At 39.9% G+C, this 115,343-nt stretch carries 105 protein-coding genes, 3 tRNA genes, 4 pseudogenes and 1 riboswitch (1 of these 113 running past the window's edge); of the genes and pseudogenes, 50 read left to right on the top strand and 62 right to left on the bottom strand.

Features of this window, described 5'->3' with window-relative positions:
* Positions 1-864 carry the 5' portion of a LysR family transcriptional regulator gene (locus WA249_RS00560; protein WP_336165911.1) on the bottom strand. Its footprint begins 33 nt before the window's first position, so only the first 864 of its 897 coding nucleotides appear in the window; its start codon is at positions 862-864; the stop codon falls past the left edge of the window.
* 112 nt (positions 865-976) lie between these two features.
* Between WA249_RS00560 and WA249_RS00555 the strand changes: the two genes are divergently transcribed.
* Positions 977-1,732, top strand: coding sequence for an SDR family oxidoreductase (locus WA249_RS00555; RefSeq protein ID WP_336165910.1), 756 nt, complete (start codon positions 977-979; stop codon positions 1,730-1,732).
* Positions 1,733-1,781: 49 nt separating this feature from the next.
* Here the strand turns inward: WA249_RS00555 and hemW are convergent, their stop codons facing one another.
* Positions 1,782-2,936: a radical SAM family heme chaperone HemW gene (gene hemW, locus WA249_RS00550; RefSeq protein WP_336165909.1), complete on the bottom strand. Its 1,155-nt coding sequence runs from the start codon at positions 2,934-2,936 to the stop codon at positions 1,782-1,784.
* 116 nt (positions 2,937-3,052) lie between these two features.
* Here hemW and WA249_RS00545 point away from each other — a divergent pair, with 116 nt between their 5' ends.
* A complete protein-coding gene (locus WA249_RS00545) occupies positions 3,053-3,514 on the top strand; it encodes a DMT family transporter (RefSeq protein WP_016139387.1) in 462 nt (153 codons plus the stop codon).
* A gap of 33 nt (positions 3,515-3,547) precedes the next feature.
* Positions 3,548-4,894 carry a multidrug efflux MATE transporter AbeM gene (abeM, locus tag WA249_RS00540; RefSeq protein WP_336165908.1) on the top strand — a complete coding sequence of 449 codons (1,347 nt, stop codon included), beginning with the start codon at positions 3,548-3,550 and terminating at the stop codon, positions 4,892-4,894.
* Between the two features lie 34 nt (positions 4,895-4,928).
* On the opposite strand, the gene WA249_RS00535 is transcribed toward abeM, so the two are convergent.
* Entirely contained in the window at positions 4,929-6,179 is a 1,251-nt protein-coding gene (locus WA249_RS00535) for an acyl-CoA dehydrogenase family protein (RefSeq protein WP_336165907.1), read from the bottom strand.
* A gap of 32 nt (positions 6,180-6,211) precedes the next feature.
* Positions 6,212-7,459, bottom strand: a complete 1,248-nt coding sequence (locus WA249_RS00530; protein WP_336165906.1) for an SfnB family sulfur acquisition oxidoreductase — start codon at positions 7,457-7,459, stop codon at positions 6,212-6,214.
* Between the two features lie 256 nt (positions 7,460-7,715).
* Here WA249_RS00530 and WA249_RS00525 point away from each other — a divergent pair, with 256 nt between their 5' ends.
* From WA249_RS00525 to WA249_RS00515, 3 genes are all read left to right on the top strand, one after another.
* Entirely contained in the window at positions 7,716-9,014 is a 1,299-nt protein-coding gene (locus WA249_RS00525) for an ABC1 kinase family protein (RefSeq protein WP_336165905.1), read from the top strand.
* 101 nt (positions 9,015-9,115) lie between these two features.
* Positions 9,116-9,370: a type B 50S ribosomal protein L31 gene (locus WA249_RS00520; RefSeq protein ID WP_002114896.1), complete on the top strand. Its 255-nt coding sequence runs from the start codon at positions 9,116-9,118 to the stop codon at positions 9,368-9,370.
* 251 nt (positions 9,371-9,621) lie between these two features.
* The gene (locus tag WA249_RS00515; RefSeq protein ID WP_004794912.1) at positions 9,622-9,957 is read left to right on the top strand and encodes a HopJ type III effector protein; all 336 of its coding nucleotides are present in this window, start codon (positions 9,622-9,624) and stop codon (positions 9,955-9,957) included.
* 418 nt (positions 9,958-10,375) lie between these two features.
* Here WA249_RS00515 and crcB read toward each other — a convergent pair whose 3' ends face one another.
* The 4 genes from crcB to WA249_RS00495 form a co-directional block, all read right to left on the bottom strand.
* A complete protein-coding gene (crcB, locus tag WA249_RS00510) occupies positions 10,376-10,756 on the bottom strand; it encodes a fluoride efflux transporter CrcB (protein WP_336165904.1) in 381 nt (126 codons plus the stop codon).
* A 126-nt stretch (positions 10,757-10,882) separates the two neighbouring features.
* A riboswitch (Fluoride riboswitch) is annotated at positions 10,883-10,949 on the bottom strand.
* 45 nt (positions 10,950-10,994) lie between these two features.
* Complete coding sequence (locus tag WA249_RS00505; RefSeq protein ID WP_336165902.1) at positions 10,995-11,405, bottom strand: GFA family protein; 411 nt, start codon at positions 11,403-11,405, stop codon at positions 10,995-10,997.
* A gap of 77 nt (positions 11,406-11,482) precedes the next feature.
* The gene (locus WA249_RS00500) at positions 11,483-12,688 is read right to left on the bottom strand and encodes a TIGR03862 family flavoprotein (protein ID WP_336165900.1); all 1,206 of its coding nucleotides are present in this window, start codon (positions 12,686-12,688) and stop codon (positions 11,483-11,485) included.
* Positions 12,678-13,316, bottom strand: a complete 639-nt coding sequence (locus WA249_RS00495; RefSeq protein WP_336165898.1) for an SAM-dependent methyltransferase — start codon at positions 13,314-13,316, stop codon at positions 12,678-12,680. The genes WA249_RS00500 and WA249_RS00495 overlap by 11 nt, the downstream gene beginning before the upstream one ends.
* An 87-nt stretch (positions 13,317-13,403) precedes the next feature.
* Here WA249_RS00495 and WA249_RS00490 point away from each other — a divergent pair, with 87 nt between their 5' ends.
* Positions 13,404-13,598 (top strand): DNA gyrase inhibitor YacG, encoded by a 195-nt coding sequence (locus WA249_RS00490; RefSeq protein ID WP_016139395.1) that lies wholly within the window; start codon positions 13,404-13,406, stop codon positions 13,596-13,598.
* On the opposite strand, the gene WA249_RS00485 is transcribed toward WA249_RS00490, so the two are convergent.
* The 5 genes from WA249_RS00485 to WA249_RS00465 form a co-directional block, all read right to left on the bottom strand.
* Entirely contained in the window at positions 13,595-14,239 is a 645-nt protein-coding gene (locus WA249_RS00485; RefSeq protein ID WP_004794923.1) for an MBL fold metallo-hydrolase, read from the bottom strand. The genes WA249_RS00490 and WA249_RS00485 overlap by 4 nt on opposite strands.
* A 23-nt stretch (positions 14,240-14,262) precedes the next feature.
* Positions 14,263-15,279, bottom strand: coding sequence for a ferrochelatase (gene hemH, locus WA249_RS00480; protein ID WP_336165896.1), 1,017 nt, complete (start codon positions 15,277-15,279; stop codon positions 14,263-14,265).
* Between the two features lie 73 nt (positions 15,280-15,352).
* Entirely contained in the window at positions 15,353-16,357 is a 1,005-nt protein-coding gene (locus WA249_RS00475; protein ID WP_336165895.1) for a DUF4062 domain-containing protein, read from the bottom strand.
* Positions 16,358-16,476: 119 nt separating this feature from the next.
* On the bottom strand, positions 16,477-17,343 hold the full coding sequence (gene murI / locus WA249_RS00470) for a glutamate racemase (protein ID WP_336165893.1): 867 nt from the start codon (positions 17,341-17,343) through the stop codon (positions 16,477-16,479).
* Positions 17,344-17,389: 46 nt separating this feature from the next.
* Complete coding sequence (locus WA249_RS00465; protein WP_004794931.1) at positions 17,390-18,001, bottom strand: DUF1285 domain-containing protein; 612 nt, start codon at positions 17,999-18,001, stop codon at positions 17,390-17,392.
* A gap of 186 nt (positions 18,002-18,187) precedes the next feature.
* Here WA249_RS00465 and WA249_RS00460 point away from each other — a divergent pair, with 186 nt between their 5' ends.
* On the top strand, positions 18,188-19,900 hold the full coding sequence (locus WA249_RS00460) for an electron transfer flavoprotein-ubiquinone oxidoreductase (RefSeq protein WP_336165891.1): 1,713 nt from the start codon (positions 18,188-18,190) through the stop codon (positions 19,898-19,900).
* 44 nt (positions 19,901-19,944) lie between these two features.
* Here WA249_RS00460 and WA249_RS00455 read toward each other — a convergent pair whose 3' ends face one another.
* Entirely contained in the window at positions 19,945-20,325 is a 381-nt protein-coding gene (locus WA249_RS00455) for a hypothetical protein (RefSeq protein ID WP_336165889.1), read from the bottom strand.
* A gap of 122 nt (positions 20,326-20,447) precedes the next feature.
* Positions 20,448-20,705, bottom strand: coding sequence for a sulfurtransferase TusA (tusA, locus tag WA249_RS00450; RefSeq protein ID WP_252610566.1), 258 nt, complete (start codon positions 20,703-20,705; stop codon positions 20,448-20,450).
* A 185-nt stretch (positions 20,706-20,890) separates the two neighbouring features.
* On the opposite strand from tusA, the gene WA249_RS00445 reads away from it, so the two are divergent.
* Positions 20,891-21,730 (top strand): HlyC/CorC family transporter, encoded by an 840-nt coding sequence (locus WA249_RS00445; RefSeq protein ID WP_336165887.1) that lies wholly within the window; start codon positions 20,891-20,893, stop codon positions 21,728-21,730.
* Positions 21,727-23,286, top strand: coding sequence for an apolipoprotein N-acyltransferase (lnt, locus tag WA249_RS00440; RefSeq protein ID WP_336165886.1), 1,560 nt, complete (start codon positions 21,727-21,729; stop codon positions 23,284-23,286). Before WA249_RS00445 ends, lnt begins: the two co-directional genes overlap by 4 nt.
* A gap of 1 nt (position 23,287) precedes the next feature.
* On the opposite strand, the gene WA249_RS00435 is transcribed toward lnt, so the two are convergent.
* The gene (locus WA249_RS00435) at positions 23,288-23,626 is read right to left on the bottom strand and encodes a tRNA-binding protein (protein ID WP_336165884.1); all 339 of its coding nucleotides are present in this window, start codon (positions 23,624-23,626) and stop codon (positions 23,288-23,290) included.
* A 235-nt stretch (positions 23,627-23,861) separates the two neighbouring features.
* Here WA249_RS00435 and WA249_RS00430 point away from each other — a divergent pair, with 235 nt between their 5' ends.
* Entirely contained in the window at positions 23,862-24,122 is a 261-nt protein-coding gene (locus WA249_RS00430) for a DUF2798 domain-containing protein (RefSeq protein ID WP_336165882.1), read from the top strand.
* Positions 24,123-24,181: 59 nt separating this feature from the next.
* Here the strand turns inward: WA249_RS00430 and WA249_RS00425 are convergent, their stop codons facing one another.
* The 3 genes from WA249_RS00425 to gspF form a co-directional block, all read right to left on the bottom strand.
* Positions 24,182-24,526 (bottom strand): hypothetical protein, encoded by a 345-nt coding sequence (locus WA249_RS00425; RefSeq protein WP_336165881.1) that lies wholly within the window; start codon positions 24,524-24,526, stop codon positions 24,182-24,184.
* Between the two features lie 269 nt (positions 24,527-24,795).
* Positions 24,796-25,380: a type II secretion system major pseudopilin GspG gene (gene gspG / locus WA249_RS00420; RefSeq protein WP_336165879.1), complete on the bottom strand. Its 585-nt coding sequence runs from the start codon at positions 25,378-25,380 to the stop codon at positions 24,796-24,798.
* A gap of 23 nt (positions 25,381-25,403) precedes the next feature.
* The gene (gene gspF, locus WA249_RS00415) at positions 25,404-26,609 is read right to left on the bottom strand and encodes a type II secretion system inner membrane protein GspF (protein WP_016139406.1); all 1,206 of its coding nucleotides are present in this window, start codon (positions 26,607-26,609) and stop codon (positions 25,404-25,406) included.
* A 148-nt stretch (positions 26,610-26,757) separates the two neighbouring features.
* Here gspF and WA249_RS00410 point away from each other — a divergent pair, with 148 nt between their 5' ends.
* The 6 genes from WA249_RS00410 (at position 26,758) to WA249_RS00385 (ending at position 34,139) form a co-directional block, all read left to right on the top strand.
* Positions 26,758-28,986, top strand: coding sequence for a primosomal protein N' (locus WA249_RS00410; protein ID WP_336165878.1), 2,229 nt, complete (start codon positions 26,758-26,760; stop codon positions 28,984-28,986).
* Positions 28,987-29,062: 76 nt separating this feature from the next.
* The gene (locus WA249_RS00405; RefSeq protein ID WP_336165877.1) at positions 29,063-30,907 is read left to right on the top strand and encodes a monovalent cation:proton antiporter-2 (CPA2) family protein; all 1,845 of its coding nucleotides are present in this window, start codon (positions 29,063-29,065) and stop codon (positions 30,905-30,907) included.
* Between the two features lie 163 nt (positions 30,908-31,070).
* Positions 31,071-31,946 carry an Hsp33 family molecular chaperone HslO gene (gene hslO / locus WA249_RS00400; protein WP_016139409.1) on the top strand — a complete coding sequence of 292 codons (876 nt, stop codon included), beginning with the start codon at positions 31,071-31,073 and terminating at the stop codon, positions 31,944-31,946.
* A 137-nt stretch (positions 31,947-32,083) separates the two neighbouring features.
* Positions 32,084-32,695 (top strand): LysE family translocator, encoded by a 612-nt coding sequence (locus WA249_RS00395; RefSeq protein ID WP_004794957.1) that lies wholly within the window; start codon positions 32,084-32,086, stop codon positions 32,693-32,695.
* 146 nt (positions 32,696-32,841) lie between these two features.
* Positions 32,842-33,798, top strand: coding sequence for a DnaJ C-terminal domain-containing protein (locus WA249_RS00390; RefSeq protein WP_336165875.1), 957 nt, complete (start codon positions 32,842-32,844; stop codon positions 33,796-33,798).
* A gap of 11 nt (positions 33,799-33,809) precedes the next feature.
* Positions 33,810-34,139, top strand: coding sequence for a chaperone modulator CbpM (locus WA249_RS00385; RefSeq protein WP_336165874.1), 330 nt, complete (start codon positions 33,810-33,812; stop codon positions 34,137-34,139).
* Positions 34,140-34,366: 227 nt separating this feature from the next.
* Here WA249_RS00385 and WA249_RS00380 read toward each other — a convergent pair whose 3' ends face one another.
* From WA249_RS00380 to rpsO, 3 genes are all read right to left on the bottom strand, one after another.
* On the bottom strand, positions 34,367-35,578 hold the full coding sequence (locus tag WA249_RS00380) for a magnesium transporter CorA family protein (protein ID WP_336165872.1): 1,212 nt from the start codon (positions 35,576-35,578) through the stop codon (positions 34,367-34,369).
* Positions 35,579-35,662: 84 nt separating this feature from the next.
* Positions 35,663-37,750: a polyribonucleotide nucleotidyltransferase gene (gene pnp / locus WA249_RS00375; protein WP_336166121.1), complete on the bottom strand. Its 2,088-nt coding sequence runs from the start codon at positions 37,748-37,750 to the stop codon at positions 35,663-35,665.
* Positions 37,751-38,008: 258 nt separating this feature from the next.
* Complete coding sequence (gene rpsO / locus WA249_RS00370; RefSeq protein WP_002114951.1) at positions 38,009-38,278, bottom strand: 30S ribosomal protein S15; 270 nt, start codon at positions 38,276-38,278, stop codon at positions 38,009-38,011.
* A gap of 210 nt (positions 38,279-38,488) precedes the next feature.
* Here rpsO and WA249_RS00365 point away from each other — a divergent pair, with 210 nt between their 5' ends.
* Positions 38,489-39,787, top strand: a complete 1,299-nt coding sequence (locus tag WA249_RS00365; protein ID WP_336165871.1) for a serine hydrolase domain-containing protein — start codon at positions 38,489-38,491, stop codon at positions 39,785-39,787.
* Between the two features lie 702 nt (positions 39,788-40,489).
* On the opposite strand, the gene recD is transcribed toward WA249_RS00365, so the two are convergent.
* From recD to WA249_RS00350, 3 genes are all read right to left on the bottom strand, one after another.
* The gene (gene recD, locus WA249_RS00360; RefSeq protein ID WP_336165870.1) at positions 40,490-42,241 is read right to left on the bottom strand and encodes an exodeoxyribonuclease V subunit alpha; all 1,752 of its coding nucleotides are present in this window, start codon (positions 42,239-42,241) and stop codon (positions 40,490-40,492) included.
* Positions 42,242-42,349: 108 nt separating this feature from the next.
* A complete protein-coding gene (locus WA249_RS00355) occupies positions 42,350-46,048 on the bottom strand; it encodes a UvrD-helicase domain-containing protein (RefSeq protein WP_336165869.1) in 3,699 nt (1,232 codons plus the stop codon).
* 3 nt (positions 46,049-46,051) lie between these two features.
* The gene (locus tag WA249_RS00350; RefSeq protein WP_336165868.1) at positions 46,052-49,687 is read right to left on the bottom strand and encodes an exodeoxyribonuclease V subunit gamma; all 3,636 of its coding nucleotides are present in this window, start codon (positions 49,685-49,687) and stop codon (positions 46,052-46,054) included.
* Between the two features lie 169 nt (positions 49,688-49,856).
* Here WA249_RS00350 and WA249_RS00345 point away from each other — a divergent pair, with 169 nt between their 5' ends.
* The gene (locus WA249_RS00345) at positions 49,857-50,363 is read left to right on the top strand and encodes a hypothetical protein (protein ID WP_336165867.1); all 507 of its coding nucleotides are present in this window, start codon (positions 49,857-49,859) and stop codon (positions 50,361-50,363) included.
* Positions 50,364-50,385: 22 nt separating this feature from the next.
* Here WA249_RS00345 and pap read toward each other — a convergent pair whose 3' ends face one another.
* Entirely contained in the window at positions 50,386-51,804 is a 1,419-nt protein-coding gene (gene pap / locus WA249_RS00340) for a polyphosphate:AMP phosphotransferase (protein ID WP_336165866.1), read from the bottom strand.
* 208 nt (positions 51,805-52,012) lie between these two features.
* On the opposite strand from pap, the gene WA249_RS00335 reads away from it, so the two are divergent.
* The 15 genes from WA249_RS00335 (at position 52,013) to WA249_RS00265 (ending at position 68,415) form a co-directional block, all read left to right on the top strand.
* Positions 52,013-52,720 carry an FFLEELY motif protein gene (locus WA249_RS00335; protein ID WP_336165865.1) on the top strand — a complete coding sequence of 236 codons (708 nt, stop codon included), beginning with the start codon at positions 52,013-52,015 and terminating at the stop codon, positions 52,718-52,720.
* 147 nt (positions 52,721-52,867) lie between these two features.
* Positions 52,868-53,815, top strand: coding sequence for a bifunctional demethylmenaquinone methyltransferase/2-methoxy-6-polyprenyl-1,4-benzoquinol methylase UbiE (gene ubiE, locus WA249_RS00330; protein ID WP_016139421.1), 948 nt, complete (start codon positions 52,868-52,870; stop codon positions 53,813-53,815).
* An 11-nt stretch (positions 53,816-53,826) separates the two neighbouring features.
* Positions 53,827-54,495 (top strand): ubiquinone biosynthesis accessory factor UbiJ, encoded by a 669-nt coding sequence (locus tag WA249_RS00325; protein WP_336165864.1) that lies wholly within the window; start codon positions 53,827-53,829, stop codon positions 54,493-54,495.
* A 12-nt stretch (positions 54,496-54,507) separates the two neighbouring features.
* Positions 54,508-56,127, top strand: a complete 1,620-nt coding sequence (locus WA249_RS00320) for an ABC1 kinase family protein (protein ID WP_336165862.1) — start codon at positions 54,508-54,510, stop codon at positions 56,125-56,127.
* Between the two features lie 122 nt (positions 56,128-56,249).
* Positions 56,250-57,563, top strand: a complete 1,314-nt coding sequence (locus WA249_RS00315; RefSeq protein ID WP_336165860.1) for an FAD-dependent oxidoreductase — start codon at positions 56,250-56,252, stop codon at positions 57,561-57,563.
* A 26-nt stretch (positions 57,564-57,589) separates the two neighbouring features.
* Positions 57,590-57,976 carry a VOC family protein gene (locus WA249_RS00310; RefSeq protein ID WP_336165859.1) on the top strand — a complete coding sequence of 129 codons (387 nt, stop codon included), beginning with the start codon at positions 57,590-57,592 and terminating at the stop codon, positions 57,974-57,976.
* 174 nt (positions 57,977-58,150) lie between these two features.
* On the top strand, positions 58,151-58,924 hold the full coding sequence (hisIE, locus tag WA249_RS00305; protein WP_336165858.1) for a bifunctional phosphoribosyl-AMP cyclohydrolase/phosphoribosyl-ATP diphosphatase HisIE: 774 nt from the start codon (positions 58,151-58,153) through the stop codon (positions 58,922-58,924).
* Positions 58,925-58,933: 9 nt separating this feature from the next.
* Entirely contained in the window at positions 58,934-60,436 is a 1,503-nt protein-coding gene (locus WA249_RS00300) for a UvrD-helicase domain-containing protein (RefSeq protein WP_005301860.1), read from the top strand.
* A 23-nt stretch (positions 60,437-60,459) separates the two neighbouring features.
* Complete coding sequence (locus tag WA249_RS00295; RefSeq protein ID WP_336165857.1) at positions 60,460-61,851, top strand: AAA family ATPase; 1,392 nt, start codon at positions 60,460-60,462, stop codon at positions 61,849-61,851.
* Positions 61,852-62,167: 316 nt separating this feature from the next.
* The gene (locus WA249_RS00290; RefSeq protein ID WP_336165856.1) at positions 62,168-65,020 is read left to right on the top strand and encodes a monovalent cation/H+ antiporter subunit A; all 2,853 of its coding nucleotides are present in this window, start codon (positions 62,168-62,170) and stop codon (positions 65,018-65,020) included.
* Positions 65,017-65,385, top strand: a complete 369-nt coding sequence (locus WA249_RS00285; RefSeq protein WP_336165855.1) for a Na+/H+ antiporter subunit C — start codon at positions 65,017-65,019, stop codon at positions 65,383-65,385. Before WA249_RS00290 ends, WA249_RS00285 begins: the two co-directional genes overlap by 4 nt.
* Positions 65,385-67,196, top strand: a complete 1,812-nt coding sequence (locus WA249_RS00280) for a monovalent cation/H+ antiporter subunit D (RefSeq protein ID WP_336165854.1) — start codon at positions 65,385-65,387, stop codon at positions 67,194-67,196. The genes WA249_RS00285 and WA249_RS00280 overlap by 1 nt, the downstream gene beginning before the upstream one ends.
* A gap of 2 nt (positions 67,197-67,198) precedes the next feature.
* Complete coding sequence (locus tag WA249_RS00275) at positions 67,199-67,726, top strand: Na+/H+ antiporter subunit E (RefSeq protein WP_336165853.1); 528 nt, start codon at positions 67,199-67,201, stop codon at positions 67,724-67,726.
* Positions 67,723-67,998: a monovalent cation/H+ antiporter subunit F gene (locus tag WA249_RS00270; RefSeq protein ID WP_004795001.1), complete on the top strand. Its 276-nt coding sequence runs from the start codon at positions 67,723-67,725 to the stop codon at positions 67,996-67,998. Before WA249_RS00275 ends, WA249_RS00270 begins: the two co-directional genes overlap by 4 nt.
* A 12-nt stretch (positions 67,999-68,010) precedes the next feature.
* Positions 68,011-68,415: a Na+/H+ antiporter subunit G gene (locus WA249_RS00265; protein WP_336165852.1), complete on the top strand. Its 405-nt coding sequence runs from the start codon at positions 68,011-68,013 to the stop codon at positions 68,413-68,415.
* 51 nt (positions 68,416-68,466) lie between these two features.
* Here WA249_RS00265 and WA249_RS00260 read toward each other — a convergent pair whose 3' ends face one another.
* From WA249_RS00260 to tpiA, 9 genes are all read right to left on the bottom strand, one after another.
* A complete protein-coding gene (locus WA249_RS00260; RefSeq protein WP_336165850.1) occupies positions 68,467-68,868 on the bottom strand; it encodes a ribosome-binding factor A in 402 nt (133 codons plus the stop codon).
* A complete protein-coding gene (gene infB, locus WA249_RS00255) occupies positions 68,868-71,567 on the bottom strand; it encodes a translation initiation factor IF-2 (protein WP_336165849.1) in 2,700 nt (899 codons plus the stop codon). Before infB ends, WA249_RS00260 begins: the two co-directional genes overlap by 1 nt.
* A gap of 10 nt (positions 71,568-71,577) precedes the next feature.
* A complete protein-coding gene (gene nusA / locus WA249_RS00250; protein ID WP_016139435.1) occupies positions 71,578-73,062 on the bottom strand; it encodes a transcription termination factor NusA in 1,485 nt (494 codons plus the stop codon).
* A gap of 36 nt (positions 73,063-73,098) precedes the next feature.
* Entirely contained in the window at positions 73,099-73,623 is a 525-nt protein-coding gene (gene rimP / locus WA249_RS00245) for a ribosome maturation factor RimP (protein WP_336165848.1), read from the bottom strand.
* Positions 73,624-73,838: 215 nt separating this feature from the next.
* Positions 73,839-73,915: transfer RNA gene (locus WA249_RS00240), tRNA-Met, on the bottom strand.
* 89 nt (positions 73,916-74,004) lie between these two features.
* Positions 74,005-74,081 (bottom strand) — tRNA-Met (locus WA249_RS00235).
* Between the two features lie 40 nt (positions 74,082-74,121).
* Positions 74,122-74,206 (bottom strand) — tRNA-Leu (locus WA249_RS00230).
* Between the two features lie 56 nt (positions 74,207-74,262).
* Positions 74,263-74,592, bottom strand: a complete 330-nt coding sequence (secG, locus tag WA249_RS00225; RefSeq protein WP_336165847.1) for a preprotein translocase subunit SecG — start codon at positions 74,590-74,592, stop codon at positions 74,263-74,265.
* Between the two features lie 12 nt (positions 74,593-74,604).
* Positions 74,605-75,399 (bottom strand): triose-phosphate isomerase, encoded by a 795-nt coding sequence (tpiA, locus tag WA249_RS00220; RefSeq protein WP_252610624.1) that lies wholly within the window; start codon positions 75,397-75,399, stop codon positions 74,605-74,607.
* Between the two features lie 291 nt (positions 75,400-75,690).
* Between tpiA and pilB the strand changes: the two genes are divergently transcribed.
* From pilB to coaE, 4 genes are read left to right on the top strand one after another with little or no spacing between them, the layout of a single operon-like run.
* Positions 75,691-77,403, top strand: a complete 1,713-nt coding sequence (gene pilB, locus WA249_RS00215) for a type IV-A pilus assembly ATPase PilB (RefSeq protein WP_336165845.1) — start codon at positions 75,691-75,693, stop codon at positions 77,401-77,403.
* Between the two features lie 27 nt (positions 77,404-77,430).
* A complete protein-coding gene (locus WA249_RS00210; protein WP_336165844.1) occupies positions 77,431-78,657 on the top strand; it encodes a type II secretion system F family protein in 1,227 nt (408 codons plus the stop codon).
* A complete protein-coding gene (locus WA249_RS00205; RefSeq protein WP_336165843.1) occupies positions 78,657-79,517 on the top strand; it encodes a prepilin peptidase in 861 nt (286 codons plus the stop codon). Before WA249_RS00210 ends, WA249_RS00205 begins: the two co-directional genes overlap by 1 nt.
* A gap of 1 nt (position 79,518) precedes the next feature.
* The gene (coaE, locus tag WA249_RS00200) at positions 79,519-80,115 is read left to right on the top strand and encodes a dephospho-CoA kinase (protein ID WP_336165842.1); all 597 of its coding nucleotides are present in this window, start codon (positions 79,519-79,521) and stop codon (positions 80,113-80,115) included.
* On the opposite strand, the gene WA249_RS00195 is transcribed toward coaE, so the two are convergent.
* The 4 genes and pseudogenes from WA249_RS00195 to WA249_RS00180 all read right to left on the bottom strand — a co-directional run.
* Positions 80,112-81,026 (bottom strand): DMT family transporter, encoded by a 915-nt coding sequence (locus WA249_RS00195; RefSeq protein ID WP_336165840.1) that lies wholly within the window; start codon positions 81,024-81,026, stop codon positions 80,112-80,114. The genes coaE and WA249_RS00195 overlap by 4 nt on opposite strands.
* Before the next feature lie 35 nt (positions 81,027-81,061).
* On the bottom strand, positions 81,062-81,811 hold the full coding sequence (gene rlmB / locus WA249_RS00190; RefSeq protein WP_005037200.1) for a 23S rRNA (guanosine(2251)-2'-O)-methyltransferase RlmB: 750 nt from the start codon (positions 81,809-81,811) through the stop codon (positions 81,062-81,064).
* A gap of 102 nt (positions 81,812-81,913) precedes the next feature.
* A complete protein-coding gene (gene ppnP / locus WA249_RS00185) occupies positions 81,914-82,240 on the bottom strand; it encodes a pyrimidine/purine nucleoside phosphorylase (protein ID WP_336165838.1) in 327 nt (108 codons plus the stop codon).
* A gap of 76 nt (positions 82,241-82,316) precedes the next feature.
* Positions 82,317-82,913: pseudogene (locus tag WA249_RS00180) on the bottom strand (tetratricopeptide repeat protein); the annotation flags it as partial.
* 152 nt (positions 82,914-83,065) lie between these two features.
* Here WA249_RS00180 and recN point away from each other — a divergent pair.
* From recN to ruvX, 3 genes are all read left to right on the top strand, one after another.
* Complete coding sequence (gene recN / locus WA249_RS00175) at positions 83,066-84,733, top strand: DNA repair protein RecN (protein ID WP_336165836.1); 1,668 nt, start codon at positions 83,066-83,068, stop codon at positions 84,731-84,733.
* Between the two features lie 125 nt (positions 84,734-84,858).
* Entirely contained in the window at positions 84,859-85,413 is a 555-nt protein-coding gene (locus WA249_RS00170; RefSeq protein WP_016139447.1) for a YqgE/AlgH family protein, read from the top strand.
* On the top strand, positions 85,413-85,853 hold the full coding sequence (gene ruvX, locus WA249_RS00165; RefSeq protein ID WP_336165833.1) for a Holliday junction resolvase RuvX: 441 nt from the start codon (positions 85,413-85,415) through the stop codon (positions 85,851-85,853). Before WA249_RS00170 ends, ruvX begins: the two co-directional genes overlap by 1 nt.
* A 55-nt stretch (positions 85,854-85,908) precedes the next feature.
* On the opposite strand, the gene WA249_RS00160 is transcribed toward ruvX, so the two are convergent.
* From WA249_RS00160 to WA249_RS00145, 4 genes and pseudogenes are all read right to left on the bottom strand, one after another.
* On the bottom strand, positions 85,909-86,910 hold the full coding sequence (locus WA249_RS00160; RefSeq protein WP_016139448.1) for an HlyD family secretion protein: 1,002 nt from the start codon (positions 86,908-86,910) through the stop codon (positions 85,909-85,911).
* A 39-nt stretch (positions 86,911-86,949) separates the two neighbouring features.
* Complete coding sequence (locus WA249_RS00155; RefSeq protein WP_004795042.1) at positions 86,950-87,156, bottom strand: DUF1656 domain-containing protein; 207 nt, start codon at positions 87,154-87,156, stop codon at positions 86,950-86,952.
* On the bottom strand, positions 87,149-89,248 hold the full coding sequence (locus WA249_RS00150) for an FUSC family protein (protein WP_336165831.1): 2,100 nt from the start codon (positions 89,246-89,248) through the stop codon (positions 87,149-87,151). Before WA249_RS00150 ends, WA249_RS00155 begins: the two co-directional genes overlap by 8 nt.
* A pseudogene (locus WA249_RS00145) lies at positions 89,239-89,371 on the bottom strand (hypothetical protein). The gene WA249_RS00150 and the pseudogene WA249_RS00145 overlap by 10 nt, the downstream one beginning before the upstream one ends.
* Before the next feature lie 367 nt (positions 89,372-89,738).
* On the opposite strand from WA249_RS00145, the gene WA249_RS00140 reads away from it, so the two are divergent.
* The gene (locus WA249_RS00140) at positions 89,739-90,512 is read left to right on the top strand and encodes an IclR family transcriptional regulator (RefSeq protein WP_016139450.1); all 774 of its coding nucleotides are present in this window, start codon (positions 89,739-89,741) and stop codon (positions 90,510-90,512) included.
* 184 nt (positions 90,513-90,696) lie between these two features.
* Here the strand turns inward: WA249_RS00140 and WA249_RS00135 are convergent, their stop codons facing one another.
* The 13 genes from WA249_RS00135 to WA249_RS00075 all read right to left on the bottom strand — a co-directional run bounded on the left by WA249_RS00135 (position 90,697) and on the right by WA249_RS00075 (position 100,763).
* The gene (locus WA249_RS00135; RefSeq protein WP_336165829.1) at positions 90,697-91,308 is read right to left on the bottom strand and encodes an alpha-ketoglutarate-dependent dioxygenase AlkB family protein; all 612 of its coding nucleotides are present in this window, start codon (positions 91,306-91,308) and stop codon (positions 90,697-90,699) included.
* Positions 91,305-92,159, bottom strand: coding sequence for a methylated-DNA--[protein]-cysteine S-methyltransferase (locus WA249_RS00130; protein WP_336165827.1), 855 nt, complete (start codon positions 92,157-92,159; stop codon positions 91,305-91,307). Before WA249_RS00130 ends, WA249_RS00135 begins: the two co-directional genes overlap by 4 nt.
* Before the next feature lie 125 nt (positions 92,160-92,284).
* On the bottom strand, positions 92,285-92,872 hold the full coding sequence (pgsA, locus tag WA249_RS00125) for a CDP-diacylglycerol--glycerol-3-phosphate 3-phosphatidyltransferase (RefSeq protein WP_336165825.1): 588 nt from the start codon (positions 92,870-92,872) through the stop codon (positions 92,285-92,287).
* A 118-nt stretch (positions 92,873-92,990) separates the two neighbouring features.
* On the bottom strand, positions 92,991-93,785 hold the full coding sequence (locus WA249_RS00120; protein WP_336166120.1) for a thioesterase family protein: 795 nt from the start codon (positions 93,783-93,785) through the stop codon (positions 92,991-92,993).
* A 120-nt stretch (positions 93,786-93,905) separates the two neighbouring features.
* A complete protein-coding gene (uvrC, locus tag WA249_RS00115) occupies positions 93,906-95,705 on the bottom strand; it encodes an excinuclease ABC subunit UvrC (RefSeq protein WP_336165824.1) in 1,800 nt (599 codons plus the stop codon).
* 133 nt (positions 95,706-95,838) lie between these two features.
* The gene (locus WA249_RS00110; RefSeq protein ID WP_336165823.1) at positions 95,839-96,369 is read right to left on the bottom strand and encodes a CHAP domain-containing protein; all 531 of its coding nucleotides are present in this window, start codon (positions 96,367-96,369) and stop codon (positions 95,839-95,841) included.
* 285 nt (positions 96,370-96,654) lie between these two features.
* Complete coding sequence (locus tag WA249_RS00105; protein ID WP_336165822.1) at positions 96,655-97,698, bottom strand: lysozyme inhibitor LprI family protein; 1,044 nt, start codon at positions 97,696-97,698, stop codon at positions 96,655-96,657.
* The gene (locus tag WA249_RS00100) at positions 97,695-97,799 is read right to left on the bottom strand and encodes a hypothetical protein (protein WP_336166119.1); all 105 of its coding nucleotides are present in this window, start codon (positions 97,797-97,799) and stop codon (positions 97,695-97,697) included. Before WA249_RS00100 ends, WA249_RS00105 begins: the two co-directional genes overlap by 4 nt.
* A gap of 265 nt (positions 97,800-98,064) precedes the next feature.
* On the bottom strand, positions 98,065-98,598 hold the full coding sequence (locus WA249_RS00095; RefSeq protein WP_336165821.1) for an NF045616 family extracytoplasmic (lipo)protein: 534 nt from the start codon (positions 98,596-98,598) through the stop codon (positions 98,065-98,067).
* Positions 98,586-99,068 (bottom strand): hypothetical protein, encoded by a 483-nt coding sequence (locus tag WA249_RS00090; RefSeq protein WP_336165820.1) that lies wholly within the window; start codon positions 99,066-99,068, stop codon positions 98,586-98,588. The genes WA249_RS00095 and WA249_RS00090 overlap by 13 nt, the downstream gene beginning before the upstream one ends.
* Positions 99,069-99,145: 77 nt before the next feature.
* Positions 99,146-99,559 carry an NF045616 family extracytoplasmic (lipo)protein gene (locus WA249_RS00085; protein ID WP_336165818.1) on the bottom strand — a complete coding sequence of 138 codons (414 nt, stop codon included), beginning with the start codon at positions 99,557-99,559 and terminating at the stop codon, positions 99,146-99,148.
* 3 nt (positions 99,560-99,562) lie between these two features.
* Complete coding sequence (locus WA249_RS00080; RefSeq protein WP_336165816.1) at positions 99,563-100,255, bottom strand: zinc protease; 693 nt, start codon at positions 100,253-100,255, stop codon at positions 99,563-99,565.
* Positions 100,248-100,763 (bottom strand): PAAR domain-containing protein, encoded by a 516-nt coding sequence (locus WA249_RS00075; RefSeq protein WP_336165814.1) that lies wholly within the window; start codon positions 100,761-100,763, stop codon positions 100,248-100,250. The genes WA249_RS00080 and WA249_RS00075 overlap by 8 nt, the downstream gene beginning before the upstream one ends.
* A gap of 685 nt (positions 100,764-101,448) precedes the next feature.
* Between WA249_RS00075 and WA249_RS00070 the strand changes: the two genes are divergently transcribed.
* Positions 101,449-101,733: a hypothetical protein gene (locus WA249_RS00070; protein WP_336165813.1), complete on the top strand. Its 285-nt coding sequence runs from the start codon at positions 101,449-101,451 to the stop codon at positions 101,731-101,733.
* Between the two features lie 174 nt (positions 101,734-101,907).
* On the opposite strand, the gene lpxO is transcribed toward WA249_RS00070, so the two are convergent.
* Positions 101,908-102,822, bottom strand: a complete 915-nt coding sequence (gene lpxO / locus WA249_RS00065) for a lipid A hydroxylase LpxO (RefSeq protein WP_336165811.1) — start codon at positions 102,820-102,822, stop codon at positions 101,908-101,910.
* Positions 102,823-103,395: 573 nt separating this feature from the next.
* Here lpxO and fadB point away from each other — a divergent pair.
* The gene (fadB, locus tag WA249_RS00060) at positions 103,396-105,549 is read left to right on the top strand and encodes a fatty acid oxidation complex subunit alpha FadB (protein ID WP_336165809.1); all 2,154 of its coding nucleotides are present in this window, start codon (positions 103,396-103,398) and stop codon (positions 105,547-105,549) included.
* 12 nt (positions 105,550-105,561) lie between these two features.
* A complete protein-coding gene (fadA, locus tag WA249_RS00055) occupies positions 105,562-106,734 on the top strand; it encodes an acetyl-CoA C-acyltransferase FadA (RefSeq protein ID WP_004640802.1) in 1,173 nt (390 codons plus the stop codon).
* Between the two features lie 43 nt (positions 106,735-106,777).
* Here the strand turns inward: fadA and WA249_RS00050 are convergent, their stop codons facing one another.
* On the bottom strand, positions 106,778-107,269 hold the full coding sequence (locus WA249_RS00050) for a hypothetical protein (protein ID WP_336165807.1): 492 nt from the start codon (positions 107,267-107,269) through the stop codon (positions 106,778-106,780).
* 179 nt (positions 107,270-107,448) lie between these two features.
* On the opposite strand from WA249_RS00050, the pseudogene WA249_RS00045 reads away from it, so the two are divergent.
* Both WA249_RS00045 and WA249_RS00040 read left to right on the top strand, forming a co-directional pair.
* Positions 107,449-107,676: pseudogene (locus tag WA249_RS00045) on the top strand (MerR family transcriptional regulator); the annotation flags it as partial.
* 10 nt (positions 107,677-107,686) lie between these two features.
* Positions 107,687-108,382, top strand: coding sequence for a hypothetical protein (locus WA249_RS00040; RefSeq protein ID WP_336165805.1), 696 nt, complete (start codon positions 107,687-107,689; stop codon positions 108,380-108,382).
* A 57-nt stretch (positions 108,383-108,439) separates the two neighbouring features.
* Here the strand turns inward: WA249_RS00040 and WA249_RS00035 are convergent, their stop codons facing one another.
* Positions 108,440-109,192, bottom strand: coding sequence for a hypothetical protein (locus WA249_RS00035; RefSeq protein WP_336165803.1), 753 nt, complete (start codon positions 109,190-109,192; stop codon positions 108,440-108,442).
* 179 nt (positions 109,193-109,371) lie between these two features.
* On the opposite strand from WA249_RS00035, the gene WA249_RS00030 reads away from it, so the two are divergent.
* The 3 genes from WA249_RS00030 to WA249_RS00020 all read left to right on the top strand — a co-directional run bounded on the left by WA249_RS00030 (position 109,372) and on the right by WA249_RS00020 (position 112,597).
* Positions 109,372-110,073, top strand: coding sequence for a DsbA family oxidoreductase (locus tag WA249_RS00030; protein ID WP_336165802.1), 702 nt, complete (start codon positions 109,372-109,374; stop codon positions 110,071-110,073).
* A gap of 359 nt (positions 110,074-110,432) precedes the next feature.
* The gene (locus WA249_RS00025; protein WP_336165801.1) at positions 110,433-111,575 is read left to right on the top strand and encodes a hypothetical protein; all 1,143 of its coding nucleotides are present in this window, start codon (positions 110,433-110,435) and stop codon (positions 111,573-111,575) included.
* Between the two features lie 122 nt (positions 111,576-111,697).
* On the top strand, positions 111,698-112,597 hold the full coding sequence (locus WA249_RS00020; protein WP_336165800.1) for a selenocysteine synthase: 900 nt from the start codon (positions 111,698-111,700) through the stop codon (positions 112,595-112,597).
* 84 nt (positions 112,598-112,681) lie between these two features.
* Here WA249_RS00020 and htpG read toward each other — a convergent pair whose 3' ends face one another.
* The 3 genes and pseudogenes from htpG to WA249_RS00005 all read right to left on the bottom strand — a co-directional run.
* Positions 112,682-114,601, bottom strand: a complete 1,920-nt coding sequence (htpG, locus tag WA249_RS00015) for a molecular chaperone HtpG (protein ID WP_336165799.1) — start codon at positions 114,599-114,601, stop codon at positions 112,682-112,684.
* A gap of 102 nt (positions 114,602-114,703) precedes the next feature.
* A complete protein-coding gene (locus tag WA249_RS00010; RefSeq protein WP_336165797.1) occupies positions 114,704-115,057 on the bottom strand; it encodes a lysozyme inhibitor LprI family protein in 354 nt (117 codons plus the stop codon).
* 188 nt (positions 115,058-115,245) lie between these two features.
* Positions 115,246-115,343: pseudogene (locus WA249_RS00005) on the bottom strand (OmpW family protein); the annotation flags it as partial.

Genomic DNA, 115,343 nt, shown 5'->3' with positions numbered 1-115,343 from the left:
GTCTTTAACCCAGTTCATAAAGATTTCTAAACGTTTAGGAATATAACTTCGGTTCGGATACAAAATATTGAGTGGCAAGGATTGAGGCGTATGTGCACTTAACACTTCAACCAAGGTTCCTTGCTCTATTTTATCCTGAACATCATAGTATGGAAGTTGAATAATCCCTAAGCCAGCACAAGCCGCTGCAACATAGGCTTCTGTATTATTTACACTTAAAGCACTATCGATCATCACTGTTCCATCTTGATATAAAAATACGCCCTGCTTTTCCCCTACGGCTCCTGCGTAGTTAATGAGTTTGTGCTGTGATAAATCTTCCAATTGTTCAGGAACACCGTACTGTTCCAAATAATGAGGACTTGCACAGTTCACCATAATCAAATTACCAACAAACTTCGCGATCAAACTACTATTATCTAGCTGCCCCACCCGAACAACACAATCGATTCCCTTCTCGATCAAGTCAGTGATGTCATCTGAGCTATTCAGCTGTAAATGGATATCTGGATAGCGACTATAAAAATCGGGAAGTTCAGGAATAATCACTTGATGCACAATTCGGCTGGGCATTGAAATTTTTAGCGTACCACGATAATGCTGCTTTTGCGTTTGTATGAGTTGTTCAAGCTGTTCATAGTCAAATAATAGGTTTTGACATTCGGGCAATATTCTTTGTCCATCTTGAGTGAGGCTTACCTTGCGCGTGGTGCGGTGAAATAGCCGAACACCATAGTGAGTTTCAAGTTGCTGAATTGCACTCGTCACTGTCGAGCGAGGTAAATCAAGCTGATTTGCTACCTCACTAAAGCTTTGCCGTTTAGCGACTTCTGAAAAAATAAAAAATTGCTGCAACCGATCCATTTAATTGTTCGTATTTTCTGAATAGTTAAACCAAACTAGCATAATTGATCAAAAATTACCGCTAATCTAGACTAAAAACACATTAGAACAAGTCATCATAGGAACAATCATCATGACAACTCATACGCTTAAAGATAAAGTTGTACTGATTACAGGCGGTGCAAAAAACTTAGGTGGTCTCATTAGCCGTAAATTTGCAGAACAAGGCGCAAAAATCGCAATTCACTACAATAGCGCTGAAACTCAAGCAGATGCAGAACAGACTCTCGCCGATGTAACAGCTTTGGGTGTAGATGCTGTTTTAATTCAGGCAGACTTAACGGATATTAATAATATAGAAAGACTCTTTATCGACACTAAACAGCATTTTGGTGGAATTGATATTGCCATTAACACAGTTGGAAAGGTTTTGAAAAAATCCTTCTTGGAAACCACAGAACAAGAGTTTGATAGCATGAGCGATATCAACTCAAAAATTGCCTATTTCTTTATTCAGTCGGCTGGTCGGCATTTAAATGACGGCGGAAAAATCTGCTCAATCGTGACTTCGCTTCTTGCAGCTTACACTGGGCTGTACTCAACCTATGAAGGCTTAAAAGCGCCTGTTGAGCATTACACCCGCGCTGCATCAAAAGAATTTGGTAATCGCCAGATTTCCGTAACTGCGGTTGCACCAGGCCCAATGGATACACCATTCTTTTATGGACAGGAATCTGCCGAAGCAGTGGCTTACCATAAATCAGCTTCAGCTTTAGGTGGGCTCACCAAAATTGAAGATATCGAGCCTCTAGTTCGTTTTTTGGTAACCGATGGTTGGTGGATTACCGGTCAAACAATTTTTGCAAATGGTGGCTACACCACTCGCTAAAATCAAAAAAGCCGCATCTCATAGTGCGGCTTTTTAGTTTGCTTCTTTACTACAAGAACTCTTCTAGTACCGAATTTAAGAAAATATGTCCTTGCTCTGTACAAGCCAAACGAGAACTATCCTCTACCAGTAGCTTTCTAGCTCGCAGTGAAGTGAGTACCTCATTTAAATGATCTAAGCTTAAGCCGGTACGCTGTTCATATAACTCAGCTTTTACACCGTCATTTAAACGTAAAGCATTCATCATAAATTCAAAAGGTAGCTCTTCTGCCTCAATCTTTTTCATTTGCAGATGTTCGGCTGGAACCTTAGCTAAATAGTCTTTTGGCAAACGAGTTTTTTGGAACCGATACACACCATCTGGTCGTGTCACTTTGCCATGTGCACCTGCCCCAATCGCAAGATAATCACCAAATTCCCAATAATTCAAATTATGTGCTGAAGGCAGCTCTTTACGCCATGCCGAAACTTCATAATTTATAAAACCATTTGCCTTAAGATATGCCTCACCCTGCTCTTGAATATCTTCAAGCATTTCATCTTGCGGTAGAACGGGTTGGGTACGAAAGAAAACGGTATTTGGTTCAATGGTGAGTTGATACCAACTAATATGTGTTGCGCCACTTTCTACAGCAAGCTTGAGATCATAGAGCGCCTGCTCTAGCGTTTGCTCAGGCAAACCATGCATTAAGTCTACATTCACTCGCTTAAAGCCAGCCTGCTTTGCTTGTTGAATCGCTTCAATTGCATTGTTTGCAGAATGAATACGTCCAAGCTTTTGCAAATGATCAGTATTAAAGCTCTGAACACCTATCGATAAGCGGTTAATGCCTGCTTCTAAATATCCTGCAAACGGGTCATGCTCTACTGTTCCCGGATTTGCCTCTAAGGTAATTTCGCAGCCATCTTCAAACTTAAGCAATGACTTAAGTTCTGCAAATAACCAAACATAACCCTGTGCCGAAATCAGTGAAGGGGTTCCACCACCAATAAACACACTATGAATTGAACGCCCCTGTGCCATCTCTAGTTGAGTTTCAAAGTCAGCGACCAACGCTTTTAAATAGGTTTGCTCAAGTTCTGACGAAAGTGCTCCGTCTGGTATGGCATGCGAGTTAAAGTCACAATATGGACATTTACGCACGCACCAAGGCATATGGATATATAAAGATAACGGAACAGAAGCAGGGTTTAATACGGCCAAGGAGCAGGTCCAATTTACACAATATTTCTATTTTAACATGACTGCATCAATGGGCTTATGAAAACATACCTTAATTGCTTTAGACTAAATTTAAACATTCTTAAATACTGATAAAAATGATGAAATTCTCTAGCCAACTTTTCCTGTTTTTGCCCTTAGCTATGGGAATTGGTGTTGCCATGGCTTTTCAGACTGCAATCAATGCTCAACTACGTGAACAACTACACTCACCCTTACAAGCAGCTTTATTATCATTTTTCATAGGTACAATTGTTTTAGCAGTTATGGTTTTCTTTCAAAGTGCTGAGAAACCCACTTTAAGTGAAATATCAAATATTCCATGGCTTCTTTGGACTGGAGGATTTCTTGGGGTTTATGCAATCAGCATGAGCATTTATACTGCACCTAAGCTTGGTTTTTTAACCTTTACAGGATTAGTCGTTTTTGGGCAAATCGTTATTTCTATGTTACTTGATCATTTTGGTTGGTTGGGCACAGAAAAGACACCTGTTACATGGCAACGGTTTCTTGGTGGAGTCATCATCTTTGTTGGTGTGGTACTCACTTTGCAGCGTTAGCTTCATTTTTTATATTTAAAAAGAGTACCTTTTGTGTCGAATGTCACATCTTTTCGGTCTGAATTAAAACAACTCTTCCACTTAATGCTACCGATTTTAATTACCCAGTTTGCTCAAGCAGGATTCGGGTTAATTGACACTATTATGGCTGGGCATTTATCTGCAACTGACTTAGCAGCAATTGCTGTAGGGGTCGGTTTATGGGTTCCAATCATGCTCCTGTTCAGCGGCATTATGATTGCAACTACACCCTTGGTAGCCGAAGCAAAAGGCGCAAGAAATACAGAGCAGATCCCTGTCGTTGTTCGTCAGTCATTGTGGGTTGCCGTCATTTTAGGTGTCCTGGCAATGCTCATTTTGCAGCTTATGCCGTTTTTCTTGCATGTGTTCGGTGTACCAGAGAGCTTACGACCTAAAGCAAGTCTATTCTTGCATGCAATTGGTTTGGGTATGCCAGCTGTGACCATGTACGCAGCGCTACGTGGCTATTCAGAAGCATTAGGCCATCCACGCCCTGTCACAGCTATTAGCATGTTAGCTTTAGTTGTATTGATCCCTCTTAACATGATTTTTATGCATGGATTAGGGCCAATACCTGCTTTGGGTAGCGCGGGCTGTGGTTTTGCAACATCCATTTTACAGTGGCTCATGCTGATTACTTTAGCTGGCTATATTTATAAAGCTTCGGCTTATCAAAACACGTCTATTTTTGGCCGATTTGATAAAATTAATATGGCTTTAGTTAAAAGAATTTTACAGCTTGGCTTGCCAATCGGTTTAGCTGTGTTCTTTGAGATTAGCATTTTTAGCACAGGTGCATTGGTCCTTAGTCCACTTGGTGAAGTGTTTATTGCTGCACACCAAGTCGCAATTTCCGTTACCTCTGTGCTGTTTATGATTCCACTTTCACTAGCCATTGCCTTAACCATCCGTGTCGGTACTTATTATGGTGAAAAGAACTGGGCTTCGATGTATCAGGTACAAAAGATTGGTCTCAGCACAGCAATATTTTTTGCCATATTAACCATGACTTTTATTGCTCTAGGCCGTGAACAAATTATCTCGATTTATACTCAAGACTTAACCGTAGCTCCTGTTGCGATGTATTTACTCTGGTTTGCAATGGCATATCAGTTGATGGATGCATTGCAAGTGAGTGCCGCTGGCTGTTTAAGAGGTATGCAAGATACTCAAGCACCGATGTGGATTACGCTTATGGCGTATTGGGTGATTGCTTTTCCAATTGGTCTTTATTTAGCACGTTATACCCATTGGGGCGTAGCTGGTGTGTGGCTAGGCTTAATTATTGGTTTAAGCATTGCCTGTGTCTTATTACTTTCGCGGTTATACATCAATACCAAACGCTTAAGCCAAACCTAATAAAAAGAGCCGATAAAATATCGGCTCTTTTTCACTATGCAGACTTTGCCCGTGGGCTTGCTCCAATTTGCCAGACAAAGGGTAAATCGGTACGGTTCACTTCCCAATCGCCAATCACCTTTTCTTTATAGATGAGTGGATTATGAGAAGAGACTGTTCGTGCATTACGCCAGAAACGGTCGAGTTGTTTAACCTGACTACTTGCCGATGCACCTAAAGCATTAAATAACTGGCTAGTTAAATCTAGTACCAAATTAGAAATCACTACCTGCCCTTGCGCCGACTCAAGTTCTGCATCTACATTAAACTGATGTTCTTTCACCTCTAACTCACTAAAGTGACTTTCATAAGCCTTCTGTAATGCTTCTGCTGTTTTAACCGTAATTGCTAGACTTCCATAGGCTTGAGCAGAGGCTTTACCCACCACCTGTAAAACTTGTGGGTCGTGACGAACAAGGTCACCATTACCATGACTAAAAATACGCTTTCGCTCACGTATTTCTTGGCTAAAAGTTTCGACCGCGGCATGTGCAATCCCTGCTAGGGTTGCAAGGTGGACAACCTGATAAAAAGCGGTCTGATATTTAAAACGCTGGTCAAATGGAATAAGGTGCGAGGCAGGCAAATGAACCTGATGTACTTTTAAAGTACCACTACCCGTTGTCTTTTGACCAAAGCCATCCCAGTCATCAATCACACTAACCCCTGTTTCATGACGGTAAATAGCAGCAATCACATGACGATTATTCACTTCATCGTAAGCAAATAAGTCGATCCAGTCTGCAAAAATACTTCCTGTTGAATAGTACTTTTCACCATTCACCACCAAGTTGCCCGAAGCATCTTTGGTTACTCGGGTAACGACATCACCAATCTGTACATTTCCAACTTCGGTCCATGCGTTTCCAACTAAATCACCTTGTACAAAACGCTGAAACCAGACTTCTTGCGAATGCTCTTTATGGGCAACTAAACGGTCTTCGACAAAAGCAAAGTGTCCACGCAAAGCTTGCACAATATTCGAGTCTGCTTGTGCTAACTCAGCTAGAAGCTGGAAAAGTTGTGGCAATGACACCCCATCTCCACCATATTTAACGGGTACCCGTGCCGCACCTAATTTAAGTTCTTTTAACCACTGAATCGGTTCAAAAGGTAGGATTCGTTCTTTTTCCCGTTGAATTGCACCTTGAGCAATTTTTTCAAAAACTGGACGAAATCTACTTGCTACCTTTTCATAATCGGCACCGACAGACAGTTCTTCTAATTCAATTTGAGTAATTGTCATCTTTATTCTCCTAATCTTATTTTTTCTTCACTTTAGCTCCATGCATGACGCGGTGGATGGATGCCATTCAGGTAATAATTACCAACAATGTGATATTTCCAACGCACTGGATCATGCAAGGTGTGAGTACGAGCGTTACGCCAATGGCGGTCCAGATTAAGCTCTGACAAAGTAGAACGTGTTCCAGACAACTCAAAAAGCTTATTCGCTGCTAAAATCGCAACTTCTGTAGTGAGTACTTTTGCTTCAGCAACCAGTAATGTCGCTTGATTTACATGTTCTTCTGTCGTGTCGGCAATCGCTTGATCAATCGCATCTCCTGCTAAATCTAATACTGCTTCTGCTGCACGAAGTTTTATTTTTAAATCACCAATGTTTGCAATCGTATATGGGTCATCGCTCGCTTTTTCCAAACCTGAATCGACCCATGCACGGCTATGATTTTTGACATAGTGAATTGTTTCTTCAATGGCGCCACGTGCAATACCAGCGTCGACAGCAGCTTGAATAAATTGTGAAATTGCACCTGCTGGTGTAGGACGTTCGAAAGCCTGATAAATCGGAATGAGATATTCTTCACGTACTGGAACTTGATTAAGTTCAACGGTTCCACTGGCCGTGGTTCGTTGCCCAAAACCAGACCAGTCATTAATAATATTAACCCCTGAAGTTTCCCGAGGAACGAGTGCAGCATAAGGCTGCCCCTGTTCATTTACAGCAACAATTGGAACCCAATGTGCAAGCAATGCACCTGTTGCAAAAAACTTCTTCCCATTAATTTCATAACCGTGCTCGGTCTTTTTTAATGTGGTAGTGAGGTCAGCCACCGTTTTGCTATGTTTTTCCGAAAATGCATTGCCAAAACGAATCCCTCTCAACACTAAGTTAAAGAAGAACTGTTGTTGTTCTGGGCCTGCATCAAGACGTAAATGTTCAATAAAAGCCAAGTGATTTTGGGGAAGCTGTGCAAGAGATGGATCAACACTCGCAATTGTTTTGATGACCTCAGCCAAAGTTCGATATTTGACTTGTGCACCACCAAATTGCTTAGGAACCGTAATGGCCCATAGGCCGCTTTGTGAGAACTGTTGAATTTCATTTAGGGGTAAACGGCGCTCCTTGTCTCGATCGGATGCCTCTTGTGCAAACTCTTGAGCAAGATGTTTCGCAACCTCAATTGCTTCTTCATCAGAACGAATAATATGCGCATCTTTTGACTGCTCAAACACAGATAAAGGAACCGCCTGAGACCGCCCATGGGCTGAACTTAAACTTGTCATAACTTTTGTTGTCTCTATTTTTATTTAACTTGCCATTCACATTAGCATCAAAAAAACAGACACTTTATATATATTAAAGCTTTGTTTATGAAATGGATTTTCACAAGCTTTTCATATTTTTTACTATAAAAATAACATTTTGTTTTTCGAAAATTTTCTTACATGAGATAAACAATTTCATATAGGCTTTTTAAGCTTTGTCACCTATGATCAAAACTAGGCAATATTATGTTGTAGTCAATGAGGTATCGAAGACATGGCAAAGAATGCAAGTTCACCAGGCAAACGATTTATGAAACTTGCAGGAATGACCGCGAGCATTGCAACGAAAACCGTTTCTAACTCGATTCGAAACTTGACCGCAGATGAAGAGCAAAAGCTGGCTTCAAAAACCAAGTTATTTCAGGATATTGGTTTGCAAATTGCCGACACCTTAGGCGAAATGAAAGGTGCGGTCATGAAAGTCGGCCAAATTGCATCTCAATATAAAGATATATTCCCACCCGAAGTTGCTAAAGCAATTTCAAAGTTACAACGCCAAGCCCCAGCCATACCTTTTGCTGCTATTCAGCAACAAGTTGAACGTGAGCTTGGAAAACCGCTTAATGTTGCCTTTAAATCTTTTGATCAAGAACCCTTTGCAGCTGCTTCAATTGGTCAAGTTCACAAAGCTACACTACCTAGTGGCGAACAAGTCGTAGTGAAAGTGCAATATCCAGGTGTTGATGAAGCCTGTGAAAGTGACTTAAAACAAGTGCGTTTAGCCCTTCGTTTAATGGGCGTACTTAAAATTGATAAAAAGCTACAAGATCAGCTTTTTACAGAAATTCAGGATAGTCTTTCAGCAGAACTTAACTATGAAATCGAGGCTCAAAACCTTGAAGTTTTTAAAACCTTTCATAGCCAGTTAGATGACAAAATTATCATCCCTACTGTTTATAAAGATTACTCTTCAAGACGTATTTTAACCTTGAGCCTCGAACAAGGTGACAGCATTGAAACTGCCAGCGCTTGGCCTATTGAAATTCGAAATACGATTGGACGTCGTTTGATTCGTGCTTTAGGTCAGGAAATGTTCTTTTTAAAACGTTTTCACTGTGACCCTCACCCGGGTAACTTTGCCTTCCGCCAAGACGGCAGTGTCATTATTTATGACTATGGCAGTGTTAAAACACTTTCAAATGAAATTGTGTATAGCTTTAAGCGTTTAGTAAATGCAGCTCGTCATGAAGATATTGATCTTATTGAAACAGAGTTACTTAAGCTACATTCACTAGCCGAAAAAGGTAAGTTCCCGAGTGATCTATATAAACTCTGGATTGAAGTGTTATTACGTCCGCTTAATACCACCTATGATTTTGCCGAGAACTCATCACATCATGATGGCATGTTGCTTGTGAAAAAATCTTTGAAGTACTGGGATGTCTTTAAGCCTTCACCAGATACGCTTATGGTCAATAGAACCATTTCAGGACACTACTGGAACCTAATTCACTTAAAGGTACATGACAATCTGAACGGTCTATTTGAAGAGCTTGTCCCGCCGTCTAACTAACTTAATTTACTGATCAATGTAGCCTTCTAAGGGTTACATTGACTTTTTAATTGTTATGTTATAACATTTCTTTAATCAAAAATAATTTAGGACAATCTCTCATGCGTAAAGATATTCATCCTGCTTATCAACAAGTGTTATTTCATGACACCAATGCAGACGTGTACTTCTTAATTGGTAGTACTCTTCAGTCTAAACAAACCAAAGAATATCAAGGAAAAGTCTATCCTTATGTAACCCTTGATATTTCAAGTGCATCACATCCTTTCTACACAGGTGAAGTACGTCAAGCAAGTAACGAAGGACGTGTGGCTAGCTTTAATAAACGCTTCGCTCGCTTTAATCGTAAGAGTTAATCTTACGTTAAGATTTGATCAATAGACTTAAATCATTGGAAGCCTAAGACGATCTCCTCCACTTAGGCTTCTTTTTTTATGTGTATTTTTTCGATCTTTTTACGTTGTGTATAAAAGAGAACTTATCCACAACTTGTATAAAAACTCTTCTTATTTTTCCCACAACTTATCATTTTTTTGTATTCACCAAGCTTTCAAAGTTGCTATTCGATGCTATGCTTAAACCCTCATTTAATAGGAAGTTTAAGATAATGGCACAAGAGTTACTTGCACAATTACAAGCAGGCACAGCAAAATTTTCAGACGTTTTAGCTCATATTGAAGCACGTTACCAACATACTCCAACAGCTTTTCAAAATGGCGCACAGCATAACGCTGCGACTGAAAACCAAGGCAGTGCAAAAGTTTTCTCTTTTGCCAAGTTACAAGGTTTAGACCAAGCTCAAACTTTAAGTTTATTTGCAGAGCACTATGCATCTGTATTGGCTACCCCGGAGGGCACTGACCATCAAAATATTCGTCAGTTTATGCAAAATGGTTGGGATGGTGTGAAGTTTGAAGGTCAGGCTTTGGCTGAAAAAGCTTAATCATTTTTTAGCACAGCCTCAAATTATGAGATTTTCTAATGCCTATTAATAGGCAATACCTCACTTTTGAGGGCAAAAGTGACAAAACCCTTTGTTACGCTGATGCTACATCCATATAGCACAACGAAACGACGGCATCCATGCCGCCTGTCACGATAGTAAATGTTTAATTATTAATTAAATTATTTGATTAATCTCTTATATTCGATACTCGGGAAGTCATCAACAGCCTGACTCAAATCAGCCATATAATGTTTTTGCGACATATTTGATAAGTGTAAACAGATAACAGGTTCTGTTGATGAAAATGGTTTTGCCTACTTTTGCCAAAACAAAAGTAGGTCGAGCCGACGGCTAATCCAGACATAAAACTTTATTGAAAAGACTCAGCGGTAAACATTTCAACCAAAACAAACACTCAATGTCCTGCTACCCAATAATAAGTCGCCAACCCCAAACACGTAAAAATTAATGATCCAATTAAATGAATGGAAATTCCCAACATTGCCATTCCCAACTTACCACTTTGCAATAAAGTCACAATCTCAATAGAGAATGTTGAAAACGTCGTTAAAGCACCACAAAAACCAGTAATCACAAAAAGCTTATAGTTCGGACTTAAATCACTTTGAGAAAAGTAGGCAATCGCAAAACCAATAATAAAACCACCGACTAAATTAACAGTGACAGTACCAAGTGGAATTTGCGGGTAAATCGGGTTAAGTTTTAAACCTAACAACCAACGTAACCACGCCCCTAGAACTGAGCCTAAAGCAATTGAAAGTAGAGAATAATACATAAGACCACCCCTTTAGATAGACGCTAAAAGAGCAAAAAATAATGAAGGAAAATATGACATGGCGTACTCCAAAAATAAGCAGAGTACGCAATAACCTACGTACCCAGCGATATATAAATACATGAGGGTAACGTAGGCATCATTAGCCAATACGGCGGTTTTTCAGGGGAGGAATGCCATCTCCCCGTTTTTAGTATATTAAATCATCTTGAATTTGATTTAAACATACTTTGTAAAATCATGGACGTTCATCGTATTGCGGTAAATCGTCACGAATACATTCCCACTCTGCCTTAGAGGCAGCAAAAATATGCATTGTCGGTTTTTGGTCTAATGGCGTATCTAGTGACCCAATTCTTACACGATACAGTTCAGGCTGAGCATCACGTGAACTAATCAAAGGTGAACCACATTCGCTACAGAACCAGCGGTATACACCTTCCACAGCGAATTTTTTGACTAAGTCTTCACCTTGGGTAATTTTAAAATCTGTACTTTTAACAGGGGCATTGGTGGCAAATGCTGTTCCATTGGATTTCCGGCATCGTTGGCAGTGACACTGAATAATATCTCCGATATCGCCTTTAATTTCATAGCGAATACCCTGACATAAACAACTTCCTTGATAAACTGGTGATGCTTGAGACATGTTCTCGTAAATCCTATTATTATTGATCGCTCAAAAATAACACTTTTCACATATCAAACATAGCGCCAAATTAGTTCTTATTTTTCTAAGAATGAATGTACACCTTCACCAGCCGCTCGCCCTGTAGCAAAGCATGCAGTAAGTAAATATCCACCTGTAGGAGCATCCCAATCCAGCATTTCACCACAACAAAACACACCTGAGATTTGTTTAAGGCTCAAGTTCTCAGTTAATGCTTTTTGCTTAATACCACCAGCACAACTAATCGCCTCTTCAATAGGCCTAAAGCCATCTAACTTAATTTGAAGTGCTTTAATTTGCTGAGCCATAGTCTCTGGTTGGCTCCATAACGCTTTATCAACGACTTCTCTAATTAAGTTAATTTTGGCCGTGTCTAAGCCTGCTTTACGCCAGATATTAGTGAGCGATTGTTTTTTACCAGCCTGCAATTTTTTAATTAACTGGAACAACTCTACATCGGGCAATAAATCTAAAAATAGATTTAAGCTTTTTCCTTGTTTTTGCTGTTCTCGTAAAGCACGTCCAAGTTTATAAATAACACCACTTTCTAAACCATAGTGAGTAATCACAATATCGCCATGGGTAATCTGGCTAGGTTCAACCCACGCATTGATACGCTTTAAAGGTTCACCAAAACAGCTTTCCATAAAAGTAGACCAAGCGTGCAATACCCCGGCATTACTTGGCTGGAAAGGTTCAATATCAGATTGATTAACCCATTGCTGCCATGCACCATCACTACCTAATTGTGACCACGACACCGCACCACAAGCCAATACAACCGCATCGTATTGCTGGGTAAAAGTTTCAGTGCTTTGATTATTTTGGTTTTCCAAAGTCACCGAAGTACCTTGCAAATCAATACAACGATGACGATAAAAGAATTTAACTTGTTGTTCTGCCAAGCGCTTGAGCCAAGCACGCAGTAAAGGAGCAGCTTTCATTTCGATAGGGAAAATGCGACCTGAGGAGCCTACATAAGATTCAATTCCCAGACTTTTCATCCAGCTTTGAATCCAGACTGCATCCCATTTTTCAACCCACGGTTTGAGCCATTCTACATGGTCATAACGTTCAATGAACTGTGCTAAAGGTTCAGCATGCGAGATGTTTAACCCAGTTTTACCTGCCATCAAAAACTTACGTGCCGCTGAAGGTTTTTGTTCATAGACATCAATATTATAAGCGTATTGGCTCAGCACCTCAGCAGCCATAAGACCTGCTGGGCCTGCTCCAATAATGGCAACCCGCTTATTCGCCATGTGTTTGCCCTTGCAATGGCGCGAACTCATCAAATCGAGTTTGATAACCTTCAGGCTTGGTCATAATGAGTTGCTGACAAAGCTCACCACGCTCTAAATACTTAATCTCAAAATGAGTACGTGCAGAGGTTTGAGCAATTTTTTCTTTTTGGTAAGGCAGCTTCCATACATTTAATAACTGCTGCTCTGCCTCTTCAATATATTCAGGAATATTACTTGCCAAAGTAATGGTTCCACCTGTTTGCAGACGCGAGATTAAGAACTCAAAAAATGGCATGTTCAACCAGCGCTGTGCTGGATTATGGGGTTCTGGATTTGGGTAGAGAATAAAGAAATGTTCAACTTGAGCCGGGTGCAAAGCATGTACTACCCAAGGTAAAGCATCTGCATGTACAGGCACCAAGTTATCTCTTGGCTCTAAACCATGCTGTTTTTGCATTGCCAAGAATTTTTCTCGGGTTCGTTCAATTGCATACAACGTGTGCTGTGGCTGTTGCCCACTAAAAAGCAAAGCATGTTTGCCCTTGCCCGCTCCAATTTCTACACAAATTGGGCTATTTTCAATTGGAGTAAAATCGCGAGGCGCTTGCATACGTTGTGCTTGAAATTGACGAATCGGCATAATCACATCAAACTAAATAAAAATCGGCATAAGTCTAACAAGTCACCTGACTTTTGCCTAATCTATTTCTCTTCACTTTGAGGATATCGCTTTATGCCACGTACATTTCCCTGCCCACGTTGTGGTGAACCAAGTGTTTGGGAAGGCAATGAGTTTCGTCCGTTTTGCTCAGAACGCTGTAAATTAATTGATTTAGGCGCTTGGGCAAACGATGAATATAAATTGCCTACCCAAGATGCTCCTCAGCAAAACAAGGGTAGTCAAAATGAAGATGATTATGAAGATTAACCTGCTTTACCCGCGACAAACGGGTTAAATTGCTTTTCATAGCCAATGGTACTCATTGGACCATGTCCAGAAATAAACTGAGTATCATCTGGCAAACTAAAACACTCACGTTTAATCGATTCAATCAACTGCTCATGGTTACCACGTGGGAAGTCTGTTCGTCCAATCGAACCTTTAAACAGCACATCGCCCGTCCAAAGTAAGCCATGGTTTTTATTATAGAAAACTACATGTCCTGGCGTATGCCCCGGTGCAAAGCGTACTTCAAACTCATCTTCGCCCAGTTTTAATACTTCACCACCTTCAAGCCATTGATCGACTTTGACAGGTTGTGGAATTGGAAAGCCATAACGTGCTGATACTTCCTGAATCATGTCTAGCCAGAACTGATCTTCTTTGTGTGGACCAATAACCGGAACGCTCCATTCTTTAGCAAGCTCACCTACCGCTCCAGCATGATCTAAATGCCCATGAGTTAGCCACAGAGCCTTTACTTTTAAACCTAAGGCTTCAACTTCTTTTTTCAAAACAGCAGCATCACCACCTGCATCAATCAAAACTGCTTCTTTCGTTTCACTGTCCCAAACAAGGGAACAATTTTGAGCAAATGCAGTAACGGGAACAATTTTGACTTGCAGCATAAAAACCTCTGGCTAAAACGCAATTAACGGTGGGCTAAGGTATGGGTAAGGGCATCAAGATTAGCCTGAACTAAACCTGCAAGCAAATCAATATGAGCCTGATCGCTATTTAAAGCTGGAATATAAGCATAGCTACCACCACCTGCTTCTTGAAACAACTCTGCGTTTTGAATGGCTAACTCTTCAAGTGTTTCTAAACAATCAGCAGAAAAAGCAGGACTTAAAACCTGAACAGACTTAACGCCTTGCTTCGCCCAATCTTGTAAAAGCTGGTCGGTATAAGGCTTAACCCATTCTTGTTTTCCAAAACGTGATTGGAAGCTAATTGCCCATTCATCCTCTTTTAAATGTAAGGCTTCAGCGACTAACTTTGCTGTAATACGACAACGATCTGCATAAGGGTCGCCTTTATCTGCATACGGCTGTGGAATCCCGTGAAATGACATCAACAGTTTTTCAGGTTTACCATGCTGCTCTTGGTAGGCTAAAACGCTTTCTGCCAATGCTTGAATAAACATAGGATGCTGATAATAGTCTTTAATGATGGTTAGACCCGGCAAGTTCCGCTGAGCTGGAATCCACTTGGCAAATGCGTCGTATAACGGCGCTGTAGACGTTGCAGAATATTGAGGAAACAAAGGCAATAAAATGACATGCTCTTGCGGGTTAGCCGCCAATTTTTCTAAAACTGCATCAATACCCGGATTACCGTAAGTCATTGCGGGTAAAACCGTTAAATCAAACTGTTTATTTTCTTGTTCTAAATAAGCCTGCACACGTTTGGTTTGTTCAAAAACAATTTCGCGCATTGGCGAATCTGCGGACCATACCGAAGCATACGCATGCGCCACTCTTTTCGGGCGAAAAGGCAAAACGAACAGATTTAAAATAATCCACCAGATGAATTTTGGTATTTCAATCACGCGTGAATCAGATAAAAACTGTTTTAAAAAACGGCGCACCGCAGGCACAGTCGCCTCATCTGGTGTGCCTAAATTCGCTAAAATGACAGTAACTTTCGGTTTTTGTTCAAACGACATGTGTAAATGCCTTTCAGTTCATCTTATGACACTAATGTAACAGTTTTCAGTGTCATATATAAATTGAATCGCCCTAAGCTTTTAATCGTACGCCTCGATGATTCCATTTATAACTCAGCAATATCTTTTGAGCTTTGGTGGTTAGTTTCCACAGCCCATATGATTGCTCAGTTTGCGTTGGAACAATCCAACCTTGTGATTGCATTTGATTTTTAATTCGAAAGAGTGCCTTATGATTAATCTGCGCACAAGCCACTGCATGTGCACGAGGTAATTCCTGACGGGCATCTTCTAAGCCTGCCTGATTTAAATATTCATTCAGACAAATTCCAAAATTTTCTTCTGGCACAGCTGTTTCAAAGCGCTTTGCCAGCACGCTCAACAACTGAGACCACGTCATTTGTCGTTGTCGTTTAAGCTCTTTAAAGTTGCCATCCTGAAATGCTTGAATCTGATATTCAAATGCAAAAATATCTTGTGGTTCAACTTCCTTTAACTGAGTTGATGGCTCGGTTACTCGCTGTTCTAACTGCAAAATTTTACTTCTTAATAGTCTAATTTCATCTTCCAACTGCTGAGCTTGATGAGCAGGCACCCAACCTTGTCCCATATGTTGCTCAACCATTAAAGGAATATTTAAACGGACAGCTAACTCCAATTCACGTGGAGTTTTAAAGTAAAAAATATGCTTTGCTTCGTTTAATAACTTTTTTCTAAAAGCGAGAAATTTATCTTTAAGTTGTGGATGTGTTTCTTGTAAATCTATTTCACGACTTTCAGGCTGTTCATGCATGAACACAATAATAGGTTTAGCCTGACTTAACGCGTATTCATATTCTAAAGACAGATAACTCACACCAGAAATCGATTGTTCTCCATACTGACTTCCCAGAAGTAAGATTACATAATCACATTCATCAATTTGTCGACGTGCAAGTGTGGTTGTTAAAGGTGTTCGATGTTCTAGTCCCCAAGCAAAGAAACCCATCCCCACCAAGGTTTGAGACAAAACCATTCGCTCTGGCTGCATATCTCGGCCAGACGTTGAAATAAAAATCTGATAGCGTGTATCGAGCATAACAATACCCTTTCGCCCCACGATCTGTATGTGACTTAAAAATCAGCCAAGATCATGAACCGCCCCAAATAAAATAATAAATATAAAAAAACACTATTTTCTAAATGATATCAAAAAGATCAGTTCAGATTATGAAGTGTCCAAGTTAACTCTTGTGGAATCATATGTTGTAAAACTGGTTGCAGTGCCTCGGCATTATTACCGCTGACATAACATTCAATACGTGCAACATTCTGACCTATTTGGTCACATAATAACGCATTTTTTATTAAAATACGGGCTGTTTGTCGAGCAACGGCTACCCCTGAGTCAACCAGTGTGAATTGGTTATCAAAAAGATGATGAATTGCTTCATTTAAGAAAGGATAATGCGTACAACCGAGCACTAAATAATCTGCACCTTGCTCAGCGGCAGGCTGTAAAACCTCTTTTAATGCGTTTAAACAAGCCTCACCCATTTGCTGTCCCGCTTCTACACAAGGAACAAGTTCGAGGTTAGTTAAGGTCATCACTTTAACACCCGCTGGAACAGCAAACTTCTCGACAACCTCTTTAATGAGTTGCCCACGAAAAGTAGCAGGTGTTGCCAACACGGCAACCACTTTAGAACGTGTCTGTAATACGGCAGGTTTTAATGCTGGAACTAAACCAACAATTGGAAAGTGCTCGCCATAATGCTCACGTAAATGGTCAAGACTAAATGCTGAAGCTGTATTACAGGCAACCACCGCAATTTTACAACCTTGGCGGTATAACCAATCAACGGCTCGGGCTGTGAGCTCTCTAATTTCTTCATCAGAACGTGGGCCATAAGGAACGTAGGCTGTGTCGGCATAATACACAATGCGTTCATTCGGCAAATATCTAGCTATTTCTGCTGCAACAGACATTCCTCCAATTCCCGAATCAAAAATACCAATTGGGGCATCTGCTGATGCTTTAGGCATAGGTTCTAGATCGGTAAATAGAGGTTGTATGGCGGTCATAGCTGTACTGAAGTGTCAGAAAATTTCACTTCCTAAAGCTTAAACCTCAAGTGCCTAATTGCAAGAGCAAATTACCACTTTTTAACTCTAAAACGGTTTCACCGTTCTCTTTTTCGATGAGTGTTCCATAGTTCACTAAGTGATAAAAAGACTGGCGTTGAATAAGCGCATTAATACCAAAACGCACATGCACATAAGGACGTAACTCCCCTGCATATTCACGCATAAAAATCGGATGTTCAGCATCAACCAAAATCACATCTTGATTAGTCGTGGTCAGTTGTAAAAATTGATCACCTGAAATTTCAACTTGATCGACCTGATTGACTAATAAAGGTTCATCTTCAACCTCAATTTCAATTTGTTCTACGGGGGTTTTCAGGTAGAATTTCCCTTCTTCTTTCCATAGGACTTTGGTAAATAGATCTAATAGGGCTTGGCGCTTAATTAATTGACCTTCGTGCCACCATTCTCCATTGGCTTTAACCGTCAAATCCATTTTGCCGCAATGCTTTGGATGCCACTGCTCTAAAGGTGGAATTGACCTTTTGTGACTTTGCTGTACACCTTTTAAGTATTGTGCAATGTTCATTAAGTTTTTATCATCAGATAACGGTATTTTTCCCATATCCGATGGGGAATTATTTTGATTTACCATAGTTTATGCCTTGCTGACGAAAAAATATGACGACTCAGCCAATTGGCTAGATCATGGTTTAAAACTATACTAGCCAAAACGATAAAAGGCACAATAGCATATTTGCGCCTATGGATTAAAACACTCACGGCAGCACCGAATTTCTGAATATGACGGTTGCCACCTTTAAGTATTGAGGAGTCCTACATGGAACACATCGAACGTGAATCGATGGAGTTTGACGTTGTCATCGTAGGTGCAGGACCTGCCGGTCTGTCTGCTGCGATTAAGATCCGTCAATTAGCGATTGAAAATAACTTACCCGATCTTTCTGTTTGTGTAGTTGAAAAAGGCTCTGAAGTAGGTGCGCATATCTTGTCTGGTGCTGTGCTTGAGCCACGTGCCATCAATGAACTTTTCCCGAACTGGAAAGAAGAAGGCGCGCCTCTTAATGTACCTGTCACTGAAGACAAGACATTCTTCTTACTTTCAGAAACCACTTCTAAAGAAGCACCACATTGGATGGTTCCTAAAACCATGCATAACGATGGTAACTACGTTATCTCATTAGGTAACGTTGTTCGCTGGTTAGGGCAAAAAGCTGAAGAACTAGAAGTTTCGATCTTCCCTGGCTTTGCTGCATCTGAAGTGCTTTACCATGAAGACGGTACTGTAAAAGGAATTCAAACTGGCGACATGGGTATTGGTAAAGATGGCGAACCAACGCATAACTTTACTCCGGGCTATGAACTTCACGCTAAATATACCCTCTTTGCTGAAGGTTGCCGTGGTCACTTAGGTAAACGCCTAATTGCAAAATATAACCTCGATAAAAATGTTGATCCACAGCACTACGGTATCGGGATTAAAGAGCTTTGGGAAATTGACCCAGCAAAACATAAACCAGGCTTAGTCATGCACGGTGCTGGCTGGCCATTGGCTGAAACAGCTTCTTCTGGTGGCTGGTGGTTATATCACGCTGAAAACAACCAAGTTACTTTGGGTATGATTGTGGACTTGTCTTATGAAAATCCACACATGTATCCATTCATGGAAATGCAGCGCTGGAAAACTCACCCACTGATTAAACAGTATTTAGAAGGTGGTAAGCGTATTTCTTATGGCGCACGTGCTGTAGTGAAAGGCGGTTTCAACTCATTGCCTAAATTGACTTTCCCAGGCGGTTGCTTAATTGGTGATGACGCAGGTTTCTTAAACTTTGCAAAAATCAAAGGCTCACACACTGCCATGAAATCAGGCATGTTATGTGGTGAAGCTGTATTTGAAGCGATTGCTGCTGGTGTAGAAAAAGGCGGTGACCTTGCGATTGCACGCATTACTGAAGGCGAAGATTTATTCACTAAAGAATTAACTTCATACACTGACAAATTCAACAACAGCTGGTTAAAAGAAGAGCTTTATAACTCTCGTAACTTTGGCCCAGCAATGCATAAATTTGGTCAATGGATTGGTGGTGCATTTAACTTTATCGACCAAAATGTCTTTAAAGTGCCATTCACTTTACATGACTTGAAGCAAGACTTTGCTGCATTGAAAACTGTTGATGCAACTAGCTTTAAGCCAAACTATCCAAAACCGGATGGCAAGCTTACATTTGACCGTTTGTCTTCTGTATTTATCTCAAACACTGTTCATGAAGAAAACCAGCCAGCTCACTTGAAGCTTACTGATCCGTCAATTCCAGTGAACGTAAACTTACCAAAATGGGATGAGCCTGCACAACGCTACTGCCCTGCTGGTGTTTATGAAATCATGGAAGATAATGATGGTTCTAAACGCTTCCAGATTAACGCAGCAAACTGTGTTCACTGTAAGACTTGTGACATTAAGGACCCATCTCAAAACATCACATGGGTAACGCCAGAAGGTGGCGGTGGTCCTAACTACCCTAATATGTAATAAAAAAAGCCCCGATTATTCGGGGCTTTTTTATTGGAATCTGCTTATTGAAAAGGCAGTATTTTTGCTAAGTTTAAATTGAGGTTCTTTTTATAGAAAATAAACGTACCTAATAAAAACAGGCTAAGAAAACCAAAGTTTCTTGCTAAATCTAAATACCAAACTGATTTCCCAAACAATAAATCAACAACTAACATAAGCCCCATAAAACCTGTATGTAAAATCAGACTCATCTTTATTTTTGGTTCGGGAGCAAAATATGTATTTCTATAACCCAACAGAATTGAGCCAAAAATAACAACAGTAACTAAAATAATGGCAGCAACAGTTTCAGATAACCAAGAAGTTTCAAGATTTAATAAAACGGCAATACAAAAAAACCAAAGAAAAATAAATAAGCTTCGTTTTACAAAATATTCATTCATTTTTATATACTTAATTTTATAAATTATATAGCGATTCTTATTTGTAAAAAATTATCATTTCAAATTAAATTTTAATTATTAATGGCTTCTAAATAGTTATTATTAGAAGCCTTATTACTCTATTACCCTTTTTTCACCAAATAATGAAATTCTTTATGGCCATTTTCATCTAAGCATTCTTCTTGCAACAACAACTCATGGCCTAAATGCATACAAAATTTAGGAATATCCCACGAAGTCGAATTATCTGTTGCGAAGACTTCAACCACATCCCCAGATTTAGATTTTCGGATGGCTTGATGCAACATCATGACAGGTTCCGGACAACGTAAACCACGCGTATTGAGTTGTACAGTAGGTGAAATGGGTTGCTCTGACATAACAAACTCGAACAAATAGAATTTTCACATTTTAGCATAAACAAATTACTGAGCTGTTAACTGTAACTGGCTTTTACATAACAATATGCGTTTTGTCTTTTAGCTTGTTTTATAGATGCATAAGCATCTTTTCTTCGGTATGATTCGAAGTATTCATTTGATAGATTGAGTCTTTAGGAAAGATCATGCAAGAGGAACCAGGTCCGTCGTGGGGAATGCGCGGCTTACGAAAATGGTTAGGTACAGCACCAGAAACCCGTGATGAATTATTAAAATTAGTCCAAAATTCACGTCGCTTTTTAGAACCAGATACTGTTGCCATGCTTGAAGGTGTTCTTGACCTTCCTGCTACAAAAATTCGTGAAGTCATGACACCACGAACAGCAATGATCAGTTTGCAAGAAGATGATCAGTTACTTGATATTCTTGATGTACTGGTCGAGTCTGCTCACTCACGCTTTCCAGTCTTCTCTTCTGATCAGCCTGATAATGTTGTCGGGATTTTGCTCGCAAAAGATTTATTGCCGTTTCTAACCGAACCGAATACCAAAGTTGATATTCGAGTTCTTATGCGTCAGGCCTTATTTGTTCCAGAAAGTGCGCGTTCCGATCAGGTACTACGCATGTTGAAACATACTCAGACTCACATTGCGATTGTGATTGATGAATATGGTTCAACAGCGGGTCTTGTTACGCTTGAAGATATTCTTGAAGAGATCGTTGGCGAAATCGAAGACGAACATGACACAGCTGATGAAGATGCTCAGTACATTGTTCCTGACAATGATCATACGGTAGCAAATGCATGGATGGTGCAAGCACTTACACCAATCGAACATTTCAATACTATTTTAGATGCTGATTTTTCTGACGATGAAGTAGAAACTGTCGGCGGTTTATTGCTTCAAGAGATTGGTCTAGTAAGTGATTTACAAGGTCAAACTGTTGAGCTTGGAAATTGGTTATTTACAATCGTTGAAGCAGATGCCCGCACTATTCATCTGATTCGAGCTGTACGTCAATGAGAGCATACTTTGAAAAGCTGTTAGATTCTTCGCAACAACAAAAGCAGCTTCCTTTAATTTTTCCTTTACTCATTGCTTTATTTTCAGGTGCCGTATTCAGTTTTTCACTGGCACCTTATTATTGGTGGTGGTTGGCAATTTTATCTCCAGCCCTACTCTATGCATCATTACATAAACGCTCAGCCAAACAAGCATTTGCTATTGGCTTAAGCTATGGCTTCGGTTTATGGTTTGTAGGCGCTTTCTGGCTCTACACCTCAATCCATGTCTATGGCGATACGAATGCGTTTCTAAGCGTTTGTATGATTGCTGTTATGGCCTTTGTCATGGGCTTATTTACCGCACTTCAGACTTGGGTTTACCGACGTTTCTTCCCTGAAACACCCCTGACTTTTGCACCGCTCTGGATTGTTTTCGAGTGGGCAAAAACTTGGGTATTTACAGGTTTCCCATGGTTGTTTGTAGGTTACGCTTTTACTGAACGTTTACTCGATGGCTATGCACCTCTATTCGGTATTTATGCAATTTCCTTCGTCGTCATTGTATTAGCATGTGCTTTAGTTGAAGTTCTGCGCAAGCGTATTTTCTGGGTTATCCCGTCTACCCTATTAGTTTTGGGCGCATGGGGAGTATCATATATACAGTTTGTAAAACCTAAAGCCGCTAAGCCACTTAGCGTTTCACTCATTCAAGGTAACATTCCACAAGATTTAAAATGGTTGACTGAATATCAAGTTAGAACATTAGAAATTTATGCTGGTCTGACTCAATCTGAATGGGGCCGTGACCTGATTGTATGGCCTGAATCTTCAATTCCACTCTTCCAAACTGACATTGAACCGTTTTTGGATGCAATGGATGCACAAGCTAAAAAGAACCATACTGCATGGGTAACCGGTATTCCTTACTGGGATATGACCAAATCGCATGAAGTGGGTAGCCCACTGTATTACAACAGTATTATGGCTTCTGGCAGCGATGCAAGTGGTCTCTATAAAAAGCAGCGTCTCGTACCTTTTGGTGAATATATTCCACTATCGGGTTTACTCTCTTGGGTATTACCGGCCATGCAAAATGATATTAGCATGAGCGGTTTTTCACGCGGCGAGAGCAACCAAAAACCGCTCATGATCAAAGGGCATGCACTTGCTGCTGCGATTTGTTATGAAGTGGCTTATCCGAACCTTACCCGACGCAATGCAGAAGACAGCGACTTCTTGGTTACTGTATCTAATGATGCTTGGTTTACGGGTACTGCTGGGCCGTGGCAACACTTACAAATGGTGCAAATGCGCGCTAAAGAAAATGGCCGCTGGTTTATTCGTGCAACCAACACTGGTGTAACAGCGTTTATTGATCAAAATGGTCATATCACTGAACAAGCACCGATCGATAAAGAGTTTATCTTGAGAGGCGATTTACCAGCCATGCAAGGTCAAACCCTTTATAACCGTTTAGGTGATTATCCAGTGTTAGGATTTGCAGTATTACTGCTGATTTTAGGTTGGGTGTACCGTCCACGTAAAGTTGACGTTTCTTTTAAATCCCGCCGCTAATTTACAATAACTTTGTACCCAGAGGCACTTCAAACTCTGGGATACAAAGTGCAACGTCCCCATCTGCATTATGAAACCCTGTCACCAAACATTCTGACTGGATAGGTCCGATTTGTTTTTTAGGGAAATTCACTACAGCAACAACTAACTTACCAATCAAATCTTGTGGTTGATAGAGCTTGGTAATCTGCGCACTTGATTTACGTACCCCTAACTCTTCACCAAAATCTACATGCAGAATATAGGCAGGTTTTCGTGCTTTTTCGAAAACTTCAGCTTCAATAATTTTACCAACACGAAGCTCTATTTTTAAAAAATCATTCCACTCGATTTGTTCCATTTACTTTTCTCATGTTCTTAAACTTTAAAATAAAAAATATATAATATTCAAAAATAAAGTATTCCTTTATTTTTAGTTTGAAAATTTCATGTTAAATTAAATCCGCTGATTAAAAAGCCGTAAACGTTTACGTTAATCAACGTTCCAATATACCTCTAACAATGCATGAAGCTATTTCTTCAAAATATTTTTATATTTTGAATGGCGCAGGCGTTTGTTTGTTTACGGAGTCAAAATGCAAAACCAAAAAACCTTATATAATTTTAAGAAACTTCCAAGTCGCTATACAGCTATTGTTTTACCTTTTCTTCTATCCATCATTATGACTTTTGTAGTTTCCATGGTCAGTACTTTACGAAGTCTAGGATTTGAGCAATTTTCTATACCTATCTGGATGTCTGCATGGGCAATTTCTTGGTTAATTGCTTTTCCAACCCTACTCTTAGTCTTACCTGTCGTCCGTAAAATCACTGCACTTTTGGTAGACCCTGTTTAAAAAATAAAACGTAGATGTTTAGTCTACGTTTTATCTAAAAATTTGTTTTGAAAATATAATTAAAAAGCGATCGATAATTGCAGAGATAAATATGCAACTAAACTCGATAAAAAGACCATCGGCACATAACGATAAGCTTTAAAAAGCAATTGCTCATATTTAGTAGATATTTGTTTAGCTTGCCAGACGCTCGCTTTTAATGCTGTAAAAAAGCTCACCATCAACCATGCACTCACAATACTTAATGCGAAGAAACCAATCATAATTTGGCTACTTCCCTCTGTACTCAGCCACAGCTTTAAGAAAACTTCAGCGATTGGCAATAGACCCAAAATCAATAGGACAGATTTGAGCATTACCCAATGAAACTGAGTCAGTTCATCTAATATGAGAAATGCTTTCATTTAATCTCTCCTTTTTAATTGAATAAAGTGCTTTTTATTTATTATGCAAAGCTTTCATTTAAATATATAGCTTATTTTTCTCTACATTTTAACTTTCTTGTAAGTATTAAATATGGGAATAATTCTTATTTTAAATCTCAAATCAAAATATTAACTTTATTATTTAATTTTCAATATCTTATTATATTTTTCTGATTGAGAGAGATTATCAATTCGAATTTATTGGTTTATCTTTTTAACTGAATTGATAATCTCTATTATATTTTCAATTAAGGTTGATAATAAATATCGGCATCGTTGCCTTCACCACCTTCTTTACCATCTGCACCAAATGAATATAGGTCAAAAGGACGACCATCTTTTCCTGGTATGACATATTGAACATCATTTTTCCAACTGTCTTTAGGATAACCACCTTTTACATAGCCACCCGGCATCCAGTTTTTTGCTGTAGCAGGCTGATTAACTAACGCATCTAGTCCACCTTCTTGCATGGTTGGGAAATGTCCGTTATCGAGCTTGTACTGATCTAAAGCACCTGCCACACCTTTTAATGTAATTTGGGTGGTATCAATTTTAGCTTTTTCACTACGCCCCATGACATTTGGTACGATTAACGCTGCTAACACCCCTAAAATTACAATCACGACCATAACTTCAATGAGGGTAAAGCCTGAGGCACGTTTCATTCGAGCACCGCTCGAACGTGCCGCAAGTCCGAAAGCTACGCTTGAGGAGCAAACATCTGATGCAGAGCTATGCTCGGAATAGCACGTTGGCTCAAACTGATTTGAAACCGCAGATTCACTATGTTGTTCCATCGCTGTTTCGCTTTGAATATTTTTTACTTTCATCATTATCTCTAATATCAAAGTTATTAAATCATATTGTTCATATTTACGATTGGCAGCATAACCGCGATTACAATAACCAGTACAATGCTTGCCATTAAAACCAGCATAAGCGGTTCAAGTAATGCCAGTAAGGTTGAAATAAATGTTGTAACCTCACGGTCTTGCATGGTCGATGCACGTTCTAACATGCGGTCCAGTTCGCCTGATGCCTCACCACTTCGAATCATTTGTACCATCATTGGTGGGAAATAACCACTGCGCTCAAGCTGTGTACTCAAGTTACCACCTTCTGTCACACGCTCAGCTGCATGGGCAATTGAATCGCGTATAACCCAGTTACTGGTCACTGCTGCACCAATTTTTAAGGCATCGACCAAAGGCACGCCGGAACGCGTCAAAATAGATAAGGTACTGGCAAATCGTGCAGAATTAATACCACGTGACAGTTTACCGAATAATGGCAATTTGAGTGTTAATCGATCAAAAGCGTAATGCCCAGCAGTGGTTTTTAAAAATCGTACGAATGCGACCACTCCCACAACTGCAAAAATAATAATAAACACCCAAGCATGCCGAATAAAATCGCTGGCTTTCATTAAAGCAACTGTAATCCACGGTAGAGCATCTTTGCTTTGGTCAAATGTTTTTACGATCTCTGGCACAACATAAGTCATTAAGCCCATCACAATACCAAAAGACATCAGCATTAAAATGATTGGGTAAATCATGGCGCCTTGAACTTTTTTTTGCATTGCAGAACGGTTTTCAGTGTAATCCGAGAGCTGATCTAAAATCAGATCTAAATGCCCAGAACGCTCACCTGCAGCGACCGTTGCAATATAAAGATCAGGAAATCGTCCAGATTGCTGCATCCCTTGCGCGAGTGAATGACCTTCTAAAACACGAGAACGGACAGATAATAAAAGGTTTTGCACATGCGGTTTTTCACTTTGCCTGCTCACCGCGCGTAATGCTTCTTCTAGAGGAATTGCGGCTGCAACCAAAACAGAAAGTTGTCTGGTCATGAGCGCCAAATCATAAGCACTGAACTTTTTTTGGAATAACCCCTGACTCTGATGTTTATCTTTTTGTTCAACAGGGTCAACGCTAATTGGTGTCCATGCTTTATCGCGTAATTGTTGGCGAATCTGGCGTGCTGAGTCTCCCTCAAGCACTCCTTTTTGCTGCTTCCCTGAAGCATCAATGGCAGTAAATTGATATGCAGGCATGGTAATGTTCTAATTTTCCAAAAATAATAGTCGCTGCTGTTGCATCTATGCTACGCAATCATTCATATTCGTTCTATAGCCTGTGTAGAATACCCAAGTCCTCTTCACGACGCTATGCCGTTTTTTAAAATTGACGAAATGAGCCTCTATGACCATAACGCCAAAGCCTGATTCAGTTGTTTATCGTGTGCGTGTAGCCGTACCTGTGCATCTGTACGACACTTTTGACTATACACTCACCGAAGCACAATATGAACGGGCTCACGTAGGCTCACGCGTCGCCATTTCATTTGGACGCCAAAACCTGATCGGCATCATTACTGAAAAAGTAAATCCACATGAGCCATTTACAGGCAAATTTCAGCTTAAAGCCATTTCTGAACTTTTAGATGAAGAACCTATTTTAGATGAACAAGTTTTAAGTTTATTGACATGGTCCGCACAATATTACCAATTTCCAATTGGTGAGGTCATGCAAACGGCTATTCCAGCTTTATTGCGTCAGGGCAAACCGATGGATGTTTTATTCCATCTATGGAAAATCACTCCCTGTGACGATGTTGAAGCACTGCTTAAACGCTCGGTAAAGCAACAAGATGCCTATCAGATTTTAAAATTACATCCTGCTGGAACAACAGAGAACATTCTTAATTTAAGTGGTGTAGAAACTGCAACGCTTAAAGCGCTTCAAAAGAAAGGACTAGTAGACTGTACGCTCGAACCACACGACTTTAGCCCTACACCTGTTCAATTGGCACAAATGCCGCTCACGCTAAATGAAGACCAAAAGCAAGCGACCCAACATGTCATTAAAGCCCAGCATCAATACCAAGCATTTTTGCTAGATGGTTTAACAGGTAGCGGTAAAACTGAAGTTTATTTGCACATCATGCATGAGGTACTAAAACAAGGTAAACAAGTACTAGTGTTAGTGCCTGAAATTGGTTTAACCCCTCAAACTATTTCCCGTTTTAAGTCTCGTTTTAACTGCGACATTGCTTTATTGCACTCTGGCTTAAATGACTCCAAACGCTTACAAGCATGGCAACAGGCACAAACTGGAAAAGCGTCTATTATTTTAGGAACACGCTCTGCCATCTATACGCCACTGCCACGTTTGGGATTGATCATTTTAGATGAAGAACATGATCTGTCTTATAAACAGCAAGAAGGTTTCCGTTACCATGCGCGTGACGTCGCACTGTACCGCGGTCACTTACAAAGCTGTCCTGTTATTTTAGGTTCGGCCACACCAAGTATTGATAGTTATTATTTGGTCGAAACTGGCAAATTAACTGCACTCCAACTCAACAAACGTGCTGGACATGCACTTTTGCCTAAAATGCATTTGATTGACCTTAAAATTGTCAAAAAACAGCATGGAATTAGCCAGCCCCTTATTGAACAAATCAAACATACATTAGCTAGAAAAGAACAGGTTTTAATCTTTTTAAACCGTCGTGGCTATGCACCTGTACTGGTTTGTGAAAGCTGTGGATGGCAAGCAAATTGCCCACATTGCGACGCGCATTTTACTTTACACACCCAGCCTTATTCTTATTTACATTGCCACCACTGCGGAACCATTCATCGCCTACCCGATCATTGCCCTGAATGTCAGCAGAAAAACTTAAAAACTTTAGGTGCAGGAACAGCTAAGGTTGAAGAACACTTACAAGAACTATTTCCAGATCATGATGTGATTCGGGTCGATCGTGACAGTACCAGTCGTGTCGGGAGCTGGCAAAAAATCTACGACCGTATTCATCAAAACAAACCAACAATTTTGCTCGGCACTCAAATGTTGGCAAAAGGCCATCATTTTCCGCATGTCACATTGGTTGCCATTTTAGATATTGATGCAGGTTTACTCAGCGTAGACATCCGTGCGCCAGAACGTACGGCGCAGTTGATTGTACAAGTCGCTGGTCGTGCAGGTCGTGGTGAACACAAAGGCCATGTTTATTTACAAACCTTAAGACCTGATCACCCACTACTAACCACACTCATCGAAAAAGATTATCGCGCGGTTGCCAAACAGACTCTTGCGGAACGTAAAGTTGCTTTGCTGCCGCCTTATCGCTATGCAGTACTGATACGTGCAGAATCCAAAGATCGAGACTATACCTTACAATTTTTAAATGAAGCTGCCGAGCAACTTCGTCAAGTGGCTGGTGAGATTGTTGATATTTGGGGGCCTATTCCAGCCCCAATGGAACGTAAAGCGGGTCGCTACCGTGCCCACATGGTGATTTTATCTGCTGACCGTGCTCGCCTACATTTCTACTTAAGACAATGGTGGTCTCAATTGGTTCATGCCCCAAGACAGCATCAACTCAGGCTATCAATTGATGTCGATCCGCAAGAATTTAATTAGATGATTTGAATATCATGGTGTGAAGAAGCCTTTTTGGCTTTACACTTAAAAGAGACTAATACATTCGAGGCAATGAATGTCATTCCTACTGCAAGCAACAATCTTTCTTGGAGCTTCTCTGATTTTAGTCCCTCTTGGCAAACGCCTAGGGATAGCAACAGTTTTAGGTTATTTATTTACAGGAATACTTCTAGGTCCTAGTGTTTTAAATATTGCACATGACCCTGAAGCAATTATGGAACTTGCCGAATTCGGTGTCATTTTATTGATGTTCCTGATTGGTTTAGAACTAAGACCACAGCGGTTGTGGGAAATGCGTGACTCTATTTTTGTAATGGGAAGTCTGCAAGTCCTCATTAGCGGTGGCGTACTTATGCTGATCATACTTTTACTCTTTAAGCAGCAGCTTTCTGTCAGCTTTGTCATTGGTTTTGCGCTTGCGCTGTCTTCTACCGCTTTTGTATTACAGCTTCTGACTGAAAAGCAGCAACTCAACACGACCTATGGTCAGCAGTCTTTTTCAATTTTGCTCTTTCAAGATATTGCGGCTATTCCATTACTTGCAATTATTCCATTACTTGCAGGAACAGAATCAACCCATCATGGGATCGCTTATTTTGCGGCTATTATCGCAACATTCACTGGCCTATTTCTGTTTAGTCGTTATGTGATGCGTCCATTTTTCCGTTTTGTTGCTAAAAGTGGAGCGACTGAACTTATTACAGCTGTAGGATTATTTATTATTCTTGCTGTTGTCTTACTCATGGATACTTTAGGAATTAGCACCACATTAGGCGCTTTCCTCACAGGCGTATTATTAGCAGATTCAGAATTTCGTCATGAAGTTGAAGCAAGTATTGCACCGTTTAAGGGTCTACTGCTTGGCTTGTTTTTTATGACCGTGGGTATGACCACTCAACTGTCACTACTGATTGAAATGCCTTGGCTCATTATTGGTGGAGCAGTCGGCTTATTGCTCATCAAAACACTAATATTGACTGCCATTGCCCGCTATAAAAAATACAGTTGGAACAATAGTTTGCTTTTGGGCACTTGCTTGGCACAAGGTGGTGAATTTGCTTTTGTAATTTTGAGTCTTGCAAAAAGTGAGAAGATTTTAACGGAAGCTCTATTAGAGCCAGTGACCCTTATTGTGACGTTGTCGATGGTACTCACACCAGTGATTTACTGGCTTATGGCAACTCAGGTCATTCCTCTGTTTAATAAAGAACGTCCACCTGAATATGATGAAATTCCTCAGCAGGACAACCCGATTATCATTGCTGGTTTTGGTCGATTTGGACAAATTATTGCGCGTATTGCTCGTCTGCAACATCTTGGATTTACCGCAATTGATAACAATCTTCATCAAGTCGACTTTGTTCGAAGATACGGCGGTAAACTTTATTATGGTGATGTGACCCAACCAGATTTACTGCGTTCTGCAGGTATTGAAAAAGCCAAAGTATTTATTTTAGCAATCGATGATGTAGAAGATTCGATGAATGTCGCTCGCCATCTCAGATTAAATTATCCAAACTTAAAGCTGTTGGCTCGTGCTCGTGACCGCCATCATGTACATCTTTTAAGAGATTTAGGCGTGGAATACATTTGGCGTGAGACATATTTATCTTCATTAGGTATGGCTTATCGCGCCTTGCGAGAACTCGGCATCTCTGATGAACAGGCCTATAACAATATCGAAATTTTTCGGGATTATGATGAGAAATTGCTCATACAGCAGCAAAGTATTTATACTGATGAACAGAAGATCTTTGAAACACATCGTAATGCCTTAGCCGAACTTGAACATTTGTTTGAAAGTGATGCACAGCAACAGGCCACATCAAAACACGATGTGAATTTAAAGCGTCATTTACAACCAAATCGCATCGACATTACACGAGATCATCTAGAATAACTTGAGATTTCAAAAAATGGCTATATTAAGGACTTATTCACATTGCCTAAATAATTGGACAATGGGCACAAAGCTGCCCCTGTCCCGCTTGCGGCTTCGCTGCATTTCCTAAGCTTGATTAAAACGAAATAGTTATACTCTGCTTAGGGCCCTGGAGAATATTATGTCTGATTTACGCCAACGCTTTTATATAGAGAACTTTCCTGTTCGTGGGGAAGTCGTTCATCTAGAAGAGGCACTACAAACTATCTTAGCTCAACGTGACTATATGCCTGCCGTTAAAATTCTGCTAGGTGAAATGTTGAGTGCGACTGCATTACTTGCAAGTACACTAAAAATCAAAGGCCGTATCAGCTTGCAAATCCAGGCTAGCGGCACCTTTAAGTGGGCAATGGCTGAATGTAATCATTTAGGTGAAGTTCGTGCTCTAGCGGATTACGAAACGGATCCACGCTTCATTGAAGCAACAGACAGCAGCACAGTTCTCGGCGCTTTAGTTAATCCAGTTTTATTTATTAATATTGAACCGGAATTTGGCGAGCGTTATCAAGGGATTGTGCCGCTTGACCAAGTCACCTTAGCCGGTTGCCTCATGCAGTATTACGATTTGTCTGCACAAATCCCAACTCGCATTGTGTTAGCGAGTACGACCAAACGCTCTGGTGGTTTACTCATTCAGCTTTTACCACGCCACAATGAAGAAGAGCAAAAATTGGTCGATGAAGATTTATGGCCACGCTTGACCATGTTGACCGAAACATTAAAAGCGGAAGAGCTCACCAATTTAGATGCAAATGAAATCTTATATCGTTTATATAACGAAGAAGAAGTTCGGTTACCAGAAATTGAAGCGCTAAAATTTGGCTGTACATGTTCAAAAGAACGCTGTGCACATGCGCTGATCCAAATTGGTGTAGACGCTGTTCATGAAACGTTAGAAGAACAGAACCCGATTCGTATGGATTGCCAGTTCTGTAATACTCAATACACCTTTACTGCTGAAGAAGCTTTAGCGTTATTTGGTGAGCATTTGAGTTAATCTTCAAAATTTATAAAAAGGCGGATATACCGCCTTTTTATTTGTCTGTACTTTTGATGATAATTTTCAATATCTTATTTTAAATAAGATAATATAAGGCTAGTTTATAGCCTAATAAATAAGACACTCAAAACACCATGAATTATTTTGATTATTTTCTCTTTATTTTTAGTGTAGTTATCATGATTGCTACCCCTGGTCCTGTCATGATTTTAGTTGCAAGCGCTGGACTTAAAGGAGGGTATAAAAAAGCTCTTGAAACCATTTTTGGTACAAATTTAGCATCTCTTGTCTTAATTTTTATTTCAGTGCTCGTTTTAAAGGGAGTGCTCAGTGTTAACGATAGTTATCTTAATATCATTCGGATTTTAGGCTGTCTATATATTGGTTATTTGGGTTTCAGTATTCTTAAAGAAGTGATTCAAGCCCCTCACCCAGAAGCAATACAGACAGTTTCAGCACAAAATGGTGGTTTTAAAAAAGGCTTCCTTGTCGGTATTTCCAACCCTAAAGATATTATTTTTTTCTCGGCTTTCTTTCCGCAATTTGTCTCTATTACACCCCAATTAAATTTAAGTCTAACCATCCTCACCCTGACATGGATTGTTTTAGACTTTCTGACTTTATCTTTGGTTTATATATTCTTCCGCCGTCTTTCTAACAGTCATTTATATCCAAAAATATTAGGCCTATGCGGTTTATTACTTTTACTTATTGCACTTTACGGCTTATATCAAAGTTTCATCTAAATCATGAGAGGTATATACCTCATTTATCTATGCCTCTTCCTCTCGATTTTATTTTGGAATAGAACAACTCTTATACAATCTAGCTTATTGAAAACTTTAAAAATCGTTTCATAATGAAATAAACCACACCATCGTGATCAAACATTATGGCAAAAAATTATTATGAAGAATTAGGGGTTACACGCAAAGCCTCTGCTGATGAAATTAAAAAAGCTTATCGAAAATTAGCTCGTAAATATCATCCTGACATTAGCAAAGAAAAAGATGCAGAAGAAAAGATGCAGGCCATTAATGTTGCCTATGACACCTTAAGCAATGCAGAAAAAAAAGCTGAATATGACCAGATGTTAGATCACCCTCAAGGTTTCAATAACTTTGGTCAGGGCGCTGCGCAAAGTGGTTTTGATGGAGCACAGTTTTATCGCCAAGGATTTACAGGTGGTGAGCAAGCAGACTTTAGCGGTTTTGAAGATTTATTTGGGCGCTTTGGTGCAGGATTTGGTGGTGGTCAGCAGCAACGCCAAAGACAACAGCGTAGTTATCGCGGTGAAGACCAACATGCCAGCATAGAGGTCGATCTTGATATTGCCTATCATGGATCAACGCAACAAATTACCCTGCAAATCCCAACCGTAAATGCTTATGGCGAGCCTGAAGTTCAACGTAAAACCTTGCAAGTCAAAATACCAAAAGGTATGAAAGAAGGTCAGCAAATCCGCTTAAGTGGACAAGGGCAAAGTGGTATTAATGGCGGTGCTAACGGCGATCTTTATATTGAAATTCAGTATAAAGACACAGACCGCGTTCATGTTGAAGGCAGTGATGTATATTTGACTGTAGATGTGGCTCCGTGGGAAGCTGCGTTAGGTCAAGGTATTGAAGTAAAAACACCAGCTGGACCTTTAAATGTCAATTTGCCTCATAATGCAAAACAAGGACAACAGCTACGTTTAAAAGACAAAGGGATACCAAATAAAACGCCAGGTCATCTCTATTTAATTTTAAATATTGTATTCCCACCAGCACATTCTGAAAAAGAAAAACAAGCCTATCAGCAACTGGCTGAAGCCTTCGCTTCATTCGAACCTCGTTCATCTCATTAGGGAGCAAGATCATGACAACCATTCATTATCGAGAAATTGTATATGACGGCCATACCTTTAGTGCGGAGGTCGTTGATGAACAATCTACATTTGATCTACAACAATTCGCTCAAGCTTGTGGTCAAAGTCCCCACTGGATTATTCAGCTAATTGAATATGATATTTTATCGGTCAATACCGCACCTGAAACCCATCAGTTTATGGGCGAAGATGTCTCTCGTGCTCGCAAAGCTTATCGTCTACAACGTGACTTTGACGCAAGTTTGGCAGCAGTTGCGGTGATGTTAGATTTGATTGATGAAGTACAACAACTTAGAAAACAGTTGAAGCATTTTCATTAAGATTTTTTCTCAATAACTTTTTCAAAAAGGCATGAGCTAACGTGATGGGCGGCATGGATGCCGCCTTTTGGACTGCGGTAACATGGATGTACCGTCAGTCCAAGGAAGGGTTTTGTTACTTTTGCCCAGTCAAAAGTAAGGATATGCCTAGACAATAAGTATCAAATTAATCCCTAAATTTGAGGCAGTACTAACAAATCAACTTTACTGATTTTTGAGAATTCCTATTACTTCAATCGAGTAATCTTCTCCAATTCCTTCACAGTCTGTTTAATCGGTTCATACTCCAAAAACCAAAATAAATTCATCCGATCTTGGCGATGCTGTTGAGCTAACAAATCAATGACACTTTTTTCTCCACGCCCAACCATGTGCTGTCGATAAAAATAGTACAACAGAAAAATCGTACTAATCAGCATGGCGCCCAGCATAATCCAAAAACCAACGGGTGATTTAAGACCAGGAATAAACTCAAAATTCATTCCATAAATACCGGTTAAAAGGGTAAGCGGTGCAAAGACTGCTGTAATAATTGCGAGAATCCGCATGTTTTCGTTGGTTTGGTTCGCAATGGCAGAAAAATGTAAATCAATTGCTGACTGAATTGCGCTGCGCAACCGCAAAGTATGTTTCTGAATACGTTCAACATGACTCATTAAATCATTTAAACGAACCAGTAAAATATCTTGAGAATTACGGATATGACCGCCAACGACATGATGGTAATTTTCTACAATTTCATCCCGAAATTCTTGAAGGGTTTCGATTTGTTCTTCGCATAAATTTTCGACCTGTTGAAAGGCCATATTTTCATGGAATAATTGGTGCCACTGTTTAAAACGGCGATTACCCTGTAGCAATTGTTGCTGCCAATGCTCGACTCTTTTCGTCAATGGCGAGCGAATATCGAGATAGCCATCAATCATACTATTTAACAATCGTAACGATAAATCGACGGGTGAATTCGGTAATTTACGGGTTTTATTTTGCTCTTCTAACGTTTTACATAAAATATTCTCGAGACGTTGAATATAGTTTTCAATCGACTTATTCCCCTGCTCGCGCACACTAATCAGCACATCAGGCGTTAAAATAAAACTAATCGGTGTGGTCGCTAAACCAAAAACACTATCTTGTGATTCTGCATGTTTAATTTCATCGTCAGGTGTGACCAGTTTCTTAAAAATTAATAGGTCATACTCTTCAAGCGTATCAAATGCACAGGGATGTTCGATATTGGCAATATCCCGCATATGAAACTCATTAATAACCATGCCTGAAAGCTTTTGAATCTCTTGTTGCCATTCTTCGTTATGGTTAACCACATCCGTTCTGACACTATCAATCCAGAAGAACTCCAGAACATGTTCACTATGCTGTTCGCGGCTTAAAAAGACATAGCCGTCGCTTTGATGGCGATAAAAATAATAAACCTGCATACCACAACGATCTGTTTTGTATTACTTGCATCATGCCATAAAAAAAGTCCGCATCAAGCGGACTTTTTCATGTCACTAGAACAATTATGCTTGTTCAATGTCTTTCATAGTCAATTTAATACGACCACGATTATCAACATCAGCAACTTGTACTTTAACTTCCTGACCTTCTTTAAGAACATCAGTTACGTTCGCAATACGTTCATTTGAAATTTGCGAAATGTGAAGAAGACCATCAGTACCCGGCATGATGTTTACAAACGCACCGAATTCTACAATACGGATTACTTTACCGTCATAGATCTTACCTGGTTCAACTTCAGCAGTAAGTGCTTGAATTTTTGCAATTGCAGCACGAGCAGCAGCTTTAGTTTCACCAAATACGCGAACTGTACCATTGTCTTCGATATCAATCGCAGCTTTGGTCTCTTCTGTAATGGCACGAATCGTTGCACCACCTTTACCAATAACATCACGGATCTTGTCCGGATTGATGTTAATCACTTCAAATGTCGGTGCATGAGCACTGATTTCAGGACGAGCGCGTGAAATCACTTTGTTCATTTCATTAAGGATGTGCATACGACCAGCAAATGCTTGGTTTAATGCAACTTCCATAATTTCTTCAGTAATACCTTCAATCTTGATGTCCATTTGAAGTGCAGTAATACCGTTTTCAGAACCTGCTACTTTAAAGTCCATATCACCTAAGTGATCTTCATCACCTAAGATGTCAGAAAGTACTGCAAAACGCTCACCTTCTTTCACTAAGCCCATTGCGATACCAGCAACTGGTGCTTTAAGTGGAACACCCGCATCCATAAGTGATAATGACGCACCACATACAGAAGCCATTGAAGATGAACCGTTAGATTCAGTAATGTCAGATACAATACGAATCACATACGGGAAGCGGTCAGCAGCAGGAAGAACTGCTTGAACACCACGACGCGCCAAACGACCATGACCAATTTCACGACGTTTAGGACCAGATTCACGACCAGTTTCACCTACAGAGTATGCAGGGAAGTTGTAGTGCAACATGAAGTTGTCAGTTTTAGTACCAGACAATGTATCAACCATTAATGCATCGCGAGTATTACCCAAAGTTGTTGTTACCAACGCTTGAGTTTCACCACGTGTAAATAATGCAGAACCGTGAGCACGGTCTAATACACCAACTTGAACGTCGATACCACGAACAGTTTTAGTATCACGGCCATCAATACGTGGTTTACCTGACAAGATGTTGTCACGTACTGTACGGTATTTAAGGTCTTCAAATAATTCGTTTACTTCGTCAGCAATACCAGTTTCGTCATTTTCAGGAACGAACTGAGCTACAGCTTCTGCATAAAGTGCATCAAGTGCTGCATAACGATCTTGTTTAACCGCAATCGTATATGCTTCAGAAATTTTAGCTTCGAAAGCTGCTTTTAATTGCTCAAGAAGAGCTTCGTTTTTGCTTGGAGCAACCCAAGTTGATTCAACTGCACCAGCAGCAGCAGCAAATTCTTTAATTGCTTGAACAGCAATTTGCATTTCGTCATGACCGAAAAGTACAGCACCTAACATTTGGTCTTCTGAAAGTTCTTTCGCTTCAGATTCAACCATCAGTACCGCAGATTCAGTACCCGCAACCACAAGATCAAGATCACTTTCTTTCAATTGTTCGTGGGTTGGGTTAAGAATGTATTCGCCATTGATTAAACCAACACGTGCGCCTGCAATTGGACCACGGAATGGAACAGCTGCAATTGACATTGCAGCAGAAGCACCGATCATTGCAGCAATGTCAGCATCCATAGTTTTGTCAGAAGAAACAACAGTCGCTGTCACTTGGATTTCGTTATAGAAACCTTCTGGGAACAATGGACGAATTGGACGGTCAATAAGACGTGAAATTAAAGTTTCAGCTTCAGACTGACGACCTTCACGCTTACCGTAACCACCAGGGATACGACCCGCAGCATATTGTTTTTCTTGATAGTTCACTGTTAACGGGAAGAAATCTTGACCCGCTTTTGCTTTTGGTTGAGCAACAACTGCAACTAAAACAGTTACGCCGCCCATTGTAACTAAAACAGTATTTGCTTGACGTGCAACACGACCTGTTTCTAAAACAACAGTGTGTTGACCATATTGGAATTCTTTACGAACGATATTAAACATTGACATGTATTGTATTTTCCTAATTTTATTCTAGTGAGACCCCTAAGGTTTGGCATTCAGACTACAACTATTGGTAGATAAATGACAAAGCTTAGAAGCCATCACACTAGGCCAAAAATTTTAAATAATATTAAACGCAAAGAAGGAGCGCACAAGCGCCCCTTCTAAACATCACTTAACCTAAAATTAAGTGAAACTCTCTTTTCAGCGATAAAGCATTGCGACATGCGAAATAGCGAAAACAAAGTGAAAATCGAATTAACGACGTAAACCTAAAGCACCGATCAAAGCAGTGTAACGACCGTGGTCTTTACCATTTAAATAGTCAAGCAATTTACGACGTTGGTTAACCATACGAATCAAACCACGACGGCTGTGATGGTCGTGTTTGTGAGCTTTAAAGTGACCTTGTAAATCATTGATTTGAGCAGTCAATAAAGCTACTTGTACTTCTGGTGAACCAGTGTCATTTTCAGCGCGAGCAAATTTAGCAATGATCTCTGCGCGGTCTGCATTAGTTAAAGCCATTCGATTTCTCCGAGATGCTTAAAAAAGTTAACGATATGAATCAGTTGAGGCAACTGACTGCCGTGCATCACTACAGCAAGTTGTCTATTTTAAGGTATCTATAGGTGGATTGCAAAATTGTTTTCAGTAACTTGTCATTTTAGACACTGACACGAGCATATTAACCCTGCACACTACCTTTGAATAAAAAGAAAGAAGCGCGAGGGACGTGTGAAAATTTTTTCAACCAACACTTGTCCAGTACCGGACAATATTGAGCAAGTTATTCGTCGTCAAGATGAGGTTGCTGCTGAACAGGGTGGAATGACTGAACTCCAGATTCAAAAAATCTGGAACAGTATAGAAGCACTATATAAAACTGGAAATTATCCACTCATTACCTTCTGCTTACGTAGACAAGGTAAAATTTTGCTCAACAGAAGCATCGGATATGCTCAAGGGAATTCTCCAGCGGGACTACAGGAGAATGCTCTGATTGCGACTCCTGATACGCCCGTTTGTCTGTTTTCAGCATCGAAGATGATCACCGCCATGCTGATTCATCTATTAGATGAAAAAGGCGAAATCAATTTGCTTGATCCGGTGAGCTACTATATTCCCGAATACGGCGTAAATGGTAAGCGTCGTGCGACGATCTTTCATTTATTAGCACATCGTGGAGGCATTCCCTATATTGATGGCGATGTCACACCCGAACTTCTATTTGATAAAGATGAAATTTTAAAACGTTTATATGCTGCAAAGCCAGTGTCTCCTGCTGGTAACCATCTTGCCTATCATGCGGTTACAGCGGGTTATATTTTAGGGGAAGTCATTGAACGGGTGACTGGGCAAGATTTACGTAAGTTTGTACATCAAACTATCGAAAAACCGATGGGAATGCCTTATTTCAATTATGGCTTAAAACCAGAATACCGCTCAGAGGTTGCCTTAAACTGTGCAACGGGTCTACACCCTCGCCTTGGTACCGATCACTACCTCAACCATGTATTAGGTGGAGGGTTGCAACTTGCAGTTGATGTCACTAACGATAACCGTTTTATGGACACAATTTGCCCAGCTGGAAACATCTATACCAGTGCAGAACAAGCTGGACGTTTCTTTGAAATGCTTTTAAGTGGAGGAAGCTATGGCGGTCAGCAAATCTTCAGTGAGAAAACGATTTTCAGAGCAACACTACCAACCACAGGCGTTAATATTGATCGTACTTTATTAATTCCAATGCGCTATGCCTTAGGTCCAATGTTAGGCAGTAATCCAGTTGGTTTATTTGGCCCAATGACGGGGCAAGCTTTTGGCCACTTAGGGTTCTCCAATATTTTATGTTGGGCCGACCCTGAAAGAGATATTAGTGTTTCTCTATTAACAACAGGTAAATCTGTCGTGGGAACACACCTACCCGCTTTAGCCAACGTGCTTTATCAGATTTCAACGCAATGCCCACGCATTCCTAGAGATCAGCGCCGATCTTTGTTTGGTAGCGACGCTCATGAAACGAACTTAGTATAAATCAAATAAAAAACCCAAGCATTTCTGCTTGGGTTTTTTGCGCTGTAGTTCTTGTTTATCGTGTTATTTCTGTTTTTATTATCGTTTGTGAGATGCTAGTCACATCCTTCTTGTTGTTTTAACTCACTTCCAGTGTCTTTGTTTCTATTTCCTTATGTGATGTATTGTGACACATCCAATTATGAAGAAAAGTAGTATTTTTCTTATCATCATGTAAGCAAAAACGTACAGGTCTGTCTAATATTTAATAGATAACAGTTTTTGCCCCATTATCGTACAGTTCTGTATAACATTTAACTTAACAATTCACAGGAAAAATGGCTGTTTAAAAATCATATTACAGATAAATATATTGATATTATTGATATAAATTTTTAAAAGAAATTACACTCAATATTGGCTTAAATCCGAACTTTTCTAATCATTATTTAGAAGTAAATAAAATTGAGAATATAAAAAAGCCCTGTAGTCTCTCCCAAAACTACAAGGCTTAGCGGCTGTAAGTTTCCTCTTTATACACCTACGTCATTGTAAGTTCGCAGTCTCTCGACTTAAGCTATTATTATTGTGCGATTTTGCCCGACATTCCTTGCCAAGCTCGTTGTGCGTTTATAATCTCAAAAACGTGGGGTGTACTCTAGCAGCAAATATCTCGAATCTATGTAAGCTTTTTCTTACAAGGGTTAAAATATTAAGTTTGGCTTAACGAACTAACCGATTAACTTTCTGAACTAAACCACTTTTTCGTGTTGTCCGAACTGTAAAGGACTGTAGTAAAGCTTCGGGATGAACCAAAAGACTTACTACTTTTTTAGCGCGTGTAATCGCAGTGTAAATAAGCTCTTGGCTTAATAAATTCTTTGCAGCCTGATCTAGAACGACAGCAGTGTGTGTAAATTCAGACCCTTGCGATTTATGAATCGTTAAAGCGAATGCACTTTGGATACTTTTAGGTAATCGATTCGCAGCGACCCATTTATTCAAACTTGGAAAATATACTTCAAACTGCTGAGGCTGAGTTCTATGTTCAAAACACAAACCAATGTCACCATTTGAAATACCAAGTTGATAGTCGTTATAAGTCATCATTACCGGACGACCGACATACCATCCCCCTGCTGTCACTATTGAAAGTTGTTGCTGTATCCAACGCTGCGCATATTGATTTAACTGTTGCAACCCAAATGGACCATGACGAACAGCCGTTAAAATACGGTAGTCATCAAATGCTTTTACTACGTTTTGGACCTGTTCAATCGAGCGTTCTTCTTTTAAATAATTTTTTAGGCTTTTTACATATCCTTGGAAACCAAGCATGAGCTTCTGATAATAAATTTCAACTTCTGCGTGATTCCCTTCTGGCAAATACTCAAGCTGAACCACATCTGGCATGTCACTTTGTAAAACTATAGGCTTTAATTCAGAAACCTCAACAATATCAATTTCAAACTGCTGTAAAACAGCTACATGATCTTGTTGATAGGTTTGTGCCTGAATAAATTTAGCAACCTGTCCAATCAATGCACCTTCAGCAAAACGGCGACTGGTTTGTAATTGTACCCTGTTGTCGGCGAGCGCCTGTATTTGTTGCAAGTCAGCAAGAACCGCTCCGACATCGACGGAAGCGAGCTGATTTGCATCTCCTAATAAAATAATTCGACAGGACTCTGGCACTGCTTCAAATAGAAGAGTAGCTAGATTTAAATCCAGCATGGAAGCCTCATCCACAACAATCACGTCATAAGGAAGTGGTTGTTTTTGATTAAACCGTGGTGTTTGGCTATGTCCCATCCCCAATAATCGGTGAATCGTTTGTGTTCCCTGATTCCTTAGCTCTTCGCTAATTAATCCAGACTCAAGCAATTTAGGGTCATTAAACGAGTTCTGTAAGGCTTCTTGCATGCGCTGTGCTGCTTTACCCGTTGGAGCAGCCATCGCCACACGAATATGCGGAATTGCTTGGCTCAGCACAGCAATAATACGTGCAAGCGTATAGGTCTTACCCGTACCTGGCCCACCTGTAATAATACTCAGGCTCTGCCGAGCAACCATTTGTAAAGCTGCCTGTTGATGCGGATCTGTGAGTAGGTCTAAATAGTCATCACAAGATACTGGTTGAATTAATTGTTGCTTTAATCGACAAATTTGCTCTGCAAGTCGTTGCTCTAGGTGCCAATATCGGTATAATGCCAACCCCTGCTCATCGTAGACGCATGGGGCAACTTTTGAAGACGCTTGATCGGCAGATATAGCAAGCTGACCAAGTGCTGCAATTTGCTCAGAACTGACATCGATACAGCTATTGCCTTGTAAGCTCGCTTCAATAAGCTGCTGCAAGTAAGAAGTGGCTTCTGGCACCTGTGATTGCTCAGTAAATGGAGCCTGATTTAAGAAGTTACTCCACGTTGTTAACCAGCTTAAATCGGCTTGTTCAGAGCTATTTATATTGTCCACACACTTATCCACCTAGTTTTCCACACGCTTGTCCACATAGTTGTAGACAGGTTTATCCACATGCCAAATATTTGTTAATATTAAAATTACATACTTTATCAGCATTTTTCATGCAATTTTATCCTCAGCAAAATACCCTAAAATGGCGTCAAGACGCAGAATAAACTCAATGCTAGGCTGCCAGTAATAATAGCCCTGCTCAGCTTCACCATTCATGCCACGTAAATAAAGATAAGTTGCTCCACCTAAGTGTTGCTCAATTTGGTAATCCTGCATTTTGACTTGTAAATAACGATGTAATGCAACGAGGTATAAACCTGCCTGTAGCCAATAACTTGCTAAAGACATGCTTTGAGCAATGCTATCGCTACGATAATCAGCAAGATCATCACCTAAGTAATTACTTTTATAATCGGCAATGTGGTAACGCTGCCCATCAAAATAAACCAAATCGATAGATCCATTGAGATAGCGGGCTGAACGTGCTTCAAGTAATTCGGGCATATTCAAACCATACTCAGCGAAAAGCTGCTGAATACGTGTCATCGCTAAAACCCGATCTGACAACGCCAAATAAAAAGGAAACTCTGACAAATATTGCTCTTGTTGAAGCTGATTTAGTCGAAAACCTTGATAAAGCGGCGTTCGCAAAATATCTTTCAGCCACTCTGCAACGGACTGGTAAAGCAGATTCTCGGCATCTTCTTGCTCTGGGAAGCTCTCGTTATATTTATTAAGTAAATCTTGCCAAAGACTACTATAGTCATTTTTAAAACGACGACGTATTTCACTTACCCAGTCATCTGAACATTGAAAATCGATGTGCTCAAAGATTTCATGCAAAAAATTACCAGCAAGCGTTCCTCGCGGGAAGTTACTCTTGATCCAGTCAATCGGCTGAGCACTGATTGCTTCAGCAGTGTTGATTAAATCCAGCTCATCTTCTGCTAATAAAGCATCATTGCTCTGACTTGCCAATAAATCTGTGCCAGCCTTATGTTTTAAATGCTGTGCCAAGTAACTGAAACTGGTTTTACCTCTCGAATAAAAACGTTGTTCAGGAAACCGTTGTGCTTGTATTTCAATAATACTTATTTGTTTGGCTAAATGAATTGCCTGTGGAATCTGCTCCAAAACCATTTCATCCGTACAGCAACGGTGTTGAAAAGGCTCAGTCCTATTTTTCCAAAACGCGAGACCTGATACTGATTTACCATCCACATCTTGTAAAAGTGCATAGACGCGGTGGCTTGCTCGCGTTAAAGCGACATACCAAAGGCGATTCTGTTCAGCAAGCGCTCGTTCTTCGTGTTGCTTAAGTTCAACTTCATTCAAATAAGTTTTATCAGCAATCGCAACTACACGTTGAGTCAAGGTCTGACTTGAGTCTGGTTGGACTATATCTTGGGTCGAAAAATTCAGAGTTTTGTTATTTTCTCGAAAGGGCTTGTCTGCACCCAATAAGAAAACAATCTTAAATTCCAGTCCTTTTGACTGGTGAATTGTCATGAGCTGAATACCAGCTTCACTCGACAATTTACGTTCTAACTCCCAATCACGATCCAGAGGAGAACCCAACTGTTTGAGGTACCAATGATAGAGGTTTTGCGCGCCTAAGTATTTCTCACTGTGCTGACTCAAAATTTCAGTCAAATGACGCAAGTTCACCACAACCCGTTCATTATCTTTACTTTTGGCCGCGACCAAATTTTGCCATATATCAAACTGGATGAGGCATTGTTGCCATGCGACTAAAAAGCCTTGAGCGGACCACAACTCACGAATGACGTCAAAACCGGTCATAAACTGGCTTAACCCTTCGGCTGTCTGCTCAAGCTGCAAGAGTTGTTTTAAATCCATAGCAAATAGACGGCTAATTAAAGCTCGCTTCACTTTTGCCTCATCATAAGGATGAAGTATGGCAGTCAGCAAAGCACCAACGTCTTGCGCAACTGCGCAATCGAAAACACTTCTTTTTGAAGGCCTGTTAACCCGAATTCCTAAACGCTCTAGCTCAAATTGAACTTTATCAAGCCCATCATGGTTACGAGACAATACCGCAATATCATCTTCGTTTAGAGCTTGAGTCTGAACATCTTTTTGAAAATATAGCTCTCCAGCATGTGACTGGTTGAGTAGATCTCGAATCTTCCAAGCAACTTGCTGTGCCTCTGTTTCTTTATCTTTGAGCATGAGCCAGCGTAAAGGATGAGGATTATGATTATTCTGCTCAATCAATACAGGATGAGGCCGAGTTCCCGCTCGAATTGGGTCATATTGAACCTCTTCGCCGAAATCCATTTGTCGTTGAAATAAGGCATCGACCACTTCAACTAAGTCAGCAACAGAACGATGGTTATGAATTAACTTATATTCACGACCATGTTTGGCTTGAATATCTTTATAGGCATTTAAAAAGGTGAGCATATCCCCACCACGGAAACCGTAAATTGCCTGTTTACGGTCACCCACCATAATCATGCAACCTTTTTGGTAGCGCTCTGGATGACGCCAAATGCTCGCCAGCATATCGTCTTGATCTTGGTTGGTGTCCTGAAATTCATCAACCAAAATTAAGGGATAACGCGCCTGAACAAATACAGCAAAACGCTGCCCCTGTTCACCTTTTAAGGCTTCAGAAAGTGTCCGAATTTGCTGAGAAAACGTAGTTTCACCTTTATTTTGTAAAACCTGAGGTAGACGTTTTTTCACCTTTACACACAAATAGGCTTTTAAAAAAATATGAAGCTGGTCGAACTGCTCGGCGTAATTTTTCAGCACACCAAATAGTTGTTGAATCTGTTGAATACAAGGATGCTGATAGAAACCATCTGAAATTTCAGCAGGACATTTCTTGAAAACTTTCTGATCGGCAAGTTGACCTAAAAACTTAAAAACAAGCTCACGTTGTGCAGTCAAAGACCCATCAAAAACCAAAATGCTGTCGCTTTGCGTTAGAACTTGCAAAAGCTGCGGTAAACACTCGCTAAATAATTTGTTAAACGCCCCATTACGAAATACGGTACCACTCACATGTTTATAGTGCTCACCATCAAGCAAGTAATACGGCTCTAAAAGGCTTAAGTCAATTTCTGTTGCCAACTTTTTGAGCTGTGCAAGTTGTTCAAATTGAATGATTGGCTTTTCAGGAAGTTTAAAATGAGCCGAACTAAAATTCAGTGAGTCTTCAACAAGTTTGACAAAACTATCGACACTCTTAAGTTCACCTGCCAGATATAAAGCATCAATCACAGTCTGAGGTTGAGACTGTATCCATTCACGCAAAACATCATGAATCAATTGTCGGCTATAAGTTTTGGCATCATCGGTAATTTGAGCGCGTTCAATTTTGCCACTCTCAAAGGCAAACTCACGTAACAGTTTTTGGCTAAAGCTATCGAGTGTTCCAACAAATAACTCGTCTAACTGATCGATGACCAATTTTAAACGTTCACACGCATAGGCAATACGCGTCGCAAAGCTTTTTAAAATATGTTGGAGTAATAAGTCAGGCTCTTGCTCGGCCTGCGTAATTAATTCGTGTTCTGTAAAACTGCGCTTGGTCTCTAAATAACGATACGTTTCGACCAAACGGGCGCGAATACGACTTTTTAACTCAGCAGCGGCAGCACGGGTAAACGTGGTTGCAATCACTTGTCTAGGCAAATACTTTTCAAGAAAGATACGGACCATTAAGCTCGATAAGGTATAGGTTTTTCCTGTACCTGCCGAAGCTTCAATTAAGTGTAAGCCACTAAATTCAATATCAATAATAGGTTGATAAGACACCTGTACTCTTGAGTTCATGTCTTACTCCGAATGTTGAAATTGAAAAACCGGATGATACAGATCATACGCAAACTCATCACAAGCATGTTGAAGCAGAGCTTGTGCATCTTGTTCTTGTAAAATAAAGCTCCAGTCTCGATGCAACTTGCAAGCTTCATTTTGAGTCATATCCATTGTGGTAAATGACCCTGTTTCATTCCAGTATTTTAACAGCTCAGTGTAGCTCTTCTCATCCAGTTTTGCTTTTTCTGCCTGATTTGTTGTTTCCCACTGATATGCCTTGGCTTTTTCTAATGGCTTTAATAATAAAGCTGCTGGTAGAACCAAGGGTTGTTGCTGTGCATGACGCCAGATTTTAAACCATGGCTGTAAATATTGCCGAGCTTGCTCAGAACTTACACCACTACAAATCACAGTTTGATCGCTAAAAACCACAATACGGCGCTTTTCAGCTCCTGCACTTCCCTCATTCAAATAAGCTAACCAAAGTAAGTGTTCCAACCAGACTTTCGCACGTCTTTTTGCTCGGGCGCTTGAAGGTTCCATACTCACCCAATCCTGAGTTTCAGACTTTGGAACTGTAATATTCATATGAAGCTGTTTAGCAATGCGCCAAATACGCTGAGTCGTTGGTGTCACTGCGGGTGCATAATGATGAAGGCGCTCAAGTAAACATTCTTGCTCAAACACACCTTGTTGCCATGCGCTATATTTGACTTTACCTACAGGCAACTGATCAATTAATACTTCAGGTTGTGCATGCTGTTCAGATTGCTGTAAAAAATGTCGGATCGCATAGCGCCCTAAACCATCTAATAATAACGGTTCATTTTGGTCGAGCAGGCCGACACTTCCTAAGTTTTCTACCCCTAAAGTTTTCAAATACAAACGTGCAGGGAACGTCACATCCTGTATCCACTGCTGGCTCTCTAAAACCAGCATATCAGGAGCTTGTAGCGGATAGGTCGTATTTGCCCAAGGTTGGCGGTTTCCTGAGACTTGCTGAATTTGTGAAGCGACCTTAAACCAGTGATCTTGATAACGGATCACACTTTTTTCTACAGTAAAACCTTTCGGGTCGAATGGCTGTAAGTCATGTAAGTGATAGAGTTGTTTTAACTGTGATGGAATCTCAATTCCTTCAATAACGACATTTTCAGGTACATCATCTTCAGCTTTCACAATCAAGGCAAGGTGTTCACGGAACTCTTGAAGAATACTAGATGGTTCTCGCACCTCACCATCATTCACATCAAAACCGTTATAAAACAGCCATAAATTGTCTTGGGCTAATAATAAAGCATCTAAAAAAGCACCTTGATCATCTTCAAGTCGAGAGCGGTCACCTAACTGTTGACGCAGTGCATCCATTAAATCAAATGGAACGTGTGTATCACGGTTTGGAAATTGCCCTGCATCAAGATTTAGCATGACCATTAAGCGATAAGGTAACGGCCGAATATGTCCAATTTGAGCAAAGGTAATCTGCCCTGTCGGTTCAGCTTGCGCACTTTGGCTTTCTAAAGTCCGTTGAATTTCTTCAATAATATAAGGCAGAGGCAAGGTAATTTTGCGCAAAGTTCCTGTTTCTGTCTCGGCGTAATAACTTGCGAGAGTTAACATTCGTTCTTGTTTTTTAACAATTTCCCGAACAGCTTTTAAAGCAGCAACACCGACCTGCTCAAATTCAACAATATCTTTGCCCAATACCTGAAGCCAATATTCAACCGTGTAGACTTTCCCCTGTTCATGTAAAGTCAGCCAATCACGGCGCTCATTCAAATCTTGATAAATTTGAATGAGTGTACCAATCAACTCAAAATCACTCGGTTGAACTTTGGCATAACTCAACACCTGATTAAATGTCGCATGCACAGGCACGGCAATGCCAAGAGCCAATCGCTCTAAGGCAAATTTAAAGCTATATCGATAATCATCATCCCCTTCACACAAACTGCGCTTGAGATGTTCTGCATCAAGCCCTCGTTTAAAGCCAGCATCGGCAAGTAAATTTAAAATTCGCTCAACCTGAACGTATTCAAGTTCATAACGCTGCTGAGTCGCATGCAAACTTAACCAGTCAGCAAGATCATCAAAGCTAAAACGTCCCTGCATTAGTTGAATACGCCCAATTACAGCACGCCAAGCATTCAGTGCATCAAGTGATGCAACACCAGCAATTTTCACAGGTAAATGCACACCTTGCTCTGTGGCCGTAGCAGGAAATACACTTCGAATTAAAGGCTCTATGTCAGCCAAATTAGGAACTAAAACTAAAATATCATTTGGACGGCGCGGCTGCTCATGCGGTTTAGCCAACCAACAGATTAATTGCTCTTTTAATACTTCAAGCTGACGTAAAGTCGAATGACAAACATGAATCTGAATAGAGTCATCATCGGAAGCAAGCTCATATTGTTTAGCTTGGGGTTCCACTAAATGCAAAATATCTGACTGAACTTTACCGAGTAAACTTTCTGGAAAATCATCCACAAAAGCATCCACCCACTTACCTTCTTCACCCGTAGACAAATTCGATAATAGTGAAAAGTGGTCGCGGGCTTGTTTACCCAATCTGGTTAAAAGCGGATGTCTGGACTCACGCGCTTCAGCATTAAAGTTGAGTGTAAATTTATTAAAGAAATCACTAATTTCAGCATCTGTTGCCTTTGGATTTTTCGCAATAAAACGCTCTTTTACCCCTAAGTCATAACGCTGTTTCCACAGTGGATCGACACTATCGGCCCAATATTCTTGTGAAGGGTTATAGTGCAAAATCAAGACATCAATATATTGGCCTAAACGGCGCAAGAACTGTAACTGGCTTGGCGGTAAATCTAATAACGTAAAGATCACCACCTGATTAGGTAATCTTGAAATAGCGCGCTTACTACGGTCCGGATGATCTAACTCTTGCCAAAACAACGCATCAATTTGCTGCATCTGCACAAAGTCATCATGAAAATGTTGCTGCCACAACCAACGCTGCCAGCGTTCTAGCTCCTCAGTTTGGTGCAATGCAAAAGCAGTCACTTCTTCATCTTTTTGCACAATATATTTTTCAATATCGAGTGATCGGCCTTGTCCCCAAGCAGACAACCAGTTTTCAGGACAGGTGCAACTATTTTCACAACCACGTTGGCACTGTCCACGATAAATCATATAGTTGCTAAATAAATCAGCAACCTGCTCAGCGACCCAGTACAACATTTTTTGTTTTTTTAATTGTTTATCTATGCCTTGTTCGAGTCGATCTGCACTGTCATAAATACGCTGAACAATAGAATGTAAAGGATGTGAAGTATCTATACTAATTGTGTCAGGTTGGATAAATTCATACAAAGCCTGATGAACCCGCCATTTAAAAATCAAACGTGGGATGTTAGCTTTACGAACCTGCTCTTTATGCGCAGTTAAAACTTGCTGGTAGGCATACCACTGGAAGCCTCTTACCCGTTGGTGAAACTGGTAATTGGCACTCATGCCCTGCTGTTCTGCAAGTTTTTGTATCAGCCACTGCTCGACCGCAGGACTTGGAACAATAAAATGCTGGGTTTTCAAAACCTGTAATGGATGCGTTGAAGTTTGCGAGGTAGACGCTAATACACCTTGCAACAACACATCAATACGTTGACTTTGAATAACATGAATCCCCATTTATTTCATATCCTGCTTGCATAATTTATGCACAAAATCATAAACATTCATTACTATACAACTGAATCTGACTATGTCACGTTGGTTTAAACACAGCATAATTTAACTTTAAGTGTCACTTACACTTGGTTTGAATGACGCCATCAAGAAACTCATACAGGTAAACATTATGAAAATTGATAAGATTCCTGACTATATTGATCCTAGCTTAAATCTGGAACAAATTCGCGATGAGTGCCATGATCTCATCAAAAAAAGAGCTTACGTCTCAGCAGGAGCGGCAATCGTACCGATTCCTTTTTTTGACGTGGTGATAGATTTGGGAATTTTGTCGCACCTTATTCCAGATATCAATTCCCGTTTTGGTTTAGCACCTGAACACGTGAGTGTCTATGATCCAAAAACCAAAACAATTCATTGGGATGAATTACGCAAACGCGGTTTTGAATTTTCAGGCTTTGTGGTCGCACGGACTACCGTTAAAAAAACATTTAATGGCTTTTTTGGCAAAATCGTAACAAAGCAGGTGACTAAATTTATACCGCTAGGCGGACAAATTGTAGCAGCAAGTTTAGGCTATTTCATGATGAAAAAAATAGCAGAAACTCACATGCATGACAGTTACAATCTTGCAAAACGTATTCAGCAAAAAGATCGTAGCACCATTGTAAATTAATCTATGCCTTATGGCTGAGAGCTTAATCTGCTCTCAGCTGTTTTAAAACCGCCCTTAATACTTCTAAACGTGCCGTATATTTATCATCAGTTGCAACAACATACCAAGGTGCGTAGTCGGTACTGGTTCTCTCAAACATATCTGCAGCTGCTTTTAAATAATCATCCCACTTATCACGATTACGCCAATCTTCTGCGGTAATTTTAAAACGTTTATGCGGTGTCTCTTCTCTGGCCTTAAAGCGCTGCTCTTGCTCATCTTTGCTTATCGCTAGCCAAATTTTCACCACAATCGTTTCACTATCAAATAAATCTTTTTCAAAGCGGTTAATTTCATCATAGGCACGCTGCCACTCTAAAGGTGAAGCAAAACCCTCAACACGTTCAACAAGTACGCGCCCATACCATGTCCGATCAAAGATCGTGATTTTTTCGGCCTCATTAATGCGGTTCCAAAAGCGCCATAAATAAGGATGACGGGCCTCGTAACGTTCAGGTGCTCCAATACAGTGAATATCATATTCGCGCGGGTCTAGGTTTTTAACAATTCGCTTAATTGCACCACCTTTACCAGCAGCATCCATTCCCTCAAAAGCAATCACAAAATTTCGTTTATCGAAACGCATAGCATCAGCAATTTTTTTGCTTAGTTTATCAAGCTCTTTTTTATATTCGGCTTTATCAAGCTGTTCTTTAGAAGGTTTTAATAAAATAGCGGGAATTTTAGCCTGCTGCCATTTTCCTTTGACTTCAGTTTCATGGTCTGGAAGCTTACGCATGTGTTGCAAAAGGTACTGAGCAAAAAACTGATCACGCTGTTTTTCATCTTCACCATCAATAATGTACCAATCGTCAGTAAAACGACGGCGTAACTTTTGCAAAGTGTCATATTGTTTTTTATTACGCCAGTCTAGCCCATGGAGTTTATGCCAGTGTTGCTCTGACGGGTCAATTTTGTCTAAACGTTTTTGTAGTGATTTCCATGGAAGATCGAACCAGACTTTGACCACATCGACATAGTTATTTTTCAAATCTTGCTCAAATGCCCGCATATTTTCAACGTAAGCATCAAATCGTGCCTCATCTAAAGGTTCAGACACATGCGTTGCTGTAACGAGCAAATCGCTATACCAATTGCCAAACATCACCACAATTTGCCCTTCGGTAGGAATAAACTCCGAATAAGACTGCCAAAATGCTTCTGTATCATTCAACATACGTGGCGCATCTGCTTTTACTCGTAAATATCTTGGATCTAGCCATTCACGAAGCTGTTTAACTGCTTCGCCTTTTCCAGCCAGTTCAATACCACTCATTAAAATGAGCGTACTTTTAGCATTGGGCTTTCCTCGACTTTCTTTTAACGCATATTGTGCTTCAATCAAATCGACCGAAAGCTGTTCTTCATCTCGAATTTCAAATTTTGGTTGTTGTTCGCTCATAGTCCACGGCTCTAATCATTATTGTTTAATTTCGATGATATTTAACTTATGCGGTTAAATGATGAATTGCTATACAAATTATGTCATTGCGATAGAAATCTGTCTAAAAATTGACGCATGAATCATTTTTTTTACATCTTCTCGCCATAGTACAAGGTTACAATGCCTCTTATGATTTTTTGTAAATAGCCCAATATTAGAGTCTTACATGTCTAAACTCGCTGCTTTTGACGAACTTTTACAACAATATAAAACATTTAATTATCACGATAATCCAGTGCTTGCCCAACGTTTGCAAGATGTACAAACATGGCTAAAAGAACGGATGAAAGATACGCATCATGAATTTTTTAATCTGCCAGAGCACAAGCTCATGTCAGAGTATTTTTTAAATCGTTTATATGGTGGTCCAGAGTTTGATGCTCTTGCAGCGCAAATTGAACGCCTATTGAAATATGCCCATAAAGCCGAAAAAGTATTGCCTGAAAATGCAATTAAAACCGGAACTAAATCGGTAAGTTTGGCGGTACTTGCCACTCAGCTTGATGAACAAGTAGCGATACAGCTTCTTGAGGATTATCCGGCAGATACAGTGTTAACCGATGAGATTATGCGTTTAACGCTAATTAAACTTGATCAAGGAGAAGCTCGTTATCAACAACTTGCTCTTCTTGATGATTTGGGTACGGCACTCGATAAATATATGCGCTCATTTATGATGTTTACGGCTTTTAAAATGTGTAAAGGTATTGCCCAAAAATATCATTTCGAATTGATGTATGATTTTATCCAAGATGGTTTTAGCGCGATGAAACCGTTAAAATCAGCCGAGAACTTTATCAAGACTTTTACTGAAAAAGAACGCCAGATTATTGAAAATGTACATTCAGGGCATCCGAATCCGTTTAGAGTGTGATAAGGTCGGCACAGAGAAAAAATCAACCTTACGAAGTTGAGATTTTATTCATTATATTTGCATGATGATGCCTGTAAAAATAGACAAAATCTGTCATCATGCAGAACTTATTCCGTTTCACTTGAGTTTGAGTCTAGGAGAGACAATATGTCTAACGAAAACCAAAAGCCAACATCTCCAACTGAGCAGGCACAAAGTTCAGACAAAGTTAGCCCATTCCTAAGCTCACCTTTACCGCAAGGTACCCCTCAAGGGCAACAACAAACTTTACAACAAACCTTAACTGATACACCGGTTAATGGTTCTGTACCGAAATATAATTTACCACGTGGTGCTAGCAATACTGGCAACGTGGGAGAAACCACCCACTTTGGTTTCTCGACTGTTAAAACTGAAGATAAAGCTCAAAAAGTTGCAGAAGTATTCCACTCGGTTGCAAGCAAATATGACTTGATGAATGACCTAATGTCATTTGGTATTCACCGTTTGTGGAAACGCTTCGCAATTAACATGTCTGGCGTACGCCGTGGTCAACACGTATTAGATATTGCTGGTGGGACAGGCGACTTAGCAAAAGTATTTAGCCGTGAAGTTGGTCCTCAAGGCCATGTCGTTCTTTCAGACATTAACGAATCTATGCTCAATGTAGGCCGTGATCGCCTCATTGATGCAGGTTGTACCAATGTTGACTTCGTACTTGCTAATGCAGAAACTTTAGAACCTTTTGCAGATAACAGCTTTGACTTACTCACCATTAGCTTTGGTTTACGTAACGTGACAGATAAAGATGCAGCGCTTGCTTCTATGTTCCGTGTGTTGAAGCCAGGTGGTCGTTTACTTATTCTTGAATTTTCTAAGCCTGTCTTTGAGCCATTCTCAAAACTTTATGACCTCTATTCATTCACTGCGTTACCAATTATGGGTAAATTAGTCGCGAATGACTCAGAAAGTTATAAATATTTGGCTGAATCAATTCGTATGCATCCAGACCAACGTACTTTAAAAGGTATGATGGAAAATGCTGGCTTCCAGAACTGTGACTATCACAACCTTACTGCTGGTATCGTTGCCGTTCACCGTGGCTTTAAACTGTAAGGGATAACGATATGTGGTCGATTCTGGCACTCGGTGCAGTCGAACGTATCATTCATCATCTGATCGATCTGGATGCGGTTACACGCATTCAGCTTAATCAGTTACAGGGCAAAATGTTGCGTGTTGTGATTGATAGCCCGCAGCTTTCTGTCGATGTATTCTTTGACCAAGAAAAAGTACGTCTTGAACCTACTGCAACAGGGCACAGTGAGCAGCCTTCTATTTTTGAACAACGCCCTTTTGATGCGCAATTCAAAATTTCTGAAGCAACAGCAACTTTGCATGTTAAAGATGTTGTCGAACTGATTAAATTATTGGTCAGCGATCCAGATCAGATTGGCAATATCCCATTGCAAGGTGATTACCACCTGCTACAGGATATTCAAAAGATTATGCAGCAAGCTGAACCAGATTTAGCTGCGCACTTATCAAGATGGGTAGGTCCTCAACTCGCCCACGAAATTGGCAAGATTCAACTTGCACCAAAACATTTAAAACGCTCTCTTCAAAGTCATCTATTTTTTGCAGAAGACGCATTAAAAGAAGATAGCGGCCTATTTGCCCCTCGTTGGGAAATGGACGATTTAACTCAAGCAACTCGCAAGCTTAATCAAGACATTGACCGTCTAGAAGCAAGATTGCAGCAACTCAACGCCCAACTACAACCCTCTCAAGACTAGGTAAGACTGTATATGATTCCGCACGTTTCACGTTTACTCGAACTTTGGCGTATTGCAGCGCACTATAGACTCGATACGTTGTTCCCGGCGGATGAACTACCAGTTAAAGCTCAACGTGCATTAAGTGTTATTAAAATGCACCCAGCTGCATGGTCTAGTCGCGAACGTAAAAATCCTTTAAAGCTAAAAGAAGCTTTAGAAGAGATGGGGCCGCTCGCAATTAAGCTCGGACAATTACTGTCAACTCGACGTGATTTGATTCCACCTGAAATACTCGCTCAATTGGTCTTACTTCAAGATCAGGTCAAACCGTTTGATATCAATGTTGCCAAACAACGTATTCAAGATTCGTTAAAAGCTGACGTAAATACCTTGTTTGCACGATTTGATGACCAGCCATTAGCAGCTGCTTCAATTGCACAAGTTCATACTGCTGCTTTGCACGATGGTCGTGAAGTCGTTATTAAGGTGACTCGCCCTGATATTCGCAACCAGATTTTGCAAGACTTTGAAATCTTGGCATGGTTAGGCAACACACTAGAAAGCCGCCTTGAAGCTGCTCGCGCCTTACATCTCTCTGAAATTATTCAAGACTACCGCCAGATTATCTTAAATGAGCTGGACTTGAGTATTGAAGCAGATAACACCCGTCGTATGCGCCATTATTTTACTGGCTCAACCATGATGTATGTGCCTGAAGTCTACATGGACACCAAAGATGTCATGGTGGCAGAGCGCATTACAGGTGTACCTATTTCAGATACGGCAACCTTCGACCGTCTAGGCATGGACCGCGCACAACTTGCAGAAAAAGGATTAACCATTTTCTTTACGCAAGTATTCCGCGATAACTTTTTCCATGCCGACATGCACCCTGGCAATGTCTTTGTAGAAACAATTAACCCAAGCAATCCACGCTTTATTGCACTCGACTGTGCAATTATGGGTGAGTTATCTAAGCATGACCAGATGACTATTGCCCGCATGTTGCTTGCTGTAATGAACAGCAACTTTATGCAGCTCATTCAAATTGTGCATCAAGCTGGCTGGATTCCACCGGGTTCAGACCAAGATGCGCTATCGCGTGAAATGCGTCGCACCGTTGGCCCAATGGTATCTAAACCGATGGATCAACTTGATTTTGCTGGTATCTTGATTCAAGTGATGGATATTGCCCGTCGCTTCCATTTAGAGATTCCACCACAACTCATGTTGTTGCTAAAGACTTTAGTGCATGTCGAAGGCCTAGGGACCGATCTTTACCCGCAGCTCGACATCTGGAAATTGGCAAAACCAATTTTGACTGAATGGGTCAAGGCCAACATGAACCCAGTCAAAAATATAAAAGAGTTAGGTCAGCAACTACCCGACCTGCTTTTAGGTGCTCAAGATTTCCCAAGCTTAATTGTTGATAGTTTAAATGGTTTAAAAAATCAGTCTGCTTGGCAAGACCGTCAGTTACGCGAAATGCAGCAACTTCGTTTGCAAATGGAACATCAACAACGCCGCAGTTGGATGTTCGGTAGTAGCATGTTGATTTTATTGACCATCGCGATTATTAGTCCTTGGTTTGTTTCGGTTATTTTGATTGTGCTAAGCAGTTTATTGGCTCTTTGGCGTATATTGAAATAACTTCTAAATCCCTTGTAAGTGCAAGGGATTTTTTTATGGCTAACTTTAATTTTTAAAAAATATAGATCGCTTATTCGTTCATTGCTAAATTAGCGCTCATAAATGCTTGAAAAGAACAAACAATGAAAACACCTCATTTTGCCATTATTGGTGCAGGTACTGCAGGTTTAGCCACTGCGATTTTGCTCGCCCGTGAAGGTAATAACGTTACTATTTTTGAACAAGTTGATGAGTTATCTCCAGTAGGAGCAGGTTTATTACTACAACCTGCGGGCTTAGCAGTATTTGAACATTTAGGTGTGCTCGATAAGGCTCTAACATTAGGAGCCAAAGTAACGGGGCTAGAGGGGCAACTTCCCAACAAGCGTCTTTTAGTTAACAGTCACTATCATGAAGCATCTACAAATCTCTATGGTTTAGGTATACACCGAGCCACTTTATGTCATGTACTCACCCAAAAGCTTAGAGAGTATTCGAACCAAATTACTTGGCGTATGAACCATTCTGTTGAGAGTTTTGAAGAACATAATGATGAAGTTCGACTATTCGGAACTCATCAAAATCAAAAGTTTGATGCTAGCTTTGATGCTGTACTTATTGCGAATGGTGCTCGTAGCCAATTACGCCCAAAAGCATGGGTAAAGGTTGATCAAGCATACCCTTGGGGTGCTGCATGGAGTATCGTGCCTGAGTGCCAAGTACTCGATTCTGAAATTCTGCATCAATTTTATGATCGCTCGAAGATTATGATGGGAATTCTTCCTACAGGAGCGATTCCAACAGAACCTAAGCAGCGCCTTTCAAGTATCTTCTGGAGCTTACCTACCCCACAATTACAAAGCTTCTTGCAAGATGAGCAAGCTAAACAAACTTGGTTAAAGCAAGTCTCTGAGCGCTGGCCCCAAGTTGCAGAATGGCTAAAAGAGATTTTATACGGCAGTCAAACTCAACCTAAATGGCTATCTGCAAACTACCGTGATGTCGTCATGACTCAATTTGGTCAAGGCAGAATTGGAGTGATTGGAGATGCCGCTCACGCGATGAGTCCGCAGTTAGGTCAAGGCGCAAATATGGCATTATTAGATGCTTGGGCTTTTTCTCAATCATTGCAACAAGCCAAGAAGAACCAGAATATTGACTGGCCCCTACTCTGGCAGCATTACCATCAACATCGCCGCTCATCCACCCAGTTTTATCAATTCCTCAGTCGCTTATTAACACCACTTTATCAATCTGATCATTGGTGGGCTGGAAGTCTAAGAGATTTAGTTTTCCCTTGGATGTATCAAGTCCCCTATTTTCGAAAGGAAATGGCAATCACAATTTCGGGATTAAAGACTGGTCCATTTCAGCAAATTGATTATGATCGAGTAGCTCAAACTCCTAAAGAAAGCCGTACTTTCAATTTAAAAAACGAATCTTTGTCTGACTATTAACCCAACCAAATGATAGTGAGTAACACATGAAAATTAGCCATCTTGATCATCTAGTTTTAACCGTCTCAAATATTGAAACTACATGTAATTTCTATCAAACCGTATTAGGGTTTGAGGTCATTACGTTTAAAGGTGATAGAAAAGCCTTAAAGTTCGGAAATCAAAAAATAAATTTACACCAGCAAGGTAATGAGTTCGAACCTAAGGCATTACAGCCGACTCCCGGATCTGCTGACCTGTGTTTTATTTCAGAAACTCCCATTTCAGAAGTGATTGCGCACCTTAATCAATTAAATATTACAATTGAGGAAGGCCCCGTTGAACGTACAGGTGCAATGCATCCTATTCTTTCAGTTTATATTCGTGATCCAGATCAAAATTTGATTGAGATTTCAAATATCCTCACGTCTTAGCCACTTGAATAAGATACCGACTGGTAAGCGTTACAAGATGCTTATTACTCCGACAAAGACAAAAAGCGCAAAGAATTTTTCCGCAAAGCGACGTTGATGCCGTACACTATACAAGCTATTTTTTAGCATCTGATTGAAATCAATTTATAGTTCATATTTCTTTGGTGATTCCTCATGAATAACACGCAATGGCTCGATGAAGTAAAATTTAACGAACAAGGTCTTATCCCTGCCATTGCTCAACATCATCAAACCGGACGTATTTTGATGGTGGCGTGGATGAACCGTGAAGCACTCGCGCTCACAGCAGAAAAAAATCAGGCTGTTTATTTCTCTCGCTCTCGCCAAAAACTTTGGCACAAGGGTGAAGAATCAGGCCATTTTCAAACGGTTTATGAAATTCGTCTGGACTGTGACGCCGACGTAATTATTCTACAAATTGAACAACATGGTGGTATTGCATGCCATACGGGTCGTGAGTCTTGTTTCTATCGTAAACTCACCCCACAGGGCTGGGAAATTGTAGACGCACAATTAAAAGACCCTACTGCAATTTATGGTGACAAAGCTAAAACTGAAAGCCACGATCATGCTCACACCACAGAACAAGTCGATGTACTTGCTCACCTAGGGCAATTGATGCAAGAGCGTAAGCAAGCTGAAGTAGATACTTCATATGTTGCAAGCCTCTACAAAAAAGGCATCAATAAAATCTTAGAAAAAGTGGGTGAAGAAAGTGTAGAAGCAATTATTGCTGCTAAAGATTTTGCTGCACAGGATTCAGAAGCTCACTTAAACGATCTCGTTTATGAAACAGCGGATTTGTGGTTCCATACTATTGTGATGTTGGGTTATTTCGATCTTAATCCACAACTTATTATTGACGAATTAGCTCGTCGTCAGGGTTTATCTGGTTTAGTTGAAAAAGCTAACCGCAACAAGGTTTAAAATCACTCAGTGTCGAATATTGAAAAACCCAAAGCCACCTATGAACAAGCAATTGCTATAGATAACGCACGTCTTGGGCAGTCATTTAAAGTGATTGCCTATGCTGGCACAGGTAAAACCACCACCTTACAAATGATTAGCGATGCCATGCCTGAACGCCGTGGTATGTATCTAGCATTTAACAAAGCTATTGCTGGTGAAGCACAAAATAAATTTCATCGTAATGTGGACTGTCGTACTTTTCACTCACTCGCTTTTCGTAGTGTACCGCGCGGTGTAACCGATAAATTACGTCTACCACGACTAAGCCCAAGTTTTATTGCTAAAGAATATCGACTAGAACCTATTACGCTACGACGTATGATGGGTGGGCGTTACGAGAAATATGTCTTAATGCCAAGCCGTCTAGCGAGTCTTGTCGCAAATGCTGTCAGCTATTTTTGCTCGACCAGCTCACAATATCCGGCACCTCGACATATTCAGGCACCTAACTGGTTGCATCCAGACGATATTATCGAATTACAAAATCACCTTTACCCTGCTGTAGAGCGACGTTGGCTAGAGTCGATTGACCAAAACCATCAAGCTGGTATTGGGCATGACATTTATCTCAAACTTTGGGCATTGTCTGAGCCAAACATTCCTACTGACTACGTATTGTTTGATGAAGCACAAGATGCTGACCCTCTAATGCTAGGCATTTTGCTTCGCCAAAAAAATACTCAAGTTATTTATGTCGGTGATGCACATCAACAAATCTACGCTTGGCGTGGTGCAATTAATGCCATGCAACAATTGCCCTTGCCGGAATCTCGATTAACCACTTCTTTTCGTTTTGGCGAAACAATTGCCGATGTAGCCAATGCACTGCTGGGCGGTTTAAATGAAACTGTTCCCTTGCTTGGTAATCCAAACCAGAAATCGAGTGTCGTGAATAAACCGCATACCAAAATGCGTGATGCGATTTTATGCCGTACCAATGCTCGTGCAATGGAACTTTTACTGGCAGGCTTAGTTCACGGCGATAAAGTGAGTTTGCAGGCGGATCATCAAAAACTAAACCGTTTTGTAGACGCTGCCAGCCTATTAAAGCAAGGAAAACGAGTTACTGACGTTCCTGAATTGGCGTGGTTTAACTCATGGCATGATGTACATGAGTACTGTGAAACCAATGAAGGTAGTGACATTAAGCCATTAGTAAAACTGGTTGATGATCACGGCACTGACCCACTGAAAAAAGCACTTGCAAAGATTACTCCGCTTGAGCAAGCTGATTATGTCATCTCCACAGCTCACAAAGCGAAAGGGCTAGAATGGAACCGCGTTCATATTGAAGATGACTATCAATTTAAAATTAATGGTTTAGAGCACAAGATTAGTGATGAAGAATTAAGATTACTTTACGTTGCCTGTACTCGTGCTAAAGTAAGTTTAAATATCCATCATCTTTATGATCTGATACAACAATTAAAACTAAGGGCGCCTTTAAGTCTTCGTCAATCGGTTGGTTGAAGCGCTCATATTTAGGTGAGCCTATGAAACTTGAATCTATCCAATTTAAACATATTGCTCTATTTCTCGACCTTAAAATACAGTTTCAATATGAAAAACAGCCGATTACCTTAATTTTAGGTGAACAAGCAACGGGTAAAAGTATGTTACTCAAACATACTTACCATGCTTTAACTTGGTTCCCAGCCCGTTTTAAAGATTTACGTAGCCCCGGTATTGTTATGCCTGACCAAGACATTACTCAATCGCGTCTACAATCAAAAATCGAAGTAACCGTTCAGGTCCCACCAGAAATTGGCTCTTTACCTGAAAGTACCTCTGCTCAAGAGGTAGATTCTTCGCTGTGTAGCTGGAAACTTTTTAAAACTCTAAATTCAAGTGGCTTTGGAATCAGCCAAGTTGAAACTCAGCAACTTGACCAGACTACGGCTCTTTATCAACAAGTTATCAAAAAAGATCCGTTACAAGGATTGCCCTTAGTCGCTTACTACCCAGCCGAGCGATTTGTAAATGATATTAATCTACTCAATAAAAACTTACCCGGCATTACGCAAGCCATTTCAGCCTATGATATTAGTCCAGTTCCGTTCACAACCTTCACGCGTTTTTTTGAATGGTTACGTGAAATTAGTGATATCGAAAATGCTCAAGCTGCGCATCTCGTACAACGTATTATCTCTAAGCAATCAGATTTACAAGATCAGACAGAACTATTAAATGAACTTCAAAAAGAGTTAGCTGGGCAGCCTCAACAGCTCACTTCACCTAATCTCTACGCACTTAAAAATGCATTAAATATTGTTTTGCCCGAGCTCAAAGACTTATATTTGCAATATCAACCTAGGCTTCAACTCATGGCTGATTATGATGGCCAAACCCTACCTTTCCAGCAACTTTCCAACACGATAAAAACATGGATTGCGTTAGTGGGTGATATCGCCCGCAGACTCTGTTTGCTCAATCCGTTAAGTCTAAATCCTTGCCTTGAAGGTGAGGGAATTTTATTGATTGATCAAATTGACTCACAACTCGACGCACAGCATTGTTCAGAAATTTTAAACAAACTTCATCAAGCATTTCCACGCTTACAAATTATTGCAACTGGAAGTCGTGAAGAATTACTAGAACATGCCTCGGCCTATCAGTGTTTAAAATTAGAGCATGGTAAAATTAGCCATCTTGATTTAAATACAGCCAAACAACAGCTTGAACACATCTATACATTACTCCAAAGAAGCGAGTCATTAGTTCCACATATAGAAGCACAGCTTCCAAGCTTAATCGACCCCACTCCCTCTCCTGCACAGATTGATATTTTATTTCAGCAGATTCAGGGTTTAAATGAACAACAAAAAAATGAATTGCTACGCATGATTCATGCAGGAGATACACCAGAAGAAAGTCCTTCTGTTTAAATTTTATAATCAATCGACTCTGTTTTGAGAATTAAAAAGCAGGGCCACAAAATATATGGTTGAGTCAGATTTTTTAGCTTCAAAAATAACTAGATGTTGTTACTACATGTAATAACATCAGATTTTTACTGCTTTTTTAGTGTACAATAAATTTCATTTTGCGTTTTTATTCTTCAAGTTGCGCAATACAACTTGTTTCTCGCTTTATTTTCTAATTTGGTCGGGTTTTCAGAATAACAAAGCCTTGGAACTCTCTTTGAATTCCTATCTATTCTGAAATTAAAAATTCACCTTTAGGTTTCGGCCTAAATCACATATGGATACGAGTGTGCTACCGATAATTATCTTATTACCGTTAATATTAGGCACCACCCTTGTTTCATTGCTTCAACGATTCTCTCGTGGAGTAACGGCTTTAGGGGCAATTGGAGTCAGTTTAACCAGTTTTGGTTTATTACTGGCTCAAGCTAAAACTGTGCTTGGTGGTGCAAGCATTCAACAAAGCTGGGATTGGTTACCTCAACTAGGAATTAATCTAAGCTTCAGACTCGATGCTCTTGGTTTACTATTTTCTTTACTTATTACCGGTATCGGTACCCTCATTTATATATACGCCTATTACTATCTTGGCCCTAAAAACTCTTTAAGCAAACTTTATGCTTTACTCATGCTGTTTATGGCAGCAATGCTGGGAATTTCGCTCTCTAATAATCTTATTATTTTATTAGTCTTTTGGGAGCTCACCAGTATTTCATCTTTCTTGTTAGTGGGTTACTGGAGTCATTATGAAGCTGCGCAACGCGGCTCTCGAATGGCGCTCACTATTACAGGGATGGGCGGTTTGGCGTTGTTGGGTGGATTTGTTCTATTAGGACAAATCACCGGAACCTATGAAATTAGTGACATCATGGGCATGAAAGATGCCATTCAAGCCCATGCTCTATTTGTTCCAATGCTATTGCTTATTTTGCTTGGTGCATTTACGAAGAGTGCTCAGTTTCCATTTCATTTTTGGTTACCAAATGCAATGGCAGCACCAACTCCGGTGTCTGCTTACCTACACTCTGCGACCATGGTAAAAGCAGGTATTTTTCTACTTGCCCGCTTACTGCCAATTTTTGTAGGCGCTGCGATCTATCACAATATCGTGACATTTATCGGCCTGTTTACACTTTGTATGGCAGCATGTTTTGCCATTTTTAAAGAAGATTTAAAAGGTTTGCTCGCCTATTCAACTATTAGTCATTTAGGACTCATTGTTTGTTTACTTGGTATCGGTTCGCCTTTAGCAGTTGCTGCTGCTATTTTTCATATTATTAACCATGCAACATTTAAAGCTGCACTCTTTATGATTGCAGGGATCATTGACCATGAAACGGGTACACGTGATCTTCGAAAACTCAGTGGTATTTGGCAATTACTTCCTTTCACTGCCACATTAACCATGATCACCGCTGCCTCTATGGCAGGTGTACCACTCACCAATGGCTTTATTTCTAAAGAGATGTTCTTTACCGAGCTATTGGCGAATCTTTCAGGTTCAGCAGTTGTTTTTGCCAGCATTATTGCAACGCTTGCTGGTATTTTTGCAGTGAGTTATTCAATCCGCTTAGTGCACGGCGTGTTTTTTGATGGTCCGATTGGTAAACAGGTACCAAATAAAGATGCACATGAACCGCCTATGGGCATGCGCGCACCAGCTCTTCTTCTTGCTGTGTTATGTATCCTGGTCGGCGTTTTACCTTCTTTGTTGGTAGAACCACTGGTAAATAGCGTAACGAGAGCAAGCTTGATGCAACCAGAATTTGCAGGAACTCATCTTGCGATCTGGCACGGATTCAATGCTCCTCTGGTGATGAGTATTATTGCTTTAGTGGGCGGCTCACTGTTCTATTTTGCTTTGGCAAAAGATGGCATGATTCGTAAAATTGACCTTGACCCACGTCTTGGCAAATTTCAAGGCCGCATTTTATTTGATTTATTTTTAAAACATCTGTTGCTCACTAGCCGAAAAATCAAACAAAAAACTGAAAATGGCTCATTGCAAAGTTACTTGTTCATGATCATTGCTTTTAGCGTCATCATGGTAACTATGCCGCTACTTAATCAAGGGCTCACTACAGGCACACGTGAACTTACTCATGCCCCATGGATTGCCATCGTTCTCTGGCTGACTTTATTCTCAGGTTGCTGGATGATGCTGTGGTTTCATCATGAGCGTATTAAAGCAGTTCTTATTAGTGGTGCAATTGGTCTGGTTGTAACGATGGTGTTTGTTACCATGTCGGCTCCAGATTTGGCACTGACTCAAATTACCGTAGATGTTGTAACCACTGTTCTTTTATTAATGAGTTTATCTTTACTTCCACAGCTAACGCCGTATGAATCTCTTCGTTCTAGACGTTTAAGAGATGCTGCTTTAGCGATTATTGGAGGCTTAGGAATAGGCTGGATTGCGTGGCTGATTTTAACCCGTGATCATAATTCGATTTCATGGTTCTTTGCACAGCAGTCTTTACCACTTGGTGGCGGCTCAAATATTGTAAACGTCATTTTAGTTGACTTCCGTGGTTTCGATACCTTTGGTGAAATTACGGTATTAGGCATTGCTGCTATTGGTTCACTTTGCCTCATGGATGGTATGCGTGTACATGGCACAACCATGACCCAAGGTCTCACCTACCGTTTTAATCCATCTCCGCTCATGTTCCGTATTACAGCTTCTTGGGTATTGCCATTAGCGCTTGTCGTGAGTGTTTATATCTTTATGCGAGGTCATAACTATCCGGGTGGTGGCTTCATTGCAGGTCTAATCACCTCAATGGCGTTAATCATTCAATATATTGCGCTAGGCCAAGACCAAACTGAACAATTACTCAAAGTGAAATCAGGTCGTCTTTATGAAGTCTGGATTGGATCAGGATTAATCATTGCTGGGCTTACTGGCGTAGCTGCATGGTTCTGGTTGCGCCCATTCCTTACCAGCGCGCATGTATACGTTGAATTACCAATTCTAGGAAAACTACATTTGGCTTCAGCTGCGAGTTTTGACTTAGGGGTTTATATCACCGTGGTTGGCGCAACGATGTTGCTCATCTCGGTATTAGGAGACTCTCGCCACTCAAGCATGGCTGGTCCTGTAGTACCACATCGGGAGGAATCATCATGATCAGTTTAGAATTCTTATTGGCTTCTGCGATTGGTTTACTTGTTGCCACAGGTATTTATCTGATTTTACGTGCTCGTACTTTCCCTGTCGTGCTTGGATTAGCTGTAATTGGCTATGCTGTAAACCTATTTTTATTTGCTATGGGCCGCTTACACATCAGCTCACCCGCAATTTTAACTGAAACAACAAAAATAACCGATCCACTACCTCAAGCGCTAGTGTTAACAGCTATTGTGATCGGTTTTGCAACAACCGCTTTTATTGTACAACTGGCGCTGCGTAGCCGTTATGAATCAGGTAGTGATCATGTTGATGCTAAAGAAGACATCTCTCCAACATACGACCCACGCGAGGATGAGCCGTAATGTTTGATTTTTTATCTTTCTGGCAAGAACATGCGCCTATTTTTAGCATTCTCATTCCGGCATTTACTGCTTTTATATTATTACTGCTAGGCAACCCAGGTGCAGGTGCGTTAAAAGATGACTGGCGACAACCATGGCGTCGAGGCATTAGTCTTGTTTCCGCAATTGCTGGATTAATTACTGCAATTGTATATTTAAGCTTTGCAAGCACAGGTCAAATTACCACTTACCAGTTGAGTGAATGGTCAGCACCGTTTGGTATTGTGCTCGTGTTAGATCGTCTTTCTGCTTTTATGCTGGTACTGACCTATGCGTTAGTCGTTCCAGTTTTATGGTATGCAAGCGACAATTGGGATACCCGTGGTCGCTATTTTCATGCCATGGTTCATTTCTTGTTAATGGGTATCTGCGGAGCATTTTTAACAGGCGATTTATTTAACCTTTTCGTCTTTTTTGAAATCTTGTTGATGGCTTCGTATGTTTTGCTTCTACATGGACAAGGCAAACCACGTTTTCAGCTTGGCGTTCATTATGTCATTATCAATCTGTTAGCCTCTGCCCTCTTCTTAATCGGCCTTGGTATGATTTATGGCAGTGTAGGTAGCCTCAACATGGCGGATGTTTCACGCCTTATTCCAACACTTGAAGCAGATCAACACAAATTAGCCGTAGCAGGTGCCCTACTTTTATTTGTAGTGTTTGGTATTAAAGCAGCGATGCTTCCTGTCGGTTTTTGGCTACCAAAAACTTATGCTGTTGCAAGTACACCTGTGGCTGCAATTTTCACCATTATGACCAAGGTCGGGATCTATTCGATTTTGCGTGTAAATGGAACCGTATTTGACGATGCACTTAGTCAAGAAATCTTAAAAAGCTGGTTACTTCCGATTGGTTTGATTACTTCACTTTACGGTGTGATTGCAGCAATTGGAGCAGATCGTTTACGTCGCTTTGTCGGGTTCATGGTGCTTTCTTCAATTGGTACCTTGCTCACAGCAATTGCCATGTCGAATACACAAGCATGGTCTGGTGCTTTATATTACTTAGTGCACAGTACGCTGATTGGAGCGGCTTTTTATCTATTTTGTGGATGGATAACTTCACAACGTGGAGATTTTAAAGATCATTTAAAAGTTGCTCCAAGAATCAAACAAGAAAAAGCGGCTATGCTGACTTATTTCTTGATTGCCATGATGCTCGCGGGTTTACCACCTTTTAGTGGTTTCCTTGGAAAAGTATTTATTTTACAAGCGACAGTTGAAGCTAGCTATCAAGGCTGGATCATTGGTGTTGTGCTTGTTGTGAGCCTATTAAGTATTATTGCTCTAACACGAGTTGGTTTTATCTTGTTCTGGCGAGCAACACCACCAGAGCAAGATCCAATCCATCCAGCGTATATTATTTATCGAGCATTACCAGAACGAGCACCACCACGTAATGATCAAGTGATTTATGTGTTACTTGCCGGCTTAATCGCTTATGTCGTCTTTGCTGCACCTATTCAGCATTACACATTAAGTACTGCCCAGCAGATTCAAGACCATGCACTTTACCAACGCACTATTCTTAAAGTAGATAAAAATGGTGAAGCTATCAGCGTACAACCATTTGACCCTGCTTACCTACCAGAAACTAAATATGGTGGTGAAGTTAAAGATCATAATGCTTATCTTGTCCCAGATATTATTTCGAAAGATACCTTCAATGGTGAACATATTTCGGAATATAAACATCGACAAATTCAGCAGCAGGAAAAAATACAAACACCTACCATTGTTGATGAAAGTCAATTGAAACCTATGGAGCCATAACAATGCAGTTATCTCATTTGCTTGAACGTTGGTTTCCACATCCATTTGTTTCCGTTCTTATCATTTTATTTTGGCTGATGCTGTCACATAGTCTTGATGCTAGTGACATTCTGATGGCAGTACTGTTGGGTTTAATAATTCCTCGTTTAGTTAAACCGTTTATCACCCGTACACCGCATATTCACTGGAAACCAGCTATTAAATTATGCTTTGTGGTTCTTTGGGATATTGTTATTTCTAACTTTCGAGTGGCAAAACTCGTTTTGGGATCTACCAAAAATTTACATCCTAAATGGTATCGTGTACCGCTAGAAACAGAACATGAGCAGGTTAATACCTTACTGGCAATGATCATTACCACAACGCCTGGTACGGTATCTGCGGGCATTGATCAGGAACGTGGAGATATTCTGGTTCATGCTTTGAGCACAGATAATACGGAATCTGATATTGAAGACATCAAACAACGTTATGAAATTCCACTTATGGAAATTTTTGATGTAAAAAGCAAAACGGAGGCAAGTGCATGACCATCCTACCCTATGCTCTAGGTATTAGCTCAATTGCCATTACCATCTCTATGCTACTTTGCCTCTTCAGATTGGTCATAGGCCCATCAATTGTAGATCGGCTTTTAGCACTCGATACTCTCTTCTTAAATGCAACTTGCCTCATTGTTGTTTTAGGCATTTATTGGATGACGACCTCTTTATTTGAAGGAGCTCTACTGGTTGCGATGCTAGGTTTCGTATCTACAGCAGCCTTAGCACGTTACTTCACAACTGGTCATGTAATCGATTAAGGAGAGATCAAAATGCAGTTCATAATGGAAATTATTGTTTCGGTCTTTCTGGTTTTTGGCGCTTTCTTTATGTTAGTCGGCTCGATTGGTATGGTGCGCTTGCCTGACTTATTCATGCGTTTACACGCACCCACAAAGTCGAGTACGTTAGGATTAGGCAGCTTTTTGATTGCGTCTATGATCTTTTTTGCTTTTCAAGGCCGCTTTGGTTTTGCCGAGCTACTGATCACACTTTTAGCTTTTATTACCGCACCGGTTTCAGCAAATTTAATTGCTCAAGCTGCGCTACATTTACGTTTGCGCTCATTGAGCGGAGAAGTTCCTGAGTCAATTGAACGCCCCTTGCCATGGGACCGTTATAAAATTGGACAGCGTTTCTCACAAAACAAACCTCCTATGGACCCTCCTAAAGACTAAAAAAACCAGCCAATAAAAAAGCCACCCGAAGGTGGCTTTTTATTTTTAATATTACTGTTCTTCATCTGATTCGTGTTTCGGTAAATCATTTACCGCTTTTTCGATCAGACCAAACATATAGTTACCATACGCATTAGTCTTGTCATAATGGAAACGCAATCTTGGCGTAATACGTGTCTTGATACGACGGCTCAATTCATGACGCAAGAAACCAGAAGCTTTATTTAATACCTCTAAAGTTTCTTTATTTGCTGCTTCACTTTGCTCATCACCAAGCTCACGTCCCATTACGGTGACATAAACTTCAGCATAACCCATGTCTGCACTGACTTTCACCGCAGAGATGGTCACTAGACCACCTAAGCGAGGATCTTTAAGCTCCTGACGGATCAGCTCAGACAACTCACGTTGTACTGTATCCGCCATGCGCTTTAAGCGTTGGCTACCCGCCATTAAAGACTCCGTTTAATCAATTGAACATCATAGACTTCAATTTTATCTTTGACTTTGATGTCTTTATAACCTTTCACCGCAAGACCACATTCCATACCGGCACGAACTTCTTCAACCACTTCTTTATAGCGACGAAGAGATTCAAGCTCACCTTGGAACACAACCACATCATCACGTAATACGCGAATCGGTTTATTACGATGCAATACACCTTCAAGTACCATACAGCCTGCTGCTGCACCAAACTTACTTGAATGGAATACTTCACGTACTTCAGCAACACCCAAGATAGTTTCACGATGTTCAGGAGCAAGTTTACCGCTCATGGCATCTTTCACATCATCAATCAATTCATAGATGATGCTGTAGTAACGAATATCGATACCGTCTTGGTCACTTCTCTGACGAGCAGTCGTATCAGCACGAACGTTAAAGCCCAACAATACAGCTTCTGAAGATTCAGCAAGAATCACATCAGACTCAGTAATCGCACCAACACCCGAACTAATTACACGAACTTTTACTTCATCAGTAGATAATTCAAGTAAAGCTGCATTCAATGCTTCTAAAGTACCACGTACGTCTGTTCTTAAAACAACGTTCACTGTAGGAACATCTTTTTTGCCCATTGACGACATGATATTTTCAAGACGCATTGCGCTTTGACGATCAATACGTTTTTGACGTTCACGATCAGCACGAGCATCAGCAACTTCACGTGCTTTCTTCTCGTCATTTACAACAAGAACTTCATCACCTGCCATTGGAGCTTCTGGAAGACCCAGAATTTCTACTGGAATAGATGGTCCTGCTGATTTAATAGGCTTACCATTTTCATCAGACATTGCACGTACACGACCATATGATGAACCTGCAAGAACAAGGTCACCAATGTTTAATGTACCGTTTTGAACAAGAATAGAAGTTACTGCACCACGGCCTTTATCAACACGCGCTTCAATAACAACACCTTGTGCAGCACCTTCAGCAGATGCTTTTAATTCCATCAATTCTGATTGAATAAGAATTAAGTCAAGGAGTTCATCAATACCTTGTCCACTGTGTGCAGAAACCTTAGCAATCGGAACATCACCACCCCATTCTTCTGGAACGATTTGTTTCGTTGTTAATTCATTTAACACACGGTCTACATCAGCAGATTCTTTATCCATCTTGTTGATTGCAACAATAATTGGAGTTCCTGCTGCACGCGCATGGTCAATTGCTTCTGCAGTTTGCGGCATTACACCATCATCTGCTGCAACAACCAATACAACGATATCCGTTGCTTTAGCACCGCGTGCACGCATTGAAGTAAATGCAGCATGTCCCGGTGTATCAAGGAACGTAATAATTCCTTTGTCTGTTTCAACGTGATATGCACCAATATGCTGGGTAATACCACCTGCTTCGCCTGCCGCCACTTTCGAACGACGGATACGGTCAAGCAATGATGTTTTACCATGGTCAACGTGACCCATAATGGTAACAACTGGCGGACGAGTTGTTTGCTCACCACGTGCTTCTTCAGCCGCTTCAAGCAAGTTATCTTCCGCTTGAGTATCGGAAACTAAAACAGGGTTATGGCCCATTTCTTCAACAACAAGTGCTGCTATATCTTGATCAATAGCTTGTTCCTGATTAACCAACTCACCCATTTTCATAAGTGATTTGATAACTTCACGTACTTTAATCGCCATTTTTTGAGCAAGATCGGCAACAACAATGCTTGAACCGATTTCTACATCATAAACTTGCTTTTTAACTGGCTTTTCAAATCCATGCTTATTTGCCTGGCTTGATTTTAAACCACGTTTATTATGGTTAACAAAGCTTTGCTCTTCTTGACCACGACGACCACCTTTTTTACCCGCACGAGGGTTAGTGGTTGCACTACCGCGTTTAATTTCACGGTCTTCTTGCTTAAATGAATCTTCATAAGCTTGGCCAACTAGACCTGAAGCAAGTGGAGAATCATCAATCACACGAATTGTCGTAGTAGCTTCGTCACTTGAATACTTAGACGCCATTTTGCGCATTTGTTCAAGTGTACGTTGCTGAGCTTCTTCAGCCGCTTTACGACGCGCAGCTTCTTCAGTTGCTTTTAACTGAGCTGTTTGTGCTTCACGTGCTTTCTTTTGCTCTAATGTTTCTGCTGGTTTTGGTGCAGGTTTTACTGTACCACCACCACGTCTTTTCACTACTACAGCAGCTTTAGGAGCTGTCTGCGCAGCGCTATCTTGTTGATGAGCAACACGCATAGCATCTAAAGTTGCTTTTGCTTTTTGCTCTGTTTGAAGACGCGCGTTTTGCTGTGCAGTGTCACGCGTTTGTTGTTCTACACGTGTTTTAGCATCAGCTTCTACACGTGCTTTAGCTTCAGCTGCAATTTGTTCAGGGTTTGGTTTAGCAAAAACCTGTTTTTTACGTACTTCTACGTTAATTGTTTTTGCTTTACCTGAAGTACTTGCAACTTTAGCGGTACTGGTTGTTTTACGTTTCAACGCAATTTTTCCTGTGTTACCACTTTCCTGACCATGCACTTTTTTCAAATGATTGACTAAAGTATTCTGTTGTTCAGTGGTAATAATATCGTCTGCTGTACGTTGAGGCAAACCTGCTTCACGAGCCTGTTCTAGGAGCTTCTCAACAGGACGTTCTACACTGAGAGCTAACTCTTTAATTGACTTGTCCGTCATATTTCATCTCCTAGTTAAACCATGATTCGCGAGCTTTCATGATCAATTGACCTGCTTTTTCATGATCAAGTCCTTCAATATCAGAGATATCGTCAGTAGCCTGATCTGCCAAATCATCGACAGTAATAATACCGCGAGCGGCAAGCGAGTAAGCGATCTCAGAAGTCATGCCTTCCATTGTTAGAAGGTCTGCACTCGGTTCTTGAATATTTTCTTGCTGTTTCAAAGCATCAGTAAGTGTTGCTTCTTTTGCACGACTTTGCAATAACTCAACCAATTCGGCATCAAGCTCAATTTCGTCAAAAGTTTCAGCTGGAACATAAGCAATCTCTTCTAAAGAGGTAAAGCCCATTTCCACCAATGCCATTGCTAAATCTTCTTCAATATCGAGACGTGATACAAACATGTCAAGATATTGCTGAGCTTCATTTTGCTGACGAGCACGATACTCTTCTTCAAGCATCATGTCGAGTTTGTAGCCAGTTAAATCAGAAGCCAAGCGAACATTTTGGCCTTGTGAGCCAATCGCACGAGCCAATTGATCGCTGGTTGCAAAAATAATATCAGCACTTCTTGCATCTTCATCAAGCACGATGCCTGAAACATCAGCTGGTTCTAATGCACTTGCAATGTACTGAGCTGGATCATCAGACCAGACCACTACATCAATACGTTCACCGTTTAACTCTTGTTGTACTGCTTGAATACGCGTACCACGCATACCAATACATGCACCCACAGGGTCAATACGATGGTCATTTGTTTTCACTGCAATTTTAGCACGAACGCCTGGTTGACGTGCCGCTGCTTTAATTTCAATAATTTCTTCAGAAATCTCAGGAATTTCTTTTTTCATTAAAGCAATTAACATTTCAGGCTTAGCGCGTGATAACAACAACTGAGCGCCACGACCTTCACGGTTCACATTGTATAAAATAGCGTTCATACGTTGTTTCGGACGAAGAATTTCTTTAGGAATCATTTCTTCGCGCGCAAGATAAGCTTCAGCGTTGTCGCCTAAATCGATAATAAAGCCATCTTTGGTTTGTTTTTTCACTTCACCGTAAATCAACTCACCAACTTTAGACTCGTATGCATCAGCAACTAAAGCACGCTCAGCTTCACGAATTTTTTGTACGATAACTTGTTTTGCAATTTGTGCAGCGATACGACCAAACTCAATAGATTCTACTTCGAGTTCACGTACATCACCAATTGACCATTTAGATGGGTCAAGGTCAGAAATCGCATCTTGGCAAGCTGGCATTTCATGATCTTCATCTGCCACAACAGTCCATTGACGGAACGTGCTGTAATCACCAGTTTTACGATCGATTTCTACACGAAGCTGAGCTTCTTCAGCATGCGTACCTTCGTAAAATCTTTTCTTCGTTGCAGCAACTAGAGCTTGTTCTAAAGCCTCGAAGATCGCTTCACGACTAACACCTTTTTCATTACTAACCGTTTCAACAACGGTAAGAATTTCGCGGCCCATAAGTCACCTACCGATTTCTTATAAAATTTAATAAATTTAATCTTGATAGATCAAGTTTGCTTTATCGATATTGTTGCTGTCGATCTCAAGCACGTGCTTCCCATCAACTTCAACCTGAATTTCTTCATTTTCAAGGTCTACTGAGATAAGTTTTGCTTGAAATTTACGACGGTTTTCTACTGCTGCAATCAAACGCAAAGCAATTTGTTGTCCAATGTAGCCTTGTAACTGTTCTAATTGAAAAAATGGACGATCCCAGCCCGGTGAAGAAACTTCTAATGAATACTCACCTGAAATTGGATCATGAACATCCAGCATTGCGCCAACTTGTTGTGTTACACGCACACAATCTTGTACACCAATACCACGGCCTTGTTCTACTTCACCATCTTCATTAAGTACTGGTTCAGCATCATCACTTACCGCTTTATCGATATAAATACGCAATAATGAACGTTTACCTTGTGGGATAAATTCGATTCCCCAAAGGTCGACACCACATGCTTGTACTGCAGGAACAATTAAGTCATGCAATGCTTGGGATTTATTTGATAATTTCATTTACTCTCGTCATTCTCGTGCGATTCAATCGGTTGTTTTAACCGACACAGACCTACTATAGTGAAGCATGACTATTTGACCAATTGATGTCGAAACTACACGATAGCGATACGATAACCAATAAAAAAGGGCGTTAATCGCCCCTATCTTGCACAGAAAACAATAATCCACTGTGCAAAAAGGCCCACTTGTCTGTGAGCCTCTTTTAAGAAACTTGGTAGCGGGAGCTGGATTTGAACCAACGACCTTCGGGTTATGAGCCCGACGAGCTACCAGACTGCTCCATCCCGCATCAACGTGCAAAAATTATATACAAATATCAAATAAAGTCAATGTAAACTTACTAGATATTTGCCTGATTAAGTTGCACCTTAATCAAATTGGTAGCGGGAGCTGGATTTGAACCAACGACCTTCGGGTTATGAGCCCGACGAGCTACCAGACTGCTCCATCCCGCAACAAAAACAAACTACTCGCATCAACTTTCTGGTTAAAAGCTGGTGCGGAAGGGGGGACTTGAACCCCCACGCCCGAAGGCACTACCACCTCAAGGTAGCGTGTCTACCAATTCCACCACCACCGCAGCTTGTGGGACGCATTCTAGTGCTTCCCACTACAAAAGGGAAGCCCTATTTCGAATTATTGAGTCGTTTTTGGTGCAGTTGGTGAAGTTTCAGGCAATGTAGCTGGTGTTGGCGCAGTAGTTTGTACAGTTTTCAAACTATAAGCCTCAGTGGTTTGCTTTTTCGCAAAAACAGCTAAGGTTAAACTAGTCACAAAAAACAAGGCTGTTAAAACAGCAGTGAGGCGAGTAAGGAAATTAGCTGAACCCGATGCGCCAAATACAGTTGCTGCTCCACCGCCACCGAAAGAGGCACCAGCATCAGCACCTTTACCGTGTTGCACTAGAATCAAGCCAATCATCAGTACCGCTAAAATAATATGTACGATCAGTACAAAAGAGTGCATACCCTATCCTCGTTATTTACTTTGTGCAAAGGCTTGTACGATTTGGTAAAAAGATGCTGCATTTAACGAAGCACCTCCAACCAACGCGCCATTAATATCTGGACATGCGGCCAACTCGACTGCATTTTCAGCTTTTACACTACCGCCATATAAAATCGCAATGTCTGGACCCGCTGAGGTAATCTGACTTAAACCTTCACGGATTTTAGCATGCATTGCCTGTGCATCTTGTGGTGAAGCAGTTTTACCTGTACCAATTGCCCAGATTGGCTCATAAGCAATTACAATTTGCTTTTGCCACTGCTCTGCGGTCACGATAGGAGCTATATCACAGATTTGTTGCAATACAACCTGCTCTGCCAAATCTTGTTCACGTTGTTCAAGACTTTCCCCCACACAATAAATGACAGTTAAGCCTGCATTTAAAGAGTTTTGGAGTTTTGCCTTCAAAATTTCAACGTTATCACCTAATAAATCACGGCGTTCAGAGTGACCCACCAATACAAAATTAATTTGGCTATCTTTTAATAATTCTGCACTGACTTCACCTGTATAGGCACCTGTACCTGCTACACGCGATACATCTTGTGCAACTGTATATACTGTTTTTGCAGCATCTTGCAATTGTGTTTGTACCATTGCAAGTGCAATAGAAACTGGAGCAACCCCGACATGGCAGCTTTCATCTGCAATTTCGTTTTGTTGCAATAGTTGTTTAAATTCTTCTATAAGTTGTTTGGCATTGGCACGCATTGGGTTCATTTTCCAGTTGCCAACCACCCAAGGCGTAATCGTCGAACCCGACATACGGCTCACCTTTCATCAAAAATGCAGCACATTCTACACGCATTTCTACAAATTTCAGATACTTTTCTTTAACAGGATTGCTCATATCTTTTCTACTATTTGAAAACAGTCGTAAAACTTTATTGAGCCAAAAGCCACACCTTTCAAAAATTAATGAATAAAAACTTCGACTGGTTCAAGCTTTGACAATCGGACCAAGACGAGAGCATCATTTTCTCAGGTAGTAATTTTAGATAACAAAAGTATAATTTTTTATATACCAATTATAAACATATGAGCACAGGTAGGCAGATGTCAGTCATACATACATCTCCAAAATTTTCGGGGTTTTTTCGACGATTAGTCGAAGAAAAACATGTGTCGGCAGCGACCATGCAAACAGCATTAGATGCAGCAAAAAGAGCTAAACAGGATACGGTTGCGTACCTGATTGAAGAGGTTCATCTCTCCCCTTCTTTATTAGCTGAAACAATTTCTATTGAATTTGCTGAACCATTTTTTGATCTGGATGTTTTCGATACCAGCCAGATTCCTAAAGATTTGGTCGACCAGAAACTGATTTTAAAACATCGGGTCTTGCCTCTCGTACAAAGAGGACAGATTTTATATGTTGCAACCAGTAACCCCAGCAATATTGATGCTATTGACGCTATTCGTTTCAATAGCAAGCTTATGGTTGAACCAGTTATTGTCGAGCACCATAAACTCGAGAAAATTCTGGCGCAGCAATTTACTGAAGAAAGCAGTTTTGAGTTTAGTGATGAAGAATTTGACCTTGATGTAGATCTTGACACCTCCACCGCTCCAGAAGAGGATGATGAAACTCCTCAGGGCGATGAAGCACCTATTGTTAAATATGTTAACAAGTTATTAATAGATGCCATTCGTATGGGGGCTTCAGACTTGCACTTTGAGCCCTATGAGAAATCGTATCGGGTCCGTTATCGGGTTGATGGCGTTTTGCGTCAAATTGCAAATCCGCCTTTGCAACTGGCTAATCGTCTGGCTTCACGCTTAAAAGTGATGTCTCAAATGGACATTTCCGAAAAGCGTGTTCCTCAAGATGGTCGTATCAAGCTCAAGCTATCGAAATCTAAAGCAATTGATTTTCGTGTGAACTCTCTTCCGACCTTATTTGGTGAAAAGCTGGTTCTACGTATTCTCGATCCATCGAGTGCCATGCTGGGAATTGATGCTCTGGGATATGAAGAAGAGCAAAAAGCGCTCTTTATGGAAGCATTAGATAAGCCACAAGGGATGCTTTTAATTACCGGCCCTACAGGTTCCGGTAAAACAGTATCTTTATATACAGGCCTCAATATTTTAAATACTGAAAGTTCCAATATTTCTACTGCCGAAGATCCAGTCGAGATTAACCTTGAAGGCATTAATCAGGTTAATGTGAACCCGAAAGTAGGCCTTACTTTTTCGGCTGCGCTTAAGTCATTCTTACGTCAGGATCCTGACATTATTATGGTCGGTGAGATTCGTGATTTAGAAACAGCTGAAATTGCGATTAAGGCTGCTCAGACCGGTCATATGGTAATGTCCACACTACATACCAACAGCGCACCTGAAACACTGACTCGTCTACGCAATATGGGAGTTCCATCTTTCAATATTGCGACATCGGTCAATCTGGTCATTGCTCAACGTTTGGCACGTCGGTTATGCCCACAATGTAAAGTACCTACTGACATTCCTAAACAAAGCCTATTGGAAATGGGTTTCACCGAACAAGATCTAACACACCACGATTTTCAAGTTTTTCAACCAGTCGGTTGTCCAGAATGTCGTGAGGGTTACAAAGGTCGAGTTGGTATTTATGAAGTAATGAAAGTCACACCTGAAATTTCCAAGATTATTATGGAAGATGGCAACGCTTTAGAAATCGCTGCTGCTTCTGAAAAATTGGGGTTTAGTAATCTACGTCGCTCAGGTTTAAAGAAAGTCATGCAAGGTGTTACTTCTTTACAAGAAGTCAACCGCGTGACCAGTGCATAAAAGACAATTTAAAATAAGGATAATGTCATGACTGTCAAAAAGGCACAATTGATGCCGACTTTTACTTATGAAGGGGTTGACCGTAAGGGCGTAAAAATCAAGGGAGAACTTCCGGCTAAAAATATGGCTTTAGCCAAAGTCACCCTGCGCAAACAAGGTATAACTGTTCGTAATATTCGGGAAAAGCGTAAAAATATTCTTGAGGGTTTATTCAAGAAAAAAGTATCAACACTTGATATCACAATTTTTACCCGACAACTTGCAACCATGATGAAAGCTGGTGTTCCCTTGGTACAAGGCTTTGAAATTGTGGCGGAAGGTTTAGAAAACCCAGCTATGCGCGAGGTGGTACTCGGTATTAAAGGTGAAGTTGAAGGTGGTAGTACTTTTGCATCTGCTTTAAGAAAGTATCCACAGCACTTCGACAAATTGTTTTGCTCTCTTGTAGAGTCCGGCGAGCAATCTGGTGCGCTTGAAACGATGCTGGATCGCGTGGCAATTTACAAAGAAAAAAGTGAATTGCTCAAGCAGAAAATCAAGAAGGCCATGAAATACCCGGCAACAGTTGTTGTGGTCGCGGTAATCGTCACCATTATTTTGATGGTTAAAGTAGTTCCTGTCTTCCAAGATCTGTTCTCTTCCTTCGGTGCAGATTTGCCTGCGTTTACCCAAATGGTCGTAAATATGTCGAAATGGATGCAGGAATACTGGTTCATTATGATTATTGTGATTGGTGCGATTATTGCCGCATTTCTGGAAGCTAAAAAGCGCAGTAAAAAATTCCGTGATGGTTTAGACAAACTCACTCTTAAGTTGCCTATTTTTGGTGATCTGGTTTATAAGGCGATTATTGCCCGCTACAGCCGTACTTTAGCGACCACTTTTGCAGCAGGTGTTCCACTCATTGATGCGCTTGAATCAACGGCTGGTGCAACCAATAATGTTATTTATGAACAAGCTGTAATGAAAATTCGTGAAGATGTTGCTACAGGTCAACAACTTCAATTTGCGATGCGTGTATCAAATCGCTTTCCATCTATGGCTATACAAATGGTCGCAATTGGTGAAGAATCTGGTGCACTAGACAGCATGCTCGATAAAGTTGCAACGTACTATGAAAATGAAGTTGATAATGCCGTTGATGGTTTAACTTCAATGATGGAACCTTTAATTATGGCAATTTTAGGAGTACTGGTAGGCGGTCTGGTAATTGCTATGTATCTTCCAATTTTCCAAATGGGCTCAGTCGTATAATGCAGGAAATTATTGCTTATTTTATTCAAAACTTAACTGCACTTTATATTGCAGTTGCATTATTGAGCCTGTGTATTGGTAGCTTTCTTAATGTCGTGATTTATCGCACCCCAAAAATGATGGAACAAGATTGGCAGCAAGAATGTCAAATGCTACTCGATCCTGAACAACCCATTATAGACCATGAAAAGCTGACATTAAGTAAGCCTGCTTCATCATGTCCAGAGTGCCATCAGCCCATTCGTTGGTATCAGAATATTCCTGTCATCAGTTGGTTAGCTTTAAAAGGTAAATGTGGACATTGTGGGCATGCGATTAGCATGCGCTACCCAGCCATCGAACTATTAACAATGGCATGTTCACTGGTTGTGGTCATGGTGTTTGGCCCAACCATACAAATGCTTTTGGGACTAGTCCTGACTTGGGTGCTGATTGCTTTAACATTTATTGATTTTGATACTCAGCTACTACCCGATCGTTTTACCTTGCCTTTAGCAGCACTTGGCTTAGGCATTAACACCTTTAGCATTTACACCACACCCACTTCAGCCATTTGGGGTTATCTCATTGGTTTTTTATGTCTATGGATTGTGTATTACCTGTTTAAAGTCATTACAGGCAAAGAAGGCATGGGTTATGGCGACTTTAAGTTGCTTGCCGCCTTAGGCGCATGGATGGGGCCATTGATGCTGCCATTAATTGTGCTATTGTCATCTTTACTAGGTGCAATTATTGGCATCATTTTACTAAAACTACGTAATGACAATCAGCCCTTTGCCTTTGGGCCGTATATTGCCATTGCAGGCTGGGTTGCCTTTTTATGGGGTGACCAGATTATGAAAATCTATTTGGGAGGTTAAGATGGCTTTTATTCTGGGAGTCACAGGTGGAATTGGCAGCGGAAAATCTGCTGCAACACAATGGTTTGAATCTCAAGGAATACAAGTCGTCGATGCCGATATTGTTGCTCGCGAAGTGGTTGAAAAAGGCCAACCTGCTCTTCAAAAAATTCAACAAACTTTTGGAGACTGGGTACTTCAAGCAGACGGAAGTTTAGACCGTCGTGCCCTACGCGAGTATATTTTTCAAAACCCCGAAGCCAGACAAACGCTTGAGCAAATTACGCATCCAGCCATCCGCCAATCTATTATTCAGCAATTACAAAATCCGCGTAGCGCCTACGTGATTTTGGTTTCTCCATTACTCTTTGAAACCAACCAGCATCAACTTGTTAATCACACCTTATTAGTTGATGCGAGTGAACAAACTCAAATTCAGCGTGCCAGCCAGCGCGATGGGCAAAACCAAGAACAAATCCAAAAAATTATTGCAGCACAAATGTCACGCGAGCGTAAACGCGAACTAGCCAATGACATTGTGTTTAATGATGGATTACTCGAACATTTACATCAACAATTAGAGCCGTTACATCAAAGTTATTTGAAACGCACAAATTAATTTGGTTTATTTTGCTGTTTAATTTTTTGTGCCAAGCTATCTGGTCGAAACCATCGCCAAGGTTGTAAGGCACCTACTCCCATTCCAACCAAGCCCACCACAATAGATGGACTGAGTGCCTCACCCAACAATGGCACAGCCAATATTGCAGCAATAAACGGCGCCAAAGTCACAATACTTCCTGTTTTAAAAGCACCAAGTCTCTGAATCGCAGCTACATAAGTCAGAGTTGCAATAATAACGACAAATACGCCATGAAAAATGCCCTGTATCGCTAAATGAACAGGACTGACTTCCATGAAGTGCTTAGGCAAAAATAAAACATAGATCGGCAAATAAATAATCGCAGACCAAATCGCAACACTTGCCATTGAGTGCCAAGCAGACAGTTTCCACTGTTTAAGTAACACAGTGAAAATACCCCACCAAATCGCACTAATAAAAAGGAGTAAATCACCTATTCCAAAAGCAGAGGCATTACCTTGCAACATCAAAGCGCTCATAAGGGCCAAAGCCGCGATCATGATTGCGAGACTAGCCCATGTATGTTTATCAAATGGCTGCCTAAATAAAATGTATGCTGCAAACGCAGTACAAATTGGGATACAGCCATTTAAGAAAATTGCAGCATGCGCAGCGGGAGCATAGAGAAAAGCGGTATAGACAGTGAGACAATAAATGACCCCGCCAATCAGGGCCAAAATAACCGCATGCTTACTCCATAAAAAAGCGAGATCTTTTTTATAGATTAGAATAGGCATTAAAATTAGGAAGGCTATAGCGAAGCGCAGTGCGGCAATATCCCAAGCACTGATGTGCCACTGTGCATTTAAACGGGCAAAAAGCGTAAACCCGCCCCAAATGCACATGGTCACCAATACAAAGAAATAACCTTGCTTACGGGGAGACATATCAAGATGACTTAAAAACTAGAAAGGCAGCTAAATTATACCTCAGAACGCTGGCGGCAAGCCTCATAAAGTGCCATACCCGTCGCTACACTGACATTTAGACTTTGTAGATTTCCTGACATAGGAATATAAACTTTATGATCACACTGTGCCTGTGTAATAGGGCGCAAACCAGTATCTTCGGCCCCCATCACAATTACAACTGGGCCAGAAAAATCGCATTTTTGAAGTGGTAATGCGCTTTCATCAAGCATAGTGCCAATCACGCGCACATGCGTTGTTTCTTTAAGATGAGCTAATGTACGAGCTAAATTTGTGACTTGAATAAACTTAACTTTTTCGGCTCCACCCGCTGCAACCTTACGAGCAGTTGGCGTTAAACTTGCCGCACGATCACGAGGCACAATAACTGCTTGCACACCCATCGCAGCAGCTGTACGGATACAAGCGCCTAAGTTATGTGGGTCTGTCACCTGATCCAATGCCAACAATAAGGCATCTGGAGTTTCACTTAAGATTTGATCAAGATCTTGCTCATTTAAGACAGGATGCGGACGCACTGCGGCAACCACGCCTTGATGAAATGGTAGACCTGCAAGTTTTTCAAGACTATCGCGGCTTGCTTTTTGTACACTGATTCCAAAAGGCTCTGCCAATTGTAGAATCTTTTGCAAACGCTGATCATCCCGTCCTTTTAAAGTAAACAGGGTTAGCACACGCTCCGGCTCAAGTTCTAGCAATGACTCCACTGAATGAACGCCATAATAATATTCCTGTTTTGCCATGCATGACCTCTAACAACGTTTGAGCAAAAAAATAAAAATCCTGCAAAGCCAACTTCGCAGGATTTCTTTGGGCATAGTGTACCCGATTTAAACAGGAATTTCTTAGCCTTCTAAATGGCACACGTAGTCAAGCACTTCATCAGTTTCGATTTTGAAAACACTATTCCCAGGCACGTAAAATGATTGGCCAGCACGAAATAGCTCACTTTCACTACCGTCCGCAATTTTTACACGACATTCACCTGAAATAATTTCCATACGCTCAGGAACATGTGTTTCAAAAGTTAAAGGTTGCTCAGTTGGCAAAATAACACCTAGTGTTTTTTTCGTTCCATCTTCAAATTGCACGGTATGGCTGATACATGCTCCACCAAAATAAACGTTTGATTTTTTGATGACCGTTACATGATCAAATTGGTTTGTACTCATGCACATTCTCCAGATAATGCCATATTTATATAAATTATGATGAATGTAGTTTAATTGTGCCTAAATAACTAATCAATCAGTTTTCATACGGATAGACTTGTAATTTCCACGGCCGCGCCTGATTTTTTTGGCAAAAGCATGTGGTAAGTTAATCTCAATATTTCGACTATTCGACATAATGTCATCGTATTTGCAAACTTCGACCTAATTTTCACCTAGAAGTACCCAACTCACTCTTTGTACTGTTGGATGGGCAACTTTCCTGGTCAACCATCATTTATTCCGACATAAAAATTTTCGCTACCATTTGCATTAGCACAGATTGTAAGCTGAAAAGACAGCATCTGAATCGCATCTCTGGCTATCGTGTATCAGCACACTTTGTTTCAAAGTAAGCTAAATACCATAACGCAAAAAATGCTGATCCATCACCCGTTTATCCAGATAACGTCCGGTGGCAACATAATCTCTGATATGTGCTTCAATATTATGAAAAATCCCTGTACATCCGCCCCACATTCCAGCCAGAATTAGCTCGGTATGAGAATAACTATCTCGCATTAAATGAAACCATTTATCACTCTTGAGCCATGCATCTACAGCCGCCTTTTCACGGTACGACACAATGGAGTCGGCATCACGAATTAGAAATATGCTTAACTGTTGGATCATCCTTATGGGCTGTTTCGGTAAGCTTAATGTTTTTTTTATTGTAAATATCCGCAATCTTGCTGTTCTATAATTTCAGTTAGAATAATAGATCACTTGTAGCAAATTCAAAACTTCTCTATCTTTAACCCATAATTTGGCGCGTTGGATGCGTTTATGCTCACACATTTAACTTTAATTAATTTTGCATTAGCTGATCATTTAGCTATTGATATAGAACAGGGATTTAATGTTCTAACAGGCGAAACAGGTGCCGGAAAATCATTATTACTGGATGCACTTTCTGCCTGTCTAGGGGAACGTACAGATACAAATTATGTCCGTTATGGTTCGGACAAAGCAGATATCACCGCCGTTTTTACCTATCAAAATAATAGCCCTGAAGCAAAATGGCTACACGAACACGAGCTAGATGATGATTCAGGGGAAATTCATTTACGTCGTGTTATTTTTGCAACTGGTCGTAGTAAAGCATGGGTCAATGGCCGCCCGAGCAGTTTATCTGAACTCAAAGAGTTAGGCCGTTTGCTCGTTCAACTCTATAGTCAGCACAGCCAGCAGCAACTTCTTGAACCGCCTTATCCAAAGCATTGGTTAGATCGTTATAACAACTTTTACGTTGAAGCGAATGATGTACGTGAAGCCTATAGTATGTGGCAACGCACGATTCGTTTGCACCAAGCAGCCTTAGATGCACAAGCAACACGTTTGCAACGTATTGGCACTTTAGAGCATCAAATCGAGGAACTCGAAGAGGTCATTCAAACCGACTATAAAGAAATTGAGCAAGAGTTTGATCGTCTTAGTCATCATGAACATATCATGCAAGACTGTAGCTATAGCTTAAATGTTTTAGATGAAGCTGAGCAAAACATTACTCAAGAAATATCTTCGATTATTCGCAGATTAGAGTCCCACGCGGGCCGTAGCGAACACCTTTCTGAAATTTATAATTCTTTATTGAATGCCCAAAGTGAAATAGATGATGCAACGGCAAACTTGCGTCAATTTATTGATCGTCAAAGTTTTGATCCTGAGCGAATGGAAGAACTCAATACTAAACTTGAGGTTTTTCATCGTCTGGCACGTAAATATCGAACTCAACCAGAAACACTTAAAGAAGAATATGAAGGTTGGCAACGTGAGCTTGAGCAATTGCATCAACTTGAAGACCCAGAAACACTGGCAGAGCAAGTTGAAAAATCGCATGAGGAGTTTTTAGAAAAAGCTCAGCATTTAGACAATATTCGTCGTGAAGCTGCCTCTCCGCTTGCTAAACAATTAACTGAACAAGTGAAACCTTTAGCGTTACCAGAGGCACACTTCGAGTTTAAGTTTGAACCATTAGAACAACCGGGTGCAGAAGGTTTAAGCTTTATTCAACTTTTATTTACTGCCAACAAGGGTATTCCTCCACAACCATTGGCACGAGTGGCCTCAGGTGGTGAGCTTTCTCGTATTGCACTCGTCATGCAAGTCATGAATGCTGAAAAAACCGAATCCGAAGTTTTGGTGTTTGATGAAATCGATGTCGGGATTAGTGGTGGCACCGCAGAAGTTGTAGGACGTTTACTTGCTGACTTAGCTCAACATGTCCAGCTCTTATGTATTACTCATCAAGCACAAGTTGCTGCACAGTCTGATCAGCATTTATTAGTGAAAAAACAACAAACTGACCCAGCCAGCAGTACAATTGTAGAACTTGATGAAAATCAAATCATTTTTGAGCTAGCTCGCATGTCAGGTGGTGTTGAAATTAATGAAACAACCTTGCAGCACGCAAAACAATTACGCCAACTTAAATTTCAGGCTTCTTCAAATTAATAAAGAAAATGAGAGAAAAAGATTGGCGAAATCCGATTAACTCTTGTATGTTGATAAAAAGAACCTATATAGATAAAAGGGTCGAGAGGCCCTCTAGTGACATTTTTTGAGGGAGAACCGCTTAGGTGACCAAACAATATCTGACTCACCGTTGTCTGATTGCCCCGCCAGAAATGGCAGATGACTTTTTCGCAAACACTGTAATTTATCTTGCCCGTCATGATGAAGAAGGTGCTCAAGGCATTATTATTAATCGTCCTTCTGGTATTCAAATTAAAGAATTACTTCATGACCTCGACATTGAAGCAGACAATGTAAATCCACATGCGGTTTTACAAGGTGGCCCTTTACGTCCTGAAGCTGGATTTGTTCTTCATACTGGTCAACCAACATGGCATTCATCTATTGCTGTAGGTGAAAATGTTTGTATTACCACCAGTAAAGATATTCTTGATGCGATTGCCCATAACGAAGGTGTAGGTCGATATCAGATCGCTCTAGGCTATGCGAGCTGGAGCAAAAATCAGTTAGAAGACGAAATTACGCGTGGTGACTGGCTCATTTGTGACGCCGATATGGATCTGATTTTTAACCTGCCTTATGACGATCGTTGGGATGCAGCTTATAAAAAAATTGGTGTAGATCGTGCGTGGCTTGCATCTGAAATCGGACACGCTTAATGACCGAAACACAATCAAAATCGATTATGGCTTTTGACTTTGGTACTCAAAAAATGGGAATGGCGATTGGCCAGTCTTCAATTGAAAGTGCCAATCCTCTCCCTCTATTTGTCATGAAAGATGGTATTCCAAACTGGGATCAGCTCTTAAAAATTGCGAAAGAATGGCAACCCGACTTATTCTTGGTTGGCCTGCCATTAAATATGGATGATAGTGAGTCCGAACTCTCTACACGTGCTCGCAAATTTGCGAGACGTTTACGCCATCAAACCAACATAGAAACGTTGATGGTAGATGAGCGTTTAACTACACGTGAAGCGCGAGAAGAACTAGGTTTTTACCAAGAACAAGGCCGAGCAAAAAAGCTCTCGGCAGATAGTTTTGCTGCTGCGCTACTCATTCAAAGTTGGTATCGAAATCCAGTTGGATTAACGCCATAAAACAAAAAAGCATGTAATTAAAACTACATGCTTTTTTAATTAAATCACTTCGATTTTATTTTTCAACGATATGCACAGTCGCAGTTCGTCCAGAGACAAAAGCAAGTTCATTCTTCGGTGTTTCATCTAACACAATCTTCACAGGCACACGCTGCGCTAAACGAACCCAACTAAAAGTTGGATTTACATTCGCAAGAAGTTTAGAGCTGCTTGAGCGCTCACGGTCTTCAATACCCGATGCAATACCTTGTACATGACCTTTAATTTTCTGGTTATCGCCCATTAATTGCACAGTAGCCTGATCACCGACATGAATACGATTTAACTTGGTCTCTTCAAAATAACCCACCACATAGAGCTGTTTACGATCAAGCAATGCTGCAACAGCCTGCCCCACTTGAACATAGTTACCTGGACGCATATCAAAGTTAGATAAAGTACCGTCAGCTGGGGCAATTACCGCGGCACGATGCATATTAAGCTCAGCCAAATGTACATTACTTGTTGCAACCTCAATGAGAGCCTGTTGTTGCTTAACAGTTGCTTCAGCCTGCTGAATTGCTGCTTGGAGTTGCTCATGCTCTGCAAGGGATTGATCACGTGTGGCAAACACTTGGTCTTGTTCTTGTTTAGAGATAGCACCATCCATTAAGTTCGAATAACGACCCGCATTTTTCTCGGCCAATTTGATATTACTGGCTGATTTAATCAAGTTTGCTTTTGCTTGTGCCAAACCAGCCTGCGCTTGAGCAAAGGCTGCATTTGCTTTTGCTAAATCCGATTTTGCCTGTTCGACATCTAAAGCACGGCGAGAAACATCAATTTTAAAGAGCACCTGACCTTTTTTTACAGTCTGGTTATCTTGAACCAATACTTCTGTGACAAGGCCCGCTACATCCGAAGATACTTGAATAACGTCACCACGCACTCGACCATCGCGTGTCCACGGCGCTGCATTATAGTAGTTCCACAAATGCACAATGGTATAGACCGCCACCATTAATGCGACAATCAAAATTACTGGACGGATGACCTTTTTCAAATCCACCTGATTCATTTCACTCACCTAACTCAATCTTTAATTTCGCAATCATCTCTATGCACCCACCCCAACAAAAATTTGATGTATGACCAAAAGCAATAAAAGGTAAAAGCACAAATTGAAAATACTAGGTAATGCAATCCAACCTTGTGCAATCCACTTGTTGGTCAAAGGACTTAACCCACGAAAACATATATATGCCAAGAGGGCTTGAACGAGCAAAGAAGGCACGTAAATACCATAAACATTAAACTCACCCATTTGCTGTGGCTCCTCTCAAGGTACTGTTCTCATTCATTTGATCTGATGAAACATGACACATGCTATAAGCAATATTGTTAAGTGAAATGAGTAATCTTTGTCGCATCGTCATATCTTCAATATTTGAAGCAAGCTGTTTTAATTCAAATAAAGCGCGATGGATTTGCTCAACCAAAACCACCGTATTATCTACATCATTTTCTTTGGCTCTGAAGAGTTCATCTAGATTTTGTTGCAGATTTCCAATGTGATGAGCCAGCTCTGAATTTTGAAGAGACAGATTTGCCAGTTCTTGTAATCTACTTAAATCAACAATACTGCTCGACTCAATCAATGCTTGATGAATTGAAGTTTTAATCTCATTAGATTGGACTACTTTACTGTTAAGAATTCCAATTCGGTCTAGCATGCTGCGTAGATGAACTTTAAAATCAAGGCCATAAGGCAAATAGATTGCCTGTCTCATTGCACGATAATGCAACGCTAAAATACGGCTAGCACTGGTGTCTGGAGACATTGCACGAACAACATCAATCACAACCAAAGACACTAAGACACCTAAGATCATGGCAAAAGAACCATCAAGATAAGACACCGCATCCATGCTATAAGCATTATGTAGATTTAGCCCCATCATGGTATTAATGCCTAACACCATGCCTACTGGCATAAGCATCTGGTTGGCCATCATAGACACTGCAAACAGGAACATCGGTAATAAAACCAGTCCAAGTTCCCAGAATGTGGTGACATGAGGGAAAATACCAAATGCATAAACAAAGACTAAAACTGCTGAAGCAATACTACCCCAGATAAAAATACGCAAAACCGGAACAGGGTTATCTAAGGCCGTTAAAATACAGGCTGTTACTGCGCCCATTTGCGCCATCATAAATCCAGCTTTCCAGCCCGAAATAATCCATACCCCAGTCACAATAAATGTAATGAGCACTGCACTAATACCACCTCGGATAGCCACACCATGGTCACGATGTAAACTTGGATATTTGGTGGTCATTGGCGTAATGTTGTCAGGAATTTCTTTATTGCCTTGCTGAATTCGTTGCCACAAGACTTTAACCGCTAAAACATTACTAATGAAATGACGTACATCCATTTTCATGGCTGCGACTAAAACTTGCTGATGTGTAGAAGCCGATTCCATCAAACTGAAGAAATCACTTTCAAACTCATCTGGTAACTGCAAAATATTTTCATCAATAATCAGATCTTTTTGCTCCAGAAAATGTACAACATGCGTTGAAAGCTGTTGCAGTTTTTCTGAATGCGTTTCGATAAACCGAAGTTCTTGAAGCTGCTTAATACGCTCAGATAAAGCAACCAGATTAGCAACCACCATTGAGATTTGATGAAGCATTTCCTGCAAGGGTTTGGTCATGCCGTGCAACTCCCCCTTCTCATAACTCAAATGTACTGCCAAAGCATGAATATCTGTGGTGTCGCGAGTAATAGTGGCTAAAAGTTGAGTATTGTTCTGCTGAGGGTCAGCCTTTAATAAATTAGCAAATAGATTTTCTGTATCTTTAAGCGTTTTGATGACGCGCTGTTTAATCGCAGAACCAATGTGCATTGGAAGAATAGTGGCAGAAACCACAGCACTTGAAATCACCCCAATCGAAATCTCGATGACCCGAGCTAAAGCAATATCAAAAATATTGTATTGATCAATATACGTAATCGAATTGAAGACAATCATGGCTGTCGAGTAACCCGCCAGCATAAAAGCATAACTGCGTGGAGTCCGGTCCAGTAAAGACACATAAAGTGCAAAACCCACCCACAAAGACAACACTACGGTAAACAACCAAGGTGTATTAATGAGATGTGGTGTTAGCGTTAAGGCAACCACTGCCCCACCCATCGTCCCTATAACACGGTAGACACACTTAGAAGACACCATTCCTGAATAAGGGTTGGCAATAATCAGGACTGTACCAATCGACCACATCGGGTTAATCAGATCTAATTCAAATGAAACAAATAATGCCAACATTCCGGCAATAAATGTTTTTAAGGCAAAGATCAGATCAAGCCTACTCGGGCGAAACGCCAGTATTTGCTTTAATAACATGAACTCATCTCAAATACAGATTTGAACTGATGAGCATGCTCTTCAAGGTTAAATTGCCTTTTCTAAAGACAACAAAACTTTGCCATTTGCCTAAAAGCAAATGAGATGAGGAGCATCCTTCAATACAATGGTTTTTCCACATCCTGCCTGATTGGCCCAGATGATTTCAGTTAGGACGTTATTTAAACAGCCAAACTTTGGAAAGAAGAGGTATCAAGAAATTTGCCTAGAACCGACCAATTTCTCGATTAGATATTTTGTTTGGCAATTTTTTCAAAATAAAGCGATTTAGTCAACTAAAATATCTCTATTTGATAATTTGATATGTTTTTTGATTATCGTATATGATGTATAAGCCAAGAGAAGTTTTCTCTTTGTCAGAGTAAAATACTCAAATTAGGCATTTATTTTAGAATTGAGACAAATTTTCTTTTTTTCTGTTATAAAAACTCAAAGATGATTCATTGTTAAAGGATACGAACAAGACACTATGGCAATTTCAAGTTTTGGCAAAATTTTAACCGTATTGGACCTATTTTCAGTTTCGCGTCCAATAATTAATGTCGATATTATTTGCGAAGAACTTGGCTTGTCTAAACCAACCAGCTACCGTTATCTCAAAGAACTAGTGTCTACCGATCTATTAAAACGCATTAATGGAACGTCTGGCGATTATACCTTAGGCTCAAAAATTGCAGTTCTTGACTATGTATCAAGAACAACAGACCCTCTGGTTCAAATCAGTACACCATTTATGCGAAATATTGTAGAGCGTACCGAACTGTGCTGCTTGCTCACCTATTTAAACGATGACTATTGCATCGACATTCATCATGAAATTTTCAAAGACACCGAATTACTTTCATACGGCCGAGGCTGCCCAAGACCGATTTACGTTGGATCATCTCCAAAAACAATGGTTTCCCATTTAAGTAAACAACGAATGCAGGACTACTATCATCGTTACCAGCAAGAATTAAAACAATCCGGTTTTGCTGAAGATGAACCGAGCTTTATTCAGCGTATGCGTAAAATTAAAAAACAAGGGTTCTATTTCTCACAAGGTGAGATTGATCCGAATGTTTCTGGCCTTGCTGTCCCTGTTCGTTTTTCGAACAAAGAAGTGCCTTTAGCTTTAACTTTGGTAGCTTCTAAAAATCGTTTTGATTTTTTAAATGTTGAAAAGCTCATCGAAATTTTGCAAGAAAATGCAGCACTTATTGAGCAACGTTTTATGGAGTTATCTGAAAAAGGTGAAATCTAAAACTCCGCCTTATGATAATTTAACCTTTTCTTACATTTTAATACATTGAATATCCCGCAATATTCTCATATTATGATTTTAGCTCCTATTGGTGATTCTTTTCATCAGCAGCTCATCAATAGAAGCATCCCCCTCAGAGGAATAAGCTCATGTTGCCATCATGGGCTTTTTTCTTGCCCAATTTTTATAAAAACTGAAACTGCCTAAAAGTAAGATTAATACGCGGCTGTAAAATCTTTGTTGAGCGATTTAAATGATGTTGCCAATGTTGTTGCGTCTCGCCACGCATTACGATGAGTTGACCTGGTTGTAGCCACAATTCGACTTTCTCTTTACTCTGAATGTGCCTAAAAGAAAATTTACGGGTAGCTCCAAAACTCAAAGATGCAATTGTTGTGGTTCTTGCCAAAGACACATCCGAATCACTATGCCAAGCCATGCCTTGCGTTCCATCTTCATAAAGATTTGCTAAACATGAGTTAAATTTTTCTGAAAGTCGCTGCTCTACCAATTGTTTTAGTTTGGCAAGTGCTTTGTCCCACGGCAAAGAATCACGTGCGACACCCGAATATTTATATTGGTAGTAATCATCTCCATACCATGCAACTTTTCGAGCTGTTATAAAGTGCTTGCCATACAACTTAGCCTCGTCATGTTTCCACGCGAGGTGTTGGTAAAGATAGTGAAAATATTGTTCAGCTTCTTCTGGACTTAAAATACAACCATAGTCCTGAACTTCACCATCATAGGGTAATAAATTCTCACAAGGCTCTGGAGAAAATAAATCCAAGGTCATGCGGTCTCTCCATGTTGCTTTGACATCTCCCAAGCCAACAATGCCAATTTACGCCCCTTTTGCCAATGATATTCTCCAACCATTCCAGTTGCACGAATCACTCGATGGCAAGGAATCAAATATGCAATCGGATTTTGTCCAATTGCTGTAGCAACCGCTCTGACTGCTTTAGGTTTGCCAATTTGCTCTGCAATATCTTGATAGGTTCGTAATTGACCTTCTGGAATAGTCAGTAACGCTTCCCAGACTTGTAATTGAAATGGGGTTCCACCCAAATTAATAGGGAGTTTCTGCTGTAAGTGTTGTGAAAAATCCTGTTCGAACCACTCTGCAACTTGTTGATGCCAAATTGGCGACTGATTTTTCAATTGAGCTTTTGGAAAATACTGCTTAATTAAATCTTCAATATTTTCACTCGACTCTATGAAACGAATCGAACATATACCCTTTTCACTACTTACAACTAACAACTCACCAAACGGGCTTGTCTCAACCGAATAATTAAGAATAACCCCTTCGCCTTGCTGTTTATATTCACCCGGCGTCATCCCTTCGAGCTGAATAAACAGATCATGTAAACGACCAGTACCCGACAAACCCGTGTTTAAAGCAGTTTCCAATAAGCTTCGCTTTTGCAGCAAATAATATTTAGCCTGCTGCAAACTCATATATTGGACAAATTTTTTCGGGCTAATACCCACCCATTCTTGAAACTGTCGTTGGATATAACCTGAACTTAAATTCATATGACTCGCAACATCGTCCAGACTGGGTTGCTGGTCTAGATGTTCATATAAATATTCAATTACATTGGCAATTACAGCAAATTGCCGAGAAGAAAGCATTTGCATGTGTCACCTCCTTAGCACTCATATCTTACATTAAAGTAGCTAAAGCCCCATGACGACCCGATTCTTGCACTTTCGAAAATAAAAAAGCCTTTCATTATAGAAAGGCTTAATCATTCAATCTGAGCTTAAGGTTGCTTTAAATAAGGCCAAGCTGCTTTTAGGTAAATAAACATTGACCATAAAGTCAGAATGACGGCGGTATATAACAACGCGTAAGCCAACATCTCCAAAGGCTGCCAATTGAGTAGAAACACACTAATGGCAATCATTTGAAAAGCTGTTTTATATTTGCCTACTGTCGATACAGCCACACTCGTTCTTGCGCCAAGTTCTGCCATCCACTCACGTAAAGCAGAAACTGTAATTTCCCGTGAAATAATGACAATTGCCGCAAAAGCCATTGATATGGTTGGATTCCACTGCACTAAAACAATAAGTGCTGCCGCCACCATGAGCTTATCTGCAACTGGATCTAAAAAACGGCCAAATGCTGAAGTTTGGTTTAAAGTTCGTGCCAAATAGCCATCAAACCAATCGGTAATAGCAGCCAACACAAAAATAGCCGTCAAGATAATATGACGACTCATATTTCCTGTTTGCTCACCAATACCCATTGCAGGCGGCCAATACACAATCACCAAAAATACAGGAATAAGCGCGATACGCGCCAACGTTAGGATATTTGGGATATTCAGGATTCGCCCTGTGGTCATAAACACCGCCAATTTAGTCTTCATGCATCTTGTAACAGACAAAAATACTTTCTTCAATATTGTATCTATCTGTAACAGCCACTTTATACGAAATATATGAATCGAGGAAGTGGACTGCTTAAGTAAATACCGTAACAGTTTGCCGTAAAATTGCAATTAAATGATCATTTTGGTCCCAAAGATGGGCATATTCTGTGGAATAACCTTCACCGGCATATTCAGTCACCACTTTATATTTAAACCAGTCACACAATTTATGTCGAAACGGATGGACATAGGTAATGTGCCAAGTTAAAGAACTTGCAGGAGCAACTTGTTTAAACATCGGCAATACACCAGGCGGCCAAATATCCATCAAAACAATTAAATCGGGCAATGTCATTTGACGATTTTCATGCTTCTCTGGAGAGAACCTCGACCATCCTCCAAAGTCAGGATACTGACTTCCTGTAACAGGATGATGACCTTCTGCCCAGCATACATCAAAATGTTGATAGCATTCTGGCATTTGTCTAGCAAAAGGAAGAGGCTGTAAGTCTTCTGGCTGTGCATATACTGGAACCATAGGTTCTTGGCGTACTTCAATATTCGACGCACGAGGCACACCAAAGCTTGCAACCAAAATGGTTTGTACCGCGCCATCTTGCCATAAACGGGTTTCAAGTGTAGTGACCGACTTTCCCTCTCTTAAAATTTCAATAGTCAATTGAGCAGGCCCCTGCTGTACAGGTCCCACAAAAGTGATACTACAACTTAATAATCTTTTATTAGGATCTTGAATATTGCAGCAGGCTTTTTGCATCAGCAGTCCCGCAACAAGACCGCCAAACACTGTCCGTCCTTGCAACCACCCTTCGGGTATTTCAATCCATTCCTTTTGTTTTATTTCTTCAAATAATTGCAGCAAAGACATTCCTTTCCCTAAAACGAAAGTAGTATTAAGCATGATCTTTCATCATTTTGACTGGAATGTGAATGGTCAATCCTCTAGTAATTGGCGAGTTATTTTGTCACTCCACCTTTAAAACGATGCTTATTCATGCAGAATTTTATAAATCGTTCTGGCCATCATCTCACCAAAACCGGGCACAAGCGTAAGCTCTTTTTCAGATGCTTTTAAAACACCTTGAATCCCACCAAAATGAGTTAATAAATCTCGACGGCGCTTTGGACCCAACCCCGGAATTGCTTCTAAAACCGATGTACTACGGCGTTTATCACGTTTAGCTCGGTGTTTAGTAATTGCGAAGCGATGGGCTTCATCACGCACCTGTTGAATCAAGTGCAATGCTTTATGATCTTCTGGTAACTGGATTTTCGTGCCATCTGTAAAATGCAGGGTTTCAAGACCCGGTTTACGCCCTTCGCCTTTAGATACACCCACCATAAAAGCGTCAAGTCCAAGCTCTTGCATGACATCCATTGCCATGTGAAGTTGCCCTTTCCCACCATCAATCAACAGCAAATCAGGCAATATGGCTTTTTTATAACGTCGTGTTAAGGCTTGGCGCATGGCAGCGTAATCATCACCACCAGTAATATCTTGAATGGCAAATTGGCGGTAGTCACGCTTACGAGCACCACCTTGGTCAAACACCACACACGACGCAATTGGGGCTTCGCCCATGGTGTGACTAATATCAAAACATTCGATACGATCGACAGGCCTTCCAATCACTTGCTCTAACTGATGGAAACGCTCATTGAGTTCTAAGTGGTTACTCAACTGCCCCTTAATGGCATGTTGAACATTCATTTCAGCTAGCTCTAGCCACTCGGCACGAGTTTCTCGCACACTACTCTTAATTTGGACTTTCTTACCAAACTGCTGTACCAACGCTTCTTCTAATTCTTTACGGTCAGGCAATGCAATATTCACGATAAGTTCATTTGGGACTTCATCGGCAACCTGAAAGTAAAAGTTTGCCATAAAGTCACTGAGCATTTGGCCAAGGTCATCACCGAGCATGTCTGGAAAATAACTTTTGCCACCTAACATTCGCCCATTGCGCACATACATAATCTGCACGCATGTCACGCCTGCTTGATATGCAATTGCCAGAATATCCGCCTCACCTTTAACCTTAAAAACAGCCTGTTGTGCTTGGACTTCACGAAGTAAAGACAATCGGTCCCGATAAAAAACAGCTTTTTCGAATTCAAGTTCAGCCGCTGCTTGTTCCATTTTTGCAATAAGCTCTTGATTTAACTCTTTGGTATCGCCTTGCAAAAAGCGAATACTGTTATTAACGTCTTCTTTATAATCTTCGGGTGAAATCAGACCTACACAAGGTGCGGAACAACGCTTGATCTGATATTGCAAACACGGACGCTTACGCTGTGCAAAGTAGCTATTTTCACACTGACGTACATTAAAAAGCTTTTGTAGAACGAGTAAAGTATCACGGGCACTATAGGCACTTGGATAAGGTCCAAAGAACTTACCAATTTGGTGCTTGCCTTTGCCACGACCGCTAGCAAGCCGAGGATAAGGCTTATCTGATGAAACAAAAATATAGACATACGACTTATCGTCCCGCAGCATGATGTTATAAGGCGGACGATGTTGTTTAATTAAATTTTGTTCTAAAAGTAATGCTTCGGTTTCTGAACGAGTGACTAAAGTTTCAATATCATAAATTCTGGCAACTAAGGCCTGAGTTTTAGGATGCTCAATTGTTTTAACAAAATAACTCGATACCCGATTCTTTAGGTTTTTTGCTTTGCCGACATATAACAATTCGCCCTCTTTCCCTAGCATTTTATAAACGCCTGGAAGTTGGGTCATATGGGCTAAAATTTTTTCAATATGTGGACGAGCGTTTTGATTCACTATCGGCAGACATGGCTTAATACTGAATACCTAATGTGATGTTTCCCCTCCTACTTTTCAAGTGCGTTACTGTGCCAGAAGCCAAATTTGGAAAGAGATTTTGACAGGCCCCGACAGACTATGTCGTACTCGCTTAAGAATCGAGACGATAGTAGCTATATTTCACGTCTTTTTCTTTATAGACCGCATAGGTTTTTTGGCGAAAATCTGAGAACCAACCATTCCCAGTGTATCCCGCAATATGACCATATGTGTGGCCACTTGTTCGCTCAATAATGTAGATATCGCCTTCTTGAGGGCGATTAAAAGCAGGTTTAATTTTCTTATAGCCGTTCTTCTCAAGCGTATGTCCCCAGTCAGATGCAGCGACTGGATGCTTAGATACATCGGCGCCTGCAGCTTCTAAAGCAATACGGATGTTCTTGGCACATTTCTCTTTACTATGCATGGCGGACATACTTTCAAGCTTATTTGAGAACTTATGCAAATTAATATTTTGATCTTTAGAATGATGTCTTTTCGCATCAGATTTTTTATGTTTTTCAGTCGTCGAAGCTGCTTTTCTTAACATCACTTTCATTTTTAAATCATCCTGAGAACTTTCTTCTTTTCTCACTTCGGTATGATGAACATGTGCATGAACTGCGTGATGAGCATGAGCCATTTTAAAACCTACTTCCGCTAACCAGTCTTCGAAAAAACCGCATCATTGTAGAATCAAAATCACTCATTGGATTTTAATAGTTGTAACAAATTTCCAGCACTGTGAAATGAGTCACACAATCAATTTATCGTTTTTATTTTATAAAAAAACGCCCTTACGGGCACTTTAATTTTTGTATAAATCTTGAGGCAAAGTCCTCACTTATAAAATCAGAATACTTAGCTGTAATTGATCAATCCCATCTATTTCAACACGATTGACCAAGCATCTGCATAAAGTTTCAGATTAATTTAAATTATTTAAATAAACCGTTCGCTCTGTCGTTTTTTGAATAAAGCACTGTGTATATTGCATCTCTTGGTTTTGCTTGCGCATGTCAGCAGTCCAATAATCCGATTGTTTTTGATAGGTTTCTAAATCTTTTTCAGCAATGTCATGAACACTTTTTTGTGCCAGCACCTTACACTCAACATCACGTTTTTTAAACCAATCCGATTGATCTTGTTTAAATTGAGTTTTTTTATCGGCACTCAATTTATCCCAAGTCTGATTTAAGCGTTCCACTTGCTTAGCTTTGTCGCTATCTAATTCTTTTTTACGAACATCCATGGCTTCCTGAGCCAAAGCAGTCTGCTCTTCATTATTTTGCTCAGACATTTGTTGATTTTCTTCAATACTTTCTTCAAGCGACTGATTTTCTTTCACATAAGCAGCATATTGCACAGCCTTGGTTGCAACAAAAACTAATCCTTCAATCACAGCGTTTTGACTTGGTAAGTCGAATACCAAACCCTCTTTATCTGTTTTTGTGATGTTATAGAAAAATTCACCTTTCAATTGGTCATTTTCAAGGGTCAAAGATGATTCATTATCTGAGAAATAGTCATTGAGCGTATCCGATTCTTTATTAGAATGGCGCAGTTGTTCAATATATGCTTTTTCCGCACGCTGTTGTAAACCTTTCGGCAGTGAAATGATCAATTGGCTTTGACAACTTAATTGTGTGTTTTTTTGGCTATCGTCTTCTAATGGTAAAGTACGAATATTTTTAATTTCAAACTTCAAACCTTGATTAATTTTATTAAGGATATCCGCATCAACCTGATATTCACTTTGTCTTAAACCACGTTCGATTTGTTTCAGATACTCTTTCTTCAATGAAGTTTGAATCTGATTTAAATTGTCAGGGTGCGTACAGCTCCAATCGGAAATTACCTCAACTTTGTCTGTTTTTGATTTTGGTTCTGGCTTAGATTTACCACACCCAGTCAATATTACTGCTGCACTGAAAGTAGTTATTACTAAAGCTTGTTTCATCACCGTATTCATTTATGTTCCACGCAAATTTTTAAATTTATTAAGTACAATAAAGGTATATATTTACCAACCCCATTATCATCCCAATAATTAATATAAAATTCACCTAAAATTTTAAATAAATACTACCTACGTTAATAATCATCTTTTTAAATGCGTAAAAATAAATCTAAAGTATTTAAATAATCACAATAGAAAACGCCCTTTCGGGCGTAATAAAGATTGATCAGTCCCATTCACTTCAACGCGATTGATCTTGTTTAAATAGAGTAAAGAATAATAAATAGTGCCATCTGCTTTTTCATACTTTACGTCTTGCTGCTGATATAGCTCTATCAAATATGTCTTGCAAAAAAACTTGAACAATCAAACCCTTGCTTATTTATATAAATAATTTTTTAAATTGTCCCAAAAACTAAGTTTTCTATCCACACACTGTGTTGCTCTTAAATCTTGTATCACAAGCTTTTTAGATCTTCTTGTAATACAGAAATCCCTATTGTAAGCTGTTTTTACTCCTCCCAACGTTATACTGTAAGGGGTATTTTCCTTTAAGGATTTAAAGCCATTAAAGTTCTTTCCATTAAGAACAACACAATTGTTTTTCGTTGGATAACTCTTGTCGAAAGAACTGTCATAACTCCAATAATCTTTACTATTTCTAGATAAATTTAATAAAACAATACTAAATACACCTTTTTGCTCCATATCATCAATATAAAAGCACGGCGTGTCATTTTTTATTTCTATATTTACTTCACTACCTCTATATGGATTCGAGGTTGCAAAAACATGAGTTGATAAAAGCAAAATAAGTAATCCTAAAATTTTCATAGACATACCCACTGCCGAAGATATTTTTAAAAAAAACCCTAAATAATTAGGGCTTTTTTTATTAATTACTTTCGGCAATCATCATCACCGAGTTCATCTTTAGTATACGCACTGTTGAGTTTTTTCGTCCAAGCAGTTTGTTTGGTATCAATCCAAGAGTAAACATCACTATAGGCGGCCTGAGCTTCTTGCGGGATATCTTTTTTATAATATAGAAGAAATTTGGTTGTCCAACAAAGTTTATTTAGTTGAGCTAAGGAAAGGCTTTCCTCAATTACATAATTTTTTCCAATCACCTTTTCAAGCTCTTGCAAAATACCCACTTTTCGAAGTGTAGTTACCAATAATGCTCTTGTAACCTTATTTGACTCAGTCGAAATAGCATTCTTATACACTGGTTGATCGATAATAAGCATATTAACCGCGCCACGACTCGCATTAATTATTGCTTCTCTATCCTTATCTACTTGTGTATTTGCACAGCCATTCATGAAAAGCATAAACAGAGGGGAACAGATAAATTTAATATAAGTTCTGTTTACCGACATTATTTGAATCTCTATTATATTGTCTGTTTTTTACATCGAAAGCCCTAATTGCTCAGGGCCTCATTTCATTTTTAAATTTAGTCACATGTAGATTTACCTGCCTCAATATGTTTGACTTCCACGTGGTTTTCTTTATCAATTACACAAACATCTGCATGATATATTTTGTTTGTTTCCAGAGTTATTTTATAGACAACATTTCTTTCTAAAACATTTACAGGAATTTTTATACATGTACTTTCATCTATAGGTAACATGCCGTTCTTATAGAGTTGTTCATAATTACTTGTAAATTCTTTTGAGTAATCAACTTTGCCAGTAGAAATTAAAATGCTATTTTCAAATCCATATTTAGTCTTTGGATTATCAGTGAAAACACATAAGTTATTTTGTTTGAGTATTACTTTTAAGTCCTTGCTTTGAGGATTACATCCGATTGTAGTTATGGCTAAAATGGACATGATAAGCAGCTGATAATATTTTGATTTCATATTTTAAGACCTTGGTAATAACGACTTATCATATGGGTTGAGGATGAAATCTCTCAAAATTCTTTCAACATGACCTAGAAGCTTCAGACTTTTTTGGTGATGTAATCTTGAAGGCCTCACATTTTGTAAATAGCAAGCATCAAACCAAAGTTCAATTAAGCGTCCTTGTTGTTCAAAATTGAATTCATTAAATTTCTTTCCAAAATCTCGTCCCGTGATATCTGTATCATAAGCTTTTAATTCATCTTCATCTGAATCAACTGAATTAACTAAAGAAGTATAGCCACCTTTACATAATTGTTTTAATCCATACCAAGCATTAGGGGTCCCTAGTTGATACTGCCAAACATGGACCATTTCATGTATGAACCAATGTCTATCTTCGCCTGGAGATCTACTAAAATCAGGATTCACATCATAGGATTTTTTAGGAAGCATGATTTCACCAGCAGGTGTCATCGCATTACCTGTCGCATTGTGAATATACCCTCCGATATGAATCCATACTTTTGAGTAATCAATAGCATCTTTAAAAACCAATTGGCACATTTTAATTTCGCCAGAAGTTAATTTTCTTTTAGTTTCAATTTTTATTTCAGTCGTTGGATGAGGTTGGTTATTTTTCAATTTAGTCAGCTTTGCTTTCGCATTTGCTACAATGATTTTAGCCGATTGCTTCACTGGATTTTTATCCATGTGTATGTTCCTCATAAATAATATTAATTGTGATCTCTTCGCTATTAGTATTTGTGATTAGTTCAGTGAAACCTTGTTTATCAGTTTTGCCATGTATCGTTTCACCATTTTTTACTATTTCATAACAAACACCTGTGAGTGGTGCATCTGTCAGTTGATCTTTTAATAAAAATCTATGCCCAAAATTTTCAATAGGTAGGAAGTTTTCAGCATTACTTTTTGAAGCTGTTGAATTACCCCCCCCATTATCCTGAACTACCAAACTTTGCTTTGGTAAAAGCTTGCAACCGCAAGACAAACTATCTCCAGCACGTGCTGCCAGTTTGCCTAAAATATTCATATGTGGGTCACCAGATACAATCGTTGCGGTAACTTTATGAGTTGGACATGTTGCTTTATCGCCAACACAAGAAATTGCAATACCGTCAACAAGGAACATACTGTTCCCTGAAATTACTTGCCCTCCACCAGTCGTCGGGCAGCCTATCGTTATATATGGAGTTGTCATTTTAAGTCTATTATTATCATGAAGTGGCGGGATTATAACAAAGAGCAAATAAAAACCCCAATTAGTCTCTTATTATATACAGTATTTAAAATTAATTAGAATTTCTAAACATTTTATAAAATCCTCCAAAAATATTAATAATAAAAAACAAACTACATTTATTTTAAATAAAATCATTTTTAATAATTGACGCTTTTCATTTTAACTATTATTATCTCGTTGCTGGCCTACATTGCCAGTCGGTTTTGACAGACCGTTGATCCACGGCGGGTTATAGTACAATCTATAAGTCGTTAGACCCTTGCGTCCCCTTTCTTTGCGGTAGGACGGATGGGGGACGCCCCGTGCGTGCTGGTTCCATGGATCCCAGTCTGTCAACCCCTTTCCGTTCTACCACCATAATCAATTGACGGTGACTTGGTGGTAGAGCTCCATAATTTTAAGGAGTTGACCATGACATTTTTCAAACTTATTTTCTCTCTTATTTAAATATTTTATTTATTTAAAATTTGGGATTTCTACGCCCTAAATTTTTTAATTTATAAATTACTTTTATTTTAAAATTTTAATTATTTTATTTTCCTGTACTTTTAGGAGGATTAATTTTTATTTAAAAAATTATTTTAAAACTCAAAGTCATTATATTTTTATTTTACTTACAGACATAAATAATCATGAGAATAATATGAAAATTTATAAACCTCTTTTGGCTTTAAGTTTCATACTAGGCAGCTACGGCGTTTCGGTTTACGACCTGCATACTCAGCAAGAGTTTGAAAAAATTTGCCTGTCAGGTGGGCATAGCGAGTCGAGTTGTGACTGTATTTACCAGCGACTTGAGCAAGTTTACTCCCCTAAACTCATGCAGCGTCTAGAACATGTCAGTTTGCAAAGTCCTGTTCTCCCACAGGACTTTGCCCCTACTTTTTTCAGCGTAATGCAACGTTGTGACAAAAGTAGTCTGGGCTAAGCGTTTGGCTTAGCTTCTTTATCTCTGTGCTGCAATGGTTTATCACTTTAAATCAGCGCAAAAAATTAAAGTCTGTTGTGGCACAGAGGCCTAGAAAGCAACATCCATAAAAAAACTACATCCGAAGATGTAGTTGAGTTCAATCACGCAGATTTTTTATTTCGAGCGCTTTAATTAAAATACGTATGGTCGAACAAAAATCAGGAAGAAAATCCCAAGCATGAGGAACCATTTCAAGAAGTAATATAACTTACGGTTTTTAGCTTTTAATGCTTTGGCTTTAATACGAATTTGGTAAATATAACCAAAAGCTTTATTTAAACCACCTGTTTGGTCACCTGTTTCATTTGGTGAGCTCGCAGCAGTCATGACATTACGGCCAAACCAGTGATTGAAACGCGCCATCCATTTCACTTTCACTGGACGCTCAACGTCTGCAAAGAAAATGATACGGTTTTGATCGGTCTTATTTTCAGCATAGTGAATATAAGTTTCATCAAACACAACGCTTTGACCGTCACGCCAAGAGTATCTTTCACCGTCTACATCAATAAAACAACGATCATCATTTGGCGTAATTAAACCTAAGTGATAACGCAGTGAACCTGCATATGGGTCACGGTGTCTGACCAAACGGCTGTCAGGAGCAAGCTCGGTAAACATTGCTGCTTTAATTGTCGGCAAGGTTTTAAGAAGAGCTGTGGTTTTCGGACAAAGCTCAGCAGCCGAAGGATGGCTCGACTCATACCATTTGAGGTAAAAACGTTTCCAACCTGTTTTAAAAAATGAGTTAAACCCTAAGTCATTATAGGTACTTGAAGCTTTAATCCCACCTTGGTCATATAAGGCTTTCGCTTCATCTCGAATCATTTCCCAATTTTCATCCAGCACTTTTAAATCTTTAAAATGCTGAGTGTCGATATAAGGCTGATTCGGTACCTTTGAAAAGATGTACATTAAAAAGTTAATCGGTGCGAGCAAGGTCGAATGGTCAAAAAATTGACGATAGAACGAGTGACGCACTTTGCCGCGATATTGGATATACAAAGCCGAAATCACAAAAATCGCTAATATGACCCACTTAATCATATTGCTACTCTTTCAAAAGTTTAGGACAACCTTACCTTAATTCTCGAAGGTAATAGTAGCCAGAAGATGAATAAATTGGCGCAAATTTTAACAAAATTGACTTATAAAAAGCGAATGCAAAAAAAATTAAACTGTCGATTTAGGTGTATTAGCTTACTAAGGCTATAAAATATAAATTATTTTTATAATCACAAATAACTCAAGTTTTGTGAAATCATAACCCTTTTTTTTAAATACAATTACTAAGCAATTGACTTTTTTGACAAGCAATCCATTCTCTATAAATGCCATTTTTTATATAGAAAATTAATGGTTCAAGTCTTTTATAAATAAAAACTTGAATTAAAACAAAAACCTTTATCACCTCCCTATCTATATGATTTTCTTTATGCATTTAAGAGGCATGAATTCAATAGCAAATAAGATGACCCTTGCGTCACGGCTTGATACAACTTGTCAGGTTTTTTTTAGATATAGTTATCGTAAGATTAGCGAAGCATAAATGTGTACCAAAGCTGTGCACACGCTTCATAACATCAACTTAGAAGTCCTCCAAAACCAAGGAGATCAGGCATGATCCACGCTGGCAATGCCATTACCGTCCAAATGCTTTCGGACGGAATTGCAGAATTCCGCTTTGACTTACAAGGTGAGTCGGTCAATAAATTTAACCGTGCAACAATTGAAGATTTCCAAGCTGCTATTGCTGCGGTAAAAGCAAATAACGATATTAAAGGCTTAGTTGTTACGTCTGGCAAATCAACATTTATTGTTGGGGCAGACATTACCGAATTTGGTGAAAACTTCGCTCAAGGCGAAAAAGCGATTGTTGACTGGCTTATGCCTGTTCACGAAATCTTCAATAGCTTTGAAGATTTAGAAATTCCAAAAGTTGTTGCTATTAACGGTATGGCGTTAGGTGGCGGTTTTGAAATGTGCTTAGTGTGTGACTATCGTGTGATGTCAGAAGCTGCACAGGTTGGCTTACCAGAAATTAAACTTGGTATTTACCCAGGTTTTGGCGGTAGCGTACGTTTAAGCCGTGTTATCGGTATCGACAACGCGGTTGAATGGATGGCGATGGCTGCTCCTAAAAAACCGGCTGCTGCACTAAAAGATGGTGCTGTAGATGCGGTTGTAGCTGCTGATAAATTACTTGAAGCTGCAACGGACTTGGTTAAGCAAGCAATTTCTGGTCGTTTGAATTGGAAAGCAAAACGTCAAGAAAAACTTGATGCTGTAAAATTGAACCCACTTGAACAAATGATGGCGTTCAACACAGCAAAAGGCGCTGTACTTGCTAAAGCAAATCCTGCTCAGTACCCTGCTCCAAAATTATTACTTGACTCATTACAAGCAGGTGCAAGCCTTGCACGTGACGAAGCATTAAAAGCTGAAGCTGAAGGTTTTGCGAAAGCAGCAATTACTCCACAAGCTGGTGCATTGATTGGTTTATTCCTCAATGACCAAGTTGTTAAGAAAACTGCTAAAAAACATGAAAAAGGTGCTCACCCTGTAAACCAAGCAGCCGTACTTGGCGCTGGTATTATGGGTGGTGGTATTGCTTACCAAGCGGCAAGCAAAGGCACACCAATCATCATGAAAGATATTGGTAACCCACAACTTGCACTAGGTATGTCAGAAGCGAACAGCTTGTTAACTAAACAAGTTGAACGTAAGAAAATGAAACCTGCACAAATGGGTGAAACGCTTGCACGTATCCGTCCTACTTTAAGCTACGATGAGTTTAAAGAAGTCGACATCGTGATCGAAGCGGTTACAGAAAATCCAAAAGTAAAAGAAATCGTTCTTGCAGACACTGAAAAGCATGTTCGTGAAAACACGATTATTGCGTCTAACACGTCTACAATTTCAATTACGCGTTTAGCAAAAGCATTACAACGTCCCGAAAACTTTGTAGGTATGCACTTCTTCAATCCAGTTCACATGATGCCGCTTGTAGAAGTCATTCGTGGTGAAAAGACTTCTGAAGAAGCGATTGCAACTACTGTTGTTCTTGCTCAAAAAATGGGTAAAACACCAATCGTTGTAAACGACTGCCCAGGATTCTTGGTTAACCGTGTATTGTTCCCTTACTTTGGTGCGTTTGACCTTCTTGTGAAAGACGGCGCAGACTTCCAGCAAGTTGACAATGTAATGTCTAAGTTTGGCTGGCCAATGGGTCCTGCTTACCTCATCGACGTTGTTGGTATCGACACTGGTGTTCACGGTGCAGAAGTCATGGCTGAAGGTTTCCCAGACCGCATGAAGCCAGACTACAAAGGTTCAATCCAAGCAATGTACGAAGCAAAACGTCTTGGTCAAAAGAATGACGTTGGTTTTTACAAATACGAACTCGATAAGAAAGGCAAGAAAGCAAAAACTGTTGATCCAACAGCGTATGAAATCATTGCTCCTTTCGTAACGGGTGAAAAACGCGAGTTTGATAACCAAGAAATCATTGACCGCATGATGCTTGCTTTCTGTAACGAAACAGTTCGTTGCTTAGAAGACAACATCGTTGCAACTGCTGCTGAAGCAGACATGGCAATGATTATGGGTGTAGGTTTCCCTCCATTCCGTGGTGGTCCATGTCGTTATATCGACCAGACAGGTGTTGCTGAATATGTTGCGCTTTGCAACAAATATGCACACTTAGGTAAGGCTTATGAAGCGCCACAAATGTTGCGTGACATGGCTACTAACAACAAAAAATTCTACGGTTAAGGAGCAACGTGAATGGCTACTTTAAATCCACGTGACGTTGTCATCGTTGATGGCGTACGTTCAGCAATGGGTAAAACCAAAAACGGTATGTTCCGCAATGTACGTGCTGACAGCTTATCTGCTGAATTAGTTCGTGCACTCGTTGCTCGTAACCAATTTGACACCAATGAAGTTGAAGATCTGATCTGGGGCTGTGTAAATCAGACTTTAGAACAAGGTATGAACATTGGTCGTAACATCGGCTTATTGGCTGACTTACCAAAAACTGTAGCAGGTCAAACTGTTAACCGTCTTTGTGGTTCTTCTATGCAAGCACTTCATACTGCTGCTGCACAGATTGCAACTAACCAAGGTGACATCTTCATTATTGGTGGTGTAGAGCACATGGGCCACGTAGGTATGATGCATGGCATCGACCTAAACCCTGAAGCGTCTAAACACTACGCTAAAGCATCTAACATGATGGGCTTAACTGCTGAAATGTTAGGTCGCATGAATGGCATTAGCCGTGAAGAGCAAGACGCTTTTGGTGTTGAATCTCACCGCCGTGCTTGGGCTGCAACTCAAGAAGGTCGTTTCAAGAACGAAATCGTTGGTGTTGAAGGTCACGATGCAAATGGTTTTAAAATCCTTTGCGACATCGATGAAGTGATTCGTCCAGATGCAAACCTTGAATCGTTCAAAGCATTACGTCCTGTATTTGACCCGAAAGGCGGTACGGTAACTGCTGCTACATCTTCAGCTTTGTCTGACGGTGCTTCTGCAATGTTGCTTATGTCTGCTGAGCGCGCACAAGCGTTAGGTTTAAAACCACGTGCTGTGATTCGTTCTATGGCTGTTGCAGGTTGTGATGCTGCAATCATGGGTTATGGTCCAGTTCCAGCAACTCAAAAAGCGCTTAAACGTGCTGGTTTAACAATGGCTGATATTCAAACTATCGAGTTAAACGAAGCATTTGCTGCTCAAGGCTTATCAGTAATGAAAGGCTTAGGCGTTTATGACAAGCAAGACATCATTAACTTAAATGGTGGTGCGATTGCTTTGGGTCACCCACTAGGCTGTTCTGGTGCACGTATCACCACTACGTTGTTGAACGTAATGGAACAACAAGATACTCAAATCGGTCTTGCGACGATGTGTATCGGCCTTGGTCAAGGTATTGCAACGATTATCGAACGTGTTTAATTAACACCAAGATAAAAAATCCCCGCTCAATGCGGGGATTTTTTTAATGGCCTTGAAGACCATCTTTAATTTGCTGCTGTAAATTTATGAGGTCATTAATATTTACTTTCATCGTTCCATCACGATAACTACCAGCATTATTTCGGTTAATGTTCAAAGGCTTTAACATTTCAAAAAGGCCATTGGTCGGGTCAGAAGATTGGATTCCACCCACTACCGCTAAAATGTATTGTTGTAAGAATGGAGAAAATTTAGACAAATCAGGTTGTGCCATAACTGGCTGATAATCTACTGTAGTCATGCCTTCAGGGACTAAAGCATTTTGTATATTATTATGGATTTTATACTCATGGTGTTGTAGTGCTTGGCGTACCTTTTTATCTTCTTGAAACGGCACAAAGCCCACCTCTTCACGTAGCTCAGATTCAGCCATAACGCGAATAGTTGGTAAAGTCGTTACCTCTTCTGCCTGAACAGTTGGTAAACCTATAAAAGCAATTGCAGCGATTAAAGCTGATTGTTTTAAAAAGTTCATAACTTGCTCCAAAAATCAGTCACCTTATTTCAATTAAAAGATGATGATTAAATTAAAAGTATCTATAAATAGGCTACAACAAAGTCGAATTTGATTCAGTAATGCTCAGATAAACGGTAAATATAATTAAATTTTTTAATGTAATAGTACGGTTTTTTATTTCTTAAAAACTGCATCCTATTAAGAAAATTAAAATACTAAACGATGCTGGCATGACCCTAAAAGATATCCAAGTTTTATTGCCATGTTTTGATTTAGATGAAAAGGTATTTACGCTCTGCCCTATTGTTCAAGAAAAGCTACAAACAGAACTTATGCATGTATCTGAGCAGTTAAACAAACTACAGCGCTCGCATCACTTATTAAAATCCTTTTTAGATCATGATACAGTGAAAGCAACGACCTAGGAAAAATGGTATGAAACGAATATTAACAACGTCTTTTTCAGTTGCGCTAACAGCTTTAACTTTAACAGGCTGCGCAACTAAAACCCTGATCAACAAAGATAATAAAACCTATACACGTACCACCAAAGTTACCTTGGTTGAAGACAATGTAGTTGCCTTTGGCCGTCCCGCACAAGCAATTGTTAATTTACCGAAAGATAGCATTGTGATTGCAGGGCAAAAGAACAGTTATATCCTGACCCAAGGTGGCACTCAGTTTCTAACCTTGATTAGCAAGCTTAATCCTAAAAATATTCAAATCACCCGAGATCTTAATTTCTATTCTGAAAAGAATGATGGACATTTCTCCGGCACATTGCCGCTTTCCTATGTGAAACTAAGAGAAGATTTAAGCAAAAAAGACCTAGAGTTTTTTATTGAAAATGGCGCAAAAGAATGTTCAACCTCAAGTGATCAACATATGCAGGCTCAACGCTTCTGTTTCGACATTAAACTGGCAGGTGTGGTTTACCCAGTAGCAAACAATCTCACCTCATTACAAGCGTTAAGTAAACCTTACCAAGTTACGATTTATACCAATAAAGAAGAGAAGTATAAATCGAACTATGGGATGAATCCTTTGGAAAAGCTTGTATTGCTACCCTTTGCTGTGGCATTCGACGTAGTAAGCTTGCCTTTTCAGGCTGCAAACAAAATTTTTGACTAACATTCTCTTTTCTAAATAAAAGCAATGACTCATCAGTTGAATCATTGCTTGACTCAACTAGAATTCTTCATCCAAAACTTCAGTATTATTTTTCTTAATTTTTTCAATTTTAGCATTTAACTTTAAAACCTCTTGATAAAGCCCGTTAAATTTTTTGACCTGAGCATTTTCATGAAAAAGAATCATTTGGTCTTTCTTTTGCCATGAATAGTTTTTTAGAAGTTTAAACATTTCTTCTGCATCATCTAAAATCTTTAGTTCAATCCTAAAAATTGCATGATCTTGATCAACTTTTTGCTGACTCCCCAATTTCATTTCAAGCAGTTGCCGCATCTCTGCATCAATAGATAATTCCTGAACTTTCGCTAAGAACGTTTCATGGATTTTCTCATATTCAGTTTGGTACTTATCTGAAGCTATATGAACATCAGCTAACATCTTTTCTGTTTCGATATACTTTTGTTTTTTATCAAGGTCTAAACGATCAACATTTAAAAAAGTATCCCATTTTGCTGCTTTTAGTTCTCTTAAATATTCATTACGGGCATTTACGTTTTGCACCCAATAACTTAAAAGGAACTCTGAGACTTGCTTATAGTGCCCTGCAAGCCGTTTATCATGAATATCAAGTTGTACAGGTTTAGTCCAATCCTGAGCTTGTTCATAAAGCTCACTCATTTTTTCATTCATCACGACATCAAACATTTGACTACTGTCTTTAGCCTGTTGCTGCTTAATATATTGATAGCTCAAAAAAATAATACTCGTGATAACAACCAGACTTGCAATTGCAATCAAAACTCGGCGCATACACACCTCCTATTTCCCTTCTTATAGTTTTGCTCTTTAATAGTTATGAAATAGAGCTTATGTCTTCTTTATATGCCATTTATTTCACAATACGCAACACTCTATTCGCTATTCAAAGCTTTAAATCCTTGCCCATCATCCCTATTATGATGGGTAATTAAAATTTATGAGATTCTCCTATGCGTGTTGATGTCTGGTCTGATGTAGTTTGCCCTTTCTGTTATATCGGCAAAAAACGCCTTGAACATGTAGCTGCTGAAGCAGGTATTGAGCTTGAAATTCACTGGCATAGTTTTGAATTAGATCCTGATGCGCCAGCAAAACATGACACATCAAATACAGAACGTTTGGCTAAAAAATATGGCCGTACCTATGAAGAGATGGAAGAAATGGAGCGCAATATTGCGGCCATGGCTGCTTCTGAAGGTATTGATTTCCAATGGCAAAAGGCGAACTCAGGCAATAGCTTTAATGCTCACCGTATTATTCACCTTGCGCAAAGCAAAGGCTTAGGCAACCAAGCAAAAGAAGCTTTTTTCCATGCTTATATGACCGAAGGTCTGGCAATTGGTGAACGTGAAGTTGTAGAAGAAATTGCTTCTCGTATTGGCCTTGATAATGCCGAAGTTGAATTTGTATTAGATACAAATGAGCTATCTGACTTTGTTCGTCATGACGAAAAGATTGCTCAAGAGCAGTTAAATGTTACTGGTGTGCCATTTTTTGTATTTGATCAAAGAATTGCACTCGCAGGCGCTCAACCACGTGACGTCTTTTTGAAAGTCTTAGAGCAAGCACAGCTTAAAACAAATGCTGAAGCAGTTGAGCAGGATGATGCAGCAGTTTGTAATGATGAATCATGTGATATTCCACAGAAATAAATCAACACAATTGAAAGTGTGATTAAATCGTATGTTTTATCGCCATTTCAGCAATGGAGCGTTCTAAAAAAAGAACTATCTAATTGTTTAAAATCAGTTTATGATTGCTGCTTAGAATATTCGCGCTGTAATGTTCTGTTTTTTATGTGTTTAATGATCGGAATTTGAAGTTTCTTTGATCTATCATCCCCCTTAATTGGGGGATTTTTTTGGCTAAAAATTCTCGCTACTAGCTTAAACTTTTTAATTTATTTCAAATATGTAAGAAAAGTTAAATTTACTTAACTTTTGTGTCGTCCTCTTGATTTTATTAGAAAAATCAACAAAAGTGACAATAACAACAAAACATAAAGATAGTTATGAAAACATTTCACATAATGCCTTATCAGCAGCTTTTTGTACTTTTAACACTTGGATTCGGTTCGGTGTGCATCGCTCATGCAGAAACCACCTCATCCTCTCGAAACCAGCAAGTGAAAGGTTTGTCTTCTGGAGTCCAAACCGAAGTTACAACAGATGAGAATCTGTTAGATCAGATTCCACGTTGGGTAGATGCGACCCCAACTATTTTTCCAGAGCAGTCTAGTCAACCTATTGTTCCCCCTACTGAACAAACAGAAGATCAAACTTGGGTTGACCGTAAACAAAAGAGCATTCGTAATTGGGCCGATCGTACTTCTGAAAAAATTGATAACTGGTTTGGTGAAGTCGATCCACAAAAACCTGCTACAGCAACTATCCGCGTAATGGTGGATAATTATTGGAATGAATACGATAACTTTGAAATTAAGCCCAGAATTCGCGGTAAAATCAAACTTCCTACGCTAGAAAAGCGTTTAAGCGTAGTCTTTGGTGATGACTCTCTCGATAACGAATTTAATAATAGTATCGCCAATATCAACCAGAACCCAAATCAAAATTCAAATAAGAAGTTAGATGGTAAACAAACTCGAGATGACAACAGCTCCATCGCTTTACGTTGGTCAAATTTCTCGAAAAAATTGCCTTTTGAAACAGATGCTGACTTGGGTATTCGTTCTGGAGACGATATTTATGCCCGTTTAAAAGCATCTAGAAATTGGCAATTGCGTAATGATTTTAAGTTTTATGCAGAAGAAATTTATCGTTATGGAATACATAGTGAAAATTATTTACGTACTAACTTGGAACTCACCCATGCTCGTCCCAATCAACCCATCTTATCAAATCAGTTCAGCTTAACTTATGCCGATGATCAAGATGATGATTTAACTTGGGAAAATCGTCTTTTCCGTGAACATAGTTTCTTTGCAAATAACCGGTTTAACTATGGAATATACACAGGTGGTTACTACAACAATAAGGACTTACGTTTAAACAGCTGGGGGCCTTTTGTTTCATGGCGCCAGCCAGTCTTACGTGAATGGTTCTTTGTACAAGGGGATGTGAATTATTTTAATGACCATCGTGAAGATCGTAACCATTTTGTCAGCACATTCTTGCGTTTAGAAGCACTTTTCTAATCGCTATAAACCACCTTGGAGACCTTCTTCAAGGTGGTGAATAATAAAATACTTTTAAATAAAAATTTAAGCTTTTTCCCTTACAATACTGAACTAACTTTTGATTCCTGATTTTCAGAAAAATGAATCAATTCTCTTCTTCATATGAATATAAATCTACTGCCTTACTTTGTATTTATAGTTTAGGTATGCTGGTTTTAATCCCGTATACGCAGCTTTTCTCGACTTATTTAAAACATCAACGCTCCACAAGGCGATCTCCACATTCGTCTACCCTATTCGTCAAAACAAAAAGAGTCTCTCTACCATTTTCACGTTCACTATGTGAGGTAGAAACAAATAATGATTCAGATGCCACACTTATTCAGGACCTTATGGCGGTGTTTGGCAATGATACATTGTGGAGCCGAGCTACCCAGCACAAGCATCCTTATAAAACCTTGGGCAAGAAAAAGAAGAAAGATTCAACATCTCATATTTCTGTAAGCAATCCACTCACTGCAAGTTGGGATACTATTTCAACTTGGATGCCTTTCGAAAATAATCTTGATTTAGGCTCGAACTCAGAAAGTGATGTTTACGTACAATTTCTTGCAAAGAAAAAGTGGAACTTAAGACATAACTTTAGTTTGGATACAGAACAGGTATTTCGTTATGGTTCGACCAGCCGAAACTACACCGAAACGACATTAAACTTAACGCAGAAAATGCAAGACAACACTCTTTTCGCCAATAAATTTAATGTGAATAAGAGCGAAAATGAAGATTACAACTGGGGTAATTGGACATTTCAACAATTTGAGTTTGTAAAAGATAATAGTCTGACTTACGGTATTTACGGTGGTGGCGTATATACCAAAAATGACATTCGGCTAAATAGTTGGGGTCCCTATATTTCATGGCGTCAACCTATATGGCGAGATTGGGTTTTCATGCAAAATGATCTCAATTTTTTTAACCATATTGATGATGATCCGAAACATCAATTCAGTGTTCAAATGAATCTCGAAGCTAATTTTTAGCCAGAAATCAGCAAATTGTGGATAACTCTTTCTTTATCCACAAAAAAAGCCCCTGAAGATTCAGAGGCTTTTTTTTACGCTGAATTATTTTAGCAATAAGCTATTAATACGTTTTACATAAGCTGCGGGGTCTTCTGGCAAACCACCTTCGGCAATCACGGCCTGATCAAAAATCACATTTGCCAAGTCATCAAACTGCTCTGAACCTTCAAGTTTCTTCACCAATGGATGTTCAGGGTTAATTTCTAAAATTGGTTTGATTTCAGGAACTTCTTGCCCAGCTTGTTTCAACATACGAATAAGTTGAGGTGATAACTCACCTTCACTTGTCACTAAACATGCAGGAGAATCAACTAAACGCGTCGTTACACGTACTTCTTTAGTTTTAGCTTTCAATGAGTCACTTAGCTTATCAACAACAGGTTTGAACTGTTCAGCGGCTTGCTCAAGTGCCTTTTTCTCTTCAGCATCTTGCAAGTCACCTAAATCGACTGCGCCTTTAGAGACATTCTTTAATGGCGTACCTTCAAACTCTTGAACAAAGTTCATTGCCCATTCGTCAACACGCTCTGCCATTAATAATACTTCAATACCTTTTTTCTTGAACAACTCAAGCTGCGGCGAGTTTTTCGCTGCTGCTAAACTGTCAGCAGTCACATAATAGATGGCTTTTTGGCCCTCTTTCATACGTGCCTTATAGTCAGCAAAAGAAGTGGTCACTTCATCATTTGTTGAAGTCGCATAACGTAATAATTTTAAAATACGTTCACGGTTGCCAAAGTCTTCACCCAAGCCTTCTTTAATGACTGAGCCAAACTCACTATAGAAGGTCTTGAATTTTTCTTGGTCTTGTTCATCTTCCGATTTAGCCAAACCATCAAGCACAGTTAATACACGGCGTGCATTACCTTCACGAATCGTTTTGACATCACGACTTTCTTGTAGCAACTCACGACTTACATTAAGCGGTAAGTCAGCACTATCCACCACACCTTGAACAAAACGTAAATAATTTGGAATTAAATTATCCGCATCGTCCATAATGAACACGCGTTTTACATAGAGCTTAATGCCCGCTTTTGCTTCACGAGTAAAAATGTCATGTGGTGCTTTACTTGGAATATAAAGTAATTGCGTATATTCAGTACTACCTTCAACTCGGTTATGCGCCCAAGCCAATGGCGCTTCAAAGTCGTGAGTTAAATTTTTGTAGAACTCAATGTACTGCTCTTCAGTCACTTCACTCTTGTTACGTGTCCATAACGCACTTGCCGAGTTGATCGCTTCCCACTCGCCAGTTTTGACCATTTGACCGCCTTTAGACTCTTCGCCTTCAGCCGCCTCTTCCTCTTGCCAAACTTCTTTTTGCATTTCAATTGGCAAGCTAATGTGGTCAGAGTATTTATTAACGATCTGCTTAACTTTATAAGATTCTAAATAATCAAGCGCGTCATCACGCAAGTAAAGAATGATGTCTGTACCACGTGAAGCCTTATCAATTTGCTGAACTTCAAACTCACCTGTACCACCACTAATCCAACGCACCCCTTCAGATGCATCTAGACCTGCACGGCGTGATTCCACTGTAATTTTATCGGCAACAATAAAACCTGAGTAAAAACCAACACCAAATTGACCAATCAACTGAGCATCTGCTTTTTGATCACCAGTCAATTTTGACATGAAATCTTTAGTCCCCGATTTTGCAATGGTACCCAAGTTATCAATCGCTTCTTGCTGGTTTAGACCAATACCGTTATCAGAAATCGTTAAAGTTTTATCTTCTTTATTTAAAATGACTCGTACATGTAAATCTGGATCATTTTCATAATATTCAGGATGATTAATTCCTTCAAAGCGCAACTTATCACATGCATCTGATGCATTAGAGATAAGCTCGCGTAAGAAAATCTCAGGGTTAGAATAGAGAGAATGCGTCACTAAATGTAAAAGCTGTGCAACTTCCGCTTGGAAACTATAATTTTGTGATGCTTGTTCACTCATAAATCACTCCTTAAATTTTGAAGTCTGTTTGTTCTCGAATGCTTTATGAATGGAGTACTTCTAGAATTTTTCAATCCTGAATATTAAAAATTTTTACTCTAATTAAAATGGACCGTGGCTTAACACTCTATCTTGCAATATTGCATCTAGCTGCTGTTGTCGTTGTTGATAAGCTTTACTAATACAACTTACACCAGCCGCACAAGCATTTCTTTTTTTCAGCCATTGGTGCTGAGCATCTTTTTGGTTGTCTCGCCCGCCCATTGGTAAAGCATGCAGAACTATTTGATATGTTGTCGCCATTTTCACATCAGCATCATTTAAAGAGCGGTTTTTACAAATAGTCTTTTCCGTTTTAGTTTTTGCAGCATCACACGAGAAACTTGCAGCTTGTAAATTTTGTGTGAATGCGATACCACTAAAAAGTGCTAAACAAAGCGCTAATTTTTTGTTCATGATTTTCTTTCCATGTTTTGTAATGAATAGAATTTCGTTTAGAAAAAAAATTGCATAAGATATGTTTAAAACTGTCTGTTTTATGCTTTTTTTAGTGCAAATAAAGTCCATAAAAAAACCTCACATAAATTATATGTGAGGTGCCTGAGTCTAGGTTTATTATTATATTGTTCTATTTATTATTATGCTTAAAATTTATAGCTATAACCTAAAGTGTAAACAAACGGATTAATATCTAGATCAAATTTATAATTAGCAACTGATGGATCAATTGTTACTTCAGGAC

The organism is Acinetobacter sp. 161(2023), assembly GCF_037027805.1.
GTDB lineage: Bacteria > Pseudomonadota > Gammaproteobacteria > Pseudomonadales > Moraxellaceae > Acinetobacter.
This window is presented reverse-complemented; position numbering and strand designations above follow the sequence as displayed.

Excerpts from the sequence above, each read along its gene's own strand:
- rlmB (WP_005037200.1), bottom strand. The coding sequence starts at position 81,811 with ATGGCAAAACAGGAATATTATTATGGCGTTCATTCAGTGGAGTCATTG.
- WA249_RS00485 (WP_004794923.1), bottom strand. The coding sequence starts at position 14,239 with ATGCTGCAAGTCAAAATTGTTCCCGTTACTGCATTTGCTCAAAATTGT.
- ppnP (WP_336165838.1), bottom strand. The coding sequence starts at position 82,240 with ATGAGTACAAACCAATTTGATCATGTAACGGTCATCAAAAAATCAAAC.
- WA249_RS00290 (WP_336165856.1), top strand. The coding sequence starts at position 62,168 with ATGGATACGAGTGTGCTACCGATAATTATCTTATTACCGTTAATATTA.
- WA249_RS00160 (WP_016139448.1), bottom strand. The coding sequence starts at position 86,910 with ATGAATCAGGTGGATTTGAAAAAGGTCATCCGTCCAGTAATTTTGATT.
- WA249_RS00505 (WP_336165902.1), bottom strand. The coding sequence starts at position 11,405 with ATGTCTCAAGCATCACCAGTTTATCAAGGAAGTTGTTTATGTCAGGGT.
- lpxO (WP_336165811.1), bottom strand. The coding sequence starts at position 102,822 with ATGATTAAGTGGGTCATATTAGCGATTTTTGTGATTTCGGCTTTGTAT.
- WA249_RS00155 (WP_004795042.1), bottom strand. The coding sequence starts at position 87,156 with ATGGGTGAGTTTAATGTTTATGGTATTTACGTGCCTTCTTTGCTCGTT.
- WA249_RS00525 (WP_336165905.1), top strand. The coding sequence starts at position 7,716 with ATGGCAAAGAATGCAAGTTCACCAGGCAAACGATTTATGAAACTTGCA.
- infB (WP_336165849.1), bottom strand. The coding sequence starts at position 71,567 with ATGACGGACAAGTCAATTAAAGAGTTAGCTCTCAGTGTAGAACGTCCT.
- WA249_RS00355 (WP_336165869.1), bottom strand. The coding sequence starts at position 46,048 with ATGAACTCAAGAGTACAGGTGTCTTATCAACCTATTATTGATATTGAA.
- WA249_RS00545 (WP_016139387.1), top strand. The coding sequence starts at position 3,053 with ATGATGAAATTCTCTAGCCAACTTTTCCTGTTTTTGCCCTTAGCTATG.
- WA249_RS00280 (WP_336165854.1), top strand. The coding sequence starts at position 65,385 with ATGTTTGATTTTTTATCTTTCTGGCAAGAACATGCGCCTATTTTTAGC.
- rpsO (WP_002114951.1), bottom strand. The coding sequence starts at position 38,278 with ATGGCTTTAACTAATGCAGACCGCGCAGAGATCATTGCTAAATTTGCT.
- WA249_RS00350 (WP_336165868.1), bottom strand. The coding sequence starts at position 49,687 with ATGGGGATTCATGTTATTCAAAGTCAACGTATTGATGTGTTGTTGCAA.
- WA249_RS00260 (WP_336165850.1), bottom strand. The coding sequence starts at position 68,868 with ATGGCGGGTAGCCAACGCTTAAAGCGCATGGCGGATACAGTACAACGT.
- fadA (WP_004640802.1), top strand. The coding sequence starts at position 105,562 with ATGGCTACTTTAAATCCACGTGACGTTGTCATCGTTGATGGCGTACGT.
- WA249_RS00105 (WP_336165822.1), bottom strand. The coding sequence starts at position 97,698 with ATGAATACGGTGATGAAACAAGCTTTAGTAATAACTACTTTCAGTGCA.
- gspF (WP_016139406.1), bottom strand. The coding sequence starts at position 26,609 with ATGCCTGCATATCAATTTACTGCCATTGATGCTTCAGGGAAGCAGCAA.
- WA249_RS00025 (WP_336165801.1), top strand. The coding sequence starts at position 110,433 with ATGAAAACATTTCACATAATGCCTTATCAGCAGCTTTTTGTACTTTTA.
- WA249_RS00520 (WP_002114896.1), top strand. The coding sequence starts at position 9,116 with ATGCGTAAAGATATTCATCCTGCTTATCAACAAGTGTTATTTCATGAC.
- WA249_RS00475 (WP_336165895.1), bottom strand. The coding sequence starts at position 16,357 with ATGCTCGATACACGCTATCAGATTTTTATTTCAACGTCTGGCCGAGAT.
- WA249_RS00010 (WP_336165797.1), bottom strand. The coding sequence starts at position 115,057 with ATGAACAAAAAATTAGCGCTTTGTTTAGCACTTTTTAGTGGTATCGCA.
- pgsA (WP_336165825.1), bottom strand. The coding sequence starts at position 92,872 with ATGACCACAGGGCGAATCCTGAATATCCCAAATATCCTAACGTTGGCG.
- WA249_RS00315 (WP_336165860.1), top strand. The coding sequence starts at position 56,250 with ATGAAAACACCTCATTTTGCCATTATTGGTGCAGGTACTGCAGGTTTA.
- WA249_RS00335 (WP_336165865.1), top strand. The coding sequence starts at position 52,013 with ATGTCTAAACTCGCTGCTTTTGACGAACTTTTACAACAATATAAAACA.
- ubiE (WP_016139421.1), top strand. The coding sequence starts at position 52,868 with ATGTCTAACGAAAACCAAAAGCCAACATCTCCAACTGAGCAGGCACAA.
- hslO (WP_016139409.1), top strand. The coding sequence starts at position 31,071 with ATGTCTGATTTACGCCAACGCTTTTATATAGAGAACTTTCCTGTTCGT.
- pnp (WP_336166121.1), bottom strand. The coding sequence starts at position 37,750 with ATGTTTAATATCGTTCGTAAAGAATTCCAATATGGTCAACACACTGTT.
- tpiA (WP_252610624.1), bottom strand. The coding sequence starts at position 75,399 with ATGTCGGGTTCGACGATTACGCCTTGGGTGGTTGGCAACTGGAAAATG.
- WA249_RS00430 (WP_336165882.1), top strand. The coding sequence starts at position 23,862 with ATGCAAAACCAAAAAACCTTATATAATTTTAAGAAACTTCCAAGTCGC.
- WA249_RS00285 (WP_336165855.1), top strand. The coding sequence starts at position 65,017 with ATGATCAGTTTAGAATTCTTATTGGCTTCTGCGATTGGTTTACTTGTT.
- WA249_RS00030 (WP_336165802.1), top strand. The coding sequence starts at position 109,372 with ATGCGTGTTGATGTCTGGTCTGATGTAGTTTGCCCTTTCTGTTATATC.
- pilB (WP_336165845.1), top strand. The coding sequence starts at position 75,691 with ATGTCAGTCATACATACATCTCCAAAATTTTCGGGGTTTTTTCGACGA.
- WA249_RS00140 (WP_016139450.1), top strand. The coding sequence starts at position 89,739 with ATGGCAATTTCAAGTTTTGGCAAAATTTTAACCGTATTGGACCTATTT.
- tusA (WP_252610566.1), bottom strand. The coding sequence starts at position 20,705 with ATGTCAGAGCAACCCATTTCACCTACTGTACAACTCAATACGCGTGGT.
- hisIE (WP_336165858.1), top strand. The coding sequence starts at position 58,151 with ATGAATAACACGCAATGGCTCGATGAAGTAAAATTTAACGAACAAGGT.
- WA249_RS00405 (WP_336165877.1), top strand. The coding sequence starts at position 29,063 with ATGTCATTCCTACTGCAAGCAACAATCTTTCTTGGAGCTTCTCTGATT.
- htpG (WP_336165799.1), bottom strand. The coding sequence starts at position 114,601 with ATGAGTGAACAAGCATCACAAAATTATAGTTTCCAAGCGGAAGTTGCA.
- WA249_RS00295 (WP_336165857.1), top strand. The coding sequence starts at position 60,460 with ATGAAACTTGAATCTATCCAATTTAAACATATTGCTCTATTTCTCGAC.
- ruvX (WP_336165833.1), top strand. The coding sequence starts at position 85,413 with ATGACCGAAACACAATCAAAATCGATTATGGCTTTTGACTTTGGTACT.
- WA249_RS00150 (WP_336165831.1), bottom strand. The coding sequence starts at position 89,248 with ATGTTATTAAAGCAAATACTGGCGTTTCGCCCGAGTAGGCTTGATCTG.
- hemH (WP_336165896.1), bottom strand. The coding sequence starts at position 15,279 with ATGTCGTTTGAACAAAAACCGAAAGTTACTGTCATTTTAGCGAATTTA.
- WA249_RS00325 (WP_336165864.1), top strand. The coding sequence starts at position 53,827 with ATGTGGTCGATTCTGGCACTCGGTGCAGTCGAACGTATCATTCATCAT.
- crcB (WP_336165904.1), bottom strand. The coding sequence starts at position 10,756 with ATGTATTATTCTCTACTTTCAATTGCTTTAGGCTCAGTTCTAGGGGCG.
- WA249_RS00465 (WP_004794931.1), bottom strand. The coding sequence starts at position 18,001 with ATGGTAAATCAAAATAATTCCCCATCGGATATGGGAAAAATACCGTTA.
- WA249_RS00345 (WP_336165867.1), top strand. The coding sequence starts at position 49,857 with ATGAAAATTGATAAGATTCCTGACTATATTGATCCTAGCTTAAATCTG.
- WA249_RS00265 (WP_336165852.1), top strand. The coding sequence starts at position 68,011 with ATGCAGTTCATAATGGAAATTATTGTTTCGGTCTTTCTGGTTTTTGGC.
- nusA (WP_016139435.1), bottom strand. The coding sequence starts at position 73,062 with ATGGGCCGCGAAATTCTTACCGTTGTTGAAACGGTTAGTAATGAAAAA.
- WA249_RS00445 (WP_336165887.1), top strand. The coding sequence starts at position 20,891 with ATGCAAGAGGAACCAGGTCCGTCGTGGGGAATGCGCGGCTTACGAAAA.
- WA249_RS00040 (WP_336165805.1), top strand. The coding sequence starts at position 107,687 with ATGAAACGAATATTAACAACGTCTTTTTCAGTTGCGCTAACAGCTTTA.
- WA249_RS00455 (WP_336165889.1), bottom strand. The coding sequence starts at position 20,325 with ATGAATGAATATTTTGTAAAACGAAGCTTATTTATTTTTCTTTGGTTT.
- rimP (WP_336165848.1), bottom strand. The coding sequence starts at position 73,623 with ATGAAATTATCAAATAAATCCCAAGCATTGCATGACTTAATTGTTCCT.
- WA249_RS00270 (WP_004795001.1), top strand. The coding sequence starts at position 67,723 with ATGACCATCCTACCCTATGCTCTAGGTATTAGCTCAATTGCCATTACC.
- WA249_RS00390 (WP_336165875.1), top strand. The coding sequence starts at position 32,842 with ATGGCAAAAAATTATTATGAAGAATTAGGGGTTACACGCAAAGCCTCT.
- WA249_RS00090 (WP_336165820.1), bottom strand. The coding sequence starts at position 99,068 with ATGTCGGTAAACAGAACTTATATTAAATTTATCTGTTCCCCTCTGTTT.
- WA249_RS00435 (WP_336165884.1), bottom strand. The coding sequence starts at position 23,626 with ATGGAACAAATCGAGTGGAATGATTTTTTAAAAATAGAGCTTCGTGTT.
- WA249_RS00135 (WP_336165829.1), bottom strand. The coding sequence starts at position 91,308 with ATGACCTTGGATTTATTTTCTCCAGAGCCTTGTGAGAATTTATTACCC.
- fadB (WP_336165809.1), top strand. The coding sequence starts at position 103,396 with ATGATCCACGCTGGCAATGCCATTACCGTCCAAATGCTTTCGGACGGA.
- WA249_RS00530 (WP_336165906.1), bottom strand. The coding sequence starts at position 7,459 with ATGACAAGTTTAAGTTCAGCCCATGGGCGGTCTCAGGCGGTTCCTTTA.
- secG (WP_336165847.1), bottom strand. The coding sequence starts at position 74,592 with ATGCACTCTTTTGTACTGATCGTACATATTATTTTAGCGGTACTGATG.
- WA249_RS00535 (WP_336165907.1), bottom strand. The coding sequence starts at position 6,179 with ATGACAATTACTCAAATTGAATTAGAAGAACTGTCTGTCGGTGCCGAT.
- WA249_RS00320 (WP_336165862.1), top strand. The coding sequence starts at position 54,508 with ATGATTCCGCACGTTTCACGTTTACTCGAACTTTGGCGTATTGCAGCG.
- WA249_RS00050 (WP_336165807.1), bottom strand. The coding sequence starts at position 107,269 with ATGAACTTTTTAAAACAATCAGCTTTAATCGCTGCAATTGCTTTTATA.
- WA249_RS00385 (WP_336165874.1), top strand. The coding sequence starts at position 33,810 with ATGACAACCATTCATTATCGAGAAATTGTATATGACGGCCATACCTTT.
- pap (WP_336165866.1), bottom strand. The coding sequence starts at position 51,804 with ATGAGCGAACAACAACCAAAATTTGAAATTCGAGATGAAGAACAGCTT.
- WA249_RS00080 (WP_336165816.1), bottom strand. The coding sequence starts at position 100,255 with ATGGATAAAAATCCAGTGAAGCAATCGGCTAAAATCATTGTAGCAAAT.
- gspG (WP_336165879.1), bottom strand. The coding sequence starts at position 25,380 with ATGAAAGTAAAAAATATTCAAAGCGAAACAGCGATGGAACAACATAGT.
- WA249_RS00085 (WP_336165818.1), bottom strand. The coding sequence starts at position 99,559 with ATGAAATCAAAATATTATCAGCTGCTTATCATGTCCATTTTAGCCATA.
- lnt (WP_336165886.1), top strand. The coding sequence starts at position 21,727 with ATGAGAGCATACTTTGAAAAGCTGTTAGATTCTTCGCAACAACAAAAG.
- WA249_RS00035 (WP_336165803.1), bottom strand. The coding sequence starts at position 109,192 with ATGCGCCGAGTTTTGATTGCAATTGCAAGTCTGGTTGTTATCACGAGT.
- WA249_RS00380 (WP_336165872.1), bottom strand. The coding sequence starts at position 35,578 with ATGCAGGTTTATTATTTTTATCGCCATCAAAGCGACGGCTATGTCTTT.
- WA249_RS00460 (WP_336165891.1), top strand. The coding sequence starts at position 18,188 with ATGGAACACATCGAACGTGAATCGATGGAGTTTGACGTTGTCATCGTA.
- WA249_RS00500 (WP_336165900.1), bottom strand. The coding sequence starts at position 12,688 with ATGGCGAATAAGCGGGTTGCCATTATTGGAGCAGGCCCAGCAGGTCTT.
- recN (WP_336165836.1), top strand. The coding sequence starts at position 83,066 with ATGCTCACACATTTAACTTTAATTAATTTTGCATTAGCTGATCATTTA.
- WA249_RS00205 (WP_336165843.1), top strand. The coding sequence starts at position 78,657 with ATGCAGGAAATTATTGCTTATTTTATTCAAAACTTAACTGCACTTTAT.
- WA249_RS00020 (WP_336165800.1), top strand. The coding sequence starts at position 111,698 with ATGAATCAATTCTCTTCTTCATATGAATATAAATCTACTGCCTTACTT.
- WA249_RS00395 (WP_004794957.1), top strand. The coding sequence starts at position 32,084 with ATGAATTATTTTGATTATTTTCTCTTTATTTTTAGTGTAGTTATCATG.
- coaE (WP_336165842.1), top strand. The coding sequence starts at position 79,519 with ATGGCTTTTATTCTGGGAGTCACAGGTGGAATTGGCAGCGGAAAATCT.
- WA249_RS00195 (WP_336165840.1), bottom strand. The coding sequence starts at position 81,026 with ATGTCTCCCCGTAAGCAAGGTTATTTCTTTGTATTGGTGACCATGTGC.
- WA249_RS00490 (WP_016139395.1), top strand. The coding sequence starts at position 13,404 with ATGCCACGTACATTTCCCTGCCCACGTTGTGGTGAACCAAGTGTTTGG.
- WA249_RS00555 (WP_336165910.1), top strand. The coding sequence starts at position 977 with ATGACAACTCATACGCTTAAAGATAAAGTTGTACTGATTACAGGCGGT.
- WA249_RS00425 (WP_336165881.1), bottom strand. The coding sequence starts at position 24,526 with ATGAAAGCATTTCTCATATTAGATGAACTGACTCAGTTTCATTGGGTA.
- WA249_RS00120 (WP_336166120.1), bottom strand. The coding sequence starts at position 93,785 with ATGTCTTTGCTGCAATTATTTGAAGAAATAAAACAAAAGGAATGGATT.
- WA249_RS00210 (WP_336165844.1), top strand. The coding sequence starts at position 77,431 with ATGACTGTCAAAAAGGCACAATTGATGCCGACTTTTACTTATGAAGGG.
- WA249_RS00110 (WP_336165823.1), bottom strand. The coding sequence starts at position 96,369 with ATGGCTCATGCTCATCACGCAGTTCATGCACATGTTCATCATACCGAA.
- WA249_RS00070 (WP_336165813.1), top strand. The coding sequence starts at position 101,449 with ATGAAAATTTATAAACCTCTTTTGGCTTTAAGTTTCATACTAGGCAGC.
- murI (WP_336165893.1), bottom strand. The coding sequence starts at position 17,343 with ATGACCGCCATACAACCTCTATTTACCGATCTAGAACCTATGCCTAAA.
- WA249_RS00515 (WP_004794912.1), top strand. The coding sequence starts at position 9,622 with ATGGCACAAGAGTTACTTGCACAATTACAAGCAGGCACAGCAAAATTT.
- WA249_RS00075 (WP_336165814.1), bottom strand. The coding sequence starts at position 100,763 with ATGACAACTCCATATATAACGATAGGCTGCCCGACGACTGGTGGAGGG.
- WA249_RS00130 (WP_336165827.1), bottom strand. The coding sequence starts at position 92,159 with ATGCAAATGCTTTCTTCTCGGCAATTTGCTGTAATTGCCAATGTAATT.
- WA249_RS00410 (WP_336165878.1), top strand. The coding sequence starts at position 26,758 with ATGACCATAACGCCAAAGCCTGATTCAGTTGTTTATCGTGTGCGTGTA.
- WA249_RS00275 (WP_336165853.1), top strand. The coding sequence starts at position 67,199 with ATGCAGTTATCTCATTTGCTTGAACGTTGGTTTCCACATCCATTTGTT.
- WA249_RS00310 (WP_336165859.1), top strand. The coding sequence starts at position 57,590 with ATGAAAATTAGCCATCTTGATCATCTAGTTTTAACCGTCTCAAATATT.